Below are 114601 nucleotides of genomic sequence, written 5' to 3'. Positions count from 1 at the left end.
TGGATGCGCGCTATGTCGAGCGGCAGAAGCTGCAGGATGACTTGCGCGAGGCGGTGGAAACCGGCGGGCTTCAGGCCGTCTATCAGCCGATGTTCACGCCGGATGGCTCCCGCATCGAATGCTGCGAGGCGCTTGCCCGCTGGATTCATCCGGAAAAGGGCTCGATCCCGCCCGATCTTTTCGTACAGGTTGCCGAGGAAATGGGCATCGTTGCCGGCATAACCCGCTTCATGGTCAATCAGGCCTGCAAGGATTGCGCTTCATGGCCTGCGCCGCTCGCGGTTTCCGTCAATCTCTCGGCACAGGATCTGCGCAATGGCGAAATTGTCAAAATCGTCATGGCGGCGCTTGATGCATCAGGATTGGAGCCGTCCCGCCTGCATCTCGAGGTTACTGAAAGCTGCCTGATGGATGAGGTGGCGACCGTTCGTTCCATCCTCGCCGATCTGCGCGCCAAGGGCATCACGATTGCGATCGACGATTTCGGAACGGGATTTTCCAGCCTCAGCTATCTTGATACCCTGCCTGTGGATGTCGTGAAGATCGACCGGTCCTTCGTTCGTGACATCACGACGGATAGCCGCCGTTTCAAGCTGCTATGCGGCATCGTCGATCTTTCCCGCGCGCTCAGCCTTCATATCGTGATCGAAGGCGTCGAGACGCTGGAGCAGCTGGCACTGGTCGTCGAGCGGAACCTGGCGGATATCATCCAAGGCTATGTATTTTCGCCTCCGGTGCCGCAGGAGCAGGTCCTCGAGAGGGTGGCCAGTCTTAACCGGCGGCAGTCGGGCGCCGGCAGAATCCTGCCGTCTGATGTCACGACCTAGCCGGCGTCGTCGTTTCGATGCGGGCGTATTCGAAATCCGCCTGCGATTCCGTCATCCTATGCCCGCCTGCGACCTTCTCGTGCATTGCATTTTTCCTCGCTTTGTGTAACCCCTCGGTGGAGGAAATTGGTTGCGGTATCCGCTCGCGGGTTACCTCAACTTTTGAGGACGAACTCCAGCTGGCAGCTATATCATCTGTCGGCGGAGAGGATTGAGGGGAGAATTCTGAATGGCCGAACATCACACTGGACCCGCCGAAGTGGGCGCTCCCATGGACTACAAGGAGCATGAGAAGACCTATAATCTTTTCATCTCGGGCGCCAAGGTCGGGTCTGCGATCGTTGCCGCGTTGTTGATCGCCATGGCGGCCGGTTTCTTTGGTCATGCCGGTTTCCTCGGCGGCGTTCTGATATTCATCGTTCTGACCATCGCCAGCGTCGTCCTGTTGCGCTGATATTGCAGCGCTGACCGATGCCGGGCCGATCGCCCGCGCTTTCCCATGATTCTGCAGGCTACAGCGCCGCCGCATTCAAGAGCGGCGCCGTCTGATGCGAGGTGTCGTCGTTGAGCAATCTGGTTTTCGTGGCCAAGGAAAGCGTGGCGGAGGAGACGCGTGTTGCGGCTTCCGTCGAGACGCTAAAGAAGATGAAGAACCTGGGTTTCGACGTGGTGATCGAAGCCGGCGCGGGGACTTCATCGCGCATTCCGGATACCGAGTACGAAGCCGTCGGCGCCCGGATCGGTTCCATCAAGGATGCGAAGGCGGCGGATGTCGTCCTCAAAGTGAGACGCCCCACGAGCAAGGAGATCTCCGGCTACAAGAGCGGCGCCATCGTCATCGCCATCATGGACCCCTATGGCAACGAAGCCGCTCTTGCCGAGATGGCGCGCGCAGGGCTGACGAGCTTCGCCATGGAGCTGATGCCGCGCATCACCCGCGCACAGTCGATGGACGTGCTGTCGTCGCAGGCCAATCTCGCAGGGTATCAGGCCGTGATCGAGGCTGCCGCCGTCTATGACCGGGCGCTGCCGATGATGATGACGGCGGCGGGTACGGTGCCGGCGGCAAAGGTCTTCGTCATGGGCGCCGGCGTTGCTGGGCTGCAGGCGATCGCCACCGCGCGGCGCCTGGGTGCGCTCGTTTCGGCGACGGACGTACGGCCGGCTGCGAAGGAGCAGGTCGCTTCGCTCGGCGCAAAATTCGTCGCGGTCGAGGACGAAGAGTTCAAGGCGGCAGAGACTGCCGGCGGCTATGCCAAGGAAATGTCGAGAGAGTATCAGGCGAAGCAGGCGGCGCTTGTCGCCGATCACATCGCCAAGCAGGATATCGTCATTACCACGGCGCTCATTCCTGGCCGGCCGGCGCCGCGCCTTGTCGGGCGCGACATGCTGAAGGCGATGCGCCCGGGCGCCGTTGCCGTCGACCTTGCGGTCGAACGCGGCGGCAATATCGAGGGTGCCGAATACGGCAAGATCGCCGATGTCGAGGGTGTACGAGTGATCGGATATCCCAATATGGCCGGCCGGATCCCGGCCAGCGCCTCGGCCCTCTATGCCAAGAACCTCGTCACCTTCCTGGAGACGATGGTCGACAAGGATACGAAGAGCCTCGGCCTCAATCGCACCGATGAGCTGATCAAGGCGACGATGCTGACCGACGGCGGCGAGGTCGTGAACCCGAATTTCGTCGATCCCGACCAGCCGACCATCAAGAAGGGAGATCTCTGAGATGGCCAGCCAAGCAATGGACCAGGCACTCCAGCAATTGAACGATGCGGTCACGGCCGTCAGGACCGCCGCGGCACAGGCGCCCGAGGTTGCCAGCGCCGCAACCGGCGGAGCGATCGATCCCTTCGTCTTCCAGCTTGCCATCTTCGTTCTTGCGATCTTCGTCGGCTATTACGTCGTCTGGTCGGTGACGCCGGCCCTGCACACGCCGCTGATGGCGGTCACGAACGCCATTTCCTCGGTCATCGTCGTCGGCGCGTTGTTGGCGGTGGGCATTTCAGCGAGCGGTCTCGCCACGGGCTTCGGCTTCGTGGCGCTGGTGCTCGTCTCGGTCAACATCGTCGGCGGCTTCCTTGTCACCCAGCGCATGCTGGCGATGTACAAGAAGAAGGACAAGTGAGGGCGGCATGCTGAGCAATATCGCGGCTTTCCTCTATCTCGTCTCGGGCGTGCTGTTCATCCTGGCGCTGCGTGGCCTGTCGCATCCGGCTACCAGCCGGCGCGGCAATCTCTACGGCATGGTCGGCATGGGCATCGCCATCGCCACGACGCTGGTGCTGGCGACGCCATCCTTCGGCGGCTTCGTACTCATCATCCTCGGTCTTGCCATCGGCGGCGGGGCAGGGGCTTACATTGCGCGCGTCATCCCAATGACGTCGATGCCGCAGCTTGTGGCCGGTTTCCACTCGCTGGTCGGTCTTGCAGCCGTCCTCGTGGCCGCTTCGGCGCTTTATACGCCGTCCTCCTTCGGGATTGGCAGTATCGGTTCCATCCACACGGAAGCGCGCATCGAAATGGCGATCGGCGTCGCGATCGGCGCGCTGACCTTCACTGGTTCGATCATCGCCTTCCTGAAACTCGATGGGCGCATGTCCGGCAAGCCGATCCTGCTGCCGAACCGACACATCATCAATGCTGCCCTGCTTGTGCTGATCGTGGTCTCCATTATCAGCCTGGCGGCGAACGAGAGCCATCTCGCCTTCTGGGCGATCGTCGCGCTGTCGTTGCTTCTCGGCGTGCTGTTGATCGTGCCGATCGGCGGTGCCGACATGCCCGTCGTCGTGTCGATGCTGAATTCCTATTCCGGCTGGGCTGCCGCCGGCATCGGCTTCACGCTCGGCAATCTCGCGCTCATCATCACCGGCGCGCTCGTCGGGTCGTCGGGTGCGATCCTGTCCTACATCATGTGCAAGGGCATGAACCGCTCCTTCATCTCGGTCATTCTCGGCGGTTTCGGCGGTGAGACGGCCTCGGGTGGGGCCGACAATTCCGACAAGACGGTGAAGCTCGGTTCGGCCGAGGATGCCGCCTATCTGATGGCGAATGCGTCCAAGGTCATCATCGTTCCCGGCTATGGCATGGCGGTGGCACAGGCCCAGCATGCGCTGCGCGAAATGGCCGACAGGCTGAAGGCGCACGGCGTCGAGGTGAAATACGCTATCCACCCTGTGGCGGGCCGCATGCCCGGCCATATGAACGTGCTGCTCGCCGAGGCGAACGTGCCTTATGACGAGGTGTTCGAGCTCGAAGACATCAACTCGGAATTTGCCCAGGCCGATGTCGCCTATGTCATCGGCGCCAACGACGTCACCAATCCGGCGGCGCGAGACGACAAGACATCGCCGATCTACGGCATGCCGATCCTCGACGTTGACAAGGCCAAGACCTGCCTCTTCGTCAAACGTTCGCTCGGCTCCGGCTATGCCGGCATCGACAATACGCTTTTCTACAAGGACGGCACGATGATGCTGCTCGGCGATGCGAAGAAGGTAACCGAGGAAATCGTCAAGGCGATGAACGAGTAAGCGTCTGGCTGCTTTAGCGCCTCGCAAAAAAATCGAATCTTTTTTCGAGCCTCCGTCGATTCTGCCGAGGCTCGTTCGTCGTGTGGTATGTTCTAACCAACCAAGGAGACAGAACCCATGCGATTCATGATGCTGATGATCCCCGGTGGCTACGCTTCCGCTGCTTCCGACAGCATGCCCGGTGCGGAAGCCGTCGAGTCCATGATGAAATACAATGAGGCGCTGAAGAAGGCCGGTGTGCTTTTGGCGCTCGACGGGCTGCATCCGCCGTCCTCCGGGGCTCGCGTGAGCTTCAAGGGCGGAAAGCCTGCCGTCGTCGATGGTCCGTTCGCCGAGGTCAAGGAAGTGCTGGGCGGCTATTGGGTCATCGACGTGCGTTCGCGCGACGAGGCCATCGAGTGGGCGCGCCGCTGCCCGGCAGGGGAAGATGACGTCATCGAGGTTCGCCGCATCTTCGAACTCAGCGAATTTCCGGAGGATGTGCAGAAGGTGGCTGAAGGCTTCGATGAGCTGAGGGGGTGACCACGTCGGGTACCATAGAAGCGGTCTGGCGGATCGAGCAGCCAAAGCTCGCCGCCAGGCTGAATCGCCTGCTGCGGGATATCGGCCTTGCCGAGGAGATCGCGCAGGATGCCTTCGTGCTGGCCCTCGAGCGTTGGCCGCGCGATGGCGTGCCGCGCAACCCGGCTGCCTGGCTGATGCAGGTCGCCAAAAACCGCGCGCTTGACCGGCTGCGACGCACCACGCTGATCGACGGCAAGAATCGCGAATTCGCCATCGATTTTGCCGCACTTGAACGCGAGACACCGGATATCGAGTCCATGCTGGATGAAGATATCGACGACGATCTGCTGCGGCTGATTTTCACCGCCTGTCACCCGGTGCTGCCGGCCGAGCAACGCGCGGCGCTTGCCTTGCGGCTGCTGGGCGGACTGTCCACGCAGGAGATCGGTCGCGCGTTCCTATTGCCTGAACCGACGATTGCCCAGCGCATCGTGCGCGCCAAGCGGACGCTGCGCGAGGCCGGCATTGCTTTCGAGACGCCACGCGGCGAGGAGCGGCGGGAACGTCTCGCCGCAGTGCTGGAGGTGGTCTATCTGATCTTCAACGAGGGTTATGTCGCAACGGAGGGGCCGCATTGGCTGCGGGCCGATCTGTGCGGCGAAGCCATGCGCCTGGGACGCTCTCTGGCGGCGCTGATGCCGCACGAGCCGGAGGTGTTGGGGCTGGTTGCGCTCATGGAGCTGCAGGCGTCTCGCTTTGCCGCTCGGGTCGACGGATCGGGCAATCCGATCCTGCTGCTTAATCAGGACCGTAGCCGGTGGAATTGGTCGTTGATCCGCAGCGGTCTCGATCAGCTCGGCCGCGCCATGGTTCTGACGACGATGCCCGGCCCTTATCTGCTGCAGGCGATGATCGCTGCCTGCCACTCCCGCGCAGCGACCGCGGCCGATACCGACTGGATCGCCATCGCCGCTTACTATCAGGCATTGGCGCTCGCAGCACCATCGCCGATCGTCGAAATCAATCGGGCGGTCGCCGTCGGCATGGCATTTGGCGCTCCACAGGGTCTTGCCATCGTCGATGTGCTCAAGGACGAGCCGCGCCTGAAGGAATCGCATCTGCTGCCGACGGTGCGGGGCGATCTTCTCGCGAAGCTTGGGCGAATGGAGGAGGCTCGGGTGGAATTTTACCGCGCCGCCGAATTGACTGGTAACGAGCGGGAGCGCGTGCTGCTTTTAGCCCGCGCCGAGGCTTCCGTCATTCGGATATAAGCATCAGCTTCGCTGCCGTTCCATCATGCTGCGCGGTGCGGTCAGTATCCAGACGAGGCCAGCCGGGCGGAAATCGACTTCGACATGGCCGCTGAAGGATGCCGCGGCATGGGTTTTCGTGACGGTCGTGCCGAAGCCGGTATCGCTCGGCGGTTTGACCGGCGGACCGCCACTTTCGGTCCAGACGAAGCGAATCATGGTGCCGGTTGCAGCGGCTTCGTTCGTCCATTCGATGGTGATTTTGCCTTCGGGTGCGGAAAGCGCGCCATATTTGACCGAATTGGTGGCAAGCTCGTGCAGGACCAGGCCGAGATTCTGCACCGCTTCCGGCTTCAGCAGGAAGTCATTGCCGAGAACGTCGAGCTGCTGAGGTCCCTGCAGGAAAGTCGCGAGGTGGATGTCGATCACGCGGCGAAGCGAGACGCCGGACCATTGTTCGCTGGTCAGCACCTCGATCGAGCGCGCCAGGCCTTCCAGCCGGTCGGCGACGGCTCGCTGAAACGTATCGACGCTGTCCGTCTGCCGCGCGAGCTGACGCGTCATTGCCTGAGCGAGCGCCAGCAGATTCTTGGTGCGGTGGACGAGCTCGTGCATGACGAAATGCAGCCTGTCCTCGGTGACGCTGCGGTCGAAGGATGCGTTGGAAAGCGCAACAGCCACCTGGTTTGCCTCGATGACGCTGGTGTCGATCGGCGCCACGATCTCGCCGCGGCCCATGCGGTCCGCCATGTCGGCAATGTCCTGTATGGTGGTGCGCACCTGACGTGCCAGGGCATAGACGGCGATCAGCGCGATCAGCAACAGCGTCACACCGCCATAGATCAGAAAGCGCCAGGTGCTCATCAGCGAAGCCTGCGCAGAGGCGATCGGACCCCAGACGACGGCTTTCCAGGACCAGCCTGAGATTTGCGCATAACCGAGCACCGCGTTCGGCAGGACTTTGTCATCCTGATAGACGCCGCTGGACGCGATCAGTTTCGGCAGGATGTTCTTATTGAATGCGTCACCCGGGGCGAGGGTCGTCGGGCCACCGGCGGCAACGACATGGCCGGATTTGTCCAGAACGGCGGCAGACCAGCCGGGTGGCAGGGCTTCCGTCGTCACGAGCTTGGCGAGCTCGTCCGCATCCTGTGTTACCGCCAAAGCGGCGCCGGCCGGCGAATGTTCGAGGGGCAAGGTGACGTTATAGACCCAGCGGCGGGCGGTCGAGCCCACGAAGACATCGGATGCCTCGATGCGGCCGGAGTCCAGTGCCGATTGAAGCGCGGCGATGTTGCCGGTCTTGCCGAGTGGCTTACCGAGCGGCCAGCGGGTATTCAGCCGGAGCTGGCCATCCTTTTCCATAAGCAGCACGAAAAGCGAATCGGTGCGCAATACCGTTTCCGTGCGGGCGAAGAAGGTGGCGATGTCGTTGCGCTCGAGTTCCGGCGAGGAAGACAGGAGGCGCAACGTCGTCGCCATGTCTTGCAATTGGCGATCGATGACGCGCGAAAGCGCCTGCGCATCCTGAACCGTGTCGCCTTTCAGAGCATCGCGTTCATTATCTTCGAGTTGGACCAGAAGCAGCGCGACGAAGGCGAGAATAGGCAAAGCAATCGCCAGGGCTATGGCGATCAGATAGGCACCAATCGACGCTTTCGGAAAATGCGGCTTCCTCATAGGGCGATCAACCGATCGTGCCTCCATGAGGGTCCGATGCGCTGGCAAACGCGAAGAGAATGGTATTGGTCATCATGCCAAGCGCCCCCGTGCCCAGATCCGAGCTACATGCTCCTGAAGCGCCATGTTAGGGCCCGGTAATTTTCCTTGCAACATCTGAAAAGTCATTATTGCGAAATCATAAGCGATCTCGGGTATTTACGACTATGGCAATGCATCCCTGAAGTTGCGCCGACAAGTCTTGTGTTCGAGCTACGCAAAGCGTGAGAGGCGGAAAGGAGCAAGCTCGTCAGCCTCGCCACCATCGATGATCTCCTGCGCAGCGAGCAGGCCGACGAGCGGCGCCAGTGTGACGCCGGAGTGAAGGACTGCGAGGTAGAGGCCAGGTGCCGCACCGACACCACCCAGAATCGGAAGGCCGTCTTTCGGCGTCGGGCGATAGCCGATGGTGTAGAAATCAAGCTCCAGCGCCTCGCCGCCCTTCAATGTCGTTTTGACCCTGGCGAAAAGATCGTCGGCTGCTACTTGTGGATCGCTGCCGGGATCGGTGCCGCCGAAGTCGCCGCCAGCGATGATGCGCCCCTCCGCCGTCTGGCGCAAATGCAGTTCCGGCGCCATCACCAAGCCATTCAGCATTTTCTGCACGGGGCGGGAATGGACGATGAGTCCTGGAGGCGTTTCCAGCGGCACGAGAATATCCGCCGAGGCCGCAAGTGCTGGCGTGCCCGCACCGGCGGCCAGAACGACATGATCGGCCCACATTGGCCCTTCGCTCGTTTCAATACCGATAATTCGCTTGCCCTCTCTGAGCAGACTTCTGACCTCGACGCCGGATGATAGGATCGCGCCCCGACGGCGGGCGTCTTCCAGCAGTAGCTTGGAGGCCGCAACGGGTTCGACAGCGCCTTCCTCGGCAACATGCAGGGCATAATCCGGCGGATTGGCGAGGCTCGGTTCGATCATCGCGATTGTCGCCCGGTTGACCGGCTGTATGCCATAGCCCCAGCCATGGTGTTGTGCCGCATAGGCGTCGAGCTCTGCCTCGGGCAGATCCCAGGACAGGCCGCCGCACCAGGACAAGGGAAGATCCGGCAGATCGTCTTGAAGCCGCGACCATTCCGCCATCGATCGACGACGGAGCTGGAAATAGAATTCCGGATTGCCCCAGCTCGCATTGATCCAGGCGAAGGAGTTCGGAGTTGCAACGCCGCCGGTCTGCTGCGCGACCACCGTCACGGATGCGCCCTTGCGACCGAGATGCCAGGCGATGGAGGCACCGATGATTCCGGCGCCGACGACGATGATTTTTTGCGGGGAGGGCATGTCTTTGTCTCGCTTGAATGGGTGAGCCGAGACTACAGCATGTCGCGTAAAACCGTGCAGCGGTTTTGCGATAGCGACATGCACAAAATCAAAGACCTGGAGCTTGGGAAGCGAATCTGAGAGATCGCGATGCGCTTTCGGCCTTTGCCGAGGGAAGGAAAAGCCGCCGGGCAGGGATTGCCGGCGGCTGATTGTCTTGTTGCTATGCTCCTATATCAGGAGCTGGCGCCGACACGTGCCAGGCCATCTCTGGCGGGCTGGTAGTTCGGATCGAGATTGACCGCGTGCTGATAGGAGCGGCGTGCTTTTGCCTTGTCGCCCTTGCGCTCGTAGACGAAGGCCTGGTTCGCCCAGGATTCGGCGACCTTGTTGTTCAGGTCGATGGCATGGTTGAAATCGGCGAAGGCATTGTCGTCGTCGTTCTGCGCGAGATAGGAAATGCCGCGGCTGTTGTAAGGCTCCGGCGAATTCGGCGAAAGCGAGATCGCCTTGGAGAAATCGTCGATCGCCTTATCCTGCTGATTGCGCTTCTGGAAGATCACGCCGCGGCCGTTATAGGCGCGGCCGTCCGTGGTGCCGAGGTTGATCGCCTTCGAATAATCATTGAAGGCGTCGTTGTCGCGGCCGGCCTGGCGGTAGAGATTGCCGCGGCCGATATAGGCAACATCGTAATTGCCGTTGATCTGCAGCGCCGCATTATAGTCCGCGACCGCTTCCGGCAGCTTGCCCATGTTGCGATAGATGAGCGCGCGGTTGGCGTAGGCCTGGTAGAACTTCGGATTGAGCTGGATCGCCTGATTGAAGTCGGCAAGAGCGCGGTTGAAATCGCCGCCGCGGCCATAGGCCGTGCCGCGAACATTGTAGCCTTCCGGATCCTGCGGATTGGCATTGATGACCGATGTCAGCGAGGCGATATTCTCCGAAGAGCCCTGCGCCTTGTCGATCTGGATCACGTTATCTGTGGTGGCAGTCTGGCAGCCGGAAAGGCTGATTGCGGCAAGTATCGCCAAGGCAGGCAGGGCCGCGGCGCGCTTCGAAACGAATAAGGAGAGGTTCGAAGTGCGGAACTTTACGGAAGTCGTCATTGCCATTATCGGGTTCGCTTTCCCCATGCGTCATATCAGGCTGTTCTGATTTAATCCGATTTGCGTAGAGAATAAATCAAAAAGGCGGCGGCGAACGACTCGCCCCCGCCACACATGCATCTGAAAACGTCGAAAAAACGGCGATTACTTGGCAACAAGGCCTTCGCGCTGAGCGCGCTTGCGAGCAAGCTTGCGAACGCGACGAACAGCTTCAGCCTTTTCGCGAGCACGCTTCTGCGACGGCTTTTCGTAGTAGTCGCGCATCTTCATTTCGCGGAAAATACCTTCGCGCTGCATCTTCTTCTTGAGAGCGCGGAGAGCCTGGTCGACATTGTTATCGCGGACAAGTACCTGCACGAGAATCACGTTCCTTTGGTTTGGTTGATGCCAGCGGCGACGGCAGCGCCAGGAGGCAAAAATATAACGTTCGCGCGGCCGCAGCCTTGCGATTGGTTAGGCGAGATAGCAGATCGGTTTGTCAAAGTCTAGCCAGATCGTGACTTTGCAGAGGAAAAAGCGGTTTGTCGAGTACCGAATTCAGCCAGCCATGCCTGTGGCGCTTCCACGAAGCTGTTGAATTAATGGTTGGCGGCGCCCGATGTTTGCGACATTGACATGCTTCTGTGAGTATGTCGGATCACAGTCATTCGTGTCCTACGACGATTGCACCATCCGAAGCAATTGTCCGGAGCAAGGGGGGAATCACTTTATGAAATCGCTCGGCCTTGCTGTCGTTGGGAGGCTGTTCGCTGCATCGCTGTTTGCCGTCGCCGTTCTCGTCGCAACGCAAGCGCCTGTCACGGCCGGCGAAGTCCGCTTCGGCAAGAACGTCCGGGTCGGCGGCCATGACTTTTCCAACCAAACGTTTGATAGCAAGCATCGTGCGAAAATCTATCTTTACAAGGGAAAGCCGCGGAATGAGGGATGTGTCTGGCGCAAGGATGGCCATGGCGGGCGGGTGAAGGTCTGTCATCTGCAACGCAAATAGGTCTGCCAAGCAGTCATGGGCAGACCACTCGGTTGAATGGCAATTTTAACCGTGTCGAAAGACGGTCCTGAATGCGTCGCAAAAGAGCCGTTGTGTCGGTTTTCGATTTGCGATTTGTATGACCCACAAAAAGGGCTCTTGCCTGAAGGAGTTGAGGGCGAATGCGTAAATACTCGGTTTTTGCCGTGGCACGGGAAGCGATGCGGGCTCACAAGGGCTGGGAGGCTCAATGGACCTCGCCGGAGCCGCGCAAGGAGTATGACGTCATCATCGTCGGCGCCGGCGGTCATGGCCTGGGTGCGGCCTACTACCTCGCCAAGGAGCACGGCATCACCAATGTTGCTGTCATTGAAAAGGGCTGGCTCGGCGGCGGCAATACCGGCCGCAACACGACCATCATCCGCTCGAACTATCTCTATGAAGAGAGCATGCACATCTACGAGCATTCGATGAAGCTCTGGGAGGGGCTGTCTCAGGATCTCAATTATAACGTTATGTATTCGCCGCGCGGCGTGATGATGCTGTCGCACAATGTGCACGACCAGCAGTCCTTCAAGCGGCATATTCACGCCAACCGCCTCTACGGCATCGACAATGAATGGCTGACGCCGGAACAGGCGAAAGCCTATTGTCCGCCGCTCGATATTTCGAAGACGGCCCGCTATCCGATCAATGGCGCCGCCCTGCAGCGTCGCGGCGGCACGGCGCGTCACGATGCGGTTGCCTGGGGCTTTGCCCGCGCTGCTTCCGATCGCGGCGTTCACATCATCCAGAATTGCGAAGTGACCGGCATCCGTCGTGGCCCGGATGGCCGAGTGACTGGTGTCGACACGAGCAAGGGTTTCATCGGCGCCAAGAAGGTCGGCGTTTCGGCGGCGGGCCACACCACCGTCGTCATGCAGATGGCGGGCGTCCGTGTGCCGCTGCAGTCGAGCCCGCTGCAGGCGCTGGTCTCCGAGCCGCTGAAGCCGATCTTCCCCTGCGTCGTCATGTCGAACACGGTGCATGCCTATATCTCGCAGTCCGACAAGGGCGAGCTCGTCATCGGTGCCGGCACGGACCAGTACAACTCCTATAGCCAGACCGGCGGCCTGCAGATCATCACCCATACGCTGGATGCGATCTGCGAGCTCTTCCCGATGTTCCGCCGCGTCAAGATGATGCGCTCCTGGGGCGGCATCGTCGACAACACGCCGGACCGCTCGGCGATCCAGTCGAAGACGCCGGTGCCGGGCCTCTATGTCAACTGCGGCTGGGGCACGGGCGGCTTCAAGGCGACGCCGGGTTCGGCCAATCTGTTTGCGCATCTCATCGCCCGCGACGAGCCGCATCGGTTCAATGCCGGACTTAATCTGGATCGCTTCCGTACCGGCCGTCTGATCGATGAAGCGGCAGCCGCAGCCGTGGCGCACTGATGCCGACGGCGGTCGGGATCGTTCTTGCGGTCGGGTTTTCATTGCCGGCAGGAGCGGTCGTGACCGAAGTCAACGATCTCTTTCCAGGGGCCGAGGATGTTCGCATGCAGGTGATCCACAAGGCAAAGGACGAGGCGGACTGGCCGTTCACGGCCGAAAGCGGCGTGCTTGCCTGTGTCAAGGTGCTGAAAAAGCCGGCGGTCTATTTCGTGCCGGAGCAGACACCTGAGGCGAAGAGAGCATTTGCGATCGACACAGATCTATTGGGCATGAGCCTGATCAATCTGGGAATGACCGATGTGCTCAAACCCTACGGATCGTTGGAGACGCTGCTGAAGCGCATAACACCATTTGTCACCATGGGACGGCGGCTCTGTGCGCAGCCTCCCGGCACAAGCCTTTCGGGCTCCGAGCTTTAACACAGGTAGAAAACGATGCTGCTGATTTACTGCCCCTATTGCGAGGAAGAGCGTTCGGAACTCGAATTCCGCAACGCCGGCGATGCGCATATCGTGCGGCCGGCCAATATTGCCGGGATCTCGGACGAGGAGTTCGAGGAATATTTCTTCCTGCGCGACAATCCGAAGGGCCTGATCTTCGAGCGCTGGCGGCATATCCATGGCTGCGGCCGCTTCTTCAATGCGGCGCGCGACACGGTGAGCGATCAGTTCTACCGTACCTACAAGGCCGGCGAGCCGAAGCCGGATCCAGCGACGCTGAAGCCCGGCGCCTCCGAGCCGGCGGCACAGCATCAGAACGAACAGGAACAGACGGCACAAACAGAGGGATTTGCTGAATGAGCGGCGCCAATCGTATCGCGGGCAAGGGACGTCTGACGCCGGCCAGAACCGCTCGCTTCACTTTTGACGGCAAGAGCTATACCGCGCTCGAAGGCGACACCGTCGCCTCGGCGCTGCTTGCCAACGGCGTTCATCTCGTCGGCCGGTCGTTCAAGTACCACCGTCCGCGCGGCATTCTTTCGGCTGGGGCCGAAGAGCCGAATGCCTTGCTCGATATCTCCCGCGATGCGGCGCGGCGGCAGCCGAATGTGCGCGCCAGCGTGCAGGAAGTCTTCGACGGTATGAAGGCGCAGTCGCAGAACCGTTGGCCGTCGCTCGCCTTCGATATCGGCGGCGTCAACAATTGGATGTCGCCGTTCTTTGCCGCCGGTTTCTACTACAAAACCTTCATGTGGCCGAAGTCGGCCTGGAAACACATCTATGAGCCCTTCATCCGTCGTGCAGCCGGTCTTGGCGTCGCGCCGACGGAAGAGGATCCGGATCACTATGCCAGCCGCTATGCCCATTGCGACGTGCTCGTCGTCGGTGCCGGCGTCGCCGGTCTTTCCGCAGCGCTCGCCGCTGCCGAAACTGGCGCCAAGGTCATCCTCTGCGACGAGCAGCCGGACGTCGGCGGCGCGCTGCGCTTCGACACCGGCGTCAAGATCGACGGCGTCGAGGGGTATGACTGGGCTCAGGATGCTGTTGCCAAGCTCGAGGCGATGCCGAATGTCCAGGTGCTGACCCGCACGACGGCCTTCGGCTACTACAACCATAATTTCATCGGCCTTGCCGAACGAGTGACCGACCATCTGGCCAAGCCGGGCCGCAACCTGCCGCGCGAGCGTCTCTGGCAGGTTCGCACCAAGCGTGTCATTCTGGCGACGGGTGCCATCGAACGTCATATGGTGTTCCCGAACAACGACCGGCCGGGCATCATGCTCGCTTCGGCCGCGCGCGCCTACCTCAATCACTATGGCGTCGCCGTCGGCGCCAAGATCGGCGTCTATACGGCACATGATTCGGCCTATGAAGCAGCCTTCGATCTGAAGCGTGCTGGTGTTTCCATTGCTGCCATCGTCGACAGCCGCGCGCGGCCGAGCGAGGCAGTGTTGGCTGAGGCAAAGCGGCTCGGCATCGAGGTGATGACCGACTATGCCGTCGTCGATACGGCCGGCAAGCTGCGCGTTTCCTCCATGACGGTTGCGCGCAACGGCAGCTCCGCCAAGCGAAAGATTGCGATCGATGCACTGCTGGTCTCGGCCGGCTGGACGCCATCGGTCCACATGTTCTCGCAATCGCGCGGCAAGCTGAAGTTCGAGGCCGAGAAGCAGCGCTTCCTGCCGGGCACCTATGTTCAGGATTGCCTGTCAGTCGGTGCCTGCAACGGCACGGATGGCTTGCAGGCCGCGATCGAGGAATCGCTGGCAGCCGGCGAACTGATGGCGCGCGCCACCGGAGCCACCAATGGCGGCGAGAAGATCCAGCTTCACGCCGAGCAGGCCTTCGAATGGACCGGCGGCATGATCGGTGCTGCCGAGGGTGCGGGGCCGGACACGAATGCGAAGGCCTTCGTCGATTTCCAGCACGATGTCTGCGCCAAGGACATTCGTCTTGCCGTGCGCGAGGGCATGCATTCCATCGAGCACATCAAGCGCTTCACCACCAACGGCATGGCGTCCGATCAGGGCAAGCTTTCCAACATGCACGGGCTGGCGATTGCCGCCGAGATGCTCGGCAAGGATATTCCGCAAGTCGGTCTCACCACCTTCCGCGCGCCCTACACGCCTGTCACCTACGGCACACTCATCAGCCATTCGCGTGGGCACCTTTTCGATCCCGCCCGCAAGACGCCGCTGCATGCCTGGGAAGAGGCACACGGCGCGATCTTTGAGGATGTCGGCAACTGGAAGCGCGCCTGGTTCTATCCACGTGCCGGCGAGACCATGCATCAGGCCGTCAATCGTGAATGCCGTACGGCGCGCGAAGTGGCCGGCGTGTTCGATGCCTCGACCCTCGGCAAGATCGAAGTGGTCGGGCCGGATGCGGCCGAGTTCCTGAACCTGATCTACACCAATGCCTGGGATACGCTGAAGCCCGGCCGCTGCCGCTACGGCATCATGACGCGCGAAGACGGCTTCGTTTATGATGACGGTGTCGTCGGACGTCTCGCCGATGATCGCTTCCATGTGACGACGACAACAGGCGGTGCGCCGCGCGTCCTGCATCACATGGAAGATTATCTCCAGACCGAATTCCCGCATCTGAAGGTGTGGTTGACCTCGACCACCGAGCAATGGGCTGTCATCGCCGTGCAGGGGCCGAAGGCGCGCGAGATCATCGAGCCGCTCGTCGAGGGGCAGGATCTTTCCAACGAAGCCTTCCCGCATATGAGTGTCGCCGAGTGCAAGGTCTGCGGCGTGCCGGCGCGGCTGTTCCGCGTCTCCTTCACCGGTGAAGTCGGCTATGAAATCAACGTGCCGGCCGACTACGGCCAGTCTGTCTGGGAAGCTGTCTGGGCGCGTGCCGAGCCGCTGGGTGCCTGCGCCTATGGCACCGAGACCATGCACGTGCTGCGCGCGGAAAAGGGCTACATCATCGTCGGCCAGGATACCGACGGCACAGTGACGCCCGACGATGCCGGCCTTGCATGGGCCGTTTCGAAGAAGAAGACCGATTTCGTCGGCATTCGCGGTCTGAAGCGGCCGGACCTCGTCAAGGAAGGGCGCAAGCAGCTCGTCGGCCTCGTCACGCGCGATCCGAAGGTTGTGCTGGAGGAGGGCGCGCAGATCGTCGCCGATCCGAATGAGCAGAAGCCGATGACCATGCTCGGCCATGTCACCTCTGCCTACTGGTCGGAAAATCTCGGCCGCTCCATCGCTTTCGCGCTGGTGGCCGGCGGACGTGAGCGCATGGGCAAGACGCTCTATGTGCCGATGCCCGACAAGACGATATCAGTCGAGGTGACGGATCTGGTGTTCTTTGACAAGGAAGGAGGCCGGATCAATGGCTGATCTCGCTACCCGCAAACTGCCGCTCGCCGGCCGCCATGGCGGCTCCTCGACCGTTCGGCTGACGCCTGCAGCCTCGGCAAGCCGTATCTCGCTGCGCGCGCCAGCCGATTCGGTCGGCGGTCTTTCGCAGGCGCTCGGCCTGCCGCTGCCGACCCGGCCGAAGACCTCGGCCAGCGCCAATGGGCGTCATGCCCTGTGGCTTGGCCCGGACGAATGGCTCGTCATCGATGAGAACGGTGCCGAACTCGTGGGCGTGGCTGGATCGTCCGGCGTCTTGCATTCGGCGACCGATGTCTCGCATCGCAATACCGCTATCATCGTCTCCGGTCCCGGCGCCGAAGCGACGCTTGCCGCCGGTTGCCCGCAGGATGTTTCGCTCGGCGCATTCCCCGTCGGCGCCTGCTCGCGCACGCTGCTCGGCAAGGCGGAAGTGGTGATCTTGCGGCTCGATGAGGAGACATTCCGCGTCGAAGTCTGGCGCTCCTTTTCCGACTTCGCTTTCGGTCTTCTGGCCGAAGGCGCGGAGGATGCGGGCCTTTAGCTTTCTTCCGGACGATCCTTAGGATCGAACTGCGATATGGTCGTCCATGTCGCAGTCAGTGCCGGTTTGCGCTCGTCTTCGATTTCGACAGTTACGTCATAAGTCAGCATCAGCATGTTGGCGCCGCGCAGCCGCGTTTCGGCGAGGGTGAAGCGGCCGCGCACCCGTGCGCCGCACTTGACCGGCGACATGAAGCGGATCTTTTCGAAGCCGTAATTGATGCCCATGGTCTGTTCGCGGATTTTTGGCAGGCCGCTATAGTTCATCGCCGAGAGCAGCGAGAGCGTCAGGAAGCCGTGAGCGATGGTGCCGCCGTAGGGCGTTTCCGCCTTGGCGCGTTCCGGGTCGACGTGGATGAACTGATGGTCGAGCGTCGCATCGGCAAAGGTGTCGATCATCGTCTGGTCGACGGTGATCCAGTCGGAAACGCCGATCTCCGTTCCCGCAAGTTTCATGATTCCTACAAGCGAGATATCGCCGGGCATTCCATCCTCATCAGTCTGTGTCGTCAGAATCCTTTCTGGCGAATCGAGACTGAAAGTGCAACCGCGATCAGTTTTCCAGAAGGAAGGCGACGGAGCGGGTGGAAATGGTGATCTGCCCTCCGGCTGGGGTTTCGCCTGCCGTCGTCAGCAGAGACCAGCCGTCGTTCTCGGAAACCGGTAAGGCGACGGAGCGCTCGCCTGCAGCACTGTTGAACACCATCGCAAGGCGCGTCGATCGGCCGGTAGCGCGGTCTTCCGTCCGGATCGCCATGCCGAGCAGGCCCGCGTTCGGCGCTTCCCAATCCGTTACCGCCATCGGCGTTCCGGTGGCGGAGAACCACAGCACATCGCCATCGCCGCGAAAGAAATCCATCTTGCTGAAGGCGGCGAAGCGGCGGCGCAAGCCGGCAAGCCACGCGGTATGGCCGATCAGCTCCTCGTCCAGCGCCGTCCAGTCCACCCAGGTAATGGCGTTATCCTGGCAGTAGGCATTGTTGTTGCCCTGCTGGCTGCGTCCTCCCTCGTCGCCGGCCGTCAGCATGATCGTGCCGCGCGTGGCAAAGAGCGTCGACAGCATGGCTTCGATATCGGCGCGGCGCTTGCGCTGGACCTGCGGGTCGTCCGTCCTGCCTTCCACGCTGTTGTTCCAGGAGAAGTTCTCGTTGTGACCGTCGCGATTGTTCTCGCCGTTGGCCTCGTTGTGTTTGTTCTCATAGGAAACGAGGTCCATCAGCGTGAAGCCGTCATGGGCGGCAAGGAAATTGACGCTGCGCGTCTGCAAGCGCCCGTCGAAGCCGAAGATGGGGTATGAACCGGCAAGAAGCGTCGCTAGATCGCCGATCCTGAGTTCACCCCGCCAGAAGCGGCGCAGATCGTCGCGGGCTCGGTCGTTCCACTCGAGAAAGGGTGCTGGGAAATTTCCGAGCTGATAGCCGCCGGGGCCGATGTCCCAGGGCTCGGCGATCATGATCCGATCTTTGAGGACATCATCCGCCAGCATGGTGCGCAGTGTCATGCTTTCCGGATCGAACCCCTTGCTGCCGCGGCCGATCACGGTCGCAAGATCGAAGCGGAAGCCGTCGATGCCGGCATTGCGGACAAAATGGTTGAGGCTGTCGATGATGAGCTTGCGCGTCGCCGGCTGATCGCAGGCGATGGTATTGCCGGTGCCGGTATCGTTGACCAGCGTGCCGGGCTGATCCGGCAGGTGGCGGAAATAAGTGGGGTTGTCCAGACCGCGCAAGGACAGCGTCGGACCCTGGCGGTCGCTCTCGCCCGTATGGTTGAAGACGAGATCGAGGATGACGGCAATGCCTTCGGCGTGAAGAGCGGCGACCGTCTCGCGCAGCTCCTTCATGCCGCCTGGCACGAGACGCGGATCGAGCGCCATGAAGGCGACGGGATTGTAGCCCCAGCCATTGGTGAGGCCGAGCGGCGGCAGATGCCGCTCGTCGATCCATGCTGTGATCGGCATCAGCTCGATGGCGTCGACCTGCAGGCGCTTGAGATGCGCGATAATGGCGGGATGGGCAAGCGCCCCGACCGTGCCGCGCAGCTTTGCCGGCACATCCGGATGCAGCATGGTGAAAGGTTTGACGGCGATCTCGTAGATCAGGCCGCCGGGCTGAAACAAGGGCTTGGCGGGCTTGGCCGCAACGTCGCGCGAGACGATCGCCTTCGGCATCAGATCCCGCGTGTCTTCGCCGAAGGTTCCGAGGCGCGCATCATATTGGAACGGCCGGTCTATCTCCCTGGCATAGGGGTCGACGAGCAGCTTGGATGGATCGAACCACAGGCCCCGGTCGGGATCGTAGGGGCCATAGGCACGCAAGCCGTAGCGCATGCCTTCCCTGGCATTTTCCACAAAAAGACGATGCTCGTCACCGTCGCGCGTCATTGGCAGGCGCAGGACTTCCTTCTTTCCCTCCGCATCGAAGACGCACAATTCGATTCTCTCGGCATTCCTGGACCAGACGGCAAATTCAACGCCATGATCGGTGAGGGTGGCGCCAAGGGAGCGGATCGTCGGTTCGGACATGCTCGGGCTTTCCGGATCGCTGGAGTGGTCCCCTCTACCCGCTCGCGGGGAGAGGGCTAGGGTGAGGGGCAGGACGCGCGTCAAATTGCGTGGTCGCGGTGAATTTCGAGAAGGCCCCTCATCCGACCAGTCGCTGCCTCACGTCGTTCGGACGCGGCTGGCCACCTTCTCCCCGCATGTGCGGGGAGAAGGACTTTAAGTCATAGTTCAGGTAATCACCGTCGGCGCATCGCGGCCGGTGCGGCCCTTGATGTCGGCGATATCCTGGGCGGCGATGACGAGATCGGCCAGCGCTTCCTGGGTCTCGATATTGTGACGAGTCGGGTCGGCTTCGTAGCGTTCGATGTAGACGCGCAGCGTCGCGCCCGTCGTGCCAGTGCCGGAGAGGCGGAAGACGACGCGGGAGCCGCCCTCGAACATGATGCGGATGCCCTGATGCTGGCTGACCGACTTGTCGACCGGATCGTGATAGGCAAAATCGTCGGCGGCGGAAACGGTGAGGTCGCCGAACTTCGTGCCCGGCAGGGTCGGCAGCTTTTCGCGCAGCGCTGCAATCAAGCCGTTGGCGGCATCGGTATCGACACCTTCATAGTCGTGGCGGGAATAATAGTTGCGGCCATAGGCGGCCCAATGCTGCGTTACGATATCGATGACGCTCTCGCCGCGCACGGCAAGGATGTTCAGCCAGAGCAGCACGGCCCAGAGGCCATCCTTTTCGCGAACATGGTTGGAGCCGGTGCCGGAGCTTTCTTCGCCGCAGATCGTCGCCATGCCGGCATCGAGCAGGTTGCCGAAGAATTTCCAGCCGGTCGGCGTTTCGTAGATGCCAACGCCACGCTTTTCGGCAACGCGGTCGGCGGCACCGCTGGTCGGCATCGAACGGGCGATGCCGGCGATGCCATGCGAATAGCCGGGGGCGAGGTTGGCGTTGGCCGCCAGGATCGCCAGGCTGTCGGACGGGGTAACGTAGATGCCCCTGCCGATGATGAGGTTGCGATCACCATCGCCGTCCGATGCCGCGCCGAAATCAGGCGCATCCTCGCTCATCATGTCGTCGTAGAGTTCTTTGCAATAGACGAGGTTCGGGTCGGGGTGATGACCGCCGAAGTCCGGCAACGGCAGGAAATTGCGTACCGATCCGTCCGGCGCGCCGAGGCGGATTTCGAAGATTTCCTTGGCATAGGGGCCGGTGACGGCGCTCATTGCATCGAAGTTGAGGCGGAAGCCGAGACTGATCAGATTGCGGATCGCGCCGAAATCGAACAGCTCTTCCATGAGGGCTGCATAGTCTTCGACCGGATCGATGACGGAAACGATCATGCCGCCCACATCCTCGCGGGCGATGCGGTCGAGGTTGATATCCGGGAAATCGGCAATCTTGTAGCTGTCGATCACCTTGGAGCGCTCATAGATGGCGTCGGTGATCTTTTCCGGCGCGGGGCCGCCATTGCCGATGTTGTACTTGATGCCGAAGTCTTCGGTCGGGCCGCCGGGATTGTGGCTGGCCGACAGGATGATGCCGCCGAAGGCCTTGTACTTGCGGATGATGTTCGAGGCTGCGGGCGTCGAGAGGATGCCGCCCTTGCCGACCATCACCTTGCCGAAGCCGTTTGCCGCGGCCATCTTGATGGCCTTTTGGATGACTTCGCGATTGTAGTAACGGCCGTCGCCGCCAATGACTAGGGTCTTGCCCTGGTAGCCCTCAAGCGAATCAAAAATCGACTGGATGAAGTTTTCCGCATAATTCGGCTGCTGGAATACGGGAACCTTCTTTCGCAGGCCGGACGTGCCGGGTTTCTGATCCGCGTAGGGAGTGGTGGGTACGGTTTTAATCATCGGGTTAAGCGCCTCTCGAGACTAGACTGGAGTAGAGAGCGGCGTAGCGTTCTGCGCTCCGGCCCCAGGATACGTCGGATTTCATGCCCTGCTTTTGCATCTGCGTCCAGACCTTTCGATCCTGGAAAAGATGCATGGCGCGGCGCACGGCCTGCAAAAGCCCCTCCGCGGTGATGGGCGAAAATTGAATGCCGGTCGCGACTTTTGCCTGCAGCGCGGCATGGTTGGCGTCGATAATCGTATCGTTCAGCCCGCCCGTTCGCGCAACGATGGGCAGGCAGCCGTAACGTAAGCCATAAAGCTGCGTGAGGCCACAGGGTTCGAAGCGCGAGGGAATGATAATCGCATCACAGCCGGCTTGCATCAAATGTGACATGGGTTCGTTATAGCCGGCCGAAACGCCGACACGGCCGCGATGGCGGCCGGCTGCGGCAAAGAGCGCACCCTCCAGCGCCGCATCGCCCGCGCCCAGAATGGCGAGCTTGCCGCCCATGTGGACGATCTCATTGGCGACTTCGGCTAGAAGATCCATGCCCTTCTGCCAAGTGAGCCGGCTGACGACGCAGAAGATCGGACCATCGTCGTCGTCGAGGCCGAAATGCTCGATGACCCGGTGGCGGTTGATGGCGCGATCCTTCAGCGTCGCCGCGCTATAGGTCTGTGCGATCATCGGATCGGTCGCGGGGTTCCAGATGTCATCGTCGATGCCGTTGACGATGCCGTAGAGATTGTAGGCTTTGCTGGCGATGACGCCTTCGAGACCCATGCCGAATTCCGGCGTCAGGATTTCCTCGGCATAGGATGGGCTGACCGTGGTCAAGGCATGTGCCGTCTGCAGTCCGCCTTTCAGGAAACCGACATCGCCGTAATATTCGATGCCTTCCATGGAGAAAGCATGGGCCGGCAGGCGCAGGCCGGGGAAGATGCCGGCGCCGAACTGGCCCTGGAATGCGATGTTGTGGATGGTCAGAACGCTCGGCAGCTCCGGCGTCGGATAATAACGCATGTAGACCGGCACCATGGCCGACTGCCAGTCATGCGCATGCACGAGATCCGGCCGCCAGCCGGGCAGAAGGCCGGCGGCAATTTCCGCGCCGGCCAGCGACAGCGCGGCGAAACGTCGCCAGTTGTCGGGATAGTCCTTGCCCGTCGCATCGACATAGGGGCCGCCGGTGCGGCTGTAATAGGCCGGTGCGTCGAGCACGAGGAAGGAAATGCCCGCGTGCTCGACCTCCAGAACGGTGGCTGGCTCGCCCAGGAGATCCGGAAGTTCGAGGCGAACGACTGGATCGCGGATCGCTTTCATGACGGCGGGGTAGCCCGGAATGAGGGTCTTGGTTTCGACACCATAGGGCTTCAGCGCGATGGGCAGGGCGCCGGCCACGTCGGCCAGGCCCCCTGTCTTGATCAGAGGGAAGACTTCGGACGAAACCGAGAGAACCTTCATAGGTTACAGATCCAGCTTGTCGATCATCGATTGGGTGATCAGGCAGATGCCGCTTTCCGTGCGGCGCCAGCGCTTAGCATCGAGTTCCGGATCCTCGCCAACTACCAGACCTTCGGGAATGGTGACGCCATGGTCGATGACGACATTCTTGAGCTGCGCCCGGCGGCCGATCTTGACGCTCGGCAGCACGACGGCCCCCTCCAGCTTGGAGTAGGAATTGGCGCGCACACCGGTGAAGAGCAGGCTGTTGTAGAGGCTGGCGCCGGAAATGATGCAGTCGCCGGCAACGACGGAGGAGACGGCCGAACCGCGGCGATCCTCGTCGTCGTGCACGAACTTGGCGGGCGGGCTGATTTCGGCGTAGGTCCAGATCGGCCAGGACTTGTCGTAGATGTCGAGTTCCGGCACCACGGCGGTCAGATCGATATTGGCCTGCCAATAGGCATCGATCGTGCCGACATCGCGCCAATAGGCTTCACGCTCGAAATCCGAGCGAACGCAGGACTGCGTGAAGCGATGGGCGACGGCTTTGCCGTTCTTGACGATGTAGGGGATGATGTCCTTGCCGAAGTCGCGGCTGGAATTCGGATCGGCCGCGTCGCGCTTCAGGCATTCGATCAGGAACTTCGTGTGGAAGACGTAGATGCCCATCGATGCCAGCGCGAAATCGGGATTGCCCGGAATGCCGGGCGGATCGGCTGGCTTTTCGACGAAATCGATGATCTCGTCCTTCTCGTTGACATGCATGACGCCGAAGCCGACGGCTTCCATGCGTGGCACCTCAAGGCAGCCGATCGTCACCTGCGCGCCGGAATCGACGTGCTGCTGCAGCATCCACTCATAGTCCATCTTGTAGATGTGGTCGCCGGCGAGGATGACCATGTATTCCGGACCGTATGGCTCGATGATGTCGATGTTCTGATAGACGGCGTCCGCCGTGCCTTCGTACCACTGCGTTTCGGAGACGCGCTGCGAGGCCGGCAGGATATCGAAGCTTTCGTTTCGCTCCGGGCGGAAGAAGTTCCAGCCGCGCTGCATGTGGCGGATCAGCGAATGCGCCTTGTATTGCGTCGCGACGCCGATGCGGCGGATACCGGAATTAAGTGCGTTGGACAGCGCGAAATCGATGATCCGGGTCTTGCCGCCGAAGTACACGGCTGGCTTGGCACGGCGGTCGGTCAGCTCTTTCAGGCGGCTGCCGCGGCCCCCGGCAAGAACGTAGGCCATGGCATCGCGTGCCAGCGGCTGGAAACGTTTTTCTACCATTTTATTCCTCCCTGTCCGTAGTGATATCAGAATTCCGGTTCGAGCATGATGGTCGCCAGTGGAGGCAGCGTTATGATCGCTTGTACGCCTCCGCCTGCATTCACGGCCTGGACACGCCCGCCATTCCCCTTACCGCTGCCGCCGTAAATGTCGGCATCGGTATTCAATATCTCGCGCCACCGCCCCTCAGCTGGCAGGCGCAAGGTGTAATTCTCACGATAGACTGGCGTGAAATTGGTGATGACGGCAACCGGCTTTTCGCCCGGTGCCTTGCGCAGCCATGCGAAGACCGAGTTTTCGAAATCATCGACGACGAGCCATTCGAAGCCATCGCCCTCGCAGTCGCGGGCATGGAGCGCCGGCTTGCTGCGATAGGTGAAATTGAGATCGCGAACGAGGCGGCGCATGCCTTCGTGCATGCGATACTGCAAGAGGTTCCAGTCCAGAGCGCGCTCCTCGCTCCATTCGCTCCACTGCGCGAATTCCTGGCCCATGAACAGCAGCTTCTTGCCGGGATAGCCCCACATGAAGGCGTAGTAGGCTCGCAGATTGGCGAATTTCTGCCAGTCGTCGCCGGACATCTTGGCGATGAGCGATCCCTTGCCGTGGACGACTTCATCATGCGAGAGCGGCAGGACGAAGTTTTCCGAGAAGGCATAGATCAGGCCGAAGGTCAGCTCGTTGTGGTGATACTTGCGATGCACGGCTTCGCGGGAGAGATAGCTCAGCGTGTCGTGCATGAAGCCCATGTTCCACTTGAAGCCGAAGCCGAGACCGCCTTCATGGACGGGTTGCGACACCTTCGGCCACGAGGTCGATTCCTCGGCAATGGTCATGACGCCGGGATGAGCGCCATAGAGCCGCGTATTCATCGACTGCAGGAAGCGGACGGCTTCGAGATTTTCATTGCCGCCATATTCGTTCGGGATCCATTCGCCGTGCTTGCGCGAATAGTCGAGGTAGAGCATGGAGGCGACGGCATCGACGCGCAAACCGTCCAAGTGGTATTTTTCTGCCCAGTAGAGCGCATTGTTCAGCAGATAGGCGAGAACTTCGGTGCGGCCGAAATTGTAGATCGCCGTATTCCAGTCGGGGTGAAAACCCTTGCGCGGATCTTCATGTTCGTAAAGGGCGGTTCCATCGAACCAGCGCAGGCCATGTTCGTCCGTCGGGAAATGCGCTGGCACCCAATCGAGGATAACGCCGATGCCGACTTTGTGGCAGCCGTTGACGAAGCGGGCAAAGCCTTCCGGTTCGCCGAAGCGGGCGGTCGGCGCGTAAAGGCCTGTTGTCTGATAGCCCCAGGACGGATCGTAGGGATGTTCGGTGATCGGCAGGAATTCGATATGGGTAAAGCCCATGTCGACGCAATAGGGGATGAGGCGCGAGGCAAGCTCGTCCCAGGACAGCATCGAGCCGTCGTCCCGGCGCTGCCAGGAGCCGGCATGCACCTCATAGATGGAGATCGGCTGGCGGCGCTGGTCGACGCTTGCCCAATGTTCGCGGTGCGCCGAATCGTCCCAGACCTGAAGCAGTTCGTTGGCGGTGACCGAAGCCGTCTTCGGGCGCAGCTCGCTGCGTCGAGCAAAGGGATCGGCCTTCAGCGGCAGCAATACGCCATCATGGCCGCGGATCTCGAACTTATAGGCAACCCCGGCTGGCACATCCGGGGCGAAGATCTCCCAGATGCCGCTGTCGGAGCGGAAGCGCATGACGTGCCGGCGGCCATCCCAATTGTTGAAATCGCCGACGACCGAAACACGCTGCGCATTCGGCGCCCAGACGGCGAAATGAAAGCCCTGGACGCCTTCATGTTTCAGCGGGTGGGCGCCCATTTTGTCGAACAGGCGCAGATGCGTGCCTTGACGCGCGAAGTAATCGTCCATCGGTCCAAGAACCGGGCCGAAGCTATAGGGATCGGTGACTGCCCATTCGGCATCGCCGCGCCGAGCGCGATAGCGAACCGGCTGCTGCTTGGCGAGTTTGACGTCGCCGGAAAAGAAGCCTGCCGGATCGAGGCATTCGAGTTCGCCGATGACGGAACCGTCGAGCGCCGTGGCGGTGACAGCTTCTGCGCCAAGGATGAAACAGCGGGCCACATAGCCTTCATCCGTCTTGTGAACGCCGAGAACGGCGAACGGATCGGAATGGGTGCCTGCGAGAATTGCAGCAATATCCTCTGCCGAAATATCGCTCGAGCTCGTGCCGTCAGCGGTTTTTTTCGGCTTTTTCATCCGGCTCTCCAGATTTCCTTGGCGTATTGACGGATCGTCCGGTCGGAGGAGAACCAGCCCATGCGAGCGGTATTGTTGATCGTCTTTGCGTACCATTCCGAAGGGTTGGCCCAGAGAATATCGACTTCGCGCTGTGCCGAGGCATAGGCGTCGAAATCGGCGGCGACCATGAACCAGTCGTGGCTATAGATGCCGTCGATCAGGCCGGCGTAGCGGTTGCGGTCGTCGGGGGAGAAGACGCCGGAGGCAATGGCCGAAAGTGCTTGGGCCAATTCGCGCGAACGCTCGATAATGGCGCGCGGATTGTGACCGTCGCTGCGCAGGTTGGCGACCTCATCGGCCCGCAATCCGAAAATGACGATATTGTCCTCGCCGACATTGTCGCGCATTTCGACATTGGCGCCGTCGAGCGTGCCGATGGTCAGCGCGCCGTTGAGGCCGAATTTCATGTTGCCGGTGCCCGAGGCTTCCATGCCGGCGGTCGAAATCTGCTCGGAAAGATCGGCGGCCGGAACCATGACTTCCGCCAGCGAGACGTTGTAGTTCGGCACGAAGACGACCTTCAAGAGGCCGCGCACGGACGGATCGTTGTTGATGACTCGAGCGACGTCGTTGATCAGTTTGATGATGAGTTTCGCGTTGTGATAGCTCGGCGCCGCCTTGCCGGCAAAGAGCTTGACGCGCGGTTGCCAGTCGAGTTCCGGATGCGAGCGGATCTGGTCGTAAAGCGCCACTGCCTCGATGACATTCAGAAGCTGGCGCTTGTATTCATGGATGCGCTTGATCTGGATATCGAACATCGCGTTCGGATCGAGCTTGATGCCCATGCGGCTGGCGACGAGGTTGGAGAGCTGCACCTTGTTGGCACGCTTGACGGCGGCGAACTTCTCCTGGAAGGCGCTGTCGTGGGCGAACTGATCCAGCGGCTTCAGCTGTTCCGCATCGTCGAGGAAGGCGTCGCCGATGGTTTCACGCACGAGGTTCGTCAGTCCGGGATTGCACTGCATCAGCCAGCGCCGCGGCGTGATGCCGTTCGTCTTGTTGTTGATGCGGTCCGGATAGAGCTTGTGCAGGTCGGCAAAGACCGTGACCTTCATCAGATCGGTATGAAGTGCGGAAACGCCGTTGATCGAATGCGAGCCGACGAAGGCGAGATTGCCCATGCGCACGCGGCGATCGCCATTTTCGTCAATCAAAGAGATCGAGCGGATTTCGGTGTCGCTGAAATTGCGCAGCTTGCGCGCTTCCACCAGAACCTTGGCGTTGATGGCGTAGATGATCTGCATATGCCGCGGCAAAAGCCGCTCGAACAGCGGTACAGGCCAGCTTTCCAGTGCTTCCGGCAGCAGGGTGTGGTTGGTGTAGCCGAAGGTGTTTCTGGTGATATCCCAGGCCTTGTCGAAATCGAAGCCGTGGACATCGACCAGCAGACGCATCATTTCCGTAACGGAGACGGCCGGATGCGTGTCGTTCAGCTGGATCGCGACCTTGTCGGCGAGATTGGTCAGATCGTCATACTGCTGCAGGTGGCGGCGCAGGATGTCCTGCAGCGAGGCCGATGAGAAGAAGAATTCCTGGCGCAGGCGCAGCTCTTGGCCGGCGGGCGTCGCATCGGCGGGATAGAGAACGCGCGTCAGGCTTTCCGCCTTGTTGCTTTCGCGCAATGCGCCGATGTGGTCACCGGCGTTGAAGGCATCGAGCAGGATCGGATCGATCGGCTGTGCCGACCAGAGACGTAACGTGTTGACGCGCTGGCCACGCCAGCCGACGACGGGCGTGTCGAATGCGGTGGCGATGACGCGCTCGGCCGGCTTCCAGACGTAACGCGGCTGATCGTCGTGGCTGCCGATGGTCTCGACGGCGCCGCCAAAGCCGATTTCATAGGAGCTTTCCTGGCGTTCGAATTCCCAGGGGTTTCCGTGTGCCAGCCAGGTTTCGGGCAATTCCACTTGCCAGCCATCGGCCATCTGCTGGCGGAAGAGGCCGTGGACGTAGCGAATGCCATAGCCATAGGCCGGCACATCGACGGTTGCCATGGATTCCATGAAACAGGCGGCGAGACGGCCAAGGCCGCCATTGCCGAGCGCTGCATCGGGCTCGAGGCCGGCGATGACACGAATATCGACGCCCAGCGATGCGAGAGCGTTGGTGATCTCTTCCATCAGGCCGAGATTGGAGATGGCGTCGCGCATCAGGCGGCCGATGAGGAATTCGAGAGACAGATAGTAAACGCGCTTGGCACCCGTCTGATAGGCTTTTCGGGTCGATTCGATCCATTTGTCGATGACGCGGTCGCGGATGACAAGGATCGTTGCCGTCAGCCAGTCGTGCGGCTTGGCGACCTTTGCATCCTTGCCGATGCGGTAAGTCAGGCGCTCGATGATTTCTTCGGCAAGGATTTCGGGGCGGGAACTGCGCGGGGCTGGAACGGGGAGATCGGCCTTCGTCAAGTTATTCATACTATCAACTCTCGCCATTTGTGATTTATATTCAGCGTGTTACGCTCAATTAAATCGATTTGCCTTTCCGTTTCACTATCAGTTTACGCACCGATGTAAAGCAGTTGCAACAAGCGAGTTGGGCGGATGCGAAAAATGCCGCCAAAGGTTTGCCGTGCGTGGGAAAAGACTTGATTCCGATGATGTTTCGAGCTTTTATTCGCGCATCGATCAAACGAAAAGCCGCGCGATACTCGCATCGCGCGGCTTTTTATTTCGATGACTATTTATGGTTGCTTGGTGCGCAACCCAGGCGAGGTCACTTCGTCAGGAGCGTCATCTGCTTGGATGTTTCGGTGGCGATTGTCGTAAATGCCTTGAAGAGATCCGCGGCGCTCTGCGGGGTGAAATAGTCAGAGGAAGAAGTTGCACAGTACTGCAGCAACGCCTGACCGTTTTGAGGCGCCATGAAGGCAATCGTGTATACGTGAATGCCGTTTTTGCGCGCCTTGTCGCATTGTTCCTTGGTCTTTGTATCGGCGTTTGACACGTTGTTGTCACCATCGGTCATGAACACGATGTACATGGTCGGGTTTGTAACGCCGCTCTTGTCCTTGTGCTGGAGCTGTTCATACGTCAGCCCCGACGTCGTAGACAATTTTGTCAATGCGTCGACAGCGGCTGTAAAAGCGGGGGCAGAATTCGTGGAGCCGCTTGAGGTCAGGTTGTTGACATAGGTCGTGATGCCGTTCGTACCCCAGGCCAGAGCTGTAGGCGTCTGAGCGACATTATTATAGGAGTCGGCGCCGGTGCGGACGTACATCATGTTTGGATCGGCGCTGTTTAGTTGTGCGGCCAGATTGGATGTCGCAATCTTCAGCGATTCCATTTTAGTGTAATAGTTGGTCGAGGTGCCGGTGCAAGTACCCCACTCCTGCTTGCCATTCTTATTTGTTTTTATGCAGCTATAAGTGTACGTCGTGGTAGGCTGCTGGGCGTTAACCGTGTCCGTGGCTTCGTCCATCGATCCGGAGCGGTCCAGAACGAAATACATCGACAAGGCATTCTTCTGGGTTTCGGAAGTCTTGCCGCTGATTGACGTGCTGGACGCAGAAATGTTCAGGGAGCTCTGCCCGGTCAGGCGGGTCATGCTGTTCACGGGCATCGAATAAGATGCATTTACAACGACCGTGTAACCCGAATTCCCGGAGGAATCGGTCGTTTTTGTTACCGTCGTGCTGGTGCCCGCTTTCAGTGAATTCGTAGCATCCGTATCGCCGGTGAGATAATTCGACATCTGGCCGAGGACAAAATTGTTGGCGAGATCCTTGGCGGTCGTTGTGGTCGCGCTACCGTCTGCAAGCGCGGTTGCGGTAGCGAGCGCGGCGGCGTCCGTTGATTCCTGAAGCTGGCTGCGTGTCAGCGACATGTTCGTGACATCGACCGCTACACCTCCCGCCACAGCCAGCACAGGTACGGCAATCGCCGTCAGGATGCCAAAATTTCCGGCTCTATCGCGTAGAAGTTGTTTAAATGCCCAAAGTATATCGGAGCCGGCAATCATCATGTCCGCCTATTGGAGAGAGTTAAATTCTCAAGAACGGCGGGACTATCGATTACAAATATTAGTTGAAGGTTTAAGTGGTCGGTTGATTTTTAACAAACTACATAATCTGGCGCGATTTGCTTGAGATTTTTACTACTTTAAGTATATTCTATTTTAGTGGAATGACATCTACAGCCTGTACGGCTTTCTGATTGCCGTAGCTCTTCAGTACGCCGATAACAGGGGCAACGTCCGAATAATCGCGACCATAGGCAACGACGATATGATCGGTACCGGCGGGAATATTGTTGGTCGGATCGAGCTCGATCCAGCCTGCCGTCTCACCGCACCAGACGCGCACCCATGCATGCATGGCGTCGGCGCCTTCCAGTCTCTCCTTGCCGGGCGGCGGAATGGTACGCAGGAAACCGCTGACATAGCCGGCGGGGATGCCGAGGCTGCGGAGCGCGATGATCATCACATGCGAAAAATCCTGGCAGACCCCGCGCTTGAGGCGAAATGCCTCCTTGGGCGTGGTATCGACCGTCGTCGCCTTCGGATCGTAGGTGAAATCCTTGTGGATCTCAGCGCAGACCGCATGCGCGATCTGCAGGGTCGTCAGTTTGGTCGATTTCCACTGCTTGGCGTAATCGGTGATTTCGCCCGTCTCCGGCAGGCGTGGGCTACTGCCGAGGAAATGGTGAGGCGAGGAAGGATCGATCGACCAGCAGTCTTCAATCTCTTCCGGCAATTTGGCCAGCAGCGGCGAGAAGTCGGCCCCGACAGGCTGACTTTCCACCTGAACGCGCGCCTGCATGCGGATGTCGAGCCTTTCATGCGGATCGCGAACCAGGATCGAGGTTGCCGGATGCTGGAAGAAATCCGTGAAGTTCGATTGCTCGTCCGGCCCTGGAGTTATCTTCACCGAGCCGGCGATCAGCCTCTGCCGATTGGGCAGGGAGAGCGGCATGACGCGCAGGATATGCCGCGCGCCGCTTGCCGGCACGTCGTAGATATAGCCCATGTGAAGCGAGAGATCATAAAGCATCACGTTATCCGAGGTAGGTGCGTGCCAGCAGGTCGGATAGCCGCTCCAGTTCGCGGGCGAGCTGCTGGTAGACTTCGACGGTCATTGCTTCGGGCGTCATGACAGCCAACCCCGAATGCAGGCGCATGGCTTCGCGGAAGAAGGGCGACATCTGGCCGTTGACGTAGGCGTTCGGCAATTGCTCGACCTCGCGGTGGATCTCGTTCATCTGGAAGAGGATCGAGCGCGGGTTCAAGGGGTCGAGCGCCAGCAGGTCCGTCACCGTCAGGCGGGCCGTATTGACATTGTAGCGGCGGCGATGGGTCATGACGCTGTCGCCGATCTCCAGCAGCATGTCGAGCGCTCCGTCGGGCGCATCGGGGCCGGACATATGACCGAGCAGCCGCGTCATGTGCAGGCCGCGCTCGATATAGCGGCCGAGCGACAGGAAGCGCCAGCCGGTGAAGCGATACATGTTTTCGTGCACGAGACCGGCGAAGCCTGCGAGTTTACGCAAGAGGATCGTCATGGCATGGCTGGCGTCGTCACCGTGCTTCACGCCTTCCTTGAAGCGGCGTGCGGTCTTGGCGAGATCGTTCAGCGCCAGCCATCCGTCGGGAGAAAAACGGTCGCGGATGTTGCTTGCCGAATAGACAGCACTGTCGATATTGCGCAGCAGGGTTTCCGGAACTGCCTGCTTGGTATCGATGTCGATGGCGGCGAGATAGGTGCTGACATCGGCAAGCAGCGGCTGGTTCGGATCGGCCGATTCGGCGAAACGGCCGTGCCAGGCGCGCAGGATGCGCAGCGCGCCTTCAGCGCGCTCGATATAGCGGCCAAGCCAGAAGAGGTTGTCGGCCGCCCGGCTCGGCAGGCTGCCCGGCATGTTGCGGGTGAAGGTCTCTTCGGCCGGCAGCAGCGTATGGGCTTCGACCGGCTTGTCGGAAACGATCCAGACGTCGGCGGCCGAGCCGCCCGCCTGCATGGCGATGGCCGCGACATCGTCGCCGCTGCCGATGCGTGCAAAGCCGCCCGGCATGATCTGCCAGCCGTTTTCCGTGCGGGCGGCGAAGACGCGCAAGCTCATTGGCCGCGGCGTCAGCTTGCCGTTGACCCAGGCTGGCGTGGTCGACAGTGTGACGACTTCCTGGCCGACGAGTTTTTGGCCTTCGGTCGCCAGCCAATCCGCGATCGAATCGCGGGCGGTGCTGCGCAGGGTCGAGCCCAACACGGACTGGCCGTTGTCATCGAAGAATGGCATGCAGGAATAAGCCGGGCCGATGACCATCTTCTCGATGTTTTCAGCGACGTGTTCCCGCTCGCTCTTCTGGCCGCACCACCAGGTCGCGATCGACGGCAGCTTCAATTCCTCGCCGCGCAGATGCCGACTGATGGTCGGCATGAAGGCGAGCAGGGCGCGCGTCTCGAGTATGCCGGAGCCAAGGGCGTTGACGATGCTCACCGTCTGCGCCCGCAAGGCCTCGACCATGCCCGGCGTGCCGATATGGGAATGCTGGTTGAGTTCTAACGGGTCGGCATAGGACGCGTCGAGGCGGCGCCAAAGGACGCTGATCGGCCTCAGACCCGCGACGGTGCGCACCATCAGCTGATCGTTGACGACGGTGATGTCCTCGCCCTCCAGCAGCATGAAGCCGAGATAACGGGCGATATAGGCGTGCTCGTAATAGGTCTCGTTGGCAGGCCCCGGCGTCAGGACGGCGACACGTCCTTCGCCACTGCGCTTGCCGCCAAGAAGCGCATCGCGGAAAGCACCGAAGAAGGAGGCGAGGCGATGGACCTTGGTTTCCGCATAGATATCGGAGAACGCGCGGGTGGTGGCGACACGGGTTTCCAGCGCAAAGCCGGCGCCGGATGGCGCCTGCGCACGATCGGCCAGTACCCACCAGTTGCCGTCAGGACCGCGGCCGACCTCGAAAGCCAGGAAATGCAGATAGTGGCCGCTTGCGGGCTTGACGCCGACGAGCGGGCGCAGGAATTCCGGATTGCCGGCAATCAAGGCCGGCGGCAACAGCCCTTCGTTCACCAGCCGGCTGTCGCCGTAGATGTCGGCAATGATGGATTCCAACAGATCGGCGCGTTGCTGCAGACCTTCGGAGAGAGCCTGCCATTCGCGCTCGTCGATGAGCACGGGAATATGCGAGATCGGCCAGCCGCGTTCACTGACACCAGTCGTTCCGTAGGCCCGGTAGAACACGCCTGCATCGCGCAGATAGCGGTCGGCGCGGGCAAAGCGCTCGGTCAGCTCTTCTTCCGACATGCGCGATAATGCCGACAGAAGGTTTTGCCAGACCGGACGGACGGCGCCTTTATTGTCGACCATTTCATCGGCAACGCCGGGCAAGGGGCGATAGGCGAAGGCGGGATCCTTGCCGATCCCGGTCTTTGCCTCATCGCGCCGTTCCGTCGCCGGTTTTCTAGTCATGCACAGTTCCGTCTCAAATTCCTGCCGGCCGCCTGAGGTCGAGCGTCAGCGGGAATTCCGCCGATGCGGGCTCCGGTCTCAGGACGTAGCCACCTGCTGTATGCCCCCAAGGCTCGAAACGCGCAAGACGTCGCGCTTCCGCCTCGTTGCCATTGACGGGGAAGGTGTCGTAGTTGCGGCCGCCCGGATGGGCAACATGGTAGATGCAGCCGCCGATCGAGCGTTGCGACCAGGTGTCGTAGATGTCGAAGGTCAGCGGCGTATCGATGGGCAGAACGGGATGCAGGCCCGAGGCCGGATGCCAAGCCTTGTAGCGCACGCCGGCGATCGAAACGCCCGCCATTCCCGTCGGCGTCAGCGGTACGGGGCGACCATTGCAGGTCACGGTATAGCGGGAGGGATTGGATGTCTCGAATCGAACCTGCAGACGCTCGACCGACGAATCGACATAACGTACGGTGCCTCCAATAGCACCTTCTTCGCCCATCACATGCCACGGCTCCAGTGCCTGGCGCAGCTCCAGCTTGCTGCCCTCATATTCGACTTCGCCGCAGAAGGGGAAGCGGAATTCCAGCTGCGCCTGAAACCATTCCGGTCGCAGATCGAAACCGTTTTCGCGGAGATCGGCGAGAATGTCGAGAAAATCCTGCCAGATATAGTGCGGCAGCATGAAGCGATCATGCAGCGTCGTGCCCCAGCGCACGAACCTTCCGTCGATGGGATTGCGCCAGAAGCGGGCGAGCAGCGCGCGCACCAGCAATTGCTGGGCAAGGCTCATGCGGGCGTTCGGCGGCATTTCGAAACCGCGGAATTCGACGAGGCCGAGCCTACCTGTCGGGCCATCCGGCGAGAAGAGCTTGTCGATGCAGATTTCCGAGCGGTGGGTGTTGCCGGTGACGTCAGTCAAGAGATTGCGGAAGAGGCGATCCACCAGCCATGGAAGCGGCTGCAATCCGCGTCCGGGTGCCGGTACCTGTGCCAGCGCAATTTCCAGCTCATAAAGGCTGTCATGACGGGCTTCGTCGATGCGCGGCGCCTGGCTGGTCGGCCCGACGAACATGCCGGAGAAAAGGTAAGAGAGCGAGGGGTGACGCTGCCAGTGCAGTACCAAGCTCTTCAACAGGTCGGGACGGCGCAGGAAGGGGCTGTCCATCGTATTGCGGCCGCCGACAACGACGTGGTTGCCGCCGCCGGTGCCGGTATGGCGGCCGTCGATCATGAATTTGTCAGTGCCGAGCCGGCTGGCGCGGGCCTCATCATAAACAGCCGTGGTGATATCGACGGCTTCCTTCCAGCTCGACGCCGGATGGATGTTGACCTCGATGACGCCGGGATCGGGGGCGACGCGGATGACATTGATGCGCTCATCCTGCGGCGGCGGATAGCCTTCGATATGCACAGGCAGGTTGAGGGCAGCGGCGGCGCGCTCGGCCGAGGCGACGAGATCGAGGTAATCCTCGACGCTGACCGTCGGCGGCATGAAGATGCAGAGCCGTCCGTCGCGCGGTTCCACGCTGATGGCGGTGCGCACATAGCCGCCGATCTCGTCGAGGGATTGCGGCATGATCGGCTGCTGACCGCTGAAAGGCTGGAAATGCGCCGCCTGCAGCGGCCGGCCCTTGTCCTCATTGTAATCGGGCAGGGCTTCACGCGGGATCGTCGGATCCATCGGATTGATATAGGGATATTGCGATGCCGGTATCCAGCCGAGCGAATTCAGCGGCAGGCGATAGCCAACCGGGCTGTCGCCAGGGGTCAGGAAGATGCGGCCGCGGCGCGTGCGCCATTTTTCGCTGCTCCAGCGACGGCCGCTGGCACGCGCATTCCATGCCTGTATGGGAAGGATATAGCCCGTGGGCCGCGTCAGGCCGCGTTCGAAGACGCGGGCCATGCGCGAACGTTCCTCCGGGTCTTTCAGCTTCGAATTGGATGGGTCGACATTGTCGGGCAGGTTCGCTTCCTTGACCAGCCATTCGGCCGGGTCTTCGAAGGCGGGAGCGACATAATCCGGTTCGATGTCGAGCTCGCCGGCGATGGCCGTCAGCAGGCGGCCCGCATCATCCTCGGTGACACTGTAGTTGCGGCCTTCATTGGCGATCAGGTCGGGATTCGACCAGATCGGCCGGCCGTCGCGACGCCAATAGAGCGAGAAGGTCCAGCGCGGCAGGCTTTCACCGGGATACCATTTGCCCTGGCCGTAATGCAGGAAGCCGTTCGGCGCGAAACGCTCGCGCAGGCGGCGGATCAGCGCATCGGCCTTCTCACGCTTCGTCGGGCCGACGGCGGCGGTGTTCCATTCGTCCGACTCGAAGTCGTCGATCGACACGAAGGTCGGCTCGCCGCCCATGGTCAGGCGTACATCGTCTTCCTTGAGGATGGCATCGACCTTTTCGCCGAGCGCGTTCAAGGCATCCCAGCTTTCGTCGGAGAAGGGCTTGGTGATGCGCGGATGTTCGGCGACGCGGCTGACCGTCATCGCGAAATCGAATTCGGTCTTGGCTTCGCCGAAATAGCCGCCCGAGATCGGTGCGGCATTGCGGAAATGCGGCGTGGCCGCTAGCGGAATATGGCTCTCGCCCGTCAGAAGGCCCGAGGTCGGATCGAGGCCAACCCAGCCGGCGCCGGGGAGATAGACTTCCGCCCAGGCATGCAGGTCGGTGAAGTCGACCTCTGTGCCAGAGGGGCCGTCGAGCGCTTTCAGGTCGGGCGTGAGCTGGATGAGATAGCCGGAGACGAAACGGGCGGCGAGGCCAAGATGACGAAGCACCTGCACCAGCAGCCAGCTCGTATCGCGGCAGGAACCCTTGGCGGTCTCCAGCGTCTCCTCGGGCGTCTGCACGCCAGCTTCCATACGGATGACGTAGCCAATTTCCTGCTGCAGGCGGGTGTTGAGACCGACGATCATGTCGACGGTCTTCTGTTCCGAGCGGTCGAGCGTGGCGAGGAAGGCTTTCAGTCTGGGGCCGGGCTCTTCCGGCTTCATATAGATCGAGAGATCCTCGCGGATGGTCTCGGGATAGTCGAAGGGCCATTTCGTCGCTTCCTCTTCGACGAAGAAGTCGAAAGGGTTGTAGACCGTCATGTCGGCGACCAGATCGACCTCGATCTTCAGCTCGGTTACCGGGTCGGGAAAGACGAAGCGGGCGAGATAGTTGCCGTAGGGGTCTTGCTGCAGATTGACGAAATGATTTGATGGCGTGACCTTCAGCGAGTGACTGAGTACGCGGGTCTTGGAATGCGAGGCGGGTTTCAGGCGGATGATCTGGGGGCCGAGGCGGACCGGATTGTCGTATTTATAATGGGTGAGATGATAGATGCTCGCCGTGATCGCCATATGTCTCTTCGCCTAGTCCGCATCGTTGTGCGGTGATTGCTGTTCCCGTGGGGCAGTGTGTGCAATGCAGCGAAAGAAAGCAAGGTGTCCCCCCGCGCTTCGGAAGCTCCTGCTGTGTAACGCCTAAACAAAAACGGCGAGCTTTCGCCCGCCGTTCTCAAATCTGGATCTGTTTGCTTGCAATCAGCTTCTGCCGAACTCGTCGACGAGGCGGATGATGTCGTCTTCGCCGAGATAGGAGCCGGTCTGCACTTCGATCAGCTCCAGCAGGATCTTGCCCGGATTGGACAGGCGATGGACTTCGCCGAGGGGGATATAGATCGACTCGTTTTCGCGCAGCATCTGCACGTTTTCGCCGACCGTCACTTCGGCCGTGCCCTTGACGACGATCCAGTGCTCGGAGCGGTGGTGATGCTTCTGCAGCGACAGCTTCTTGCCCGGCAACACGAAGATGCGCTTCACCTGGAAACGTTCGCCGTTCAGCACCGAGGTATAGCCGCCCCAGGGGCGGTATGAGGTCGGGTGCGTCTCGGTGAGCTTGGCCGTTTTCTTCTCGCTTGCGAGCAGCTTGACGAGCTTGCCGACTTCCTGGCTGTCCTTGAGGTGGCCGACATAGACGGCGTCTTCGCTGGCGATGACGGCGACGTCCTCGAGCCCCTGCACGGCGACGTGGAGGCTATGCGACATCACGAGCGAATTCTTGGTGTTGACCAGCGTCGTCGCGCCGGCGGAAACATTGCCGCTTTCGTCGCGGCTGCCGACTTTCCACACCGCATCCCAGCTGCCGAGATCCGACCAGGTGAAGGGCGAAGGAACGACGGCCGCATTGGCCGTCTTTTCCATCAGCGCGTAGTCGATGGAAATATCCGGGCTCTTGGAGAAATTGTCGGCATCGAGGCGGGTGAAGTCGAGATCGCGCGTCGATTTGGACACGGCCTTGCTGGCAGCCTTTTCGACTTCGGGAGCAAATTCCTTCATCTCGGCCAGAAGCTGGGCAGCCGAGAACATGAACATGCCGGAGTTCCAGTAGAAATGGCCGCTGGCAACCATCTCCTTGGCCTTGTCCAAGGCAGGCTTCTCGACAAAGCGCTTGACGGCATGGGCGCCGGTCGCAAGCGCCTTGCCGCTTTCGATATAGCCATAGCCGGTGGCCGGCTCCGTCGGCTTGATGCCGAAGGTGACGAGCTTGCCCTGGAGCGCCGTGTCGCGCGCCAGGCGCACGCAATCGTAATAGGTGGTGCTGGCGTCGATCTCATAGTCGGAACCGAGGACGTGCATGATAGCGTCCTTGCCGAAGAGTTCGGTGACAAGTGCAGCGGCGGCAGCGACCGCGGCGGCGGTATTGCGGGCGACCGGCTCCAGCAGCACCGCAGTGAGCTTCAGGTCGAGTTCGCGGGCCTGCTCTGCGACGAGGAAGCGGAACTCCTCATTGGTCAGGACGATCGGCGCTTCGTAGAGCTCGGGATCGGCCACCCGCTCCAAAGTGTTCTGAAACAGCGTTCTGTCGCCGATGAACTGGATGAATTGCTTCGGCGCAGAAGCGCGCGACAGCGGCCACAGCCGTGTGCCCTTGCCGCCTGCCATGATCACCGGGACGATCTTTGCTGCCATACTCCGCCTCTCCTAGACACTTCAACCGAGAGCCGACTGTCAAGAGCGCAACCGTTGCGCTTTCCGCCATGCTCCTTCGACAACGTTAATCGCCATTGCGATATTTTTTGGCAAAACGCTAGCGCTAATATGCCAGCAGCGTAAACATTCGGCGATCTTGGCGCGGAAATCCTGATGAAAGTCCGCTGCACGCGCCTTTCCGAAGACGAGAGGCAGAATCAATGGATGCGACTCTGCTCCCTCAAGATCCGCCATAGGCCAGCGAGGCCGCGGCGATGATCATCAGCAGTTGGAGATTAAGCTTCTGCCCTGTCATGCTCTTCATCGTGCACCGGCGCATGGTTGAGGCCATTGCGCCTGTTGTAGCGGATCGAGGACCAGAGCGAGATGCCGATCAGGGCCGCGCCGCCAAGGCCGGTGATGACTTCCGGGATATGGGTCAGGGTCTGCACGTACATAATCACCGAGAGGATCAGGATGGCGTAGAAGGCGCCATGTTCGAGGTAGCGATAGTGGGCGAGCGTACCCTTTTCCACCAGCATGATCGTCATCGAGCGGACGTACATGGCGCCGATGCCGAGGCCGATCGCGATGATGAACAGGTTCTGGGTGAGGGCGAAGGCACCGATGACGCCGTCGAAGGAGAAGCTGGCATCAAGGATTTCGAGATAGAGAAAAGCGCCGAAGCCACCTTTTGCCGCCGCGCTCATCGTTTTTTGCGAGGCGTCGAGGAACCCGGCCAGAACCTCCACGAGCAGGAAGGTCAGGAGGCCATAAATCGAGGCATGCAGGAAGGTCGTGGCGTCGTCACCGTCGAGCACGGAGGTGAAGATGAGAACCATGATCAGTACGAAGGCGATCTCCACGCCCTTGACGGTGGCGAAATGCGCCATCCGCTTCTCAATGAAGCTAATCCAGTGCACGTCCTTTTCGTGATTGAAGAAATAGGTCAGGCCCACCATCATCAGGAAGGTGCCGCCGAAGGCGGCGATCGGCAGATGTGCTGCCTGCATGATCTCTGCATATTGCTCGGGCCTGGTGGCGGCGAGCTTCAATGCTTCCCACGGATTGATCCAGGCGGCGATGGCGACGATCGCCAGTGGAAAGATGATCCGCATGCCGAAGACGGCGATGATGATACCCCAGGTCAGGAAGCGATGCTGCCAGACCGGCGTCATCTCCTTCAGCTTGTTGGCATTGACGATGGCATTATCGAAAGACAGCGAGATTTCGAGCACGGCCAGGACGGCACAGATGAAGAAGGCCGTGGCAAGGCCGCTGAAAGTGCCGGTGGTGTTCCAGCCCAGCAGAGCACCGAGGCCAAGGCCGCCGACGGTAACGGCAAAAGCCCAGCCGAAATAGCTGAGCACGGATTTTGAAATGGTGGGCGAGCTCATGGGCGCGCCTCGCCGCAAAGGGGGTGAAACCATCCGGATTGCGCGCATAGCCGCATACCGAAGACGGCATGCGGGTGAGGCATGGTCAAGCTGATCATGGAAACGAAGTCCGCCGGCTCATCTGCAGGCGGTACCGACATCGCGAGAGCGCCGTGAAAACTCTCGCCAGAGGGGCCCGGCACCAAAGTTCAATCCGTCGCCGATGTCAGGGAGGCGCGGAGATGCTTCATAGTTAGTGAAGTTGCGATGCAGGTCAAGAGTTGAAATCGAGGCGACAGCCACTGCCCTTGATAATTGAGAATTCGAGGAACCAAACAGAGGGGGCCGCGTTTGCCCTTCAGGTGGTCTTGCGCCGCCCGCCGCATCAAAACCTCAGGCGGATCGTTATCCCGACAACAGCGACAGACAGGAGAAGCTCCGATGAGCCCGACACCCATTAACCGCAAGTCGCAAACGCAAAAACCGGAACTGACGGAACGGCAGAAAAAGGCACGGCCGAATACGCTACGCCAAGCTCAGGTCCTGCCGCCGCATCAGGTGGATCTCACGCTCCACCCGGTGACCCATGAGGATGTGCATGTTCCCGCTCATGTCAACGGCGCAGACCTGTCGCGCGAGGCGCCGGCCGATGCCAATCATGGCCGGAAGCAAAAGACTACGCCGCGGCATTAATTCGGTGCAGGAATTCGGGCGCTGGCCATGCGGCGAATGACCGCTACTTGTGCCGAGGTGCCTTGCCGTCGGATGTGAAGCTGCCGTTGAAACTCATTTCGGTCGATTTCGCCGAGCATTCGATGGCAATCGGCTTGCCGGCATAGGGGTTGGCGAAGATGCAGGCGCCCTTGGCTGCGACTTGATTCGACATATCGTTGCCGGCTCCCGTCGCGATAACATCGATCGGCAATTGCGCAGTGCCTTTCTGGCTGCCGGGCTTGATGCCTTTCCCATTGCCACGGAAGCCGAGCATTTTGCCGCCGGATGTGAAAATGAAAGTCACGGAACCGTCAGGTGCGGTGACACTGGCGAGTTCTGCTTTGCATCCCTTGGAGGCATCGAATTTGCCGACCACGAGCTTGGAGCATTTTCCGCTGACCACGGTAGCACCCTGTGCCGGAAAATTTTCGACGGCAGCAGCTGCAGCCTGTGTGGCGACCAGCGCCGTCAATCCAAAAGCAATGCCTGCGAATCGCATAAGAGGGGCTCCTTTCAAGCCCAAGCAGATTCGCCGATCCAAATGTGGCAGTCAACCCGAAGCGGGGCGCAAACCCCGAGCCCGCTGAAAGCGCCCGGCTTCACGCTGGGCGATTTCGCGTCTGACCTCACACATCTCGCTGTCGCAAGGCCATCCGCGGTCCTTGCGCGATGTGGGTTAATGTTGTTGCGCCGATTCCGGGACGAGCGAGCCGATCAACTGCAGCAACGCATTCTGGCGATTGCCGCCCCCGGCCAGGAATTCATAGAGGGTCATGCTCTTCTCGCTGCCGCCGTCGACAACATAATCCGCCTGGCGGATGACGTAGACCTCGCCGCTTTCGGTATCGCGGGCGAGGTGGAACATATATTCGTCGCCATTGGACTTGTGGTTCTTATAGAACTGCCGCTTCACCACCGTCATCTCGTCCTCCCGTATGATCGATGCGCTGGTATGACAGTAGGATGACGGCGCGGCCGGAAGTCAAGCGGCTTGTGGCGGGAACTTGTGCCGTAGGCCTCGTTCAACTCGCAATCGCAGCGAACAGCAGCATGTGATTGGCTATCTTTCAAAAGACTACTATTCTCCACCTGCGCTCGAATTTTTCGGGACGCGGCTAGTTGGAGATCGAAACACATGAGAATGATGTTAGCGCTGGGAGCGATTTTGAGCCTGGCATGCGTCTCTGCCGGTGAGGCGCCTTCGAATTATCAGACCTACCACGGCGGCATTCGCGCCGACAGCGATCCGGTGGTGCTGGCAAGATACGACAGGGCTCTTAATCATTGCGAGCCCGAAGCCTATTCCTGGCGGCGTGGATCGCCGGATGCGAACAGCACGCTCTATTGGCTGGCTCTCAGGAATTGCCTCAACCGCCAGGGCTTTGTCGATCGCGGCGTCTATGCCTATCCGACGACAGCGGTGCTGCGGCATTTTCTGGATCGCTGACAGACGTCAATCCGCTCCGGCATTCGGCGGACCTTTGGCACCACCTTCGGTCAAAGCAAAAGCTGAAGTTCTGCGGATCGGTATGAAACTAAAAAGGCCTTTCGATTTCTCGAAAGGCCTTGCTTTTCAGCGAATTAGGATGGTGGGCGTGACAGGGATTGAACCTGTGACCCCTACGATGTCAACGTAGTGCTCTCCCGCTGAGCTACACGCCCATCCGATGGCGGCGCATAGATCACAAAACCTTAGTTGCCGTCAATAGGCTTTTTTTCGGTTTTGTGACGTGGCCGCCGAAAGCCTTACGCGGCAAGGAGTTTGTTGACCTCGTCGACCAGCTCGCGGAGGTGGAAAGGCTTGGAAAGGACCTTCGCATCCTTCGGCGCCTTCGAATCGGGGTTCAAAGCGACGGCGGCAAAGCCAGTGATGAACATCACCTTCAGGTCCGGATCGAGTTCGGTGGCGCGGCGCGCCAGCTCGATGCCGTCCATCTCCGGCATGACGATGTCAGTCAAAAGCAGCGAGAACGGCTCTTCGCGCAGCCGGTCGTAAGCGCTGGCTCCATTGTCAAAGGACAAGACCTTGTAGCCGGCTTTTTCGAGTGCCTTCACGAGAAAGCGACGCATGTCGTTGTCGTCTTCGGCAAGAAGTATCTTCTGGGTCATCATCTCTATCGCTAATCAACTTTGTCTTGTTGGACTCGTCCAGCGTTTAGGGTACCGCGACGCCGTAAACAAGCCGTGAATGGTCAGCCAAAACGCGCCATTCCAGCATTTGTTCGAAGCATAGGTGCATTCCGCGAAAACGTCCTGCGTTTTCGCTGACCGGGCATCCGAGATTCCGAATACGGTGTTTTGGATTAAGGCCATTTCGCTCAAGTTACTATGGACTTGCGGTCATGCAACTGGCAACATGATTACTGCGACAAGTTGTTGACATGGTAAAGACGTTGATGTCCGCGGAAATGCGCAGTTTCGAGATTTTCGAGGTATTGGAGCCAGCCTCCCAGACGATACCGTTTGTCTACAGCTCGCCTCATAGTGGTCGCATCTATCCCCCCGATTTCGTCGCCCAATCTCGCCTGCAGGGCATCGCCATCCGCCGCTCCGAGGATCATTATGTCGACGAGCTTTTTTCGGCGGCAAGCTCTCTCGGTGCGCCGCTGCTGTTTGCCAATTTTCCGCGCGCCTATATCGACGTGAATCGCGAGCCCTACGAGCTCGATCCGCGCATGTTCGATGGTGCGTTGCCATCCTATGCGAATATCAATTCGCTGCGGGTCGCCGGCGGTCTTGGCACGATCCCGCGAATCGTCGCCGAGAACATGGAAATCTATGCGCGCCGCGTCCCGGTCGAAGATGCGCTGAAGCGCATCGACACGATCTACAAGCCTTATCACGCGACGCTTCGGCGGCTGATTGCGCGCACCCATGTCAAATTCGGCTTCGGCGTGCTGGTCGATTGTCACTCCATGCCGGGCAATATCCGTATCGCCGGCAGCAACACGCGGCCCGATTTCATCCTCGGCGATCGCTACGGCACCAGCGCCTCGGCGGAACTCTCGCGCGCGGCCATGCAGATCCTCGAGGAACTCGGCTTCAACGCCGTGCGCAACAAGCCCTATGCCGGCGGCTTCATCACCGAGCATTACGGCCGCCCCTCCCGCGGGCTGCATGCCCTGCAGATCGAGGTCAACCGTTCGCTCTATGTCGACGAGACGACCCTTGAGAAGCGCCCGGACTTCGACAAGGTTGCCGCCGCCATCACGCTGTTCATGAAGCGCATGGCCGAGCATGTGGAATCCTATACGGGCGATCCGGCACTGGCAGCGGAATAATGCAAGGCCCTTTCGCCCCGCGAGGCGGGGAGAAGGTGGGGCGGAGACATTGAGCGGAGCGAAATGTCGATGCCTCGGATGAGGGGCTATCTCTGACCATTCGGAGCGACAAAATCTGCAGAATCGTTTGGTGATGGCGTGCTCAGGCGTGTTTGCCATTGTCGGGGCTTTGCCCCTCACCCTAGCCCTCTCCCCGCAGGCGGGGCGAGGGGACGCCTCCGACCAAAAAAGAACCGCGCTTGTGGCGCGGCTAAGTCTAGGGAGGAAACACCCAAGGAGGGTATTTACAGTCAGAAGACTGTAGCTGGATACTGATATCGCATTGCACAAATGTCAAGCATTTTATTGCGATGCAAAATATTTAGGCAGATTTGGAAATCCTGCCTGATCCGCAGGCATTGCGCCCAGTGCGTCATCATCCGGTTTGCTTCACGGCTTATATGGGTTATGACATCGCCATCCCGTCACTTATCCGGATTTACCATGCTTCCCGATCGCTCGTTCTTCTATCGTCTGGCTGAAGCGGCCAAGGCCGAAACCCTGCCGCGCTTCCGCGCCGGCATCGATGTGATCAACAAGGAAGCCAAGGGCTTTGATCCCGTGACGGAAGGGGACCGCGCTGCCGAAGAGGCGATTCGCGCGCTGATCGAGGCCGAATTTCCCGATCATGGTATTCTCGGCGAGGAGCATGGCAATGTCGGGCTCGACCGCGAGCATGTCTGGGTGATCGATCCGATCGATGGCACGCGCGCCTTCATTTCGGGCGTTCCGGTCTGGGGAACGCTGATCGGCCTGCAGAAGAACGGCCGCGCCGTCATGGGCCTGATCGACCAGCCCTTCACCGGCGAGCGTTATTTCGCGGATGGCAATGGCGCCACCTACTCCGGTCCGGACGGCGAAAGGCGGCTGCAGGTCCGCGATTGCGGCAGCCTCTCGAATGCCATCCTCTTCACCACCTCACCGCATCTTTTCGTCGGTGGCGAGCTTGCCAAATATCGCGAGATCGAAAGCCAGGTGCGGCTCTTCCGATATGGCTGCGATTGCTATGCCTATGCGCTGCTGGCGGCCGGCCACATCGATCTCGTCATCGAGAATTCGCTGAAGCCCTATGATGTCGGCGGCATCATTCCGGTCATCGAACAGGCCGGCGGCATCATGACCACCTGGGATGGCGGCCGGCCGGAAATGGGCGGAACGATCATCGCAGCCGGTAGCCGCGCAGTTTACGAGCAGGCCCTGGCGGTTCTGTCTCGCTGAGCCGCTCAGGCCTCCGCCTCAATCTCATAGGCATTGGTTTCGGCGTCGCTGCCGGGAATGAAGGCGTGGATCGCGGCAAGCGCCTGATTGCGATAGACATCCCGTTCCTGCAGGATTTCATGCTTGGCGCCGTGAATCGGAACGAGTTGAGCGGCACGGAAATAGCGTGACAGCCGCTCCTGATCGGCATAGGGCACCACGCCGTCGCGCGTCGGCGCGATCAAGACGGTGGGGACCTGAATTGAAAACAGGTGTTCGGGTCTGTTGACCCGTTCGATCGCCCGCAGGGCTTGCGACAGCCAGCGTGCCGTCGGCGGTCCCAGGCAAAGCTGTGGATAGGTGGTGCCGATGCCGATGTTGCGGCGGTAGCGCTGTTCGTCCGTCGTCAACGGGTTTTCAGCAAATGGTCTTTCCTTGAACTTCTTGCTGAACTGCATTCGGCCCAGGCCGATGCCGCTGACCGTGCCGGACAGAAAGCGGATAAGGCCAGGGGAGGCGCCATGGCCGGTAAGGCCGATAAAGGGAGCCGACAGCACCATGCGCTCGATTCGGGTTGCAAGCCTCGGCGCGGCTGACAGCGCGATCAGCGCGCCCGTCGAATGGGCGAGGAGAAAGAAGGGCAGGCGCGTATCCGGCAGGACGATCTTGTCGAGGAAGGCGGTCAAATCGCGCTCATAATCGGAAAAGTGCCGGATGTGGCCGCGCAAGGGGTCCTTCAGCAGCCGCTCCGATCCGCCCTGGCCGCGCAGATCGAAGGTCGCGACCCAAAGGCCCTTGGCGTTAAGGTCGCGGATCGTCTCGAAATATTTCTCCATGAACTCGTTGCGGCCCTGCAGCAGAACAACGGTTCCCTTGGCAACCGGCTGCTCGCAGCGGAAGACGGCATAGCGCAGCTTGCGGCCGTCGAAGCTTTCGAAGAAGCCTTCGGTGCGGTTTTCCGGCACCGGATTATCTGCTGTGGAATAGAGGACCGAATCCATAATGGTGTCGCGCCTTGCTGACCAATGGCTCATCCCAAGGGGATAGCGCAGCCCCATGGAATTGCAACAGGTTTATGGCTTTTCTCCGAACGATGCGCGCAACGATCGACGCCATGAAGATCGTCCGCATCAGCTCTTCGGTGCCGCACCGCGCCGTTCCAGCGCGGTCTGGCGAATGATCTCGGCGATCTCGGGGCTGCTGCTCGACAGCATCTGGAAATCCGACGCATAGAGCGACAGCAGCGAGACTTCCGTTGCGGCGCTGACGGTTGCCGAGCGGGGCTCGCCGGTGATCAGCGCCATCTCGCCGAAGAAACTGCCGGAGCCGAGTTCCACCGGGTTCGGCGTGGCGACGCTGACGCGGCCCTCGACGATGAAATACATCTGGTCGCCGGCCTCGCCCTTGCGGCAGATGATGCCGCCGGCCGGCACGATACGGGGTCTCAGGGCTCGTACGATCTCTATGAGCGCGCCCGAGCCAAGCTTTTGAAACAGCGGGACTCCTGCAACCAGCTGCCAGTTGCGCACGAAATCCTGGCGACGAACCTCTTCGTAGAAGCCGGTGGCGAGGATGCCGGCCCATAAGGCGAAGATGCCGATCCCGCTCATCATGACCAGCCCGGCAAGGATGCGCCCGGCAAAACTTTGCGGAATCTCGTCGCCATAGCCCGTGGTCGACAGCGTAGTCACGGCCCACCACATTGCGAGGGGGATGCTGCCGAACTTGTCAGGCTGGACGTCGCGCTCGATGATATAAGCCGCAAGCGCTGCAGCGAATAGAACGATGCCGAAGATCGAGGTGACGCCGATCAGGTTGCGCGCTTCCTTGGTCAGGACCCTGCCCAGCAGCCGGAAGAAGGTCGAGCCGCGTAATGGCTTCAGGAGCCAGATAGCGCAATAGAGGCTCTGGTCGCGCCCGCGGACGAGAAGGAATGCGGCCAGCGGGACCAGAACGGCCAGTATGTCGACGGCGATTTCCGGTGCCCTGCCGCGAACGTCCTTCGCGCGGTGTATGACCAGCGTTTCGATCAATTGCAGAACATAGACGGCCCAGACGCCGACGAGCAGGGCTTCCAGGATGAGCCTGGTCTGTCCAGTTATATCAGGCGTCGTGAGTGCCGCCACGGTCAACAGACCGATTGCGGCGAGCAGCGCATTCAGCGATGCGGAAATCTTCGAGAAAGAGAGCGCCGACATTCAATACCCCGGGGTGGCAGCCACTCGGCTGAGAATAGGATGGCTTCGATCCAAACGTAAAGGGCTCGCAGGATATGCGCGGCGGCCAAGCGTTGTGTGTTATCGCTGCCCGACCTCAAGCGGAAGACCCTTGAAAGGCTTGATTTCCTTGAGCACGAAGGTCGTCTGCATTTCCTTGATGCGCGGCAGCTGGCGAACGACCGCCATGGCGAAATCCGCATAGCTGTCGAGATCGGTTGCGACCACTTGCAGCAGGAAGTCCGCGTCGCCGGCGATGCTGTAGCAGGCCACGACTTCGCTGAGCTTCAGGACGTCGCGCGAGAATTCCTCGGCCTCCGCCTCGCTGTGGCTGTCGATCTTCACCCTGATGAAGGCAAGAACGCCGAGACCGATCCGGCGTCTATCCAGGGTTGCGGCATAACCCTGGATCACGCCCGTTTCCTCCAGCTGGCGCACGCGCCGCCAGCATGGCGACGTCGAGAGCCCGACTTCGGAGGAAAGCGCCTGATTCGTCAGGCGCCCGTCCTTCTGGAGCGCCCCGAGGATCCGCAGATCGATGGGTTCAAGGGGTTCAGGCATATCATACCTCAATTCCAGCAAAATTTGGTAGACCCTACCATAATTGCGTTACTGGCTGCAATGAAAGGTAAGAACGCCCCGGATCTCGAAGATATTCTGCATGCATATAACCTCAACAGCAGCAGGTCTCCATGCTTCCCGATATTCGTTTAGCCATCGTCATCAATCCGGCATTGCCGCTCGGTCTGATCGCCAACACCGCCGGCGCCATCTCGATCGGCTTGGGCGCAAAGTTTCCCGCGCTCGCGGCCAGGCAATTGACCGACAGGGAGGAGCGTACCATCGACATCAGTTCGAACATGCCCGTTCCGATACTGCAGGCGGATGCGGAAACCATACGATCTCTGTTGCTGAAGACCTTGCCGGTAGAAAACGACCGCGCGATCGTTCCGTTTCCCGCCTTTGCCCGTTCGCTGCACGATTACAGGGAATACGAGGCGACGTTTCCGGGTCGCGATCTCGCCGGCGAGGTGATCGACGGCCTGGGGCTGGCTGGGCCTTCGAAATGGGTGAAATCGCTGACCGGCTCGCTGAAGCTTTTGCGGTAGGTTCGTCGCTAGGTCGCGCGGGGTAAGGGACGGTCTACGGTATCGGCGAGCTTGTCGTCCTCGTTCCATGCTGGTAACGGCTATGGCATGAAACTCCCTCAATCGCCCCGTGCAGTCGTGTTCGACATGGATGGACTGCTCTTCGACACCGAGTCGCTCTACATACGTTCGCTGATCACGGCGGCAGCGGCGTATGGCTATGAAATGACATGGGACTTGTACCGTCCCATGATCGGTTCGCCTTGGCATGTGAACCGTCATTCGCTGCTTCTCCTGTATGGCTCCTCTTTCCCGGTCGACGATGTGCGATCTCTCTGGCTCAAGCATTTCAGCGTCTTGGGCGAAACGGAGCTTGCTCTGAAGGCAGGGGTTTCGGAGTTGCTGGATCTTCTGGACGAACTCGATATTCCACGAGCGATAGCGACGTCCTCATTCCGTCAGAGCGTCGATCACCATCTTGAGGCCCACGGCCTGACGCATCGTTTCCATCACATTGTCGCGTATGGCGACTATGTGGAAAGCAAGCCTGCTCCGGATCCATTTTTGACGGCTGCGGCCCGGTTAGGTATCGAGCCATCTTCCTGTCTCGCTCTGGAAGATTCACATAACGGAATAAGATCCGCCTCCGGAGCCGGCATGATGACAATCATGGTGCCGGATCAGATGGAGCCCAATGAGGAAATCCTGAAACTTTGCCTGGGTTCGGCTTCCAGCCTGCATGAGGTACATCGGCTTATAGCTGTGGCGAATGGACGGCTTTCGATCTAGGCAATTAGTCTCTGTGGATTCCATCCAAAGCGATTCCGCACTGCTATCGCTCCAGCACTGCGAAAAAAGGCCGGCTTGCGGAGATAGAGAGATCCGCTTCGCCGGCCGAGCAAGGACTGAAGAAGAAGGGACGATACACTTCAGTCATCGGACGATGGTGTTCCGATGGTTTGGACGATAGGCCCGTCAGCCTGAACGGGTTCCGAACCACCCGTTCATCTACGGTTCACGCAGTGCTTTTTCTCAAAGCGGGTGCAGCAGCGCAGGGGGCTTGAACTCCGGAAAAGCGATCCCCATCTCAACTCTGCGGGTGCCAAACGGGCCTGCGAAACCGTCCCGAGGCCGCCAAGAGTGGGGTCATGGGACAGAATTGAAATCGCAATTGTCGCTCACAGGAGGACTCCATGCGTCACGTAGACTTCTCTCCCCTTTACCGTTCCACCGTCGGTTTCGACCGCCTTTTCACCATGCTCGACAGCCTTGGCCAGCCGGATCAGGCTCAGACCTATCCGCCCTACAACATCGAGCGTACGGGTGAAAACACCTACCGCATCACCATGGCCGTTGCCGGTTTCGATGAAAAGGAACTGAGCATCGAGGCTCACGCCCATGTCCTTCAGGTCAAGGGCGAAAAGAGCGAAGAGCCGGCTGAAACCAGCGAATATCTCTATCGCGGTATCGCCAAGCGCGCCTTCGAGCGCCGTTTCCAGCTTGCCGATCATGTCGAGGTCCAGGCTGCATCGCTGAAGAATGGTCTGCTGCACATCGATCTGCTGCGCAACATTCCGGAAGCCATGAAGCCCCGTCGCATCTCCATTGCGGCCGAGCCCGTGGAAGCTCCGAAGGCCATCGAGGCACACATAAACTAATACGGACTGACGGTCCTTGGCCGTCATGTCCAGGCTGGCGGTTTTAAGCCGTCACGCCTTTGATCCTCCCAAGATCAAAAAGAAGCGGCGTCCATTCGGACGCCGCTTTTGTTTTAACCCGATGTCGAAGGAACTCAGGCCGCGTTTGTCGCTTCGCCCGTTTTCGTTCCCGCCTGAGCCTTCGCAGCCTCGCGCCGCTTGGCGGCATCGGCATATTTCTGGGCAAGCACGGCGCAGGTCATCAGCTGGATTTGATGGAACAGCATGAGCGGCAGCACGATAGCGCCGATACCCTGGCCGGCGAAGATGACGTTGGCCATCGGCACGCCGCTCGCCAGCGACTTCTTCGAGCCGCAGAAGGTGATGGTGATTTCGTCTGCCTTCGAAAAGCCAAGGGCACGGCTGCCGAACATGGTGATGCAGAGCACCATCGCCAGAAGCACCATATTCGCGATGACGACTGTGACGATATCGAGCACGGAGAAGGTATGCCACAGACCCTCGACCACGGCCTCGCTGAAGGCGGAATAGACGACCATGAGGATCGAGCCGCGATCGACCGGCATCAGGATCTTTTTCTTCGAACGAATCCAATCGCCGATCCATGGCTGCAGCAGCTGGCCGGCGATGAAGGGGGCGAGCAGCTGCAGCATGATCTGCCACAGGACATCCCAGGAAAAGCCACCGCCCTGGCCGCCGACCGAAAACAGGATGCCGACGAGCAGCGGCGTCAGGAACATGCCAAAAATGTTGGAGGCCGATGCGGAGCAGATCGCGGCCGGCACATTGCCGCCGGCGATGGAGGTGAAGGCGATGGAGGACTGCACGGTCGAAGGCAGTACGCTCAAAAACAGCATGCCGGTATAGAGCGATACGGGCAGAATGCTGTTGGGGACGATATGGCCCATGGCCAGCACCAGCAGCGGGAAGATGCCGAAGGTCGTCAGCAGGATGACGAGATGCAGCCGCCAGTGCAGCATGCCGGCAATGACGACATCGCGCGAGAGGCGCGCGCCATGCAGGAAGAACAAAAGGCCGATGGCGAAGTTGGTGGCAATGCCGAAATAGTGAGCGCTCGCCCCCTGCACCGGAAAGAAGGATGCCGTCAGAACGGTGAGCACCAGCAGCATGGTGAAGGTGTCTGGAAGAAAGCGGCGCATCGTGCCTACCCCAATCGCATTTACAAGTCTTGATGATTATTCCTTGCAGATAGACCTATTGTGATCCACGATGCAAGGAATAACAGTTATCATAATATAGGATAAGCCTTGCTGGATCTCACGCAGTTGCGCAGCTTCGTCGCTGTCGAGCAGATGGGCAGTTTCACGCTAGCGGCGGAGCGGCTCGGTCTTGGGCAATCGACCGTCAGCCAGCATATACAGCGGCTGGAAGCCGAACTCGGGCGCAAGCTCTTGGCGCGGGATACGCATCGCGTGGTGCTGACCGGCGATGGCGAGGCCTTGCTCGGCCATGCACGTCAGATGCTGTCGATCGAAGGCGAGGTGCGGCAGCTTTTTGCCGGCAACAGCCTGCGCGGCAGTCTCCGACTCGGCGTTTCCGAAGATTTCGTCACCAGCCAGCTTCCCGATGTGCTGGAGGAGTTCGTGCGCTCGCATCCGTCCGTCGATCTCGAGCTGACGGTTGCGCTCAGTGGTGTGCTTTATGAAATGCAGGATAATGGCGATCTCGATCTCGTGCTTGCCAAGCGCCGGCTCGGTGACAGCAGGGGCAGGCTCGTCTATCGCGAGCCGCTGGTCTGGCTGGCCCGCGATCCGGATCGCATCCGCCGGCTTGCGGCACCGCTGCCCCTGATCGCCTTTCCCACGCCGAGCGTCACGCGCGCGGTGGCGCTGGAGGCACTCCGCCGGCAGCAGATGCCGTGGCGCATTGTCTGCACCTGCGGCAGCCTCAGCGGCCTGACGGCGGCGGCGCGCGCCGGCATGGGCGTCCTCGTACAGCCGAAGAGCACTGCGCCTACCGGATTGATGGAGATCGCGCCGGGCTGGCTGCCCATCCTCGAAGATGTGGAATTCGTGCTCGTGCCGCGCAAAGGCGCGGACCAGCTTTTGGTCAAGGCGCTCTCGGACGATATACTCGCGAAGGTCAGGGGGCCGCGACCAAGCTAACGACGAAATCGTTTATCAGATATCGTTAAAAGTCGTTTCCGATCATGTGGATGGGATCTGGATTTATTTTGCCGGCTGCTTTTATCTTCATCCCGTCATGCTCGATTTCAGGCGGAAGTCAGCTTGTTCTGCTATCTCCGGTGGCGGTGGGTGAATTGCGGGGGGATAGTCGTTCCGATGACATACGGTGCCATCTTCATTTCCGGACTTGTCGCCTGCGTCGTGGCAATGACGATGATCGTACATCATGCACCGGCGTCCGACCGCGACGATCTATCGAACTTCGCAATAATCGCCCATCGGAATCAAAACTGACCTCTTGCCGCTATTGCGAGCGCCGTCCGGTCTGGAAGCCGGCTCCGGCGCTCTTTTTTTCATGCAAGTCAGGCCAGGCAGGCAAGGAAGTTCGCGACATCGGCCTCGGTCGTCGCAAAGCTGGTGACGAGGCGGATCAGCGTTTCATCGCTGCCGACGAGATCCGGCTGCGATTCCGGAATCGGCCATTCGTAGAACTTCGCGCCTTTGTCTTCCGCAGCCTTGGTGGAGGATTTTGGGATGATCGCAAAAACCTCGTTCGAGGCTGTCGGCCAGGCGAGACGGGCGCCGCGGGTTTTTTCGAGGCCGGCACGCAGGCGATCGGCCATGCCGTTGGAGTGGCGGGCGAGATCGAGCCAGAGGCCGTCCTGAAAATAACCGTCGAACTGGGCGGCGATGAAGCGCGATTTGGAGAAGAGCTGGGCGGCGCGCTTGCGGATGAAATGCATCTCCTTTGCCTTCTCGGGATCGAAGAAGACGATTGCCTCGGCGCACCAGCAGCCATTCTTGGTGCCGCCGAAGGAGAGGATGTCGATGCCGCGCTTCCAGGTCATCTCGGCCGGAGTGGCGCCGAGCGCGACCAGGGCGTTGGCAAAACGCGCGCCATCCATATGCAACGGCAGGCCGTTCGCCTTGGTGATGGAGGCGATGGCGTCGATTTCGGCGAGCGAATAGACCGTGCCGATTTCCGTCGCCTGCGTGATCGTCACGGCGGCGGCGCGGCCATGGTGCACGGCATCCTGCGGGAAGCGGGCGATCTTGGTGGCAAGCGCCTTGGGATCGATCTTGCCGAGAGCGCCCTCGACGGTCGCAAGACGCGCGCCGCTGAAGAAGTCAGGGGCGCCGCATTCGTCTTCGGCGACATGCGCCTCGGTGTGGCAGAAGCTGATGCCGCCGGGCTTCTGGACGCTGGCAAGCGATAGCGAATTGGCGGCCGTACCCGTCGCGACGAAGAAGACCGCGACCTCGCGCTCGAAAATCTCGGAGAATTTGGCTTCGACACTCTGGTCGAGCTCGCTTGTGCCGTAGGCGGAGGCAAAACCGCTCGATGCGGCGAGCAGACGTTCGGCGACTTTGGAATGGGCGCCGGCCCAGTTGTCGGAAGCAAAGAACATGGAAATGCACCAGATGGAGGATTGAATTGCGGCTAGATTAGATAGGGTCGGCCGGACATTACGCCAATGCAAAAACCTATCAAGAGCATGAGTTTGAAGAATGCATCACAGAAATTGATTGACGCAATCAACAAATAAAATGATGCGCCGCAGCGAAACTTTATTGCTCTATTCCTGCAACAAAGGCAATCTTCCGTCTTTCGTTGACGAAATTTTGCCGTTTTGCTCTTGCGAAGGCTTAAGCTTTCTGGCATAGAGCTGATGAATTAGGACAGGGTTGCTGTCCTATTTTGGCCGCCGAGGCCGAAGATGTGCCCCCAGGGTCCTGACGATGTCGGGATTTCGAGCTATAGTTACCAGGAGCATGCCCTTTTTAGCCTATAAGGCGCGGGCAATGCGGCGGTGGAATAGCAGGCGCGGAACGCTGACGACGGGCTCCACTTCAAGGGGCTGCGGTTCGCGGCCGGATCTTCACAATGCAACAGCGCTGTCGCGCGTCGGCTTCGGAAACGGACCGCGCGGGACGAAGGAGCGCCCGCGACGCGGGCCTTACCGGAGGGAAGACCATGACGAACAGAAAGACGTTGACGAGTTTTGACCAGACCGCTGCAGTGAATGCTGCCGCGACGGCCAAGACGTCGAAACGCGCTGTTGGCATCCCGCCGAAACAGGGCCTCTACGATCCGCGCAACGAACATGACGCCTGTGGTGTCGGCTTCGTCGCGCATATGAAGGGCCAGAAGTCGCACCAGATCGTGCGCGACGGCCTGTTCATTCTCGAGAACCTGACGCATCGCGGTGCCGTCGGCGCCGATCCGCTGATGGGCGATGGTGCGGGCATTCTCGTGCAGATCCCCGACCGTTTCTTCCGCGAGGAAATGGCCAAGCAGGGCGTGATCCTGCCGAAGGCCGGCGAATATGGCGTCGGCCATTTCTTCCTGCCGCGCGACGAGGCGCTGATCGAGCACTTCAAGACGGCCATCAAGCAGGTCGTGGCCGAAGAAGGCCAGGTGCTGCTCGGCTTCCGCGATGTGCCGGTCGACAACTCCTCGCTGTCGAAGGCACCTGACATTGCCGCCACCGAGCCGCATCATGTGCAGGTCTTCATCGGCGCCGGCCGCGATGCCGGCACGAACGAGGAGTTCGAGCGCCGCCTCTTCACCCTGCGCAAGGTGATCTCCAACCGCATCTATGCGGAATATGAGGGCGAAGAGAGCAGCTTCTACCCCGTGTCGCTGTCGAGCTCGACCATCGTCTACAAGGGCATGTTCCTCGCCTACCAGGTAGGCGCCTATTATAAGGACTTGTCCGATCCGCGTTTTGAGACGGCGGTTGCGCTCGTGCACCAGCGTTTCTCGACCAACACCTTCCCGTCGTGGAAGCTTGCGCACCCGTACCGCATGGTCGCGCATAACGGCGAGATCAACACGCTGCGCGGCAACGTCAACTGGATGGCGGCTCGCCAGGCGTCCGTATCCTCGCCTCTCTTTGGTGACGATATCTCCAAGCTATGGCCGATTTCCTATGAAGGTCAGTCGGACACGGCCTGCTTCGATAACGCGCTCGAATTCCTCGTGCGCGGCGGCTATTCCATGGCGCATGCCATGATGATGCTCATCCCGGAGGCATGGGCCGGCAACCACTTGATGGCTGCCGAGCGCAAGGCATTCTACGAGTATCACGCAGCCCTGATGGAGCCGTGGGATGGCCCGGCCGCCGTTGCCTTCACCGACGGCAAGCAGATCGGCGCGACGCTCGACCGTAACGGCCTGCGTCCGGCCCGCTATCTCGTCACCAACGATGATCGCATCATCATGGCGTCCGAAGCCGGCGTTCTGCCGGTTGAGGAAGAGAAGATCATCCAGAAGTGGCGCCTGCAACCGGGCAAGATGCTGCTGATCGACATGGAGAAGGGCCGCATCATCTCCGATGACGAGGTGAAGTCGGAACTGTCGACCAAGCATCCCTATCGCAACTGGCTGAACCGCACGCAGCTGATCCTCGAAGACCTGAAGCCGGTGGAGCCGCGGGCGCTGCGTCGCGACGTGTCGCTGCTCGATCGCCAGCAGGCCTTCGGCTACACGACCGAAGACACCAAGCTGCTGATGTCGCCGATGGCGACGACGGGTCAGGAAGCCGTCGGCTCCATGGGCACGGACACGCCGATCTCGGCCATGTCCGACAAGGCGAAGCTGCTCTATACCTACTTCAAGCAGAACTTCGCGCAGGTGACGAACCCGCCGATCGACCCGATCCGCGAAGAACTCGTCATGAGCCTCGTGTCCTTCATCGGGCCGCGCCCGAACCTGCTCGACCATACCGGCATGGCCAACGCCAAGCGCCTGGAAGTGCGCCAGCCGATCCTAACCAACGGCGATCTCGAAAAGATCCGCTCGATCGGTCACACCGAGGATCGCTTCGACACCAAGACGCTCGACTTCACCTATGATGTCGAACGCGGCGCCGAAGGCATGCCGGAAATGCTCGACCGGCTCTGCGAGCGGGCGGAAGCGGCCGTTCGCGGCGGCTACAACATCATCGTGCTCTCCGATCGTCAGATCGGGCCGGACCGCATCGCCATCCCGGCGCTGCTCGCGACCGCTGCCGTTCATCACCACCTGATCCGCAAGGGCCTGCGTACCTCGGTCGGTATCGTCGTCGAAACCGGCGAGCCGCGCGAAGTGCATCACTTCTGCCTGCTGGCCGGCTACGGCGCCGAAGCCATCAACCCCTATCTCGCCTTCGACACGCTGCTCGACATGCATCAGCGCGGCGAATTCCCGAAGGAAGTGGACGCGACTGAAGTCGTCTACCGCTACATCAAGGCGGTCGGCAAGGGCATCCTCAAGGTCATGTCGAAGATGGGTATTTCGACCTATCAGTCCTATTGCGGCGCGCAGATCTTCGACGCTGTGGGCTTGCAGCAGGAGCTGGTCGACCAGTACTTCTTCGGCACGGCGACGATGATCGAAGGCATCGGCCTCGAGACGATCGCCGAGGAAACCGTTGCCCGTCACAAGTCCGCTTTCGGCCGCGATCCGCTGCTCGCAAGCACGCTCGACATCGGCGGCGAATATGCCTACCGCATGCGCGGCGAGAGCCATGCTTGGACGCCGGATGCGGTGGCAGCGCTTCAGCATGCCGTCCGTGGCAATGCCGAGGACCGCTATCGCGAATTCTCCGAAATGGTCAACGATTCAGCGCTCCGGATGAACACCATCCGTGGCCTCTTCAAGATCAAGGGTGCGGAAGCGCTCGGCCGCAAGCCGATCTCGATCGACGAGGTCGAGCCGGCTGCCGATATCGTCAAGCGCTTCTCGACGGGCGCCATGTCCTTCGGCTCGATCAGCCGCGAGGCGCATACGACGCTGGCGATCGCCATGAACCGCATCGGCGGCAAGTCGAACACTGGCGAAGGCGGCGAGGAATCCGACCGCTACATGCCGCTTTTCGACGGTTCGCCGAACCCGGAACGCTCCGCCATCAAGCAGATCGCCTCCGGCCGTTTCGGCGTGACGACCGAATATCTGGTCAATGCGGACGTGCTGCAGATCAAGGTCGCGCAGGGCGCCAAGCCTGGCGAAGGCGGCCAGCTGCCCGGTCACAAGGTCGATGCCACGGTTGCCAAAACTAGGCATTCGACGCCGGGCGTCGGCCTCATCTCGCCGCCGCCGCATCATGACATCTATTCGATCGAAGATCTGGCACAGCTGATCTACGACCTGAAGAACGTCAACCCGACCTCGGATGTGTCGGTCAAGCTCGTCTCGGAAGTCGGCGTCGGCACGGTTGCCGCCGGCGTCGCCAAGGCGCGCGCCGACCACATCACTGTCTCGGGCTATGATGGCGGCACCGGCGCTTCGCCGCTGACCTCGCTGAAGCATGCAGGTTCGCCCTGGGAAATCGGTCTTGCCGAGACCCAGCAGACGCTGGTGCTGAACGGGCTGCGCTCGCGCATCGCCCTGCAGGTCGACGGCGGTCTGAAGACCGGCCGCGACGTCATCATCGGCGCGCTGCTCGGTGCCGACGAATTCGGCTTTGCGACCGCGCCGCTGATCGCGGCCGGCTGCATCATGATGCGCAAGTGCCATCTCAACACCTGTCCGGTTGGCGTCGCCACCCAGGACCCGGTCCTGCGCAAGCGCTTCAAGGGTGCGCCGGAGCACGTCATCAACTACTTCTTCTTCGTCGCCGAGGAAGTGCGCGAGATTCTTGCTTCGCTCGGCGTTGCCAAGCTGGACGAGATCATCGGCGCTTCCGAGCTTCTGGAAAAGGACGACATGCTCGCCCACTGGAAGGCGAGGGGCCTCGACTTCAGCCGTATCTTCCACAAGGTCGATGCGCCGAAGGAAGAGACCTACTGGACGACGGTGCAGAAGCATCCGATCGACGACATTCTCGACCGCAAGCTGATCGAGAAGGCGGAGCCTGCGCTCTCTTCCAAGACGCCTGTCGCTTTCGAGGTCGATATCAAGAACGTCGACCGTTCCGCCGGCGCCATGCTGTCGGGCGCGGTTGCCAAGCGCTATGGCCATCGCGGCCTGAAGGACGACACGATCAGCGTCACCCTGAAGGGTACGGCCGGCCAGTCCTTCGGCGCCTTCCTGGCGCGCGGCGTGACCTTCAACCTCGTCGGCGACGGCAACGACTATGTCGGCAAGGGCCTTTCGGGCGGCCGCATCATCATCCGTCCACCGGAGAACTCGAAGATCGTCGCCGAAAACTCGATCATCGTCGGTAACACCGTGCTCTACGGCGCGACCGAGGGCGAGTGCTACTTCCGCGGTGTCGCGGGTGAGCGCTTTGCGGTCAGAAACTCCGGTGCGATCGCCGTCGTCGAAGGCGTTGGCGACCATGGCTGCGAGTACATGACCGGCGGGGTCGTCGTCGTGCTCGGCGAAACCGGCCGCAACTTTGCAGCCGGCATGTCGGGCGGCGTGGCCTATGTTCTCGACGAGCAGGGCGATTTCGCCCGTCGCTGCAACATGGCGATGGTCGAACTGGAACCCGTTCCTGAAGAGGACGAACTGCTGGAGAAGCTGCATCATCACGGCGGCGACATCATGCACAAGGGACGCGTCGACGTCTCCGACGACATGACGCGCCACGATGAGGAGCGTCTCTTCCAGCTGATTTCGAACCACGTCCACTACACGGGCTCGACGCGAGCCAAGGAGATCCTCGATCGCTGGGCCGACTATCGCCCGAAATTCCGCAAGGTCATGCCGGTCGAATACCGCCGCGCCCTTGAGGAAATGGAGCGCAGCCGGATGAGCGTGGCGGCGGAGTAATCCGCCCCGGCTCAAAAGCCAGTCGAGGATTTCGCCTCGCACAGCGATCGCCGAAACGGCGATCGCGACTGTCGAATAGCGGAATCGGATTTGAATTAAAGTGCCGGACAGGGAAACCGAGATGACCCTCAGGCACGGGAGCCACGGGCTCCTCTTTTAGAGTGAGGAAACGAAAGCATGGGCAAGGTAACAGGCTTCTTGGAAATCGACCGGCAGGTGGCGAAGTATCAGCCGGCGTCTGATCGCATCCGGCATTTCCGTGAATTCACGATCCCCATGTCGGACCAGGAAGTGCAGAAACAGGCAGCCCGCTGCATGGACTGTGGCATTCCCTATTGCCACGGCCCGACCGGCTGCCCGGTGCACAACCAGATCCCCGATTGGAACGACCTCGTCTACAACAACAATTGGGAACAGGCGATCCACAACCTGCATTCGACCAACAACTTCCCGGAATTCACCGGCCGCGTCTGCCCTGCGCCCTGCGAGGAAGCCTGCACGCTGAACCTGGAAGATGCGCCCGTCGCCATCAAGACCGTCGAGCAGGCGATTGCCGACAAGGCCTATGAACTCGGCTTCATTCGGCCGCAGCCGGCAACCGTGCATACAGGCAAGAAGGTCGCGATCATCGGCTCCGGTCCTGCCGGCATGGCTGCCGCCCAGCAGCTCGGCCGCGCCGGTCACGATGTTCATCTCTACGAGCGCGAAAGCAAGCCGGGCGGCCTGCTGCGTTACGGTATCCCTGACTTCAAGATGGAGAAGAACTTCATCGATCGCCGCGTCGAGCAGATGAAGGGCGAGGGCGTCACCTTCCATTGCGGCGTCAATGTTGGCGTCGACGTCAAGATCGAGCAGCTTCTGGCTGACTATGATGCCGTGCTCTATTGCGGCGGCTCGGAAACCCCGCGCGAGGCTGGTATTCCCGGTACGACGCTTGCCGGCGTTCATGACGCCATGCCCTATCTTGTGCAGCAGAACCGCCGCGTCGGCCGCGAAAACATCGACAGCGTCGGCTGGGCCGCCGATCCGATCCTGGCCGGCGGCAAGCATATCGTCGTCGTCGGCGGTGGGGATACGGCATCCGACTGCGTCGGCACGGCATTCCGCCAGGGCGCGGTGAAGGTGACGCAGCTCGACATTCGTCCGCAGCCGCCGGAGAAGGAAGACAAGCTCGCCGTATGGCCTTTCTGGGCGACGAAGATGCGCACCTCCTCCTCGCAGGCCGAGGGTGCGGTTCGTGAATTCCAGGTCGCAACGCTGGAATTCGTCGGTGAAGACGGCGTGCTGACGGGCGTGAAGTGCTGCGAAGTGGACGATCGCCGCAAGCCGATCGCCGGCACGGAATTCGTCATCCGCGCGGATCTCGCTTTCATCGCCATCGGCTTCCGCGGCCCGTTCACCGACAGTGTGCTGAAGGAACTCGACGGCAAGCTGACGCTGAATACCGACCGCCGTGGTTCGACGAACATCGTTGCCAATGACAAGGACTACAAGACTTCGGTCGACAAGCTCTGGACGGCCGGCGATATTCGCCGCGGCCAGTCGCTGGTCGTCTGGGCGATCCGCGAGGGCCGCCAGGCCGCGCGTGCGATCGACGAGGCCCTGATGGGTTCGACGGTTCTGCCGAACTAAGTTGTGCTGTCTTTTCGCGCGAAGTGATTGAAGGCCGGGTCTGTAGCGAACCCGGCCTTTGTCGTTACCGGTTTGCGGCGATGTTCCAGTTGTAGATGCAGCGATCGAGGCCGATGGCGATTTCGAGCACGGCGATGTCGTGGTCTACCGCCGGCCCTTTCTTCGGCTGGCTGCGGTAGCGTTCTGGAAAGTCCGTGCGTCTCGAAATCGAGCAGACCTCCATCCATTTGTCGCCATTGTCGACCTCGATATCCATCGTCACCTCGGAATAAGCCGGGAGCCGATCGGACGGGACGATCCTCGTCGGCAGATGGATGACCGAGGCGATCATCCGGCGCACCGGTTCCAGCGAGGCGGCGTGGTAATCATTGCCGCTGTCGGCGGTGAAGGCGCATTGGAATTCGAGCTGCCAGAATTCCTTGAGACGGACATGCTTGCTCGGCTGATCCTGTTCGCGGCGATAGGACTTGCCGGCCTGCCAGACGCATAGCGGCAGTCTTGTTCGCGAATGGTTTCCGAGAAGATGCTGCATATAGACATAGGTCGAAGGCGTCGTTTCTGGCCGCAGCACGAGTTCGGCCTCGGTGTTCGACATTCGCTCCTGCACCCATATGTCCGAGTTGGAATAGGCATCCGAAACGAGGTTTCGAGGTATCAGGGTCGGGGCCTCGACCCTGCGGATATCCCAGGCGGGGTTTGCGGAACGCAGGAAGCGTGCGACTTCATCGGAAAAGAGACGGACGAGATCGTCGCGCAGGCGGATATCTCGCTCTTCCCAATGAACGAGCGAATTGACGTTATAGATATTGAGCACGTGCCATTCTCCATGGGCAACGTTGATGTCTTGAGGTGGGGGCTTTACGTCCAGCAGCCGCCGGACACGTCAACGCCTCCGGCCGTCACGACTGGACGCGGAGACCTCGGCCGGAGAAAGCGCGCAGAGCTGCAGCCTGCAGGCAGGTGCAGTAACGATCGAGATGATCTGCGCTTTCGGTGCTCATGCAGTTCTTCTATTGGCGGGGCGCGGCGTTGTCAAACCGTCTCCGCGCCGCCTATCGTGCGACCGATCCCGGCAATCTGTAGTCGTCCACGCGGCCGACCGGCGCCGGGTCCATCAGGCCCTTCTCGACCAGAAGATCGCGGGGTGATGAAGTTGTTGTGGCAGGGGCAGAGGCGCTGCCCAGGAGTTGCGAGCCGCCGTCGAGATCGGGGTCAGAGAGGCTCATCGGCTGCGTGCGGGTGATCTTTTCCGATTCTGTGCCAGGAAGATTGGCCTGTTGCGCCGGCAGCGGATTGCCCGTGTCCAGGCGCGTGATGTCAGGGCTTGCCTGATCTCCCAGGATCCGGCGTGCGGATTTCTCCAGATAAAAGGCGACCTTGCGCTTGCCGGCAGCCGTCAGGTTGACGCCATCCGCCGTCCTTAACCGGACCTGCTGGCCGTTGACATCGGAACCGGTGACGATGAACTCACCGTTCTGGTCGGTAAATCCGTCCCAGATGTCGATGAACTCGCCGCCGACGCTGGTGGTCTGGCTTTGATAGATCTGATTGAGCTTGACCGCGCTGGCGGTCAGCTGATCCGAGCCGAAGGAGGGCAGGCCGACCCAGAGCAGCGGGATGTGGCGGCTCGTCACCAGCTTGCCGAATTGCTGCACACGCTCTTCATAGGCAAGGAACCAGGGATCGGTACCGTATTTCTCGTTCAGCCCGTCGCCGATCATCTGCTGGCGATCATTGGCGCCAATCATGACGACGACCATGGCCGGTTTCAGCTGATCGATCATCCCGGGCAATTGTTGCGGCCAGTTGTAATAATCCTGCCGCACGAGGCCTGAGGCGACGTTGCCGCGTGACTGGATGACGACGCCGGGGGAGGTGGAGAAGGCATCCTCCAATCCCGTTGCCAAACCACTCGCCAGAAAATCGCCGACGACGAGGATGGTCTTGGCGTCGGGAAGCTTTTCCGCGGGCGGCGGCGTTTCCGGCTGCGCGACCGGCTGGCGCGGCGGCGGGGTCGGCCGCTTCTTCGGCTGTACCTTGCGCCGTGGCGGCGGCTGCTCGGCCGGCTGGTCCGGGTAATCGGGCTCGCGGGTGCCGAACAGCATGTCGAGCAGATTTCGCCGCGGCCGCTCCTGCGCCTGCGCGATATTCGGCAGGCAGCCAAGCGCGATGACGACCGTGAGAAATGCCGTCAGAATAATCCTTAGAGTTGCCATGGTCGCGCGGGCAGAGTGTTTCATCATAGCTTCTCTTCCGCTCGCGACTCCGTGGTCGCATAAGGACGATTTCATCGTCCGGCGATCCCGGATTCGCTCGAGGCGGCTTACTTGCGCAATGCCTTCAGCAGGCTCATCGAGGGCTCGCCATCCGCATCCATGCCCATGCGTTCCTGGACGGCACTGATGGCAGCCTTGGAGCCCGAGCCGAAATTGCCGTCGACCACGCCGTCATAATAGCCGAGTTCCTTCAGGCGCGTCTGCAGCTCGAATTTCTGCTTGACGTCGAGCGCGCCGCTCGGGCGGGGCCAGGATTGCTGCATGCCGCCATAGCCGGCGATCTGGTCCGCGAGCAGACCGACGGCGAGCGCATAGCTGTCGGAGGCGTTGTAGCGCTTGATGGTGAAGAAGTTGCCGGTCATCAGGAAGCCTGGGCCGTTCGGGCCGCCGGGCATCTTCAGCTGCGCGCGGTCGGAGGTCGTGCGGAAGCCCTTGCCGTTGGGGCGCACGAAGCCGAGGGCCGCCCATTGCGCAATCGTGTGTGTCTTGCCAGCCTGGGCGCCGCCACCGGGCGGCACGGTGACTTCATAACCCCAGGTACGGCCGGTATCCCAGCCGTTCTTGGCGAGAAGATTGGCTGTCGTCGCCAATGCGTCCGGAACGGAATTCCAGATATCGGCATGGCCGCTGCCATCGGCATCGACGGCATAAAGCAGGTAGCTGGTCGGGATGAACTGCGTATGGCCCATGGCACCGGCCCAGGAGCCGTTCAGATCCTTGCGCGAGATATCGCCCTTCTGCAGGATCTTCAGCGCGGCGATGAGCTGCTTCTTGGCATAATTCGCCCGTTTCGGATCGGCATAGGCAAGTGTCGCCAGCGCACGAGGCACATAATGCAGCCGATCATTCTTGGCTAGAACCGCGCCGTAATTGGATTCCATCGACCAGATCGCAAGCATGATGTTGCGATCGACGCCGAAGTGCTGTTCGAGCGTGCGCAGTGTGGATCCGTACTTGACCGCCATCTTGCGGCCAATATCGACCGTATAGGGATTGACACGGGAGTCGAGGTAATCCCAGATCTGGGACTTGAATTCCGGTTGGTACTGCGCCTTTTCGAGGACCGTGGGGTCTGGGTCCGTCACGCCGGCAAATGCATCGCGATAGGTTGATTGCGTAATGCCGCTTTTTGCGGCGGTAGCGTAGAAGCCCGCGATCCATTTTTGGAACCCAGGGTCAGCATTGGCGTTAACGGGAAGGAATCCCGCCAAGGCGCCGAGCGCGAGTGCCAAAGCGAGACCACGAAGGGAGTGTTTGCGGTTTACGGTCATCTACAGCCTTGTCCATCAATCGTTGGATTTCGGTGCGGCGATGCACGTAGCATCGGCCCATGCGTGACGCTAAACGAACGAAGTCAACAAATTCTTTACCATGGAAGTTCGCGTCAGTCATTATTTGCAAAACAGTAGCAAATTTAATCTACTGACCTTTAGAATGGCTTGGTGCCAACTGATTTAATGCCCAGGAGGTATGAGTGGGACAGCATAAGAAGGTTCGTAAGGCAGTATTTCCGGTTGCCGGACTAGGGACGCGGTTCTTGCCGGCGACCAAGGCGGTGCCGAAGGAGATGCTGACCGTCGTGGACAAGCCGGTGATCCAGTATGTCGTCGACGAGGCGATGGAAGCGGGCATCGAGCATTTCGTGTTCGTCACGGGCCGTAGCAAGCACGTCATCGAAGATTATTTCGATATTCAGTTCGAGCTTGAGCAGACGCTGCGCCAGCGCAACAAGAACGCCGAACTGTCGCTGCTGAACGGCCTGCTGCCGAAGGCCGGCACGGCGAGCTTCACGCGCCAGCAGGAGCCGCTCGGCCTTGGCCATGCCGTCTGGTGTGCCCGCGAGATCGTCGGCGACGAGCCGTTTGCGCTGCTTTTGCCCGACATGGTCATGCGCGCCGAAAAGGGCTGCATGAAGGGCATGATCGAGCTTTACGAGCACAGCGGCGGCAACGTCATCGCCGTCGAGGAATGCGCGCCCGATCAGACCCATAAATACGGTATCGTCGGCGTCGGCGAGACGATCGGCAGCGGCTTCCGCATCACGGAGATGGTCGAAAAGCCGGCCAAGGGCACGGCTCCCTCCAATTTCTTCATCAACGGCCGCTACATCCTGCAGCCGGAAATCTTCCGCATCCTGGAAAGCCAGGAACGCGGCGCCGGCAACGAGATCCAGCTGACGGACGGCATGCTGAAGCTTGCCAAGACACAGGATTTCGCCGGCTATCACTTCCAGGGCCAGACTTTCGACTGTGGCGCAAAGGATGGTTTCATCCTCGCCAACGTCGCCTTCGCCTTGGCGCGTGATGATATTCGCCCGACCATCGAGGACGAGTTCAAGGCGTTGATTTCGGCCCTGAAATAAGGGTTCGACCTTTTGGAGAAAATCTTGAGGCCTGGCATATGCCGGGCCTCAATTCATTTGAGCGGGCGGCTCAGATTTAAGCGAAGGCGGTGTTTAGCGTTTTACCGTCAAACCGAGGCCAGCCTGGAACTGCCGGGTGCTGTCGCCGACATCTCTGGTGGTCAGCTGATAGCCGACATTGCTGGTGAGATCGAGGTAGCGGTTGATCCCCCAGGTTAATCCGAAAGCGGCGTCGTATTCGATTTCGTCGGCGGCGCTGCCATTGGAGGGGTAATTGCGCCAGGTCGGGCCTCCCGTCAGCTTGGCGGTGAGGTCGTCGCGCAGCTGATGGCTTATGGCGCTCGTGAGCTGATAAGCGGTGTAGCCGCTGAGGCCGGCCGTCGTGGAGGGCTGGACAGTGGTCGAAAGGCCGACGCTGATATCGGTGCCGCGCTGCGGCGACCAGGCGAGGCTGCCGTCGATCGTCGGCGAGTCGACCGAGCCCAGGCGCGAATCGTCGAACTCCGTGTGCTGGTAGCCGAAGCCAAGCTCACCCTTGAATTTCTCACCGAGGTCGACTTCGACGCCGCCCTTGCCGCCATAGCTCTGGTTCGAGCGGGCATAACCGTTGCTGTCGCGCGTCTCATCGTAGACGGCGCGACCGAGGGTGACTTCGACGAAGGGGATGATGGCGGGCGATAGCTCGTAGCCGATACGGCCGCGCCACGTTCCTGCCGTCTGGTTGCGATCGCTGAGGGTGACCGTCGTCCCATCCGAAAGCACGGCGTCGGAATAGACGCTGCGTGTCAGCGCCACGGCCGTCGTGCCGCGCAGCAGGCCGAAATCGCGTTCCAGCGAGAGCCCGGCCGTGTATTGGTTGACGGCGGATTGCTTCGAGGCGCCGGCGATCGCATTGGGATCACTCGTGTCCTCACGGTAGAATTGATAGCCGGCGGTGACATGCGCGGTCGTGTCGGCGGGAAGATCCAGCCGCAGGTCGGCATTCAGATTGACCGTCGGCTTTTCTTCGCCCGTGCCGCCGATGTTCCTCTGCCACACGCCTTCGCCGGTGATGGTCAGGGCGTGGCGATCCCAGTCCGATGTCAGGGTGCTGCGCAGATCGGTCTGCAGGAAGGTGCGGTTGTCCTTGACGTCACCGGTGCGATCCCGCTCGATATTGACCGACTGGTTGACCGAAGGGCGCAGGGTGAAGGTGCCGAGCGGTATGCCTTGGGCATCTGCTCGATCCGGATACTGGCGGGCCTTCAGACCGTCGACGGCGGATTCCCGCAGGTTCACGCGGCGCAGATCGTTATCCAGCGTCGAGCCCGTGGTTGTGGGGTCGATGCCGGTGAGGCGCAGCGGTGCGTTCAATGGTGCGTCGCTGGAGGCCGATGCCTGGTTTGCCGGCGCGGCCGTCTGGCTGTTGGTAGCGGGCGCGGCATTTGGATCGGTCGGGGATGCCGACGTCGAGGCAGGCAAGGTATCGTCGAGGTTCTGGTCGGATGGCAAGGATTGCGCGTTGACCGGCAGCGGTGCGGTAAATGCGATACCCCAGCCGAGCACGGCGGAGGTCGCCCATGCCGCCAGCCGGAAGGCACCATGACCCGCCTTGTCCTTGCCGATGCCCATGTTGTTTATATCTGACCCTGCTGGAAATGACCTAAATTCTTACCCAAGTGTAAAGCCGCGTGGTTAACGCTTGGTTGCCAAGCGATGGCGACAAGAAAGGGTTCGACAATATTTGTCGGGAAGGCGTTGCAGGCTGTCGCATCGCCAAAAGTCGATCTTTGGTGGACAGATTTGCAGAAAAGCGTTAGGCCTCGCTCATGAATAAGAGAGCTGTAAGACTCATCGAGAACGGTGCGATCGAATCCGCGATGCGAACGATCGAGACCGAGAGACGGGGCATGGAAGCGCTGGAACGCGCACTGACCAATGGTCTGGCCGAGCCCTTCAGCCGCGCTGTCGAGCTCATCGGCGATATCAGCGGCCGTGTCGTCATCACAGGTGTCGGCAAGAGCGGCCATATCGGCAACAAGCTCGCCGCAAGCCTGGCTTCCACGGGTACGCCGGCTTTCTTCGTGCATCCCGTCGAAGCCAATCACGGCGATCTCGGCATGATCACGCAGGCTGACGTCATCATCGCCATCTCCTGGGGCGGCGAAAGCGCCGAGCTGCGCGGCATCATCAGCTATTCCCGCCGTTTCTCGATCCCGATGATTGCGATCACCGCCGGCGAAACTTCGACGCTTGCTCGCGAATCTGATGTCGTGCTGCTGCTCCCTAAGGAGCAGGAGGCCTGCCCGCATGGTCTGGCGCCGACGACATCGACGCTGCTGCAGCTTGCGATCGGCGATGCCCTGACCGTTGCCCTGCTTGAGGCGCGCGGCTTTACGGCCGAAGATTTCCGCACCTTCCATCCTGGCGGCAAGCTGGGCGCCAGCCTCTCGCACGTTGCCGATATCATGCACAAGGGCGATCGCGTGCCGCTGGTCAAGCTCGGCACCGGCATGCCCGAGGCAGCGATGACGCTATCGAAGATGCGTTTCGGCTGTGTCGGCGTGATCGATGACGATGGCTGCCTGTGCGGCATCGTGACGGATGGCGATATCGCCCGCAACCTCGGCACCAGCCTCGCAGAGATGCTCGTCGACGAGGTAATGACCCGCAACCCGAAGACGGTGAAAGAAACGACGCTGGCGACGAGCGCCATGGCCGTACTCAACCGTCACAATATCTCGGCGCTCATGGTCATCGATGAAGCGCGTCGGCCGATCGGTGTCGTGCATTTCCACGACCTGCTGCGGATCGGCGTTGCCTGATCAGACCGGTTCGACCGTAAGGTCGCGGCCGTTGCTGGCGACCACTTTGACGCGCGTACCAACCGGCAGGTCCGGCCCGCTGACGGTCCAATAGGTATCATTGAGGCGAATGCGCCCGCGGCCTTCGGCGATCGGCTGGTCAAGCGTTGCCGTGCGCCCGACCAGGCTGGCGCCGCGCTGGTTCAGGAACGGTTCGTCGGTGACCTGGTTGTTGTTGTAGAGGTAGCGGCGTCCGATAAGGGTAACGATGACGGCGGTGGCAGCGAAGATGAGCCCCTGCACCTGCCAGACCCAGAAGGTGTTTTCCCAGAAGAGAAGCGACAAGGCTCCGACGATGATGCCGGCAAGTCCGATCCAGACCAAGAAGAAGCCTGGGAGGATCAATTCGGCGGCAAGCAGCACCAGACCCACGAGCCACCAGCTCCAGGGGCCGAGTTCGACGATGAGATTGTCGAACATCTCAGCTCTCCTTCGGCGGCAGTGGATTGATTGACGGCGTGGTGCGTGCGGGGCCAGCGCGCGGACGGGGCGGTTGCGGCGTGCCGCTGCCGTCACCATTATCGCCGAAGACTTCGCGAGCAATGGCGCCGATACCGCCGAGCGAACCGATGATGGAGCTCGCCTCCACCGGCATGAGGACAATCTTCGAATTGCTGGCGGAGCCGATCGCGGTCAGGGCTTCGGTGTATTTCTGGGCAACGAAGTAGTTGATCGCCTGCACATTGCCCTCGGCAATCGCTTCGGACACCACGCGGGTCGCCTTGGCTTCGGCCTCGGCCAGGCGTTCGCGTGCTTCTGCATTGCGGAAGGCTGCCTCGCGCTGGCCTTCGGCCTGCAGCACGGCCGCCTGTTTGGCGCCTTCGGCACGCAGGATCTGCGCGTTGCGCAGGCCTTCCGCTTCCAGCACCTGGGCACGCTTTTCGCGCTCGGCCTTCATCTGCCGGCCCATGGCGTCAACAAGATCCTTCGGCGGCTGGATATCCTTTATTTCGACGCGCGTCACCTTGATGCCCCAGGGTTCAACCGCCTCATCGACGACGCGCAGCAGGCGCTCATTGATGGCGTCACGGTTCGACAGAAGTTCATCAAGATCCATCGACCCCATGACCGAACGGATGTTGGTCTTGGTGAGGTTGAGGATCGCGGTTTCGAGATTGGTGATCTGATAGGCAGCCTGCGCCGCATTCAATACTTGAAAGAATGCCACCGCATCGGCAGAGACGCTCGCATTATCCTTGGTGATGACCTCCTGGGTCGGCACCGCCAACACCTGCTCCATCACGTTCATCCGCACGCCGATCGTTTCGATGAAGGGTACGATCAGATTGAGTCCTGGTTCCAGCGTGCGGATGTAGCGGCCGAAGCGCTGGACTGTGTACCGATAGCCCTGCGGTACGGTCTTGATGCCTGCGAACAGCACCAGGATGACCAAGACCACCACGGCAATCACGACGATACTGAAACCACCGACGACCATCGAACTCCTCCATGGACGCGCCTGCCTGAGCAGGTTCGCGTCGCGTAAACCGCTACCGTTCGGCCTCACTATGCTCGGTCGAGCTCATGAGGCGGCAGCTCAATCTGATGTGGTGGGTTAGCATGTTCTCAGCAAGGGAGGAATGGGGCTAGATCAGGCGTTTTACTATGGCGCAGGTCAACCAATCGCCGTCCGGGTCTTGCGCCCGGCGATTGATATTCATACTTTATATGGAGATTTCCGGCTCCGCTGCCATGCAGCTTTTCGGGCCTAGCCATTGCGCATCATCAGGGTGAAGCTATGAACTTAGATAGGACCTTGCGGTCGGTTGTGGCCGTGCACGCCTCAATTCCGGAAGACGCCTTCACTGCGGCAACGCTCGGCACCCGCAGGGAGGGCAGTGGCGTTGTCATTCGCGGAAACGGCCTGGTACTGACGATCGGTTATCTCATTACCGAAGCCGACGAGGTCTGGCTCACCACCAATAGCGGTCGCGTCGTGCCCGGTCATGCGCTTGCCTACGATCAGGAGACGGGGTTCGGCCTCGTGCAGGCGCTCGGGCCTCTCGATGTGCCCGCCCTCGAATTCGGCGATACCAACAAGGCCGAGATCGGTGATGAGGTCGTCATCGCTGACGGGATCGGCCAGTTTGTCGAGGCGAAGATCGTCGCCAAGCAGGAATTCGCCGGCTATTGGGAATATCTGCTCGACGAGGCGATTTTCACCGCGCCAGCCCATCCGTCCTGGGGGGGAGCAGCGCTTGTCGACGAGGATGGCAAGCTTCTCGGCATCGGCTCGCTGCATCTGCAGATGGCGACCCAGAATGGCGACAGCGCCGATATCAATATGATCGTGCCGATCAACCTTTTGATGCCGATCCTGGACGATCTGATCAAGCGCGGTCATGTCAACAAGCCGCCGCGGCCCTGGCTCGGCGCCTTCTCCGCCGAAAGCAATGGCGAAGTGGTCGTCATGAGCGTCACCGAGGGCGGCCCGGCCGCCAAGGCGGGCTTGCGCCGCGGCGATGTCATTTCGGAAATCCGGGATGGCGAAGTCGATGGGCTCGCCGATTTCTACCGCAAGATCTGGGAGAGTGGTCCGGCGGGATCCGAGATCCCCATGCGCGTCTTGCGCGACGGCCGCGAGGCCTGGCTGCGCGTCAAATCCGCCGACCGCGGCAGCTTCCTCAGAAAGCCGCAGCTGCAATAGAGCTGTGTCGCCGGCATCGCTGCCGGCGGTCTCTCACGCCCAGCCGAGCAGCTCCCGCCGCACGACCTTTTCCAGCACATTCATGCCGTCTTCGCTGTCGTTGAGACAGGGAATGTGAGTGAATTTGTCGCCGCCATTGTGATGGAAGGATTCAGCAGCCTGTTCGGCGATCTCTTCCAGCGTCTCGAGGCAGTCCGAGACGAAGCCAGGATTGAGTACGGCAATTCGCTTGGTGCCATCCTTGGCGAGCTGCTCCACAGTCTTGTCGGTATAAGGCTGCAACCATTCCTCCGGGCCGAAGCGCGATTGGAACGTGACCATGAACTGGTCTTCGGAGAGCCCAAGTTTCTCCCGTAGTAGGCGGCCCGTCTTCTGACAGAAACAGTAATAGGGATCGCCCAGCTTGAAATAGGACATCGGTATGCCGTGGAAGGAGGCGATGATCTTTTCGGGCTGCCAGTCGAGCGTCGCAAGGTGCCGGGTGACGGAATTGGCTAGCGCCTCGATATAGGTCTCGTCGTCGTGATATTGCGGGACAGTGCGGATCGCCGGCTGCCAGCGCATCTTCTGGAGCTTCTCGAACGCCTTGTCGTTGACCGTCGCCGTCGTTGCGGCCGCATATTGCGGATAGAGCGGAAAGAGCACGATGCGCTCGCAGCCATCGTCCTTCAGCGCCTGGATGCGATCGGCGATCGAGGGCTGGCCGTAGCGCATGGCCCAGTCGACCTTGACGTTGGGCAGGTCGCGCAGCCGCTCGGCCATCAGGTCGGACTGGTTGCGGGTATAGGTGCGCAGATAGCTTTCGTCCTTCTCCTTGTTCCAGATCGTCGCATAAGCCTTGCCGACTTTCCCCGGACGAGTGTTGAGCACGATGCCGAACAGGATCGGATACCATTTCCAGCGCGACCATTCGATGACGCGGCGGTCTGTCAGGAATTCGCGCAGGTAACGGCGCATCGAGGAGTAGTCGGTGCCATCAGGCGTTCCCAAATTGATGAGCAGCACGCCGACCTTGCCGTATTTCACGCTGGGGTGATCGGGCGAAAGCGTGGTCAGGTCTGCTGTCATCGATTGAATTCCTCTCAAGATACGAAGCACTTCACATAAGAACAAAAGCCGGTCCGGGAAAGCCCGGACCGGCCCTCTCATACGAGACAAATCGTCCTTACTTGGCCGGAACCCTCAACTTTTCGCCGACCGTCAGGTGGTGTGGCTTGATGTTGCGATTGGCGGCCACGAGTTTGTGCCATTGCTTGGCATCGCCGTAATAGATCTTGGCAAGATCCCAGAGCGTGTCGCCGGCGACGACGACGTGGGTTGTCGGTGTCTTTGGCGGTTCGCCGACCTTAGCTTCCGGCGCCGCTGTTGCCGGAGCCGTGGCGGCAGGTGCGGAAGCAGCCGGGGTTTCCGCCGCTGGAGCCGATGTGGCGGGTGTCGAGGCTGCCGGATCCGATTTTGCCGGAGCGGATGGTGTTACGGACGGGTTTGCCGGCATCGTCGTGCTTGGTATCGTCACAGCTGGGGGAGAAGAGGCTGGCGGTGTGGTCGTGGATGAGGCGCCGCCGCTATCGGTAGCAGCTGCTGCCGGCTTCTGCTCCGGTGCTGTCTGCGAGGTATCGGCGGGCTTTGCGGGTTCCGGCTGCGCAGCTGGCGCTGCCGCGGCTACCTGGGTTATGCGGCCGTCCGTATAGGGCTTATAAGGATTGTGCGCGCCAAGATAATCGGCGACCACCGATTCCAGATTGGGGCCGAAATCGTAGGCGTTCTTGCCATCCTTTGCGAAGACGGTGTAGCCGTCGCCGCCGGCGCGCATGTAGTTGTTGCTGACGACGCCGTAGGTTTTTTCGGGGTCGATCGGCTTGAATTCGGTGCCTTCCTGCACGTCGACGGAGACGAGGCGGCTGCCTGGCGGCTTCGATTTGTCGAAGCTGTATTTGAGGCCAGCAACTTGCGGGAAGCGGCCGGCGCCGTCATCGATCTGGCTGAGGCCGTTTTCGAGTGCGGCTTTCACGTCCGCGCCGGTCAGCTGGAAGGTTGCGACCGTGTTCTGGAAGGGCAGCACAGTCAGGACATCGCCCATGCTGACATCGCCGGCGCCGATGGAGGCGCGCAGGCCGCCGCCGTTCTGGATGGCGATGGAGATGCCCTGCGCCTTGGTGCGGTCAAGCATCGCATCGGCGACAAGATTGCCCATCGAGCATTCCTGAACACGGCAGATTTCACGCGCGCCCTCAATCGGCCCTTGCGAATTGCCGATGACCTTCTTGCGCAGTTCCTCGATCGGCTTGGCCATTTCCTGCACGCGGGCGGCGATTGCCGGATCGGGCTTGATCGAGGAATCGAGCAGGATCGGATCGCCCTTGGCATCCTTGACGGCGCCGTTGTCGTCGAAGGTGACGACGAGATCGCCGAGATATTTGCTATAGGATGCGGCCTGGACGACGGGGACCTTATAGCCCGCCGGATTGTCGACCATGGTCGGATAGGGGCCGGCCGCCTTCGGATCGGTATTCGACAGGAGCGTATGCGAGTGGCCGCCGACGACGACGCTGACACCGGCGATCTTGGCGATCTTCTCGACATCGCGCGGATAGCCGACATGGGTGAGCGCGATGATCTTGTTGATGCCTTGCGATTTCAGCGCATCGACTTCGGCGCTAATGGCGGCGGCATCGTCGGTGATCTTCACATGCGGGCCGGGAGAGGCGAGTTCAGGCGTTTCGGTGGTTACCGCACCGACGATGCCGATCTTCTGGCCGCCGATATCGAGCACGATCGACTTCTTGATGCGGTTGCCGAGCTTCGATTGGTCGTCGACCACCAGATTGGCGGTTACGACCGGAAATTGCGCCTTGTCGAGAAGGGCGGCCAGCGGGCCTTCGCCATCGTCGAACTCGTGATTGCCGACCGTCATGGCGTCGATCTTCATGTCGTTGAGGAATTCGACTTCGGCCGCACCCTTGTAGGTCGTGTAGAACAGGGAGCCCTGGAAATTGTCGCCGGCGTCGAGGACGACTACGTTCTGGCCAGCGAGCGCTGCGCGCCTCTGGTCGACGGCAGCCTTCAACCGCGCGGCGCCGCCGAAGCACTCGTTCTTGGCTTCCTCGGCCGCAGAGCAGGTGGCATCGAACTTGTTGATCGATTCGACGCGAGAATGGAAATCGTTGAAGTGCAGGATGTTGAGCTGATAGTCCGCGAAGGCGGCGCTGCTGCTCAGCGCCAGCAGCGTGGCGGCCAAAAGACCCACTCCGAAGGGCTGCTTCATCTGTCTCTCCTGTTGGTCATTGCAATCCGGCCCGCCTGTGCCCCAAGGCGGCCCCCCGTGGCAATGTTTTCATCCCGGGCAAGCGAGTGCAAGCAAAAGCTGTTGGCTTCATTAGGATTTTACAAAGCCACACAATGCGGTGCCAAATCAGGCACATGCCTCAACGGAGGCTGCGCCGTAGGATTCGCGCAGCGCCGCAGCGGCATTCCAGCCGACGGAGCAGAAGACGAGCGCACAGCAGAGGGAGGTGACAAGATGAAGATGTCGATTCCGCTTTCGGTAGAGCAGAATGGCGCTGGCGCCGTAGAAGAGCAAAACCGGCACGGCGAAAAGGAGAACGCTCGCCGGGCCGTCGCAATCGAGAGCCTCGATGCCCTGGGCCCGGTAGCTGTTGACGGGAAGGACCGTCGCCAGAACAGCGACGGGCAATGCTGCGATCAGTGCCAGATAGAGGATCAGCATTCCGCGCATGATGCCTTATCCGTCCATCAGGCCTTTATCAGCCCTGACGATTGAGCGAGAAGTGCCCACCGGTTTCGGAGGTGCAATTGAGCTGGCTGGGATTGGCCAGGAAGCAATTCACCTTCGAGGATGTGCGCTTGATGTTCGAATAGAGGTTGATCTGGATCACGCCCGACGGGTCGGTCGTATAGGTTCCGGATGCCATCTGCTGGTTGGTGCCGTCCGTCGTATGCGTTTCGAAGCGGCCGCCGTTGAATGTCGAGCTCAACCCGTTCGAATCGGCCCAGCTGCCTTCCACGGAATTCGTGCGCGGCTGGCCGCCGCCCGGGTTCATCGTCATCGGCGGCGGTCTGGAGCCGCCGAAATCGACGCAAGCAGATAGAGTTGCCGAGGCAGCAACGAGGGCAAGAACGGTTCTCATCTTCATAAATATCTCCCGCGAATAGGGGCGGTCTAAAGGCGTACTGGTTGCAAGGAAGATGGCGCGACCCTCGAACTAAAGCAAGACGTCACAGGCGATCTGCTTGATTTATCTGGCTTGCGTAACAAAAATGCCCGCACGACCTGTGCGGGCATTCGGGTCTTGCATCAAGCTGATGCTATACTCTTAGCGAACCAGAATGTTCCGGAACTGCCAGGGATCCTTGGTGTCGATGTCTTCCGGGAACAGGCCCGGGCGACCATCGAGCGGGGTCCAGTCGGTATAGTGACCTTCGACCGGGCCGAGATAGGGCAGCTGAACTTCGAGGCAGCGCTTGTAGTCGATCTCGTCGGCTTCGACGATGCCTGCCTTCGGGTTTTCCAGCGCCCAGACCATGCCGGCGAGAACTGCAGAGGTTACCTGCAGACCGGTGGCGTTCTGGTAGGGAGCGATGCGGCGCGTCTCTTCGAGAGACAGGCGCGAGCCGTACCAATAGGCATTCTTGGCATGGCCGTAGAGCAGCACGCCGAGTTCGTCGATGCCGTCTTCCAGCTCGTCCTCGTCGAGAACGTGATGAACCGGCTGCGGCGTGCCGCCGTTGCCGAACATCTCATGCAGCGAAAGCACGGCGTCGTTGGCCGGATGATAGGCGTAGTGGCAGGTCGGACGGAAGGTGACTTCGCCGTCCTTGTCGCGCACGGTGAAATAGTCGGCGATCGAGATCGACTCGTTGTGGGTCACCAGGAAGCCGTATTGCGGGCCGGGGGTCGGGCACCAGGTACGGACGCGGGTGTTGGCGCCCGGCTGTTCCAGATAGATGGCGGCCTTGCAGCCCTTCTTGTGCTTCTTGGCATTCTTCGGCATCCATTCTTCGTGGGTGCCCCAGCCGAGCTCGGCCGGCTGCAGGCCTTCAGAGATGAAGCCTTCGACCGACCAGGTGTTCCAGAAGACGTTGAGCGGCTTTGGATGCTTGGTGCGCTGCGTGTCGCGTTCGGCAATATGCACGCCCTTGACGCCGACCTTCTTCATCAGCTTGGCCCAGCCCTCGCGGTCATGCTGATCCGGCTCATCGAACTTCAGGCCGATATCCTTGGCGAGGTTGACGAGCGCCTGCTTGACGAACCAGGAGACCATGCCCGGGTTGGCGCCGCAGGTGGAAACGGCGGTCGAACCGCCCGGATTCTTTTCCTTCTCCTTGCGCATGGTTTCGCGCAGGGCATAGTTGGTGCGGTCGGCATTCTTCAGGTTCTTGTCGAAATAGAAGCCGAGCCAAGGTTCTACGACGGTGTCGATATAGAGCACGTCGAGCTTGCGGCACAGCTTGACCAGGTCGAGCGAACCGGTGTCGACCGAGAGGTTGACGCAGAAGCCCTGGCCGCCGCCTTCCGTCAGGAGCGGCTTCAGCAGATCCTTGTAATTGTCCTTGGTGACATATTCCTTGATATGACGAACGCCGTGCTTTGCCAGAATTTCCATATCGGCTGGCTCTTCACGCGGGTCGATGACGACCATCCGGCTCTTGTCGAATTTGAAATGGCGCTCGATCAGGGGCAGGGTGCCACGGCCAATGGAGCCAAAGCCGATCATCACGATCGGACCGGTAATTTCGGCATATACCGGATAGTTGTGTTTCGTCATTCTTTTCTCCTTCGAAAGGCAGGACGCCGTTCGGTTCACGAAATCTAGTTAGAGTTTGCGCGAAAGCGCTGGCAGAGTTTGCGCGAAAACGCGGGGTGAGCGGCTCTAATCATAATTTGATGTCACAATAAAGAGCTGTTCAGGGTTAGCCGGGCAAAGTCAAGTCGAGGCCAACATACACGCCATATGCGACGAGTTTGTTGCTCTCAAGGTTGGTTTTCGCTGACATAAACGGAATGGAGCGGAAGGCAAGCGCCTTCCGCCGCTTAGGCCTTCAGGCTTTCCAATCCGCCGGTAACGGTGGTCAGGGCGATTTCCTGGACTTCGTAAATGGCGACGCCGTGGATGGTGAAGGGATCGGCGGCGACATAGGCCTCCAGTTCGGCCCTCTCGCCGCGGGCGAAGATGACGCCGCCGGTGCGCGGCACCTTGCGGCCGGAAGCGAGGAACCAGCCTTTGGCATAGCCTTCCTTCACCCAGGCCATATGTGGCTCCATGTGCTTGTCGGCTTCGTCATTGCCCTTGAGGTAGGTGAGCGAGAGGATGAACATTCCATCAATTCCACAGGAGTTGCGCGCGGATCAGGCCGCGCAGGGAGTTTCCAACGTAAAGGGTGCGATCTTTCAGATCGTCGAGCCGGATACGTCCAACGCGGGTCTTGCGCTGGCAGATGAGCTCGGTGCGCAGGACGCCGGCAAGCAGTCCCGCTGATATGGGTGGGGTGCGGAGCGTCTCAGGACCGTCCTCGAGGAAGATCGAGGTGATCGTCCCTTCGCAGACCTCGTCCTTTTCATTGAGGAGCAGCACTTCGTCAGCCTCATCGGCCCGGTATTCCGCGCGGGCCGCTTCATAGACGCCTCGGTGAGTGGTTTTGACACGCAGCAGCTTGTCGGCGGAATCGAGCCGGGTTGCAGCGATGCGGACGCGCCAGACGGTATCGGGCGGCAGTGGGGTGAAGGGGGCTGTCGTTACTTCTGTTTGCCCGTGACGGTCCAGCGTCAACCGAACCCTCAAGGGTGTGGTGGCGCCGGCAACCGCCTGTTCCAGCTTGCCGAGCACGTTCTGCGGCGCGGAAAAGCCGAGGCGGCGGGAGGATCGTTGCAGCCGGGCGAGATGCAAGCGCAGACGCACGAAGCCGGCTTCCGGCTCGTAGCGCAGCGTCTCGATCAGGGAAAAATCCTCTACCGGTCGATCCATCGGTCCCCCACGGCGAAGCGCGCCTTGAGGAGGCATTCTTCATATTCCGCTTCCGCCGTCGAATCGAAGACGATGCCTCCGCCGACATTGAACACCGCGCGGCCGTCTTCGAAAAGCGAGATCGTGCGGATCGCCACCGAAAAACGCATGGCACCCGTCGGCGAAATCATGCCGATCGCACCGCAATAGGCATCGCGGGGGCCATCTTCCAGCTCATGCAGGATTTCCATCGCCCGCATTTTCGGGGCACCGGTGATCGAGCCGCAGGGGAAGAGTGCTGCGAGAATGTCGCGGATGGTCATGTCCGGCAGCAGCCTTGCCTGCACGTGGCTGACCATCTGGTGCAGGGTTGGGTAGGTCTCTATTTCGAAGAGCTTCGGCACATCCAGTGTGCCGACTTCGGTGATGCGGGAGATGTCATTACGCAAAAGGTCGACGATCATGCGGTTTTCGGCCTGCGTCTTCTCGTCGGCAAGCATGGCTGCGATGATCTCACCATCTTCGGCAGCATCCTTGCCGCGCCTGGCCGTGCCCTTCATCGGATGCGTCTCGATCCAGCCATCCTCGTCTGTGCGAAAGAAGAGTTCCGGCGAGCGTGACAGGATGATTGGCCCGCCGAGATCGACGAGCGCGCCGTATTTCACCGGCTGCCGTTCGATCAGCGACCAGAAGGCAGCGCGGGGATCGCCGGTCCACCGGGCGTGGACCGGCATGGTGAGGTTTGCCTGATAGCAGTCACCCAGGCGCAGATGCTGGTGCAGCCTGTCGAAGCGCTCCTTATAAGTCTCGAAATTCCAGGCCGCTTTCGGCTCCGTCAGCAGTTCCTGGTTTTCCACGCGCTGGGCCGGCCGGCCGAGCGGATGGTCAGCTGCAGCAGGGCCGTCGAAGACGCCGTAGCAGAGCAGGGGCGTTTCCCTATTCTCCTCGGCGAAAGGTGCGAGTTTTTCCTCGAAGAGATGGCCGGCCTCATACACCATGTAGCCGGCGAGCCATTGTCCCTGCCGCCTGGCTTCTTCCATCCGATCAAGGGCATCGAAAAATTGCGCGCGCGTATGGGCGACGATGATCTCGGCCGGCTCGGCAAAGATCATCATCTGTCCTGTGCTGTCGTCCCTGAAGAGGACGTAGGGTATGGCATCGGCCATGCGCGGATTTCTATCGGGTTCTTGTTATGTTGATTGTCAGGCTAGGCTGCGCGCGCCGCAACTAGGCGCTTGGCCCCTCACCCTAGCCCTCTCCCCGCAAGCGGGGAGAGGGGACCGATCCGGCATTTGCCGCGCCATTCGTGCCCAAATGATGCGAAGGCTGCTGCCGCTGCTCCCTCTCCCCGCATCGGCGGGGAGAGGGTCGGGGTGAGGGGCCATGCGCGAGGGTGCGGCGATGGCAGACGTGCCTGACCTGCTCCTGCGAGCAGACAGAATTTCAGTTCTTATCTAACGCTTCCAGCTCGTCGATCAGCCCTTCGATCATCGACAGACCCTTGCTCCAGAACGACGGATCGGTGGCGTCGAGGCCGAAAGGCTTCAAAAGTTCGGAATGGTGCTTGGTGCCGCCGGCCTTCAGCAGTTCGAAATACTTCTCCTGGAAGCCCTTTTCAGCATTGCGGTAGACGGCATAGAGCGAGTTCACCAGGCAGTCGCCGAAGGCATAGGCATAGACGTAGAAGGGCGAGTGGATGAAATGGGGGATATAGGCCCAATAGGTCTCGTAGCCCTCGGAGATCTTGATCGCCGGGCCTAAGCTCTCCTCCTGCACCGAGAGCCACAGCTCGCCAATATTATCCGATGTCAGCTCGCCATTCTTGCGGGCAGTGTGCACCTTGCGCTCGAATTCATAGAAGGCGATCTGGCGCACGACCGTATTGATCATGTCCTCGACCTTCTGGGCGAGCATCGCCTTGCGCTCGCGCTTGTCGGTGGTCTTGTCGAGCAGCGCGCGGAAGGTCAGCATCTCGCCGAAGACGGAAGCGGTTTCAGCCAGGGTCAGCGGCGTCTGGCACATCAGCGCGCCCTGGCCGCCGGCCAGCACCTGATGCACCCCGTGGCCGAGCTCGTGCGCCAGCGTCATGACATCGCGCGGCTTGCCCATATAGTTGACCAGCACGTAAGGATGAGCCGACGGCACGGTCGGATGCGCGAAGGCGCCCGGGGCCTTGCCGGGGCGAACCGGCGCATCGATCCATCCCTCATCGAAGAAGCGCTTGGCGATGGCGGCCATTTCGGGTGCGAAATTGCCATAGGCCGATAGCACCGTATCCTTCGCGTCGCTCCAGGGGATCAGCGCATTCGGCGTTTCGGGCAGCGGCGCATTGCGGTCCCAGAAGTTCATCTGGTCCATGCCGAGCCACTTGGCCTTCATCTTGTAATAGCGATGCGAGAGACGCGGATAGGCCTCGCGCACGGCGGCGGCCAGCGCATCCACCACCTCGCGCTCGACGCGGTTGGCCAGATGCCGGCTGTCGGCGATATCTTCGAAGCCGCGCCAGCGATCGGCAATTTCCTTGTCCTTGGCGAGCGTATTGGTGATCAGCGTGAAGGTGCGCAGGTTCGCCTTGAAGGTTTCGGCAAGCGCCATCGCCGCCTTGCGGCGTGCTTCCGGATCCTGGTCCTGCAGCATGTTCAGGGCGACTTCCAGCGGCTGCTTCTCGCCGTCGATCTCGAAGCGCAGCTCAGCCATCGTCTCGTCGAACAGGCGGTTGAAGGCGGCGGCACTCGTCATGGATTTTTCCAGGAACAGCTGCTCGAGCTTGTCATCGAGCTGATGCGGCTTGTCCTTGCGCAGATCGACGATCCACGGGCGATAATGGCCGGCGGCGGGGTCGTTCGCCATGCAGGCATCAACGACAGCATCGTCGATGCGGTTTAATTCGAGCGGGAAGAACAGCAGGTGCGCGGCGTATTCCGTCAGCTTTGCCTGCACATCGCCATAGAGCTTGCCATTGGCCGGATCGATGGTGTTGGAGAAGTAGGTGAGCCCGGCAAACGAGCCGAGGCGACCCATGATATCGTCAAGCGCCTCATACTCCTTGATGGCTGCGCCGATGCCTGCATCGCCTGTCTTGGTGGCGGCTTCGGTAAGCCTGCCCTTCCACTTGTCTTCGAAGGCGACGGCCATCTTGCCGGCCTTTTCCATGTCTCCGATGAATTCGGGGGACGTGGAGGAAGGATAGAGATCGCTTAGCTTCCAGGCTGGCAGGTCTCCAAGCGCCTGGCCGGCCGCCGGGCTTGCCGAGAAATTAATGGGGGAGTGGAGCGAGGTCGGGCTCATGGGCGAAATTTCCTCTGCTTTTATTTTTCGGATCGTCCGATCCGTAGCGTGTCTATTCGGCTGGAAAGCCTGCTGCAAGGCCTGATTTTCCTGCACCGAAGGTTGAATCATAAGCGGTTTTACATTCGTCATAATGATTAAAATGCGATGCTTTGGCAAAACTTCATGTTCAAGCCTTTCTGCGATCTTCGCGTCAGGTTTCGCATGAAGTGAGGCACCAATGACCGTTTACAATAGCGCCAAGGGGGGCGCGCAGATTCTCGTTGTTGAGGATGATCCGATTCAACGCCGTCTGCTGAAGAATGCCATCGAGCGGCACGGACACGTTGCCCATTTGGCAGAAAATGGCCGTCTCGGCCTGGAATTCCTGAAGCGTGGCAACGATCAGATCAATGTGATCGTGCTCGATCTCATGATGCCGGAAATGAACGGCATCGAGTTCCTGGGCGCGCTGAACGATATGGGCATCGACCTGCCCGTCATCGTGCAGACCGGGCAGGGCGGCATCGATACCGTGGTGCAGGCCATGCGGGCCGGCGCCTTCGATTTCGTCGTCAAGCCGGTTTCGCCGGAGCGCATTGCCGCCTCGATCGCCAATGCTCTGAAGCTCGACCAGCGCGAGGCGAAGGCCCGCGCCGGGCGCAAGTCGCGCTCGAGCAGCATCACCTTCGACGACATCGTCTCGGCAAGCCCGGCGATGATGCGGGTGATCGATCTCGCCCATCGCGCGGCGCAATCGAACATCCCGGTGGTGCTTGAAGGCGAATCCGGCGTCGGCAAGGAGCTGGTGGCCCGCGCCATCCAGGCTGCCAGCGACCGTGCCGGCAAGCCGTTCGTGACCGTCAACTGTGGTGCGATCCCGCACAATCTCGTCGAAAGCATCCTGTTCGGCCATGAGAAGGGCGCGTTCACGGGTGCGGCCGAGCGCCATGTCGGCAAATTCATGGAAGCCGATGGCGGCACGCTGTTTCTCGACGAGATCGGCGACCTGCCGCTTGAAGTCCAGGTCAAGCTTCTGCGTGCCGTCCAGCAGGGCGAAATCGAGACCGTGGGCGCGCGCGTCGCGCAGAAGGTCAACGTCCGGCTGATTTCGGCGACCAACAAGGATCTGATCGAAGAGGTCAAGGCCGGGCGGTTCCGCGAGGATCTCTACTATCGGCTCAACGTCTTCCCGATCACCATGCCGGCGCTGCGCCGTCGCAAGGAAGATATTCCGCATCTGGCCCGCGCCTTTGCCGACCGGTTTGCACTGGAGCAGAAGCTCGATCATCCGCTTGGGATCAGCAACGATGCGCTTGCGCTGCTGACCGCCTATGACTGGCCGGGCAATATCCGCCAGCTCGAAAACGCTGTTTTCCGCGCGGTCGTGCTGTCCGAAGGCCCCGAGCTTCTCGACACGGATTTCCCGCAGATCGCCGCACAGCTGCCCGGCTATTTCGCCGCCGAGCATCCGACCTTGGTTGTGGATAATTCGCATGCCTCTTCGGCTGAGCTTCTCGCAGCTGAAAGAAGCGAACGAGTCCCTTACGGGGTTTCGCACGGATCGGCTGCAACCACTCCGCTTGCTTCAGCCGATGCATCGGCCGGTGCTTCCGACAATGTCATCGTCAGCACGAATACATCAGGCGATGTCAGGAAACTGGCGGATGTCGAGGAGGAATTGATCCGATTTGCCCTCAAATTCTATCGTGGGCAGATGAGTCAAGTCGCGAGAAAGCTCGGTATCGGCCGCTCAACTCTCTACCGAAAGTTGAAAGACTACGGCATAGACCCGGATGACCCGCAAAAAAACGCGGCATGAAGGAAAGCTTAACGTTTAGGCAAGCATATTTTGTTACCCGTCGTAAAGCACTTGTTAGTGCATCGTTCACCATGTATGAAGGGGTCGACCATGTGTGGCATTTTTGCCATCGTGTCACCGCAATTGACAGCCATTTGGAACACGATGCGACATTGTCTGTCGGACGGGGATCGAATTGCCGAATTTGAGTGCAAATACCAAGCCTAATAGCTTGAGCTGGCATTCTGCGTGCTCTAACCTATTTAGCAAGGTGGCCAAGGTTGTAGCCGTTGGCCTCCTTGCTTTGGCCGTTTCTACCCCTGTTTTCGTCGGCACTCCCTCTCAGGCAGGCGGTGAAACCCGCAGCCTCAAGATCTACTACGTCCATACCGGCGAGAAGGCCGTTATCACCTACAAGCGCAATGGCAAGTTCGATCCGGACGGCCTGGAGAAGCTGAATCGCATCCTGCGCGACTGGCGCAAGAATCAGCCGACGAAGATGAACCCGCGCCTGTTCGACCTGATCTGGGAAGTCTACCGCGAGAGCGGTTCGCACGAATTCATTTACGTGATCTGCGGTTTCCGTTCGCCGGGCACCAACGAGATGCTGCGCACGCGCTCCGCCCATACCGGCGTTGCCAAGAAGAGCCAGCACATGCTCGGCAACGCGATGGATTTCTATATTCCCGACGTCAAGCTCACCAAGCTGCGCGAAATCGGCATGAAGCTGCAGGTGGGCGGTGTCGGCTACTATCCGACCTCCGGCTCGCCCTTCGTGCATATGGATGTCGGCGGCGTGCGCGCCTGGCCGCGCATGGATCGCCAGGATCTCGTCCGCCTCTTCCCGGATGGCAAGACGATGCATATTCCCGCCGACGGCCGGCCGCTGCCGGGCTATCAGCAGGCAGTTGCCGATTACAAGCGCCGCATGTCGTCCGACGATATCCAGATCGCCAGCTCCTCTTCGCCGCGCCGCGGCTTCTTTGCCCGCCTGTTCGGTGGTGGCGGTGCGGATGAGGAAGAGGACAATGCAGATAGCGGAACGACGGCGGCACCGGTGGCTGTCGCCTCGGTTGCGCGGAAGGGCCAGCCGGTTCCGGCTGCCGGTGATGATGGTGACGATAGTGCCGCTCCGGCTCCGGCCCAGGTTCAGGTTGCCAGCGTAAACGCGCCTGTCCCGCAGGTTCGCCCGGCATTTGGCAATCAGCCTGCCGGCAGCGATGTGGCTTCCGCTCTCGTCTCGCCGTCGCGTAACGCGGCGCAGGATGCGCTTGCCGCCGCCATGCCGGATACGGGCGATCAGCCGCAATATGCCGACCTTCGCTCCTATCATGTGCCCGTCCCAGCCCTGCTTGACCGCCGTTCGCCCGGCGATGCCGAAGTGGCATCGGCCGAGGCTGATATGAAAGGCCAGCTGGCTGCCGTTCCGGTGCCGGCGCAGCGTCCGGAGGTGGCTGAAAGCCTTCTGGCTGCTGCCGATGCCGATCAGGAAGCTGCCGACGACCAGGCTGATGCAGGCGCACTTTCGCCTTCGGTCATTGCGGCTCTCGAGCAAAGCCGCCCTGATCGATCGGATGGCAACAATGCCGTTCCGGTGATGCAGCCGTCGAACAATGTCGCCTCTAAGGATCAACTGGCGCCTGCAGGCAACGGCATGGCTGCCGGTAACGATGCGGCGCAGGCAATTGCCGCCGTCCTGCCGCAGCAGAGGCCGGCACAGCAAATGCCGATGCAGGTGGCCGCGCTTGCACCGGTCCGCAACGAGGTGAAGGCCAGCAGCCGTCGCTTCAACGACGGGTTCGAGCCGACAACGCCGCAGGAACGTCCGATTGCCGCCGGTATCGCGACCAAGGGCGGCCGGCCGAACAAGCAGGATGCCGTCGTGGCCGATTCGGGCCGGGCAACGGTGACGACTGCGCCGACGCTGACGGAGAAGATGATCTCGCAATGGGCGATCGCAAAGGCCCGGGTCGAGATTGTGAACCGCCCGGTCAAGGCGCCGCGCTTCGTGAGCCCGACGCTCCGTGCCCAGCCGACTGCCGTTTACACGGATGGTTTCAAGGTGCAGACGGCATCGATTGATCCCGAACGCTTCAGCGGAAGTGCAGTGAATTTCCTTCAGGTGAAGAAGTTCAATTCGGTCGAATAGGCCAGGCATCAACTTCAGCGTGATTTCAGGGAGCCCGTTTGGGCTCCTTTCTGATTCGGCAGGATGCTGTCCATTTGCGATCGCAATCCGGTTTGCGCGGCCTACGGGCTGCATGCAAATTTGAGCTGAAGCGCGGTTTTCAGGCACTGCTGTTGCTTGCAAGTGACATTGCGACGGCTTTCAGATTCGTGTCAGGATTTATGCATCCTTCCCTGATCCGCCATTCAGTTTGGCTTCATTTGGCTCCGTTAGGTCGGCGATTTCAGACCTGATGGATATTCATATTTGACCCTTAAGACGGCAATCATCATTGGCAATGGCAAGCTGCAGCGTGACCTCTCGGAGGTCGTGGACAATGCAGAATTTGCGATGCGTTTCAACGAGCCGAAGGCCTCGATCGGCATGAGCGGTTCACGCACCGATATTCTCATGCTTGCAGCTTCCAGCAAGCCCATGCAGCGCCGATTGACGGACCCGACCTTCCTGACCAGTGCGACGTTCACGGCAGCCAAAGAGGTCGTGCTTGCCTATCATCCCGATATCATCCGCAAGTATCACCCCAAGCCCAATCTATTCTCACGCCTGAAAGGCAGAAGAAGCGATTGGACGATGCGGACCATCGAATTGGTCGGTGCTGCCGGCAAGGAAGTCCGCATCATGCCGCCGCAGTTCTACACCGAGGGCTGTGAGGAACTCGGCGTGACCCAGTGCCGGATGCACCAGCTCTTCCCGAGCACCGGCTTCTTCGGCATCCGATACGTGCTGTCACGATTGCCCGCCGACGAGTGGGAGGTGAAGCTGTGCGGTTTCAGCTGGGAAGGGTGGAAACGTCATGCCTGGCTGGATGAACGCCGCTGGGTTGAAGACAAGATGGCGAGCGGCCGCATCAGCATGCTCGTCTAGCCTTCCTTCAGTTGTTCAGAGCAGTTGAAAACAACCATTTTCAGTTTCGCCTCAGGTTTGCCTAAGCTCGCTTTCATTCAGGATTGCTAGAGCCTCGCGAAATATGATCTCGAGGTACCCATTCATGCAAGCCCACGAATTCAACCCGTCTTCGGCGATGCCGCTCGAAAGATCTCATACGGGATTCGAGTTCGCTCCTGCGTCCAATCCGGCCGGCGTTGTTCTGGACACGCCCGGCCAACCCGTCATTCGTGGCTTCATCATCCATCTGGATCGCGCCCGTGATCGCATGCCGCAGGTCGAAAGGCTTGCTGCAAAGCTTCCGGTGCAAAGCGAGATCATCGAGGCAGTCGATGGCCGCACTCTGAGTGCCGCCGAGATCGACAGCGTCTATCGTCCTCGGCTGCAGAAGCCATATTATCCGTTTGCCATGAGCACCGGCGAGATCGCCTGCTTTCTGTCGCATCGCAAGGCCTGGGCTGCGATCGTCGAGCAGAATGTCGATGCAGGTCTCATCTTCGAGGATGATGTCGAGATCGACGATGCATTCCATGCGGCTTTTGCCGCCGCCAAGGCCTGCCTGAAGCCAGGCTCTTTTATTCGCTTCCCGTTTCGCATGGGCAAGGAGCATGGCAGACGTATTCTTTCTCAGGGAGAGACTGATGTCATTCAGCCGACACGGATCGGTCTCGGCATGGTGGCCCAGCTCGTCAGCCGCGATGCCGCTATCCGCCTGCTGGAGGCGACCTCCGTATTCGATCGGCCTGTCGATACCACCGTGCAGATGAGCTGGTTTACCCACGTTTCACCATTGGCGGTCCTGCCTGGCGGCGTGCGCGAAATTTCCCCGCAGCTCGGCGGCAGCACCATCAAGAGCCACAAGACGCTCATGGAGAGGCTTTCGAGAGAGGTGTTGCGACCACTTTATCGTGCGAAGATCGCTCTTCGCTCGCGCCGCATCATCTGAGACGATCCATCGTGCCCGTTCCTATCCTCGCATATCATCAGATTGCTGTGCCGCCGTCGCGCAAGGCGGCGTTCAGAAGCATGGTCGTCCATCCCGAAGCCTTCCGCCGTCAGATGGAATGGCTGAAAAAGCTTGGAATTCAGGGTATATCGCTGCGTGAGGCAATGCCTTACATCCGGGGCGGGAAGACCGGTAAAGTCGCTGCCATCACCTTCGATGACAGCTACGCTAATGTCTATGAGAACGCCTTGCCCGTGTTGCAGGAGTTCGGCTTCACCGCCACGAATTTCGTTGTGGCGAACCAGATCGGCGGCAGCAATATCTGGGATGCCCCCCTTGGTGTGGCGCAGGCGTCTTGCATGTCGGTCGAGCAGCTGAAGCATTGGCACAGTCTGGGGCATGAGGTGGGATCGCATACGCTGGATCACGTTCGCCTGCCGCAATTGCCCATGGAAGAGGCGCGCCGTCAGATCACGCATTCGCGCGAACTGCTCGAAGATTTGCTCGATGAGGGCGTTTCGTCCTTCTGCTTTCCCTATGGCGACGAAACGCCGCTCGATCGCGTGCTTGCCTATGAAGCCGGTTACAGCGCCGCAACGACGACACGCCGCGGTCGGGCACGGCCGGGCGACGATCCGTTCGGTCTGCCGCGCGCGACCATCCGGCGCAACGACAGCTGGCTGCATTTCGTCAAGAAGTGCGTCGTCGGATAGCCGGCCGGCCCCCTGTGATCAGGGCGCGACCGTAAAGCTGTAGCTGCCGTTGGTCTTGTGACCATCGGTGGAAAGCACGCTCCATTTGACGGTGTATTTGCCGGGCACGAACCTGTCGCTGACGGGTATTGTCAGCGTTTTACCGCCGTCCGTCAGCGCGGCGCTGCCGGTCTTGATCGTCTTCTTGTCCGGCCCGGTGATTGTAGCACCGCTGAATTTCAGATTGAGGCTTTCGGTGAAGCTGAGATCGAGCACCGAAGGTGCCTGCCTGACGGTGCTATCTGCGGCAGGCGCGGAGATTTTCAGGTGGGCATGCGCAAGGGCCTGGCCCGCGAGAGCGATAGTCACCGTGGCCGTGGCAAGAAGCAGCATCTTCATCCGAGGCATTTTGTCTCCCTTTCTGCTTTGTCGGCTGCGGCTGCAGTCATGGGTGCTTTTTCGGCGCGAGGTCGGCAGTCGGATGACCATTGCCGTCGCTGAGTGTGTAAGGTCCGCCGACATGGTTCTGTGCCGTTGCCGCCGGCGGCATGAGGGTCCAGGTGAAATAAGCGATCAGACCGCAGACGCCGAGCAGGAAGACGGTGAGGATTGCCGGAATGGACCACTCCTTGGTGAACATCGGCGTTTGCGGACGGGACTTGAAAGAGGCGCGGCGCCCGGCCGCCGTCTTATTGAGCTGTGTCGGCATGGTCGCCTCCAAGGCTATGTGTCTGGATCGGAGCAAGGGTGTCGACGTCGGTCGTCTCGGCAGGGTGGGGGCCGAAGGCTGCGCGATGGCATATCAATCGGATCATCATCAGTTTCCTTGGGAGAGTTCTGCGCCTCGTGGCAAATGCTGCCTGCGAGGCATTTCATGGCAAGATGCTTGCCGGCGTGGCGCGGAGGATGATCCTCCGTCGGCACGAAGGCTGCCGGCCAGGCGACTGCGGCATCGGTCGCAGCGCAGGCTCAGGCAGGCGTTTGGAACGCCGGCGGGGCGCGTGGTCCGCAATTCGGCGGATGGAGCTGGCGGCGGAATATCGCGGTTTGGAGTGTGACCGGACCTTGCCGCACAGACGCGAGATGGTCGCACACTTCGGCCGGTGGATAGGGCAGGAGCGCTGCGGCGGAAATCCGGCAGGCCTCGCAGCCCAGCATGTGGGCCTTGCCGTGCTGCTTGCCGTCGGGCGCCGTTTCGGTGGTGCAGATGATGGGCAGGCTTCCATCCGGCAAGCGATACTGGGCAAGCTCCAGGGGACGTGGTTCGGCGGCGCTGGCCACGGCTGGATGATGCGCGAAACCGACCGACATCAACGCGACGGCGCATAGAATGCGCATCAGTTCTTGCGTTGTTGCGAAGATCCGCTTCTGCACGATCTTTCCTCATTATCTGCCTGGATGAAGCACGTACGACATTCGCCGTTTCAGCTCAATGCGGCAATTTGGTATCCCTGTCGCCAGGCCCGTTTACAGGCCGCGCCGAGGTCGGCTACAGATGGTCGCAGGGGTTCGCGTCGGCGGATTGGCGAGCCTCATATCACCAAGTCGCGCGGCTGGATTATTCTCCAGCGCTTGCGCGAAGAGGAATTGGAATGCCCATCGAATCCTGGAGAGGCGGCGAGGTCGACGTTGCGGTGATTGGTGCCGGAGCGGCAGGAGTGAGCGCTGCCCGGCAGCTGCAACTGCTTCGGCCGGATCTTTCGATCGTCTTGCTCGAAGCGTCCGATCGCGTCGGTGGCCGCGCCCGCTCGATCCATCCGTTCGGTGCCGCCGCGCTCGATCTCGGCTGCGGCTGGCTGCATGGCGCGCGCACCAACGCCTGGACGGGCATTGCCGAGGAAGTGGGTCTGACCGTCGATCGCACGCCCGCGCCCTGGAGCGATGGCGGCCATCGGCTGGAGCAGGACGATCCCGATGCAAAGGCTGCGGCTGCCGCCATCAACGATTTTTTCGGACGGGTCTATGAGTATGAAGGCGATGAAGATGCCGATCTGTCGGTGTTGGTCTCTCCGGACGATCCATGGAAAGAGCGGATTTATGCCATCGGCACCTTTATGACCGGGGGCGAACTCGACAAGTCCTCCATAATCGATCTTGGTCGCTACGATCCCGGCCCGGGTCCGGACTGGCGCGTGCGGCAGGGCTATGGAACGCTTGTTGAGACCTACGGCCTGGCGGTGCCGACCGTCCTGGGCGCCGAGGTCAACCGCATCGACCACAGCGGCGCCGATCATGTCGTGCTTTCGACCGGCAAGGGTGAATTGCGAGCCAAGGCCGTTATCGTTGCTGTGTCGACCCATGTGCTCAGTGCCGGGCGCATCACCTTCTGGCCGCCGTTGCCGGAAAAGATTGAGGCGGCTGCGCGCCTGCCGCTCGGCCTTGCGAACAAGCTGTTCATTCGCACTGCCGAGCCGGAGATGTTTCCGGACGACACGCATGTCATGGGGGCGCCGGGCAGCCGCCGGACAGGCGGCTATCAGCTCAAGCCCTTCGGCCTTCCCGTGATCGAAGCCTATTTCGCCGCCGATCTCGCGCTTGATCTGGAGCGTCAGGGCATGGACGCCGCGTTCGCCTTTTCGGTGGAGCAGTTGAAGCGGGTCTTCGGCTCCGATGTCGGCACAAAACTATCGCCCTTCGTCATGTCCGCCTGGGCCAGCGAGCCCTTCGTCGGCGGTTCATATTCCTACGCGACGCCGGGCGCATCGGACCTTCGTGGGGTCTTGGCGGCTCCGCGCGATGATCGTCTCTTCTTCGCGGGAGAGGCCTGTTCGAGGGCGCGCTACTCGACCGCGCATGGCGCCTATGAGACGGGTGTTGCGGCTGCGGAGGCTGTTGCAAAAGTGCTGTGATAGATGCCCGATTGAGGGGCTAAGCCGGCTTTGGCCGGGAAATGGCGATTTGCCTCATAAATTTATAAAAATCACTCTTAAACTTGCGTGGGAACAGGCGTAAACGCAATCAAATACCACCTGATTTGATTTAAACCATCCCCAGGGAGATGGGCGGCGAAAGCCGCGACAAATGAAGCATTGGAGGAGCCATGAGCAGCGGCGACAAATTAACCTTCGCCATCGAGAAAAATCCGAATCCGGCAACCGCCAGCGAACGCGAAGCGCTGATGCAGAATCCGGGTTTCGGTCGCATCTTCACCGATCATATGGTGACGATCCGCTATTCGCAGGATCGCGGCTGGCATAGCGCCAAGATCGAGGCGCGCAAGGCGTTGCCTCTCGATCCGGCGACCGTGGTGCTCCATTATGCGCAGGAAATCTTCGAAGGCATGAAGGCCTATCACCTGCCCGACGGTGGGGCGGCGCTCTTCCGTCCGAGCGCCAATGCGCGCCGTTTCCAGAATTCGGCCGAACGGCTGGCGATGCCACGTCTGCCGGAAGAGCTGTTTGTCGAGTCCGTCCGCGAGCTGGTCAAGATCGAGCGTGACTGGATCCCGACCGCCGAGGGTTCATCGCTTTATCTCCGGCCGTTCCTGATCGGTACGGAAGTCGCGCTCGGCACGAAGCCGTCGTCCGATTACCTCTATTGCGTCGTCGCTTCTCCGGTCGCTTCCTTCTTCAAGGGCGGCGGATCGGCCGTCACGCTCTGGGTTTCCGAGAATTTCACCCGCGCTGCTCCTGGGGGCACGGGTGCTGCCAAGTGCGGCGGCAACTATGCCGCTAGCCTTGCCGCATTGGCTGAAGGCCAGCGTGAGGGCTGCGATCAGGTGGTCTTCCTCGATGCCGTTGAAAAGCGCTGGATCGAGGAGCTTGGCGGCATGAACGTCTTCTTCGTCTTTGACGATGGCTCCCTGCAGACGCCGCCGCTGACCGGAACGATCCTGCCGGGCATTACCCGCGACTCCCTCATCAAGCTCGGGCGCGACATGGGCCTGACGGTGCGCGAAGAGCCCTATTCGATCGAGCAGTGGCACGCCGACGCCGAAAGCGGACGTCTGCGCGAATCCTTTGCCTGCGGCACGGCGGCTGTTGTGACACCGATCGGCAAGGTGAAGGGCCGTAAACACTCATTCACCATCGGCGACGGCAATGCCGGCGCTACGACACAGCGTCTGAAGGCCGCGCTGACCGATATTCAGTTCGGCCGCGCGCCGGACAAGAACGAGTGGCTGGACCGCCTGTTCTAAGCGGACCATCGACCGATATCCGGCGGGAAATGCATGTGAGCTCTCCCGCCGGCTCTGACATAAAGAGCGGTTCAGCTTTTCGCGGAATCTCTGAACCGCTCCATCTCCTTGCTTCACGCAAATCCGGACGGAAAATCGCTACGCACTTTTCCTGGAATTGCACCGGAGATCGCATAGTCACCCGAACCATCGGAGTTGTTATGATGACCAACGTCAGCGAACGTCCCGGCGCCGAGCCGGGCGAGGCGATCGGCTTTGTCGGTCTCGGCGTCATGGGCCAGCCGATGGCCCTCAATCTGGCAAAGGCCGGTACGAAGCTCGTGGTCTGGAATCGCTCGTCCGCCGCCGCCGATCCGTTGCGCGAGGCCGGTGCGGCTGTCGCTGCAAGCGTCGAGGAGGTGTTCGCGCGCACCCGCATCGTCATCCTCATGCTGGTCAATGAAACGGTACTGGACGAGGTGCTGCGGCGCGGGACGCCAGATTTCATCAAGCTGGTCTCAGGTCATATTGTCGTGTCGATGGGCTCCAATCCGCCCGACTATTCGCGCGGGCTTGCCGCGGATATTCTCGCGGCCGGCGGGCGCTATGTCGAGGCGCCGGTTTCGGGCTCTCGAAAACCTGCCGAGACGGCGCAGCTCGTCGCGCTCCTCGGTGGCGATGCCGAGGCGGTTGCCGAGGTGCGGCCGCTGCTGGCGCCGATGTGCCGCGAAACGATCCTGTGCGGCGCGGTCGGCAATGCGCTCCTGATGAAGCTGACCGTCAATCTCTACCTCTGCACGATGTTGGCGGGGCTGGCCGAGGCCGCGCATTTTGCCGAAAGCAACGGGCTCGATCTCAAGACGTTCCAGGCTGCCATCGATTCCGGCCCCATGGCCAGCGATCTGACGCGCGTGAAAATACCGAAGCTTATCGCGCAGGATTTTTCAGTGCAGGCGGCAACGGCCGATGCCTTCAACAGTACGAAACTGATTGCCGAGGCGGCACGCGCCGCCGGCATGGCATCGCCGGTCCTCGATCTCTGCCGCATTCTCTATGGCGAGAGTGTTGAACTCGGCAATGGCCGGCTCGATATGATGTCGGTGGTCAAGGCCATCGAGGCCCGCACCGCGGCGCTTGGTCGCTCCTCGTAAAGCGCGACCTGATGCCTATGTTGAGCTGAGGTTTCAACAGACATTCCTGAAAGGAAAACGGACATGTCTGCCCTTAAGGACAGCAATCTTTTTCAAAAGCTTGGCTTGAAGCATCCCTTGATCGTCGCGCCCATGGCCGGTGGTCCCTCGTCGGTGGAGCTCACGGCCGCAGCTTCGGCCGCCGGCGCACTTGGCGCCATGGGCGGCGCCTATTCCAATGGTGCGGCCATCGAAGCCTTTGCGGCGCAAGTGCGCGAGCGGACCGACAAGCCGTTTTCGATCAATCTCTTCATCCCGCATTCGATTCCGGAGGTTGCGGCCGATCGGGTCCGCCGCGCGGTGGAGGCGACTGCGCGATATCGTCAGGAGTTGGAGCTGCCTGCGCCACAGCTGGCTCCTCCCTATGAAGAGGATTTCGACGGGCAATTTGAAACTGTTTTGCGTATCAAGCCGGCCTGTTTCAGCTTCGTCTTCGGTCTGCTTTCCGCCGATCATGTCCGCGAAGCGAAAAAGGCCGGCCTTCCGCTGATCGGCACGGCGACAACGCTCGAGGAGTCGAGGGCGCTGGAAGAGAGCGGCGTCGATGCGATCACGCTGCAGGGCTTCGAGGCCGGCGGTCATCGCGGAATTTTCGGCGCCCAGGCCGCCGATCCGGAAATCGGCCTTCGCGACCTGCTTGCGCAATGCGTCGGCACCATTCGCGTGCCGCTGATCGCAGCCGGCGGCATCATGACGGCTGCGGATATCCGCGCGGCGCTGCAGGCGGGTGCACAGGCCGTGCAGATCGGCACGGCCTTTCTGGCCTGCGCGGAAGCCGGAACCTCGGCGCCCTATCGCAAGAAGCTTCTCGGATCGCCGGAGCGCAGGACGCGGACGACGCGTGCCTTTTCGGGCCGTTTCGCGCGGGGGATCGAGAACCGCTTCATGAACGAGATGGATGGAAGGTCCGACGCCATCCTTCCCTTTCCAGCGCAAAACAAGTTCACGCGTGACATGCGCGGCGCCTCGACGGCGAAGGGATCATCGGATTTCCTGTCGCTATGGTCGGGAACCGGCAAGGGCGAACTCTGGCAGGGTGGCGCAGCCGATCTGATCGCTCGCCTTTTTCCTGAATAACAGTTTCTTCGTACAGATAAAAAGAAAGGAGCCGGCATGCCGGCTCCCGATCATCTCGCAAGGCTGTCGAAAGCCTTGATTATTCCATGCCGAGTGCGGCCATGTAGGTCTGCAGGATGGATTCTTCTTCCAGACGCTCATTCGCGTCCTTCTTGCGAAGGCGGATGATGGTGCGGATTGCCTTGGTGTCGTAGCCGCGGCCCTTGGCCTCGCCCATGACGTCCTTGATGTCGGAGCCAATCGCGGCCTTTTCTTCTTCGAGGCGCTCGATGCGCTCGATGAATTGACGCAGTTCCGCCGCCGCCACGTTCTCGACGCTGTTCTCTTCCATGCAATTCTCCTAAAGGGTCTCAAAGGGGTCGCTTGCAGCCCGTCGCGGATGAGATCGGCCGGTCACCGATACGGCACATCGCTTCGTGGCTTGCGCGGTATTTCGAATTCGATCGGGCAGTTGACGTGCCGCGAATGGCGCGCAAGGTCAAGCCGAATTGGTGAAGGGAGCGTTAATCTTTCGGCTTGTTCTGCTCGAAAGCCGCTTTTTGCACAGGAGAGGCTTCCTTCTGGTGCAGGTTCTTCCAATCCTCGTAGGGCATGCCGTAGATCACCTCGCGCGACTCATCCTTGCTGACGGGCAGCCCGGCCTCTTCGGCCGCTTCGCGATACCAGTTGGAAAGGCAGTTGCGGCAGAAGCCGGCGAGGTTCATCAGGTCGATGTTCTGAACGTCGCTGCGCTCGCGCAAATGCGAAACGAGGCGGCGGAAAGCGGCGGCCTCAAGCTCGGTTTCCTGTTCCTTGGTGAGTGTGGTCATCTCTATTCTCCCGAGTTCGCTTGCCGCGTCATGCCTCGTAAGGACCGGTGCGCGAAGGATAGCGTTTGTATTCATGCAGGGCCGGATCGGCGTTGATCTCTGCGAAGATCGGTGCCAGGCGATCGGCCCATTCGAGAATGCCGGTCTCGTCACCGATCAGATCCTGGCGGACCTCCAGCAGCGCATGCGCAATGCCCTTCGTCATGCAATGGCGGAACATGGTGTCGTTGCGCAGGGCGCCGTCGTAAGGCTCGTTATCTCCGATAACGAGATCGGTATCGGCGCCAAGCTTTGCAAGGAGCGGCACGACGGCGCGCTCGTCGCTGTCCCAGAGCACGCTCGCATGCCAGGGGCGCGGCACGCCTTTCCAGGCCGGCGTGAAGGAATGCAGCGACAGAACCAGGGGCGCCTTGCCGGTCGCTTCCGCCACTGCGGAAATCGTCTCGTCGACCGCCTGATGATAGGGCCGGTGGAAGGCCTCGATGCGGTAGTTCCATTCGTCATCGGTGATCGGATGATTGCCTGGGATGATCGCGCCATCCGAGATCTTCATGATGAGCGTCGGATCGTCTTCGCCGCGGTTCGGATCGATCAGCAGCCGGGAAAAGCCGCCAAGCACGCCCGGCACATCGAGCCGAGTGCAGAGATGGCGGCACAGGCCCTCGATGCCGATGTCATAGGCGATGTGGCGGGAAAAGGCGGTTTCCGGCAGGCCGAGGCGGCCGTAGCGTGCGGGCAGATGCCGCATGGCATGGTCGCCGAGGATGACCATGCCTTTGTCACGATTGCCGGGTATGAATTCAAACGGTCTGAAATCGGTCATGCGGATTGTCGATTATTGAAATTTTCAACTCTTTGTTTGATTGCATGTGCGGATGGAAGGTGCAAGGTTCGCAACTTCGATCGGATGAGGAGCGGCGCATGGTGCCGTCACCATCCCGTGAAGAAAATATAATCGATTAGAGTTGCGTTGACATTCATGGGATGGCGGCGCAAGAAGACGCAACAACGAATAACCGGGAGCCAATTGGAAGCCGTGTCCAGCCAAGTCGCGCCACGTTTCGTTAAGCGGTCAGGTCCGCTCGCCCGAATCGCCTTCCTCATCCTCGCTGCGGCAGCGCCGTTCTTCTTCATGCCGAATGCGGCCCATGCCGATTTCCGAACGTGCAACGGCACGCAGAACCTCGTCGGCGTGGCGATCGGCTATCGGGCGAAGGACGGCTGGGTGACGGAGGGCTGGTGGCAGATTCCGGCCAATACCTGCGCGACTTTGATCGAGGGGCCGCTTCAATCCCGCTATTATTACCTCTACGCAGAAGATGCGGCTCGCGGCGGCCGCTGGACGGGCGACGTCGAAATGTGCGTGGCGGAAAATGAATTCAAAATCCCAGGTGTCAAGGATTGCTACGCTCGTGGCTACCAGAAGATGGGATTCAAGGAATACGACACCGGGCGCCAGGCGAGCTGGATGGTTCAGCTTTCCGAGCCCTCGGGCAGCCAAGAAAGCCAGAATTGATGAGACGAAACCGAAAAGTCAAAATCCTCGCAACGCTCGGTCCGGCTTCCTCTTCGGAGGAGATGATCCAGAAGCTTCATGAGGCCGGGGCGGACCTGTTCCGCATCAACATGAGCCATGCCAGCCATGACGTGATGCGCACGCTGATCCAGCGTATTCGCGCCGTCGAAGCTCGCTGTGGTCGTCCGATCGGCATTCTCGCCGACTTGCAGGGTCCCAAGCTGCGTGTCGGCAAGTTTGCTGAAACCAAGGTCGATTTGAAGCCTGGCCAGACTTTCACGCTCGACAATCAGGATATCCCCGGCGACAACACGCGCGTTTACCTGCCGCATCCGGAGATCCTGGAATCGGTTCAGCCTGGCCATCGCCTGCTGATCGATGATGGCAAGCTGGCCCTGCGCGCTGAAAAGTGCGATGGCAAGAGTATCGTCACAACCGTCATTTCCGGCACGAAGATTTCCGACCGCAAGGGCGTCAGCCTGCCCGATACGCTGCTCGGCGTCGGTGCGCTGACCGACAAGGACCGTGTCGACCTCGATGCCGTTCTCGCCACCAACGAAGTCGACTGGGTTGCGCTCTCCTTCATCCAGCGTCCGGAAGACCTGACGGAAGTCCGCAAGATCTCGCACGGCCGCGTCGGCCTGATGTCGAAGATCGAGAAGCCGCAGGCCGTCGAGCGCATCGAGGAAATCATCGAGCTTTCCGACGCGCTGATGGTGGCCCGCGGCGACCTAGGCGTTGAAATGCCGCTGGAGGCCGTTCCGGGCATCCAGAAGCAGCTGATCCGCGCCTGCCGCCGTTCCGGCAAGCCGGTGGTCGTCGCCACGCAGATGCTGGAATCGATGATCTCCGCACCGGTCCCGACCCGCGCCGAAGTTTCCGACGTCGCAACCGCCGTCTTTGAAGGTGCTGATGCCGTCATGCTTTCGGCCGAATCCGCATCGGGTGACTATCCGGTCGAAGCCGTTTCGATGATGGCCTCGATCGCCGGCACCATCGAGCGCGAGCCGCATTATCCGGGTATCATCTACGCCCAGCGCGCTCTGCCTGAAGCAACCGGCGCCGATGCGATCTCGCTCGCCGCTCGCCAGATTGCCGAGACGCTGAAGCTCGCCGCCATCGTCTGCTACACCTCGTCTGGCACGACCGGCCTGCGAGCTTCGCGCGAGCGTCCGCAGGTTCCGATCCTGGCCCTGTCGCCGATCATCCAGACGGCGCGCCGCCTGTCCGTCGTCTGGGGCATGCACTGTGTGGTCACGCACGATGCGACCGACCTCGACGACATGGTCAACAATGCCTGCCGCATCGTTGCCGAAGAAGGTTTCGGCAAGCCGGGCGACCGCATCATCATTTCGGCAGGCGTTCCGCTCGGCACGCCGGGCGCCACCAACATGCTGCGCATTGCCTATATCGGTTCGGACGGCCAGTCCGGCGTGTGATTGCCGACACCTGATTGCGGCAGCACCCTGAAACATCCGAAACCCGCTGTCGAAAGACGGCGGGTTTTTTCTTGAAGCCGAAGCGCCTGCGATCACCCCCAAGCAGGCGGATCGAGAAGGAGATATGCCAATGAAAGTCGGATTTATCGGATTGGGCCAGATGGGCAGCGCCATGGCCGTCAATCTCGTCAGGGCCGGGCATGAGGTGACCGTCTACAATCGCTCGCGTGACAAGGCCGAGGCTCTGGCCGGCGAGGGCGCCAAGGTCGCAGGAACAGTGGCGGAGGCTTGCGATGGCGAGGCCGTCTTCACCATGCTTGCCCACGACGATGCGCTGTCGGCTGTCGTCCATGGCGATGGTGGTGTTCTGGCAAGTCTCGGCAAGGGTGCAGTTCATATTTCCGCAAGCACCATCAGCGTCGCCATGTCGGAACGCTTGACCAAGGACCATGCCGCCAAGGGCCAGCGCTTCGTTGCGGCCCCCGTCTTCGGCCGTCCGGAAGCTGCGACCGCGGCGAAGCTTTTCGTCGCAGCAGCGGGCGCGCCGGACGCTATCCAAACGGTCACGCCGCTGTTCGAGGCCATCGGCCAGCGCACCTTTGTCCTCGGCGAGGAGCCGAAGTCGGCCAATCTCGTCAAGCTCAGCGGCAATTTCCTGATCGCCTCGGTCATCGAGTCGCTGGGCGAAGCCATGGCGCTGGTCGAGAAGGGCGGCGTCGACCGGCATGCCTATCTCGATCTGTTGACCTCGACGCTGTTCAATGCGCCCGTCTACAAGACCTATGGCGGGCTGATCGCCGACCGCAAGTTCAAGCCGGCCGGCTTCACCGCGCCGCTTGGACAGAAGGATATCCGGCTGGCACTGGCCGCCGGCGAGGCGCTGAACGTGCCGTTGCCGTTGGCGAGCCTGCCCCGTGATCGGTTCCTGACCCTGCTTGCGCATGGTGGCGAGGAGCTGGACTGGTCGGCTGTCGGGGCGCTGGCGGCGAAGGATGCGGGTTTGGTGGAGTGATTGTCGGGCTTGGGGTGGTGCCATCGTCGGCGATTGAATTCGTGGAGGGTGTACACCCCCCTCTGTCACTTCGTGACATCTCCCCCACAAGGGGGGAGATCGTTGGGAGTTTGCTGTCGCTCCTTTCGAACCGACAGGCTGTAGTTTCTGCAGATTCGATCTTTGTTTGAGGTGTGCCGGTGCCACGGGTTACCAATCTCCCCCCGTGTGGGGGAGATGTCCCGACAGGGACAGAGGGGGTATCAGAGGTTCGGCATACCGAAAGCCTCTCTCAAGCCCTCTTGCTAACCACCTTCCCACATGCAACCTTCCTCCCTTCCAGAGGAGGGACATCATGCATCTGACCACGCTGCTTGCCTTCGCCGCTGTTTCCTTCATCGGTATCGCGACGCCGGGGCCGACTGTGCTTCTGGCGCTGACCAATGGCTCGCGTTTCGGCGTCAGGCGCGCCTTGCCGGGCATGATCGGTGCCATTCTTTCCGATGCGGTGCTGATCAGCGCCGTCGCCATCGGTCTTGGCGCTCTGTTGGCTGCCTCCGAATTCTGGTTTTCGGCCCTGAAATGGGTGGGTGCCGCCTATCTCGCCTTTCTCGGCATCATGATGCTGCGCTCAAAGGGAAGCATAGACGGCGCCTTGCAGGCGAGCGCGAGCCAATCGAAGGGAACCGCTTTCTCCATTGGGCTGAAGAGCTTCATGGTCGCGGTCACCAACCCCAAGGGCTATCTCTTCTTCTCGGCCTTCCTGCCGCAGTTCATCGATCCCTCGGCACCACAAATGCAGCAGTATATCGTGCTCGGCACGATCTTCGCCGCGCTCGATTTCATGATCATGTTCGGCTATGCCGTCTTCGGCTCGCAGGCCGTGCGTGTGCTGAAGTCGGAAGGGGCGAAATGGCTCGAGCGCGCCTGTGGCGGCGCGCTATTGGCTCTTGCCGGATCGCTGGCGCTCTATCGCCGCGCCGTCAACTAGAGCAATTCCAGGAAAAATGCGTAGCGGTTTTCCGTCCGAAATTGCTAGAAAACAAAGAGATAAAGCGGTTCAGAGTTTCCGTGAAAAGCTGAACCGCTTTGGGATTTAGTGCCGGCTTAGCGCCGCCTCGAAAACATCCTGGTCGACATTGCCGCCTGACGTAACGGCGATCACCGTGTCGCCGTCGATGTCCTTGCCATGGAAGAGTGCGGCGGCGAGTGCGACGGCGCCGCCCGGTTCCACGACGATCTTCAAGCGAGTGAAGGCGAGAGCCATGGCCTTCTGCGCTTCCTCATCGGTCACGACGAGGCCGGGGCCGCAGAGGCGCTTCAGGATCGGAAAGGTGATGTTGCCGGGCTGCGGCGTGATGATGGCGTCACAGATGGAGCCCTGCAGCGTGGCATTGCGCTCGATCTTGCCCGAGGCCAGCGAACGGGTGGTATCGTCGAAATTTTCCGGCTCGCACGGGCGGGCCTTGAGGCCCGGTGCGCGGGATTCCAGGGCCAGCGCGATGCCGGAGGTCAGGCCGCCGCCGCCGCAGGGGACGAGCACGCTCGCGGCCGCAATGCCTTCCTCAGCCGCCTGCTCGGCGATTTCCAGTCCGGTCGTGCCCTGGCCGGCGATCACCTGCGGTTCATCGAAGGGCTTGATAAGCGTCAGGCCACGCTCCTTCGAAATGCGTGCGCCGATCTCATCGCGATCTTCCTTGATGCGGTCATAGAGCACGACCTCGGCGCCGAAGGCGCGGGTGTTGGCGATCTTCAACTTCGGAGCATCCGTCGGCATGATGATGACGGAGGGGACGCCGTGCAGCTTTGCGGCGAGCGCCACGCCTTGCGCGTGATTGCCGGAGGAGAAGGCAATCACGCCCCTGGCGCGGACGTCCGGTTCCAGTGCCGAAACCGCCGACCAGCCGCCGCGAAACTTGAAGGAGCCGGAGTGCTGCAGGCACTCCGCCTTCACGAACAGGCGGCGCCCGGCGATCTCATCGAGAAAGGGCGAAGAGAGAAGCGGTGTGCGCCGCGCCCGGCCGCCGAGGCGAGTGCGGGCGGCTTCGATCATTGCGATATCGACCATGGAGGATCACTCTTCTGATTTAGAAAGGCTTTCCATCCATAAAGCGCCCCGCTTCTCTTTAAAACAAAGAGATTGTCTCCGTGACACTTCAGGCGATGCCAGGCAGCGAAAGATGCCCGACATCGTAGGTCTGGATACCTGGCCGGGTCGGATCTTTCGGCGGCTCAGTCAGGAGGCGGAAGCGCACCTGCGTCCAGTGGGTCGGCTCGAAGGCGGCGACCGAGGCGAGCGCTTCACCGTTCGATATGGCCTGCGCTGCTGCCTCGGCCTCCTTCGCGCGGAGTTCGGCAAGCGATGTTTCGGCGTCGATTGCGACCACTTCGCGTGTCGCGAATTTGGCGTGGCGAATATCCGCAGATGTCTCGGCGTACCAGGCGATCCAGGTGTTGACCTCAGGGCGACCGAAATTCTCGGTCAGGGCGAGGAAACCGGGGCCACAGACGAAGTCGCTCAGGCCCTCCTCCTGCTGCCAGACGTAGAAGGGGGAATAGAAATTCTGCCGGCTCCCTGTGACGGCATCGCCCTTTCTTGCCGTAAGATAAGCCTTGAATTTCAGCCCCGGGAGATTGTCGAGCAGCGGACCTTTTTCACGGATACGGCGATCGATGATCGCCATGTCGTAATCCGCGGGGAGGGGAAAGCTATATTGCATGGCGATCATCGGTCATTCCTCCAGCCAGGTTACAGCGCTTCCATTTTGCGCCGCCTGGATGCTGATATAGGAGAAGGCATTCTCCGGCGCCGCACCGTGCCGATGGCGCTCGTTCGGTGCGAAAGTGATGCAGTCGCCGGCGTGCAGCTCTTCGGCCGGGCCGCCGAAGCGTTCGGCAAGTCCGACGCCGGATAGAACATAGAGGATCTGTCCGTGCGGATGCGTATGCCAGCGCGTCATGACGCCGGGCTCGAGGGCACAACGCATCGCGGTCAGGCCGCCATCTACATCGCTCTCCACCAGCGATTCCACGCTGAAGGACGCAGTCGCGATGCCCTCGGGCGATAACCGCATATCCGTGCCGGCGCGATGAATGGCGGGCGATTGGGTCGATGTGGTTTGAGGCATTGCTCTCAGACCTGTTCGATCATCTGCGCGCGACCGTCGGAGAAGGACCAATCCTCGCGCGTTGCAGTGGTAATGGTGATCATGATGTCCTCGGGACGGACGCCGGGCGCGTCGGCAAGAAGCTCGGCGACGCGGCGATAGAAGGCCTGCTTGACCTCGGTGCTACGTGGCTTGCCCGTCGTGACGTCGAAAAAGACATAATCGTCCGAGCGTGGGGTGCTGGCGAAATAGGTGCGATCGAAGATCAGTTCATGCGGCTCCAGCTGGTGAATGGACTGAAAGCGATCTGTCGGCGGTACTTCGAATGCCTCGACCAGTGCGCGGTGGAAATTGTCCGACAGTGCCTTGAGATATTCCGGCGACTTGCCGCGCAGAAGTGTGATGCGGGTGAATGGCATGGGATTGCTCCTGTTTCCGTGTCACTTGACTGCTTTAGAATGCCAGCGGATAATCATCCTGAAAATCAGATAATTCAGGATTTATAGTCCCCAAAATATGGATGGTTATCCATGCGGAAGATTATCTTCGATCTTGATGTGCTGCGCAGTTTCGTCACCGGCATGGATCTCGGCAGCTATGCCAGGGCGGCCGACCGGCTGGGGCGTTCGACCTCGGCGATCAGCGCTCAGCTGAAGAAACTGGAAGAGCAGGCGGGCACGCCGATCTTCCGCAAGGCAGGACGGGGACTGGCGCTGACGGAGGCCGGCGAGACGATGCTCGGCTATGCGCGACGACTGCTGGATCTGAATGACGAAGCAGCCACGGCGCTGCATGGGACAGAGCTGGAAGGTTGGGTTCGGCTCGGTCTGCAGGAGGATTTCGGAGAGACGCTGCTGCCGGACGTGTTGGGGCGTTTCGCCCGCGCGCATCCGAAGGTGCGTATCGAGGCGCGCGTCGTGCGCAATGTCGAATTGGTCGAGCGGGTGACGTCAGGCAAGCTCGACCTGGCGCTTGCCTGGAGCGATGGCTTTCGCACAGCGCATATGGACCGCATCGCCGAGGTGCCGCTCTGCTGGGTCGGTCCGGGCAATGGCGCGGTGCATTGGCATGCCGATGGCGGCGAGGCCATGCCTTTGGCTTCGCTCGAGGCGCCATGTCTGCTGCGCAACATCGCCACGAAGACGCTCGATCGCGCCGGCATCGGCTGGCGGATATCCTTCGTCAGCCCGAGCCTCGGCGGGCTTTGGGCTGCGACGGCGGCGGGTCTCGGTCTGACATTGCGCACGCCGCTCGGCCTGCCGCCAAAGGTGCGGCAATTGACGCCGGGTGAGGCCGGTCTGCCGGCTTTACCGACGCTCGATCTCGTACTGCACCGTGCCGAAGCGGAGGGGAGCCCGGCGACGGAGCGGCTGGCATCGATCATGCTGCAGGCGGTGCGGCAGACCATCGAGACCGTGCCGCAGAGCCACATATTCGAGGATGTGCCTGGTCACGATGTCGTCATGGCCTGAGAGGAAGGCTGCCGCCTGGAAACTTCGCTGCCGAGGTTGCTGATGCGGATTTCCGCCTGTGCGGCAAGCATTTGCAGATCCCGGGGCTGTCCCGCCAGCTGCTCCATGGCGGCGATCGCCACATCCGTCGTTACATAATCCGGCTTGTGGCCGAGATTGCGGATGGTGACGAGCTCGGCGTCTGCAATATCCCGCGCAAGCCCGCGTGAGTGCAGCTCCTCCAGCACGACCTCGTCGCTGTCGCCGGTGATGATGATCGTGGGTGCCTTGATCTCGCTGTAGCGGGGCGCATGCGCCGAGACATAGGCAAAGAGATTGACCACGTCGATCGCGTTGTTGCGGAAGGTCTGCGGCCGCAGCACCAGCTCCGGTGCCGTCTTCATTATATAGTCGGCCGGCCGCGCATTCGGGCGGAAGATGCTGAGCGTACCGGTCTCGACCCGGCGCAGGCCGAGCGGGATGACGAAGAGCTGGGTGAAGAGCCAGCCGAAAACCGGCATGGCGGCAAGCGTATAGTACCAGTCGACGCCGCCGGGCCAGGGGTGAGTTGCCGGAGCAAGGAAAAGCAAGCCCTCGGTTCTTTCGGGATGGCGCATGCCGAAGGCTGCCGCAATCGCGCCGCCGAAGGAGTGGCCGATGATGATGGCGCTCTTGATGCCGCGCTTGTCCATCAGTTGGGCGATGGCATCGGCCTGGCCGGAGGGAAGGGCGTTTTCGGCGGTCCCGCGTTCGGAATAACCGTGACCGGGACGATCGACGAACAGCATTTCGGCGCGGCCGCTTAAAGGTGCTGCAAAGGCTGCGAGCTGATCGCGCAGATTGCCGCTGGCACCATGGATGAAAACCAGCGCAGGCAGGTCCGCGGTCGTGGGGCGCGGCAGATGCACAGCGTTGAGGCGATAGCCGCCGATGTCGGTAAGCTCGCCAACATTGGGATAGGCCTGTTCGATGGCACGAGTCTTGTAGGCGGAAAAACCTGCGGCGAGAACGACAAGGAGAATGATGACGGCGAACAGAGAATCGATCATTGCGGCACGGATTAAATATCTTAAGACGCTAATCTAGCGCGATATTGCGGCTTTTCATCCCTTCGAATGCGATTTCCGCGGGGAAGACTGCGGCATAAAATCAGGTGCGGCTGCCGGCAAGTTTTTCCGAAAGCTTATTCGCTTCTTCCTGGGCGGATCGATTCGCCGGGTAGACTTCCAGAAAGCGGTCCCAGACCCTGAGAGCCTGTGCGTCGTTGCCGCCTTCGCTCAGGATCGCCGCCATGCCGGCCAGCGCGCCGAAATGGCGCGGCTCGATGCGCAGGACCTGATTGATGTCTTCCATCGACTTGCGATAGTCGCCAATCGCAAAATTGAGCGTGGCGCGGCGGTTCCAGCCTTCGACATAGTCGGGCTTCAGCGAGATTACCTGATCGAGATAATCCATCGCGGCGCCATTGCGCTTGTCCTGAATGGCCTTGTCGGCCCATTGCATCAGGAGATTGATGGTAGCGCTGCCGGAATCGGCGAACTGGGCATTGATCTGATCTGCTATCAAACTTGCCTGGTCGGGATCGCGCTGGCGCTTCAGCGCTGTGAACAGATTGTCGAGCTGCTGCCTGGGCGACAGGGTGCCGGAGGAATCGCCAGGATTCTGCTTTTCCACAGGGTTCAGCTCATCAGCCAGCGCCGCATGGGGTGCAGAGGCAGTCAGAGCAAACAGAATCGGCAGGGCTAGATATGACAAAGCAAAAACGCGCATGGCGGGCATAGTAGCCCGCCAATGTCGAAGATCAAAACAAATTTGATGCGATCAACTAAAACTGAGGCCCGATCCACTGGATCCGAGCCACGCGCTATATCAGCCCTGACGAGCCTTGTAGCGCGGGTTCAGCTTGTTGATGATGTAAATGCGGCCCTTGCGGCGGACGAGACGGTTGTCACGGTGGCGCGCCTTGAGCGACTTGAGCGAATTCTTGATCTTCATTTTTCTGATCCGCGATCTCTGAGGGGGAATGTCACATTCGCCCGGGTCTTTAACAATCAAAAGCGCGCTCAGGGCGCGCTCTTTAGGGTGGGGAGCAAATACCCTGTCGACCGTGCGCTGTCAACCATGTCAGGGCTTTTTCCCGCTGCTCTTAGCGGAGAAGCTGTGTGACATGGCCCATCTTGCGGCCCGGCCGGGCTTCAGTCTTGCCGTAAAGATGAACCAGCGTGTCGTCAAGCCGCAGCCATTCCGGCAGTGCCAGGATGTCGTCGCCGATCAGATTCGTCATGACGCAATCCGAATGACGATCAGGATTTCCGAGCGGCAGGCCGGCAACGGCGCGGATATGCTGCTCGAATTGCGAGATGACGCAGGCCGCTTCCGTCCAGTGGCCGGAATTGTGGACGCGCGGCGCCATTTCGTTGGCGATCAGGCTGCCATCGGCAAGCACGAAGAACTCGATGCCGATGACGCCGACATAGCCGAGCGCCGTCAATATCTTCTCTGCAGCCTCGCGGGCTGCCGCAGCCGTCTCTTCCGAAATGCTCGCCGGCAGCGTCGAGGTGTGGAGAATGCCGTTGCGATGGACGTTCTCTGCCGGATCGTAGCAGGCGACTTTTCCGTCGCTGCCGCGAGCAGCGATGATCGAGATCTCGCGCTCGAAGGATACGAAGCTTTCGAGAATCAGCGGTACGCTGCCCAAGGCGGCATAGCCGCCCTCGGCGCTGTCGGCTGTGGAGCGATAGACGCGCTGGCCCTTGCCGTCATAGCCGAGACGGCGGGTCTTCAGCACGCCTTGATCGCCGAAATCGGCGAGCGCCTTTTCGAGATCGGCCTGGCTGTCGACAGCATGGAAGCGGGCCGTCGGAATACCGCAGCCGTTGATGAAGCTCTTTTCGGTCAGCCGGTCCTGCGCCATTTCAAGCGCCTTGGGCGGCGGATAGACCGTTACCTGCAAGGCAAGATCCTCAGCGGCGGTCACGGGGACGTTTTCGAATTCATAGGTTACGACATCGCAGCGCTTCGCCAGCTCGGCAAGCGCGGCCGCATCATCATAGGCGGCCGCGATCTGCGCATTGGCGACATGGGCGGCCGGGCAATCGGCCTGCGGCTCGAGGATGATGGTGCGGAAATTCAGGCGTGCAGCCGCCATGGCCAGCATGCGGCCGAGCTGGCCGCCGCCGATGATGCCGATCGTCTTCACGTTCATAGGTCGTCCATCGGATATTCGGCGACTGCCGCGCTCTGGCGCGCCCGCCATTCGTCGAGCCGGTCGGCGATCTCTTCGTCGCCGAGAGCCAGCACGGCCGCGGCAAGAAGGGCGGCATTGACCGCGCCGGCCTTGCCGATCGCAAGCGTGCCGACAGGAATGCCGGCCGGCATCTGCACGATCGAGAGAAGACTGTCCTGGCCGGAGAGCGCGCGGGATTGCACCGGCACGCCGAAGACCGGCAGCGGCGTCATGGACGCTGCCATGCCCGGCAGGTGTGCCGCGCCGCCGGCGCCGGCGATGATGACCTTGAAGCCCTCGTCCCTCGCGCTCTTGGCGAAGTTCACCAGCCTGTCCGGCGTACGATGAGCGGAAATGATGCGCGCATCATAGGTGATTTCAAGCGCTTCCAAGGTGTCCGCGGCATTCTTCATGGTTTCCCAGTCGGACTGGCTTCCCATGATGATGGCGACAGGCGGTCTTTCGGTCATCATCGTTGCTTTGTACTCCTCAGGCTATGATGTCGGGGATGATCTGGTCTTCCAGCTTGGTCAGCTTGTCCTTGATGACGAGCTTCTTCTTCTTCATGCGCTGGATACGGAGGGCGTCGCAGCCCGTCTGGATCATGGCATTGATTGCGGCATCATAATCCTCGTGTTCCTGGCGCAGCCGCGCCACGATCAGCCTGATTTCCGCCTGTTCCTGATCGGCCATGTTCATTTCCCCAGCATATCGCGGAATCGTATTCGTTCCGCCTCCTGAATCCCGCAAGCTCCTATCACCAAATGACGGTAACGGGAAGTTATCCTTCATCACGAATTTGCCGCCTATAGGCCACGTTTTCGCCTTCGACAACGGCCGGATATTATGGCACAGTGGGAGGGTTGACACCTAGGGCCTTGGCGAATGGATGGTCAGGGCCCTTAAAGAGGAAGGAAGGGTCATATGACTGTTCAAGCTCATCTTGAATCGCTCGAAAAGAAACATGTCGCGCTCGAGGAGGCGCTGCATCTGGCAATGTCATCTCCCTCTAGCAATGATACGGAAATAGCCGACATCAAACGCAGGAAACTGCGTGTCAAGGACGAAATCCAGCGTCTGCGTTCCTCCGTTCACTGAGGCAACGCTTCCAAAGTTCAAAAGCCATCGATCTTGGGGGCAAGAGAGGCAGATCGAAAGGTCTTGAGGCAATTTTCCAGCCAGGATCGATGAGCATTTCCGTCAAAACGGATGCGCCAGCGTCATAGCGTCGAAAGTAGGGGTTGGCGCAATTTTCCCCATCTTATGCAACAAATGTCGTCGCTGACGACCCTCGGCTCGTTATGGTCCTCCGGCAAATCTTGCAAATTGCCGAAATTCGAGGCGCCGAGATGATATGATGACGACAATCGTGCTGGCGGCATTCATCGAGGGCGGCCGGGTTTTGATGGCGCGTCGCGCCGCAAACAAGCAGCATTATCGGGGACACTGGGATTTAGTTGGCGGCCATGTCGAGGCGGATGAGCCTATCGTTGCCACGCTTATCAGAGAAGCCCGCGAGGAGGTGGGCGTTACACCTGTCGTCTTCCGCTATTTGGGTTTCTTCAAAGATAGCCGCTACGAAACCACCTATCATTTATATGAGGTCACGGACTGGTCCGGCGGATTGCCCAGGTTGATCGGAGACGAACATACCGATTTGGCATGGGTGGCATTGGACGGTGCCAGCTTCGTCGCGCCGCTGGCCCATCCAGAAGTCATGTCGTTTCTATCACCGGCTTAGCTCGAAGGGTGGCAGGCCAAAACCGCTGTTCGTGCTGTCATGATTGCCGCCGCCGGCTGCCAAATGCCGCAAAAGCGACGGGCCTTTTCAGGACCAGAACTGATCCAGCCATAAATTCAGCTTGTCGAAGCCGCGGCTGTTGACCGCATATATGCGTTTCGTGCCTTCATTTGTCACGGAAACGAGGTTGCTGTCGAGCAGGGCCTTGAGATGCTGCGAGACGGCCGGGCGGCTGATCGGCAGGCCCTGCGCCAGTTCGTTGACCGTCTTGGGTGCGCGGCGCAATTCCTCCAGCAGATGACGCCGGTTCGGGTCCGCGATGGCTGCGAAAGGGTCCATGGTCGACATGGCGGAAAGCTACGTCAAAGACCAAGGAGCGGCAAGTTAATTGTGCGCTGCATGATATATTGTGAGAATGGTCGCCTGCGAAGGTTCGCGTCGTGAGTGTCCTCTGCTGCGAATTGCCGGTTTCGGTCGCTGCCCCTTGTCAGAGAGAGCTAACGGATTTACTCACGATTATCGAAACGGTGCGCCATCGCTGACGATGGAAGCCGAAACCATGGAAGCTCGCATGACCGTGCCCGAAGATCGTTGCCGCCTCGTTCTCATCGTTCCCGACATTGCCGATATCGAGCAGCGGACGAAGGCGGTGGCCGATGCCTTGAGGGGCGGAGACGTCGCCTCGGTGATCATTCCCCAGTACGGTCTCGATGACAGCACCTTCCAGAAACATGCGGAAAAGCTGGTGCCGGTCATTCAGGCCGCAGGTGCGGCAGCGCTCATTGCCGGCGACAGCCGCGTCGCGGGCCGTGCCAAGGCTGACGGGCTCCATATTGCCGGCAATATCACCGAGCTTACCGAAGCCGTCGAAAAATTCGTGCCGAAGCTGATCGTCGGCGGCGGCAGCGCGGCCGACAGGCATAGCGCGCTGGAGATCGGCGAGCTCAGGCCGGACTATATATTCTTCGGCAAGCTCGATGGAGACATCAAGCCGGAGGCGCATCCGAAGAACCTGGCGCTTGGCGAATGGTGGGCCTCGATGATCGAAATTCCCTGCATCGTCATGGGTGGCACCGATCCGAAGTCGGCACTCGAGGTAGCCCTGACGGGTGCCGAGTTCGTCGCGCTGCATCAGGCGGTTTTTGCCGACCCTGCGGCAGCCCCTTCGGTCGTTGCGGAAGTGAATGCGCTTCTGGACGAAAAAGCGCCACGGTTTGAGGATTGATAGCGATTCATGTCGTCAGCGCCTCGATTCCGCCATCGATCCTTCCTTGCCGTGCTTGCAGCCGGGCTCGCGGCATTCCCGTTGCTGGCTGCAGCCCAATCGGGCAATGGCGATACATCGCTGCCGGGTGTTTCGCAGCCGGCGGACAAGGGCGCACGACCGGACAACAGCGTGCAATCCGATGATGACTCGATCGTGCCGGATGCGCCGCAGCACAACGACAATCTCATGACGCGGCCTCTGGGGGCCGATGTCGGCACCTTCAAGACCGAAAAGATCCAGCCGGGCGCGGAGCCGAAAGCCGATAGCGACATCAAGCCATCCCAGGGGGTTGGCGTTTTCGAGCGCATGGGCGCGAACTTGCCCGCCTTGCCGCCGGAAAAGCCCTTTACCGGCAAGGTGGACGATGCCTATGGCGCCTTCCAGCGTGGCTATTACCTGACCGCTTTTCAGAAGGCATTGCCGCGGGCGCAGCTTGGCGATCCGGCTGCGCAGACCCTGATTGCCGAGCTGATGACGCAGGGGCTGGGGGTCAAGCGCGATACGAAGGATGCCGCCTTCTGGTACGGCAAGGCGGCCGAGGGCGGTGACCCCACGGCGATGTTCAAATACGCGCTGATCCTGATAGAAGGGCGCGATGTGCCCCGTGACCAGAAGAAGGCCGACGACTGGATGAAGAAGGCGGCCGATGCCGGTCAGCCTTCGGCGGAATTCAACGTAGCCCAGATGCTGACGGCCGAAAATCCAGGTCCCAAGGGCCTGCAGATGGCGCTTCCCTATTATGAGAAATCCGCCGAGCAGGGCATCGCCGACGCGCAGTACGCCGTGTCGCAGCTCTATCTCAACCTTCCCGACCTGCCGCCGGAAAAGAAAGCGCGTGCGCGGGAATGGCTGTCGCGTGCCGCTAATGCAGGCTTCGATACCGCACAGCTAGACATGGGCATCTGGCTGATCAACGGCACCGGCGGCGCACAGGATCTCGAAAACGGCTTCAACTGGATGCGGGTTGCAGCCTATCGCGGCAACGTCGTTGCGCAAAACAAGCTGGCGCATCTTTATATCAACGCTATCGGCACGAAGCAGGACCCGGTGGCTGCCGCTACCTGGTATGTCATTTCCCGCCGTGCCGGCCTGAAAGACCCCGAGCTCGAGGATTTCTACCAAGGGATCGAGGACTATCAGCAGAAGGCGGCCATCGACGCAGCTAACAAGTATCGGCGCGCGCGATAATAAAGTGTCGGATTGAACCCTGGTGGAGCTGATCTGAGGTCAGTTTGCGTCTGCCGTGGCCTCACCACTTGAAATTCCCGCGATTTTATGGTCTTGAGGCCGCCAATCTTTATTTCCGCTGACGCTCCCGCTCCGTCGGGGCCTGCTTTCAGGCCCGATCAGCGCTTTCTGCATTACCCAAGGAAACCCGATGGCCCGTTCTGCTCTTCTCAATGTCATGGTTCAGGCTGCCCTCAAGGCAGGCAAGTCGCTCAGCCGCGATTTCGGCGAAGTGCAGAACCTGCAGGTTTCGGTGAAGGGACCGGGCGATTTCGTCAGCCAGGCGGATCTGAAGGCACAGAAGATCATCCGTGACGAGCTGATGAAGGCACGCCCAACCTACGGTTTCCTCGGCGAGGAAGGCGAAGAGGTCAAGGGCACGGATGGCGCTCATCGCTGGATCGTCGATCCGCTCGACGGCACCACCAACTTCCTGCACGGCATTCCGCTGTTTTCCGTCTCGATCGCGCTTGAGCGCAACGACGAGATCGTCGCCGGCGTCATCTTCAATCCGGCGACCGACGAACTCTATACGACCGAACGTGGCGGCGGCGCATTCCTCAACGATCGCCGACTGCGCGTCGCCTCGCGCCGCGTGCTGTCGGACAGCGTCATCGGCTGCGGCGTTCCGCATCTCGGCCGCGGCAATCACGGCAAGTTCCTCGTCGAGCTGCGCCATGTCATGGGCGAAGTCGCCGGTGTCCGCCGCCTCGGCTCTGCATCGCTCGATCTCGCCTATGTTGCTGCCGGCCGCTTCGACGGCTTCTGGGAAACCGGCCTGTCTCCCTGGGACATCGCAGCCGGCATTCTCTTGATCCGCGAAGCCGGCGGTTTCGTCTCGGATTTCCATGGCGGCACGGACATGCTCGGCACCAATTCGATCATCTGCGGCAACGAGCATATCCAGAAAGCACTCGCCGAAGTGGTTAAGCGACCGATCCCGACGAAGTAAGCCATTCCTCCGTTCGCTTTTTCGAATGACAAAACAGTCTGTTGCCAACGGACTGTTTTGTGCTTTCCGTCTCTTCAATTCGGCACAATGTTGCTCTAGTCTCCGCCTGCGGAAGATGCGGTGTCGGAGCGTGTGATGGAAAATGTGAATCTGTCGGATCTCGGATCGACCGACAACGTATCGGGAAATTACGCTTACAAGCTTTCAAGCCCGATGGCTTTCTTCTGGACGATGGTGCTTTTCCTGGTCATCGTTGGCTTCATCGTGGCGATTCTTTTCCGCCAGGCGCAGGTCGCATTCCTGCACAATCCCGGCCTCAACGGCCTGATCGTCGGCGTTCTGGTCGTCGGCATCCTCCTGGTCTTCAACCATGTGCTGATGCTGAGGCCGGAGGTTCGCTGGTTCAATCATTTCCGCGCTGTTGGCAACGCGGACAAGGTGGGCCGCAATCCGCGGCTTCTCGCGCCGATGCGCGCGCTGCTCGGCAACCGCCGTGCGATGCAGCTTTCCACGGCGACGCTACGCTCGATCCTCGATTCGATCGCCACGCGTCTCGACGAATCACGCGATACCTCGCGCTATCTCATCGGGCTTCTCGTCTTTCTCGGCCTTCTCGGCACCTTCTGGGGCCTGATCGGCACGATCGGCTCGATCAACGACGTCATCCAGGGCCTCGATGCCGGCACCGGCGACACCGGCGATATTCTGAGCGCCCTGAAGAGTGGACTCTCCGGTCCACTGGTCGGCATGGGCACGGCCTTCTCCTCCTCGCTGCTCGGTCTTTCCGGCTCGCTGATCCTCGGCTTCCTCGACCTGCAGGCGGGCCGTGCGCAGAACCGCTTCTATACCGAGCTTGAAAACTGGCTTTCTTCCGTCACCGATGTTGGTTCCGACCTGACGCCTGTCATCGAAAGCGCGGCCGGTGCTTCCTCGGAAGATGTGCGGGCGCTGTCTGACTATCTGCGCAAGATCGCTGACGAGGGCGGCGGCCAGCGGTCGGTGACCGCCATGGCAAACCTTGCCGAAGGCATTCAGGGCCTGGTCAAGAACATGCGCAACGAGCAGCAGATGCTGCGCGACTGGATCGAGGCGCAGCAGGAAGAGGCCAAATCGATGCGTCGCACGCTCGATCGCCTCGCAGACCGGATCAGCCATACCGAGAAGACCGGGAGCAAGTAAGCCATGGCGCTCGCCCGCAACCGACGCCACCAGAGAAGCGTCGACTACTGGCCCGGCTTCGTCGACGCGTTGTCCACGCTGCTGATGGCCATCATGTTCCTGCTGACGGTATTCGTCGTCGGCCAGTTCATTCTCAGCCGTGAGATTTCCGGGCGTGACGAGGTGCTCAATCGCTTGAACAGCCGCATCAACGATCTGGTGCAGCAGCTGGCTCTGGAAAAGAGCGGCAAGCAGGATCTCGAAGATGCCGTCGCCAATCTGCAGGCGTCGCTGTCGTCGGCGGAAAGCGAGCGCTCGCGGCTGCAGGCCCTGCTCGCAGCGGGCTCCGGCAGCAGCCAGGCCGCAGAGCAGCGTGCCGGCTCGCTTTCGCAGGAACTCGACGAGCAGAAGCAGGTGAGTGCGCGGGCGATGAGCCAGGTTGATCTCCTCAACCAGCAGATTGCTGCCTTGCGCAGCCAGATCGCCGCTGTGGAGGCCGCACTGCAGGCATCGGAAGCCAAGGATCAGTCCTCACAGGTCAAGATCGCCGATCTCGGTCGGCGGCTGAATGTGGCGCTGGCGCAGCGCGTACAGGAACTCAACCGCTATCGTTCCGACTTCTTCGGTCGATTGCGCGAGATCCTCTCGGACCGCGACAATATCCGCATCGTTGGCGACCGCTTCGTATTCCAGTCCGAAGTGCTGTTCCCGTCTGGCGCTGCCGATCTCAATCCGGCCGGTCAGGCGGAGATGACGAAGCTCGCGGCAGCTCTGATCGATCTTGCCAAGGAAATTCCGCCCGAGATCAACTGGGTGCTGCGCGTCGACGGCCACACCGACAATGTGCCGCTTTCGGGTAATGGCCGTTATCCGGATAACTGGGCGTTGTCATCTGCGCGCGCCATCGCCGTCGTCAAGTTCCTGATCTCGCAGGGCGTCCCCGCCGACAGGCTTGTTGCCGCCGGCTTCGGCGAATTCCAGCCGATCGCACCCGGCGATACGCCGGATGCCCGCGCCACCAATCGCCGCATCGAATTGAAGCTGACGGAAAAATAATCGGTCATCGCTCCGGCGATGCGATACTATCGAGGCGTGCCTGCAGGAATTGCCGCACGGCTTCGCTGTCACTGAGGCCGATCGCGGTCCGATATGCGTGGGAGGCGTTTTCCATATCGCCGGTCTCGGTCAGCAGATGAGCGAGCACAGCCCAATAAGGCTGATAGTTGACGATTTCGCGCCCGGCCATCCGGTCAAGGAGAGCCAACCCCGCAGCAGGACCTTCCACTTTGCCCATCACCGCGGCGTGGCTGACGCGTGCGCCGGCCGTCGGCTTCATGATCACAAGCGCTTCATAGAGCTTGGCGAGAGCGGCCCAGTCGGTCATGCCGGAGCGTCGCCGGCCGGCATGCACGGACTGGATCGCAGCCTGACACTGGAACGGACCGAAACGACCGAATGCACCAGCCTTTCGCAACAGATTGTCGGCTTCCGCGATCATTTCGGCATCCCAAAGGGCCATTTCCTGTTGGTCGAGAGGGACATATCGTCCATTCGCGTCGCGCCGCGCTTCACGACGGGATTGGCTGTAAAGCATCAGCGACAACAAGCCCGCCGCCTCCGGCTCTTGGGGCAATGTCGCAAGCAGCGTGCGGCCGAGCCAGATGGCCTCGTCTGCTAGGGATCCTTGCTTGCCGATCTCTCCGTCGACCCCGTCCCAGCCGAGGCCATAGGCGGCATAGATCGCCGAGAGCACGCTCTCCAGTCGGTCCGGC

The 114601-nt window shown here is 60.8% G+C and carries 104 protein-coding genes, 1 tRNA gene and 2 pseudogenes (2 of these 107 only partly in view); 48 read left to right on the top strand and 59 right to left on the bottom strand.

The annotated features are described in order from the left end of the window. The 7 genes from GA0061103_RS15420 to GA0061103_RS15390 all read left to right on the top strand — a co-directional run. Window positions 1-827 carry the final stretch of a putative bifunctional diguanylate cyclase/phosphodiesterase gene (locus tag GA0061103_RS15420; protein WP_092712512.1) on the top strand. 1489 nt of this gene lie to the left of the window's left edge, so 827 of the gene's 2316 nt are visible here — the last part of the coding sequence; its start codon lies off the left edge, out of view; it ends in the stop codon at window positions 825-827. 229 nt (window positions 828-1056) lie between these two features. Continuing rightward, window positions 1057-1281 (top strand): aa3-type cytochrome c oxidase subunit IV, encoded by a 225-nt coding sequence (locus tag GA0061103_RS15415; protein WP_041677669.1) that lies wholly within the window; start codon window positions 1057-1059, stop codon window positions 1279-1281. A 110-nt stretch (window positions 1282-1391) separates the two neighbouring features. Further along, on the top strand, window positions 1392-2555 hold the full coding sequence (locus tag GA0061103_RS15410; protein WP_092712510.1) for a Re/Si-specific NAD(P)(+) transhydrogenase subunit alpha: 1164 nt from the start codon (window positions 1392-1394) through the stop codon (window positions 2553-2555). A 1-nt stretch (window position 2556) separates the two neighbouring features. Further along, window positions 2557-2955, top strand: coding sequence for an NAD(P) transhydrogenase subunit alpha part 2 (locus tag GA0061103_RS15405; RefSeq protein WP_092712508.1), 399 nt, complete (start codon window positions 2557-2559; stop codon window positions 2953-2955). Between the two features lie 10 nt (window positions 2956-2965). Further along, window positions 2966-4360, top strand: a complete 1395-nt coding sequence (locus GA0061103_RS15400) for an NAD(P)(+) transhydrogenase (Re/Si-specific) subunit beta (RefSeq protein WP_092712830.1) — start codon at window positions 2966-2968, stop codon at window positions 4358-4360. A gap of 117 nt (window positions 4361-4477) precedes the next feature. Continuing rightward, entirely contained in the window at window positions 4478-4882 is a 405-nt protein-coding gene (locus GA0061103_RS15395) for a YciI family protein (RefSeq protein WP_092712506.1), read from the top strand. Continuing rightward, window positions 4879-6135 (top strand): RNA polymerase sigma factor, encoded by a 1257-nt coding sequence (locus GA0061103_RS15390; RefSeq protein ID WP_092712504.1) that lies wholly within the window; start codon window positions 4879-4881, stop codon window positions 6133-6135. Before GA0061103_RS15395 ends, GA0061103_RS15390 begins: the two co-directional genes overlap by 4 nt. A 3-nt stretch (window positions 6136-6138) precedes the next feature. Here the strand turns inward: GA0061103_RS15390 and GA0061103_RS15385 are convergent, their stop codons facing one another. The 4 genes from GA0061103_RS15385 to rpsU all read right to left on the bottom strand — a co-directional run bounded on the left by GA0061103_RS15385 (window position 6139) and on the right by rpsU (window position 10559). Beyond that, the gene (locus tag GA0061103_RS15385; protein WP_092712502.1) at window positions 6139-7794 is read right to left on the bottom strand and encodes a sensor histidine kinase; all 1656 of its coding nucleotides are present in this window, start codon (window positions 7792-7794) and stop codon (window positions 6139-6141) included. Window positions 7795-8046: 252 nt separating this feature from the next. Then, window positions 8047-9117, bottom strand: coding sequence for an NAD(P)/FAD-dependent oxidoreductase (locus GA0061103_RS15380; protein ID WP_092712500.1), 1071 nt, complete (start codon window positions 9115-9117; stop codon window positions 8047-8049). 215 nt (window positions 9118-9332) lie between these two features. After that, on the bottom strand, window positions 9333-10208 hold the full coding sequence (locus GA0061103_RS15375; RefSeq protein WP_092712498.1) for a tetratricopeptide repeat protein: 876 nt from the start codon (window positions 10206-10208) through the stop codon (window positions 9333-9335). A gap of 138 nt (window positions 10209-10346) precedes the next feature. Then, window positions 10347-10559, bottom strand: coding sequence for a 30S ribosomal protein S21 (gene rpsU / locus GA0061103_RS15370; protein ID WP_004117638.1), 213 nt, complete (start codon window positions 10557-10559; stop codon window positions 10347-10349). Between the two features lie 352 nt (window positions 10560-10911). On the opposite strand from rpsU, the gene GA0061103_RS15365 reads away from it, so the two are divergent. The 6 genes from GA0061103_RS15365 (at window position 10912) to GA0061103_RS15340 (ending at window position 16939) form a co-directional block, all read left to right on the top strand. Next, on the top strand, window positions 10912-11190 hold the full coding sequence (locus GA0061103_RS15365) for a hypothetical protein (RefSeq protein ID WP_092712497.1): 279 nt from the start codon (window positions 10912-10914) through the stop codon (window positions 11188-11190). Window positions 11191-11351: 161 nt separating this feature from the next. Then, window positions 11352-12605, top strand: a complete 1254-nt coding sequence (locus GA0061103_RS15360) for a sarcosine oxidase subunit beta family protein (RefSeq protein ID WP_092712495.1) — start codon at window positions 11352-11354, stop codon at window positions 12603-12605. Further along, a complete protein-coding gene (locus GA0061103_RS15355; RefSeq protein ID WP_092712493.1) occupies window positions 12605-13024 on the top strand; it encodes a hypothetical protein in 420 nt (139 codons plus the stop codon). The genes GA0061103_RS15360 and GA0061103_RS15355 overlap by 1 nt, the downstream gene beginning before the upstream one ends. A gap of 15 nt (window positions 13025-13039) precedes the next feature. Further along, a complete protein-coding gene (locus tag GA0061103_RS15350) occupies window positions 13040-13405 on the top strand; it encodes a sarcosine oxidase subunit delta (RefSeq protein ID WP_092712491.1) in 366 nt (121 codons plus the stop codon). Next, window positions 13402-16398 (top strand): sarcosine oxidase subunit alpha, encoded by a 2997-nt coding sequence (locus GA0061103_RS15345; protein WP_092712490.1) that lies wholly within the window; start codon window positions 13402-13404, stop codon window positions 16396-16398. The genes GA0061103_RS15350 and GA0061103_RS15345 overlap by 4 nt, the downstream gene beginning before the upstream one ends. Then, the gene (locus GA0061103_RS15340; protein WP_092712488.1) at window positions 16391-16939 is read left to right on the top strand and encodes a sarcosine oxidase subunit gamma; all 549 of its coding nucleotides are present in this window, start codon (window positions 16391-16393) and stop codon (window positions 16937-16939) included. Before GA0061103_RS15345 ends, GA0061103_RS15340 begins: the two co-directional genes overlap by 8 nt. Here the strand turns inward: GA0061103_RS15340 and GA0061103_RS15335 are convergent. The 13 genes from GA0061103_RS15335 to GA0061103_RS15275 form a co-directional block, all read right to left on the bottom strand. Further along, window positions 16936-17424 carry a MaoC family dehydratase gene (locus GA0061103_RS15335; RefSeq protein ID WP_092712486.1) on the bottom strand — a complete coding sequence of 163 codons (489 nt, stop codon included), beginning with the start codon at window positions 17422-17424 and terminating at the stop codon, window positions 16936-16938. The genes GA0061103_RS15340 and GA0061103_RS15335 overlap by 4 nt on opposite strands. A gap of 67 nt (window positions 17425-17491) precedes the next feature. Next, entirely contained in the window at window positions 17492-19462 is a 1971-nt protein-coding gene (glgX, locus tag GA0061103_RS15330; protein WP_092712484.1) for a glycogen debranching protein GlgX, read from the bottom strand. Window positions 19463-19669: 207 nt separating this feature from the next. Further along, window positions 19670-21298 (bottom strand): alpha-D-glucose phosphate-specific phosphoglucomutase, encoded by a 1629-nt coding sequence (locus GA0061103_RS15325; protein WP_092712482.1) that lies wholly within the window; start codon window positions 21296-21298, stop codon window positions 19670-19672. 4 nt (window positions 21299-21302) lie between these two features. Continuing rightward, window positions 21303-22745, bottom strand: coding sequence for a glycogen synthase GlgA (gene glgA / locus GA0061103_RS15320; protein ID WP_092712480.1), 1443 nt, complete (start codon window positions 22743-22745; stop codon window positions 21303-21305). A gap of 3 nt (window positions 22746-22748) precedes the next feature. Beyond that, a complete protein-coding gene (gene glgC / locus GA0061103_RS15315) occupies window positions 22749-24011 on the bottom strand; it encodes a glucose-1-phosphate adenylyltransferase (RefSeq protein WP_092712479.1) in 1263 nt (420 codons plus the stop codon). Window positions 24012-24037: 26 nt separating this feature from the next. Further along, a complete protein-coding gene (glgB, locus tag GA0061103_RS15310) occupies window positions 24038-26245 on the bottom strand; it encodes a 1,4-alpha-glucan branching protein GlgB (RefSeq protein ID WP_092712477.1) in 2208 nt (735 codons plus the stop codon). Continuing rightward, a complete protein-coding gene (locus GA0061103_RS15305; protein WP_092712475.1) occupies window positions 26242-28704 on the bottom strand; it encodes a glycogen/starch/alpha-glucan phosphorylase in 2463 nt (820 codons plus the stop codon). The genes glgB and GA0061103_RS15305 overlap by 4 nt, the downstream gene beginning before the upstream one ends. A 298-nt stretch (window positions 28705-29002) precedes the next feature. Further along, window positions 29003-30250: a vWA domain-containing protein gene (locus tag GA0061103_RS15300; protein ID WP_245304755.1), complete on the bottom strand. Its 1248-nt coding sequence runs from the start codon at window positions 30248-30250 to the stop codon at window positions 29003-29005. A 148-nt stretch (window positions 30251-30398) separates the two neighbouring features. Continuing rightward, the gene (locus GA0061103_RS15295) at window positions 30399-31277 is read right to left on the bottom strand and encodes a transglutaminase family protein (protein ID WP_092712473.1); all 879 of its coding nucleotides are present in this window, start codon (window positions 31275-31277) and stop codon (window positions 30399-30401) included. Window positions 31278-31281: 4 nt separating this feature from the next. Beyond that, window positions 31282-33699 (bottom strand): circularly permuted type 2 ATP-grasp protein, encoded by a 2418-nt coding sequence (locus GA0061103_RS15290; RefSeq protein WP_092712471.1) that lies wholly within the window; start codon window positions 33697-33699, stop codon window positions 31282-31284. Window positions 33700-33712: 13 nt separating this feature from the next. Then, a complete protein-coding gene (locus GA0061103_RS15285) occupies window positions 33713-37033 on the bottom strand; it encodes a transglutaminase family protein (protein ID WP_092712469.1) in 3321 nt (1106 codons plus the stop codon). Between the two features lie 183 nt (window positions 37034-37216). Next, window positions 37217-38644 carry a mannose-1-phosphate guanylyltransferase/mannose-6-phosphate isomerase gene (locus tag GA0061103_RS15280; RefSeq protein WP_092712467.1) on the bottom strand — a complete coding sequence of 476 codons (1428 nt, stop codon included), beginning with the start codon at window positions 38642-38644 and terminating at the stop codon, window positions 37217-37219. A 296-nt stretch (window positions 38645-38940) separates the two neighbouring features. Then, window positions 38941-40041: a DUF475 domain-containing protein gene (locus GA0061103_RS15275; protein ID WP_092712465.1), complete on the bottom strand. Its 1101-nt coding sequence runs from the start codon at window positions 40039-40041 to the stop codon at window positions 38941-38943. A 420-nt stretch (window positions 40042-40461) separates the two neighbouring features. Here GA0061103_RS15275 and GA0061103_RS15270 point away from each other — a divergent pair, with 420 nt between their 5' ends. Then, complete coding sequence (locus tag GA0061103_RS15270; protein WP_092712463.1) at window positions 40462-40713, top strand: hypothetical protein; 252 nt, start codon at window positions 40462-40464, stop codon at window positions 40711-40713. Window positions 40714-40756: 43 nt separating this feature from the next. Here GA0061103_RS15270 and GA0061103_RS15265 read toward each other — a convergent pair whose 3' ends face one another. Both GA0061103_RS15265 and GA0061103_RS15260 read right to left on the bottom strand, forming a co-directional pair. Then, window positions 40757-41233 carry a hypothetical protein gene (locus GA0061103_RS15265; RefSeq protein WP_092712461.1) on the bottom strand — a complete coding sequence of 159 codons (477 nt, stop codon included), beginning with the start codon at window positions 41231-41233 and terminating at the stop codon, window positions 40757-40759. 177 nt (window positions 41234-41410) lie between these two features. After that, on the bottom strand, window positions 41411-41656 hold the full coding sequence (locus GA0061103_RS15260; protein ID WP_092712460.1) for a hypothetical protein: 246 nt from the start codon (window positions 41654-41656) through the stop codon (window positions 41411-41413). A 213-nt stretch (window positions 41657-41869) separates the two neighbouring features. On the opposite strand from GA0061103_RS15260, the gene GA0061103_RS15255 reads away from it, so the two are divergent. After that, a complete protein-coding gene (locus GA0061103_RS15255; protein ID WP_092712458.1) occupies window positions 41870-42181 on the top strand; it encodes a hypothetical protein in 312 nt (103 codons plus the stop codon). 140 nt (window positions 42182-42321) lie between these two features. On the opposite strand, the gene GA0061103_RS15250 is transcribed toward GA0061103_RS15255, so the two are convergent. After that, window positions 42322-42396, bottom strand: a tRNA-Val gene (locus GA0061103_RS15250). A gap of 84 nt (window positions 42397-42480) precedes the next feature. Next, window positions 42481-42843 carry a response regulator CpdR1 gene (gene cpdR1, locus GA0061103_RS15245; RefSeq protein WP_004117561.1) on the bottom strand — a complete coding sequence of 121 codons (363 nt, stop codon included), beginning with the start codon at window positions 42841-42843 and terminating at the stop codon, window positions 42481-42483. A gap of 272 nt (window positions 42844-43115) precedes the next feature. On the opposite strand from cpdR1, the gene GA0061103_RS15240 reads away from it, so the two are divergent. Beyond that, window positions 43116-44015, top strand: coding sequence for an N-formylglutamate amidohydrolase (locus GA0061103_RS15240; protein WP_245304754.1), 900 nt, complete (start codon window positions 43116-43118; stop codon window positions 44013-44015). 483 nt (window positions 44016-44498) lie between these two features. Beyond that, window positions 44499-45272 (top strand): histidinol-phosphatase, encoded by a 774-nt coding sequence (hisN, locus tag GA0061103_RS15235; protein ID WP_092712456.1) that lies wholly within the window; start codon window positions 44499-44501, stop codon window positions 45270-45272. A gap of 5 nt (window positions 45273-45277) precedes the next feature. Here the strand turns inward: hisN and GA0061103_RS15230 are convergent, their stop codons facing one another. The 3 genes from GA0061103_RS15230 to GA0061103_RS15220 all read right to left on the bottom strand — a co-directional run bounded on the left by GA0061103_RS15230 (window position 45278) and on the right by GA0061103_RS15220 (window position 48028). Further along, a complete protein-coding gene (locus GA0061103_RS15230) occupies window positions 45278-46252 on the bottom strand; it encodes an alpha/beta fold hydrolase (RefSeq protein ID WP_092712454.1) in 975 nt (324 codons plus the stop codon). Between the two features lie 129 nt (window positions 46253-46381). Next, window positions 46382-47449, bottom strand: a complete 1068-nt coding sequence (locus GA0061103_RS15225) for a cyclic nucleotide-gated ion channel (protein ID WP_092712452.1) — start codon at window positions 47447-47449, stop codon at window positions 46382-46384. A gap of 99 nt (window positions 47450-47548) precedes the next feature. Further along, window positions 47549-48028 carry an Lrp/AsnC family transcriptional regulator gene (locus GA0061103_RS15220; RefSeq protein WP_092712450.1) on the bottom strand — a complete coding sequence of 160 codons (480 nt, stop codon included), beginning with the start codon at window positions 48026-48028 and terminating at the stop codon, window positions 47549-47551. A 131-nt stretch (window positions 48029-48159) separates the two neighbouring features. On the opposite strand from GA0061103_RS15220, the gene GA0061103_RS15215 reads away from it, so the two are divergent. The 3 genes from GA0061103_RS15215 (at window position 48160) to GA0061103_RS15205 (ending at window position 50213) form a co-directional block, all read left to right on the top strand. Further along, entirely contained in the window at window positions 48160-48576 is a 417-nt protein-coding gene (locus tag GA0061103_RS15215; RefSeq protein ID WP_092712448.1) for a DUF2000 domain-containing protein, read from the top strand. Window positions 48577-48693: 117 nt separating this feature from the next. Next, window positions 48694-49344 (top strand): HAD family hydrolase, encoded by a 651-nt coding sequence (locus tag GA0061103_RS15210; RefSeq protein WP_342587974.1) that lies wholly within the window; start codon window positions 48694-48696, stop codon window positions 49342-49344. A 404-nt stretch (window positions 49345-49748) separates the two neighbouring features. After that, the gene (locus GA0061103_RS15205) at window positions 49749-50213 is read left to right on the top strand and encodes an Hsp20 family protein (RefSeq protein ID WP_004117542.1); all 465 of its coding nucleotides are present in this window, start codon (window positions 49749-49751) and stop codon (window positions 50211-50213) included. A gap of 134 nt (window positions 50214-50347) precedes the next feature. On the opposite strand, the gene GA0061103_RS15200 is transcribed toward GA0061103_RS15205, so the two are convergent. Continuing rightward, complete coding sequence (locus GA0061103_RS15200; RefSeq protein WP_092712445.1) at window positions 50348-51373, bottom strand: bile acid:sodium symporter family protein; 1026 nt, start codon at window positions 51371-51373, stop codon at window positions 50348-50350. 108 nt (window positions 51374-51481) lie between these two features. On the opposite strand from GA0061103_RS15200, the gene GA0061103_RS15195 reads away from it, so the two are divergent. Further along, window positions 51482-52339 carry a LysR family transcriptional regulator gene (locus tag GA0061103_RS15195; protein WP_092712443.1) on the top strand — a complete coding sequence of 286 codons (858 nt, stop codon included), beginning with the start codon at window positions 51482-51484 and terminating at the stop codon, window positions 52337-52339. Window positions 52340-52722: 383 nt separating this feature from the next. Here the strand turns inward: GA0061103_RS15195 and GA0061103_RS15190 are convergent, their stop codons facing one another. Then, window positions 52723-53769: a threonine aldolase family protein gene (locus tag GA0061103_RS15190; RefSeq protein WP_092712441.1), complete on the bottom strand. Its 1047-nt coding sequence runs from the start codon at window positions 53767-53769 to the stop codon at window positions 52723-52725. Between the two features lie 566 nt (window positions 53770-54335). Here GA0061103_RS15190 and gltB point away from each other — a divergent pair. Together gltB and GA0061103_RS15180 are read left to right on the top strand one after the other, a co-directional pair. After that, window positions 54336-59060: a glutamate synthase large subunit gene (gltB, locus tag GA0061103_RS15185; protein ID WP_092712439.1), complete on the top strand. Its 4725-nt coding sequence runs from the start codon at window positions 54336-54338 to the stop codon at window positions 59058-59060. Window positions 59061-59237: 177 nt separating this feature from the next. Beyond that, window positions 59238-60692 (top strand): glutamate synthase subunit beta, encoded by a 1455-nt coding sequence (locus GA0061103_RS15180; RefSeq protein WP_092712437.1) that lies wholly within the window; start codon window positions 59238-59240, stop codon window positions 60690-60692. Window positions 60693-60756: 64 nt separating this feature from the next. On the opposite strand, the gene GA0061103_RS15175 is transcribed toward GA0061103_RS15180, so the two are convergent. From GA0061103_RS15175 to GA0061103_RS15165, 3 genes are all read right to left on the bottom strand, one after another. Continuing rightward, on the bottom strand, window positions 60757-61506 hold the full coding sequence (locus GA0061103_RS15175) for an aminoacyl--tRNA ligase-related protein (protein WP_092712435.1): 750 nt from the start codon (window positions 61504-61506) through the stop codon (window positions 60757-60759). Between the two features lie 238 nt (window positions 61507-61744). Continuing rightward, window positions 61745-62935: an SGNH/GDSL hydrolase family protein gene (locus GA0061103_RS15170; RefSeq protein ID WP_092712433.1), complete on the bottom strand. Its 1191-nt coding sequence runs from the start codon at window positions 62933-62935 to the stop codon at window positions 61745-61747. A gap of 80 nt (window positions 62936-63015) precedes the next feature. Continuing rightward, window positions 63016-64239, bottom strand: coding sequence for a lytic murein transglycosylase (locus GA0061103_RS15165; protein WP_092712431.1), 1224 nt, complete (start codon window positions 64237-64239; stop codon window positions 63016-63018). Window positions 64240-64442: 203 nt separating this feature from the next. Here GA0061103_RS15165 and galU point away from each other — a divergent pair, with 203 nt between their 5' ends. After that, a complete protein-coding gene (galU, locus tag GA0061103_RS15160) occupies window positions 64443-65330 on the top strand; it encodes a UTP--glucose-1-phosphate uridylyltransferase GalU (protein WP_092712429.1) in 888 nt (295 codons plus the stop codon). 93 nt (window positions 65331-65423) lie between these two features. Here galU and GA0061103_RS15155 read toward each other — a convergent pair whose 3' ends face one another. Continuing rightward, the gene (locus GA0061103_RS15155; RefSeq protein ID WP_092712427.1) at window positions 65424-66941 is read right to left on the bottom strand and encodes an outer membrane beta-barrel protein; all 1518 of its coding nucleotides are present in this window, start codon (window positions 66939-66941) and stop codon (window positions 65424-65426) included. A 197-nt stretch (window positions 66942-67138) separates the two neighbouring features. Between GA0061103_RS15155 and GA0061103_RS15150 the strand changes: the two genes are divergently transcribed. Next, entirely contained in the window at window positions 67139-68134 is a 996-nt protein-coding gene (locus GA0061103_RS15150; protein ID WP_092712425.1) for a KpsF/GutQ family sugar-phosphate isomerase, read from the top strand. On the opposite strand, the gene GA0061103_RS15145 is transcribed toward GA0061103_RS15150, so the two are convergent. After that, entirely contained in the window at window positions 68135-68593 is a 459-nt protein-coding gene (locus tag GA0061103_RS15145) for an NfeD family protein (RefSeq protein WP_092712423.1), read from the bottom strand. Window position 68594: 1 nt separating this feature from the next. Next, window positions 68595-69611 carry an SPFH domain-containing protein gene (locus GA0061103_RS15140; protein WP_092712421.1) on the bottom strand — a complete coding sequence of 339 codons (1017 nt, stop codon included), beginning with the start codon at window positions 69609-69611 and terminating at the stop codon, window positions 68595-68597. A 300-nt stretch (window positions 69612-69911) separates the two neighbouring features. Between GA0061103_RS15140 and GA0061103_RS15135 the strand changes: the two genes are divergently transcribed. Continuing rightward, window positions 69912-70820, top strand: coding sequence for a S1C family serine protease (locus tag GA0061103_RS15135; RefSeq protein ID WP_092712419.1), 909 nt, complete (start codon window positions 69912-69914; stop codon window positions 70818-70820). Window positions 70821-70853: 33 nt separating this feature from the next. On the opposite strand, the gene hemH is transcribed toward GA0061103_RS15135, so the two are convergent. The 9 genes from hemH to GA0061103_RS15090 all read right to left on the bottom strand — a co-directional run bounded on the left by hemH (window position 70854) and on the right by GA0061103_RS15090 (window position 81070). Further along, window positions 70854-71888, bottom strand: a complete 1035-nt coding sequence (hemH, locus tag GA0061103_RS15130) for a ferrochelatase (protein WP_092712417.1) — start codon at window positions 71886-71888, stop codon at window positions 70854-70856. 97 nt (window positions 71889-71985) lie between these two features. After that, window positions 71986-74085 carry a 5'-nucleotidase C-terminal domain-containing protein gene (locus GA0061103_RS15125; protein WP_092712415.1) on the bottom strand — a complete coding sequence of 700 codons (2100 nt, stop codon included), beginning with the start codon at window positions 74083-74085 and terminating at the stop codon, window positions 71986-71988. 147 nt (window positions 74086-74232) lie between these two features. After that, window positions 74233-74556 carry a hypothetical protein gene (locus GA0061103_RS15120; RefSeq protein WP_092712413.1) on the bottom strand — a complete coding sequence of 108 codons (324 nt, stop codon included), beginning with the start codon at window positions 74554-74556 and terminating at the stop codon, window positions 74233-74235. A gap of 28 nt (window positions 74557-74584) precedes the next feature. After that, a complete protein-coding gene (gene omp10, locus GA0061103_RS15115) occupies window positions 74585-74974 on the bottom strand; it encodes an outer membrane lipoprotein Omp10 (RefSeq protein WP_092712411.1) in 390 nt (129 codons plus the stop codon). 180 nt (window positions 74975-75154) lie between these two features. Next, window positions 75155-76606 (bottom strand): homospermidine synthase, encoded by a 1452-nt coding sequence (locus tag GA0061103_RS15110; RefSeq protein WP_092712409.1) that lies wholly within the window; start codon window positions 76604-76606, stop codon window positions 75155-75157. Window positions 76607-76872: 266 nt separating this feature from the next. Continuing rightward, the gene (locus GA0061103_RS15105) at window positions 76873-77157 is read right to left on the bottom strand and encodes a YciI family protein (protein ID WP_092712408.1); all 285 of its coding nucleotides are present in this window, start codon (window positions 77155-77157) and stop codon (window positions 76873-76875) included. Between the two features lie 4 nt (window positions 77158-77161). Further along, window positions 77162-77803 (bottom strand): aminotransferase class IV family protein, encoded by a 642-nt coding sequence (locus GA0061103_RS15100; RefSeq protein WP_092712406.1) that lies wholly within the window; start codon window positions 77801-77803, stop codon window positions 77162-77164. Further along, window positions 77788-78948: an aminodeoxychorismate synthase component I gene (locus GA0061103_RS15095; protein WP_092712404.1), complete on the bottom strand. Its 1161-nt coding sequence runs from the start codon at window positions 78946-78948 to the stop codon at window positions 77788-77790. The genes GA0061103_RS15100 and GA0061103_RS15095 overlap by 16 nt, the downstream gene beginning before the upstream one ends. A 277-nt stretch (window positions 78949-79225) precedes the next feature. After that, window positions 79226-81070: a M3 family oligoendopeptidase gene (locus tag GA0061103_RS15090; RefSeq protein ID WP_092712403.1), complete on the bottom strand. Its 1845-nt coding sequence runs from the start codon at window positions 81068-81070 to the stop codon at window positions 79226-79228. Between the two features lie 220 nt (window positions 81071-81290). Here GA0061103_RS15090 and GA0061103_RS15085 point away from each other — a divergent pair. From GA0061103_RS15085 to GA0061103_RS15065, 6 genes and pseudogenes are all read left to right on the top strand, one after another. After that, a pseudogene (locus GA0061103_RS15085) lies at window positions 81291-82542 on the top strand (sigma-54-dependent transcriptional regulator); the annotation flags it as partial. 116 nt (window positions 82543-82658) lie between these two features. Next, window positions 82659-82871 (top strand): annotated as a pseudogene (locus tag GA0061103_RS35655) (helix-turn-helix domain-containing protein); the annotation flags it as partial. 175 nt (window positions 82872-83046) lie between these two features. Continuing rightward, a complete protein-coding gene (locus GA0061103_RS15080; protein ID WP_092712399.1) occupies window positions 83047-84999 on the top strand; it encodes a peptidoglycan L,D-endopeptidase MepK in 1953 nt (650 codons plus the stop codon). Between the two features lie 285 nt (window positions 85000-85284). Beyond that, window positions 85285-85902 carry a hypothetical protein gene (locus tag GA0061103_RS15075; RefSeq protein ID WP_092712397.1) on the top strand — a complete coding sequence of 206 codons (618 nt, stop codon included), beginning with the start codon at window positions 85285-85287 and terminating at the stop codon, window positions 85900-85902. A 124-nt stretch (window positions 85903-86026) separates the two neighbouring features. Continuing rightward, complete coding sequence (locus GA0061103_RS15070; protein ID WP_092712396.1) at window positions 86027-86869, top strand: glycosyltransferase family 25 protein; 843 nt, start codon at window positions 86027-86029, stop codon at window positions 86867-86869. A gap of 11 nt (window positions 86870-86880) precedes the next feature. Then, the gene (locus tag GA0061103_RS15065) at window positions 86881-87582 is read left to right on the top strand and encodes a polysaccharide deacetylase family protein (RefSeq protein ID WP_092712394.1); all 702 of its coding nucleotides are present in this window, start codon (window positions 86881-86883) and stop codon (window positions 87580-87582) included. An 18-nt stretch (window positions 87583-87600) separates the two neighbouring features. Here GA0061103_RS15065 and copC read toward each other — a convergent pair whose 3' ends face one another. The 3 genes from copC to GA0061103_RS15050 all read right to left on the bottom strand — a co-directional run bounded on the left by copC (window position 87601) and on the right by GA0061103_RS15050 (window position 88899). Beyond that, window positions 87601-87969, bottom strand: coding sequence for a copper homeostasis periplasmic binding protein CopC (gene copC, locus GA0061103_RS15060; RefSeq protein WP_092712392.1), 369 nt, complete (start codon window positions 87967-87969; stop codon window positions 87601-87603). Between the two features lie 37 nt (window positions 87970-88006). Then, window positions 88007-88270: a hypothetical protein gene (locus GA0061103_RS15055; protein WP_092712390.1), complete on the bottom strand. Its 264-nt coding sequence runs from the start codon at window positions 88268-88270 to the stop codon at window positions 88007-88009. A 260-nt stretch (window positions 88271-88530) separates the two neighbouring features. Then, window positions 88531-88899 carry a hypothetical protein gene (locus GA0061103_RS15050; protein WP_092712824.1) on the bottom strand — a complete coding sequence of 123 codons (369 nt, stop codon included), beginning with the start codon at window positions 88897-88899 and terminating at the stop codon, window positions 88531-88533. A gap of 254 nt (window positions 88900-89153) precedes the next feature. Here GA0061103_RS15050 and GA0061103_RS15045 point away from each other — a divergent pair, with 254 nt between their 5' ends. The 4 genes from GA0061103_RS15045 (at window position 89154) to GA0061103_RS15030 (ending at window position 93945) form a co-directional block, all read left to right on the top strand. After that, a complete protein-coding gene (locus GA0061103_RS15045; RefSeq protein ID WP_092712388.1) occupies window positions 89154-90410 on the top strand; it encodes a flavin monoamine oxidase family protein in 1257 nt (418 codons plus the stop codon). A 191-nt stretch (window positions 90411-90601) separates the two neighbouring features. Further along, a complete protein-coding gene (locus tag GA0061103_RS15040; RefSeq protein WP_092712386.1) occupies window positions 90602-91699 on the top strand; it encodes a branched-chain amino acid aminotransferase in 1098 nt (365 codons plus the stop codon). A gap of 200 nt (window positions 91700-91899) precedes the next feature. Further along, window positions 91900-92829, top strand: a complete 930-nt coding sequence (locus tag GA0061103_RS15035; RefSeq protein WP_092712384.1) for an NAD(P)-dependent oxidoreductase — start codon at window positions 91900-91902, stop codon at window positions 92827-92829. 63 nt (window positions 92830-92892) lie between these two features. After that, entirely contained in the window at window positions 92893-93945 is a 1053-nt protein-coding gene (locus tag GA0061103_RS15030; RefSeq protein ID WP_092712383.1) for an NAD(P)H-dependent flavin oxidoreductase, read from the top strand. Window positions 93946-94024: 79 nt separating this feature from the next. On the opposite strand, the gene GA0061103_RS15025 is transcribed toward GA0061103_RS15030, so the two are convergent. The 3 genes from GA0061103_RS15025 to GA0061103_RS15015 all read right to left on the bottom strand — a co-directional run bounded on the left by GA0061103_RS15025 (window position 94025) and on the right by GA0061103_RS15015 (window position 95577). Next, a complete protein-coding gene (locus GA0061103_RS15025; RefSeq protein ID WP_015341059.1) occupies window positions 94025-94276 on the bottom strand; it encodes a DUF2312 domain-containing protein in 252 nt (83 codons plus the stop codon). Between the two features lie 172 nt (window positions 94277-94448). After that, window positions 94449-94754 (bottom strand): DUF1244 domain-containing protein, encoded by a 306-nt coding sequence (locus tag GA0061103_RS15020; RefSeq protein ID WP_092712381.1) that lies wholly within the window; start codon window positions 94752-94754, stop codon window positions 94449-94451. 28 nt (window positions 94755-94782) lie between these two features. Next, window positions 94783-95577, bottom strand: coding sequence for an N-formylglutamate amidohydrolase (locus tag GA0061103_RS15015; protein ID WP_092712380.1), 795 nt, complete (start codon window positions 95575-95577; stop codon window positions 94783-94785). A gap of 204 nt (window positions 95578-95781) precedes the next feature. Here GA0061103_RS15015 and GA0061103_RS15010 point away from each other — a divergent pair, with 204 nt between their 5' ends. The 4 genes from GA0061103_RS15010 (at window position 95782) to GA0061103_RS14995 (ending at window position 99691) form a co-directional block, all read left to right on the top strand. After that, complete coding sequence (locus GA0061103_RS15010; RefSeq protein ID WP_069613236.1) at window positions 95782-96270, top strand: DUF1036 domain-containing protein; 489 nt, start codon at window positions 95782-95784, stop codon at window positions 96268-96270. Then, window positions 96270-97709, top strand: a complete 1440-nt coding sequence (gene pyk, locus GA0061103_RS15005) for a pyruvate kinase (protein ID WP_092712378.1) — start codon at window positions 96270-96272, stop codon at window positions 97707-97709. Before GA0061103_RS15010 ends, pyk begins: the two co-directional genes overlap by 1 nt. 130 nt (window positions 97710-97839) lie before the next feature. After that, window positions 97840-98721, top strand: coding sequence for an NAD(P)-dependent oxidoreductase (locus GA0061103_RS15000; RefSeq protein ID WP_092712376.1), 882 nt, complete (start codon window positions 97840-97842; stop codon window positions 98719-98721). Between the two features lie 334 nt (window positions 98722-99055). Further along, window positions 99056-99691 (top strand): LysE family translocator, encoded by a 636-nt coding sequence (locus tag GA0061103_RS14995; RefSeq protein WP_092712374.1) that lies wholly within the window; start codon window positions 99056-99058, stop codon window positions 99689-99691. Between the two features lie 105 nt (window positions 99692-99796). On the opposite strand, the gene GA0061103_RS14990 is transcribed toward GA0061103_RS14995, so the two are convergent. The 4 genes from GA0061103_RS14990 to GA0061103_RS14975 form a co-directional block, all read right to left on the bottom strand. Beyond that, window positions 99797-100768 (bottom strand): threonine ammonia-lyase, encoded by a 972-nt coding sequence (locus GA0061103_RS14990; RefSeq protein ID WP_092712372.1) that lies wholly within the window; start codon window positions 100766-100768, stop codon window positions 99797-99799. Window positions 100769-100856: 88 nt separating this feature from the next. Further along, a complete protein-coding gene (locus GA0061103_RS14985) occupies window positions 100857-101429 on the bottom strand; it encodes a DUF4865 family protein (RefSeq protein WP_092712371.1) in 573 nt (190 codons plus the stop codon). Between the two features lie 3 nt (window positions 101430-101432). Next, window positions 101433-101828 (bottom strand): cupin domain-containing protein, encoded by a 396-nt coding sequence (locus GA0061103_RS14980; RefSeq protein WP_092712369.1) that lies wholly within the window; start codon window positions 101826-101828, stop codon window positions 101433-101435. 5 nt (window positions 101829-101833) lie between these two features. After that, window positions 101834-102226: a tautomerase family protein gene (locus GA0061103_RS14975; RefSeq protein WP_092712367.1), complete on the bottom strand. Its 393-nt coding sequence runs from the start codon at window positions 102224-102226 to the stop codon at window positions 101834-101836. A gap of 111 nt (window positions 102227-102337) precedes the next feature. Here GA0061103_RS14975 and GA0061103_RS14970 point away from each other — a divergent pair, with 111 nt between their 5' ends. Then, the gene (locus GA0061103_RS14970; protein WP_092712365.1) at window positions 102338-103279 is read left to right on the top strand and encodes a LysR substrate-binding domain-containing protein; all 942 of its coding nucleotides are present in this window, start codon (window positions 102338-102340) and stop codon (window positions 103277-103279) included. Here GA0061103_RS14970 and GA0061103_RS14965 read toward each other — a convergent pair. The 6 genes from GA0061103_RS14965 to GA0061103_RS14940 all read right to left on the bottom strand — a co-directional run bounded on the left by GA0061103_RS14965 (window position 103258) and on the right by GA0061103_RS14940 (window position 107177). Continuing rightward, window positions 103258-104307 carry an alpha/beta fold hydrolase gene (locus tag GA0061103_RS14965; RefSeq protein ID WP_092712364.1) on the bottom strand — a complete coding sequence of 350 codons (1050 nt, stop codon included), beginning with the start codon at window positions 104305-104307 and terminating at the stop codon, window positions 103258-103260. The two genes, GA0061103_RS14970 and GA0061103_RS14965, sit on opposite strands and share 22 nt — an antisense overlap. A 100-nt stretch (window positions 104308-104407) precedes the next feature. Further along, entirely contained in the window at window positions 104408-105037 is a 630-nt protein-coding gene (locus tag GA0061103_RS14960; protein WP_092712362.1) for a tetratricopeptide repeat protein, read from the bottom strand. A gap of 90 nt (window positions 105038-105127) precedes the next feature. Then, window positions 105128-105253: a type B 50S ribosomal protein L36 gene (ykgO, locus tag GA0061103_RS14955; protein WP_003582204.1), complete on the bottom strand. Its 126-nt coding sequence runs from the start codon at window positions 105251-105253 to the stop codon at window positions 105128-105130. A gap of 151 nt (window positions 105254-105404) precedes the next feature. After that, the gene (locus tag GA0061103_RS14950) at window positions 105405-106463 is read right to left on the bottom strand and encodes a 5-(carboxyamino)imidazole ribonucleotide synthase (protein ID WP_092712361.1); all 1059 of its coding nucleotides are present in this window, start codon (window positions 106461-106463) and stop codon (window positions 105405-105407) included. Then, the gene (purE, locus tag GA0061103_RS14945) at window positions 106460-106954 is read right to left on the bottom strand and encodes a 5-(carboxyamino)imidazole ribonucleotide mutase (protein WP_092712822.1); all 495 of its coding nucleotides are present in this window, start codon (window positions 106952-106954) and stop codon (window positions 106460-106462) included. Before purE ends, GA0061103_RS14950 begins: the two co-directional genes overlap by 4 nt. A 19-nt stretch (window positions 106955-106973) precedes the next feature. Continuing rightward, window positions 106974-107177 carry a YdcH family protein gene (locus GA0061103_RS14940; protein WP_075851912.1) on the bottom strand — a complete coding sequence of 68 codons (204 nt, stop codon included), beginning with the start codon at window positions 107175-107177 and terminating at the stop codon, window positions 106974-106976. A gap of 231 nt (window positions 107178-107408) precedes the next feature. Here GA0061103_RS14940 and GA0061103_RS14935 point away from each other — a divergent pair, with 231 nt between their 5' ends. Continuing rightward, window positions 107409-107582: a YdcH family protein gene (locus GA0061103_RS14935; RefSeq protein WP_047629072.1), complete on the top strand. Its 174-nt coding sequence runs from the start codon at window positions 107409-107411 to the stop codon at window positions 107580-107582. A 256-nt stretch (window positions 107583-107838) separates the two neighbouring features. After that, a complete protein-coding gene (locus GA0061103_RS14930) occupies window positions 107839-108225 on the top strand; it encodes an NUDIX hydrolase (RefSeq protein ID WP_092712359.1) in 387 nt (128 codons plus the stop codon). Between the two features lie 87 nt (window positions 108226-108312). Here GA0061103_RS14930 and GA0061103_RS14925 read toward each other — a convergent pair whose 3' ends face one another. After that, window positions 108313-108573, bottom strand: a complete 261-nt coding sequence (locus tag GA0061103_RS14925) for an ArsR/SmtB family transcription factor (protein WP_015341040.1) — start codon at window positions 108571-108573, stop codon at window positions 108313-108315. Window positions 108574-108796: 223 nt separating this feature from the next. On the opposite strand from GA0061103_RS14925, the gene GA0061103_RS14920 reads away from it, so the two are divergent. From GA0061103_RS14920 to GA0061103_RS14900, 5 genes are all read left to right on the top strand, one after another. Further along, window positions 108797-109450: a thiamine phosphate synthase gene (locus tag GA0061103_RS14920; RefSeq protein WP_092712820.1), complete on the top strand. Its 654-nt coding sequence runs from the start codon at window positions 108797-108799 to the stop codon at window positions 109448-109450. Window positions 109451-109459: 9 nt separating this feature from the next. Further along, window positions 109460-110680: a tetratricopeptide repeat protein gene (locus GA0061103_RS14915; protein ID WP_092712357.1), complete on the top strand. Its 1221-nt coding sequence runs from the start codon at window positions 109460-109462 to the stop codon at window positions 110678-110680. Window positions 110681-110870: 190 nt separating this feature from the next. Next, on the top strand, window positions 110871-111671 hold the full coding sequence (locus GA0061103_RS14910; RefSeq protein ID WP_092712355.1) for an inositol monophosphatase family protein: 801 nt from the start codon (window positions 110871-110873) through the stop codon (window positions 111669-111671). Between the two features lie 135 nt (window positions 111672-111806). After that, on the top strand, window positions 111807-112850 hold the full coding sequence (locus tag GA0061103_RS14905) for a flagellar motor protein MotA (RefSeq protein ID WP_092712353.1): 1044 nt from the start codon (window positions 111807-111809) through the stop codon (window positions 112848-112850). Window positions 112851-112853: 3 nt separating this feature from the next. After that, window positions 112854-113885 (top strand): peptidoglycan -binding protein, encoded by a 1032-nt coding sequence (locus tag GA0061103_RS14900; RefSeq protein ID WP_092712351.1) that lies wholly within the window; start codon window positions 112854-112856, stop codon window positions 113883-113885. 4 nt (window positions 113886-113889) lie between these two features. On the opposite strand, the gene GA0061103_RS14895 is transcribed toward GA0061103_RS14900, so the two are convergent. After that, window positions 113890-114601 carry the 3' portion of an RNA polymerase sigma factor gene (locus GA0061103_RS14895; protein WP_092712350.1) on the bottom strand. The gene runs 536 nt beyond the window's last position, so only the last 712 of its 1248 coding nucleotides appear in the window; its start codon lies beyond the right edge, outside the window — the gene reads right to left on this strand; its stop codon occupies window positions 113890-113892.

The organism is Martinezella multihospitum, assembly GCF_900094585.1.
In the GTDB taxonomy this organism is placed as follows: domain Bacteria; phylum Pseudomonadota; class Alphaproteobacteria; order Rhizobiales; family Rhizobiaceae; genus Rhizobium; species Rhizobium multihospitium.
The sequence above is the reverse complement of the archived record's forward strand: the minus strand, read 5'-3'. Positions and strand labels throughout refer to the sequence as shown.

Coding starts and splice junctions, on each gene's coding strand:
- GA0061103_RS15415 (WP_041677669.1), top strand. CDS start 1,057: ATGGCCGAACATCACACTGGACCCGCCGAAGTGGGCGCTCCCATGGAC.
- GA0061103_RS15405 (WP_092712508.1), top strand. CDS start 2,557: ATGGCCAGCCAAGCAATGGACCAGGCACTCCAGCAATTGAACGATGCG.
- GA0061103_RS15395 (WP_092712506.1), top strand. CDS start 4,478: ATGCGATTCATGATGCTGATGATCCCCGGTGGCTACGCTTCCGCTGCT.
- GA0061103_RS15385 (WP_092712502.1), bottom strand. CDS start 7,794: ATGAGGAAGCCGCATTTTCCGAAAGCGTCGATTGGTGCCTATCTGATC.
- GA0061103_RS15380 (WP_092712500.1), bottom strand. CDS start 9,117: ATGCCCTCCCCGCAAAAAATCATCGTCGTCGGCGCCGGAATCATCGGT.
- GA0061103_RS15375 (WP_092712498.1), bottom strand. CDS start 10,208: ATGGCAATGACGACTTCCGTAAAGTTCCGCACTTCGAACCTCTCCTTA.
- GA0061103_RS15365 (WP_092712497.1), top strand. CDS start 10,912: ATGAAATCGCTCGGCCTTGCTGTCGTTGGGAGGCTGTTCGCTGCATCG.
- GA0061103_RS15360 (WP_092712495.1), top strand. CDS start 11,352: ATGCGTAAATACTCGGTTTTTGCCGTGGCACGGGAAGCGATGCGGGCT.
- GA0061103_RS15355 (WP_092712493.1), top strand. CDS start 12,605: ATGCCGACGGCGGTCGGGATCGTTCTTGCGGTCGGGTTTTCATTGCCG.
- GA0061103_RS15350 (WP_092712491.1), top strand. CDS start 13,040: ATGCTGCTGATTTACTGCCCCTATTGCGAGGAAGAGCGTTCGGAACTC.
- GA0061103_RS15345 (WP_092712490.1), top strand. CDS start 13,402: ATGAGCGGCGCCAATCGTATCGCGGGCAAGGGACGTCTGACGCCGGCC.
- GA0061103_RS15340 (WP_092712488.1), top strand. CDS start 16,391: ATGGCTGATCTCGCTACCCGCAAACTGCCGCTCGCCGGCCGCCATGGC.
- GA0061103_RS15335 (WP_092712486.1), bottom strand. CDS start 17,424: ATGCCCGGCGATATCTCGCTTGTAGGAATCATGAAACTTGCGGGAACG.
- glgX (WP_092712484.1), bottom strand. CDS start 19,462: ATGTCCGAACCGACGATCCGCTCCCTTGGCGCCACCCTCACCGATCAT.
- GA0061103_RS15325 (WP_092712482.1), bottom strand. CDS start 21,298: ATGATTAAAACCGTACCCACCACTCCCTACGCGGATCAGAAACCCGGC.
- glgA (WP_092712480.1), bottom strand. CDS start 22,745: ATGAAGGTTCTCTCGGTTTCGTCCGAAGTCTTCCCTCTGATCAAGACA.
- glgC (WP_092712479.1), bottom strand. CDS start 24,011: ATGGTAGAAAAACGTTTCCAGCCGCTGGCACGCGATGCCATGGCCTAC.
- glgB (WP_092712477.1), bottom strand. CDS start 26,245: ATGAAAAAGCCGAAAAAAACCGCTGACGGCACGAGCTCGAGCGATATT.
- GA0061103_RS15305 (WP_092712475.1), bottom strand. CDS start 28,704: ATGAATAACTTGACGAAGGCCGATCTCCCCGTTCCAGCCCCGCGCAGT.
- GA0061103_RS15300 (WP_245304755.1), bottom strand. CDS start 30,250: ATGATGATTGCCGGCTCCGATATACTTTGGGCATTTAAACAACTTCTA.
- GA0061103_RS15295 (WP_092712473.1), bottom strand. CDS start 31,277: ATGCTTTATGATCTCTCGCTTCACATGGGCTATATCTACGACGTGCCG.
- GA0061103_RS15290 (WP_092712471.1), bottom strand. CDS start 33,699: ATGACTAGAAAACCGGCGACGGAACGGCGCGATGAGGCAAAGACCGGG.
- GA0061103_RS15285 (WP_092712469.1), bottom strand. CDS start 37,033: ATGGCGATCACGGCGAGCATCTATCATCTCACCCATTATAAATACGAC.
- GA0061103_RS15280 (WP_092712467.1), bottom strand. CDS start 38,644: ATGGCAGCAAAGATCGTCCCGGTGATCATGGCAGGCGGCAAGGGCACA.
- GA0061103_RS15275 (WP_092712465.1), bottom strand. CDS start 40,041: ATGAGCTCGCCCACCATTTCAAAATCCGTGCTCAGCTATTTCGGCTGG.
- GA0061103_RS15270 (WP_092712463.1), top strand. CDS start 40,462: ATGAGCCCGACACCCATTAACCGCAAGTCGCAAACGCAAAAACCGGAA.
- GA0061103_RS15265 (WP_092712461.1), bottom strand. CDS start 41,233: ATGCGATTCGCAGGCATTGCTTTTGGATTGACGGCGCTGGTCGCCACA.
- GA0061103_RS15260 (WP_092712460.1), bottom strand. CDS start 41,656: ATGACGGTGGTGAAGCGGCAGTTCTATAAGAACCACAAGTCCAATGGC.
- GA0061103_RS15255 (WP_092712458.1), top strand. CDS start 41,870: ATGAGAATGATGTTAGCGCTGGGAGCGATTTTGAGCCTGGCATGCGTC.
- cpdR1 (WP_004117561.1), bottom strand. CDS start 42,843: ATGACCCAGAAGATACTTCTTGCCGAAGACGACAACGACATGCGTCGC.
- GA0061103_RS15240 (WP_245304754.1), top strand. CDS start 43,116: ATGGTAAAGACGTTGATGTCCGCGGAAATGCGCAGTTTCGAGATTTTC.
- hisN (WP_092712456.1), top strand. CDS start 44,499: ATGCTTCCCGATCGCTCGTTCTTCTATCGTCTGGCTGAAGCGGCCAAG.
- GA0061103_RS15230 (WP_092712454.1), bottom strand. CDS start 46,252: ATGGATTCGGTCCTCTATTCCACAGCAGATAATCCGGTGCCGGAAAAC.
- GA0061103_RS15225 (WP_092712452.1), bottom strand. CDS start 47,449: ATGTCGGCGCTCTCTTTCTCGAAGATTTCCGCATCGCTGAATGCGCTG.
- GA0061103_RS15220 (WP_092712450.1), bottom strand. CDS start 48,028: ATGCCTGAACCCCTTGAACCCATCGATCTGCGGATCCTCGGGGCGCTC.
- GA0061103_RS15215 (WP_092712448.1), top strand. CDS start 48,160: ATGCTTCCCGATATTCGTTTAGCCATCGTCATCAATCCGGCATTGCCG.
- GA0061103_RS15205 (WP_004117542.1), top strand. CDS start 49,749: ATGCGTCACGTAGACTTCTCTCCCCTTTACCGTTCCACCGTCGGTTTC.
- GA0061103_RS15200 (WP_092712445.1), bottom strand. CDS start 51,373: ATGCGCCGCTTTCTTCCAGACACCTTCACCATGCTGCTGGTGCTCACC.
- GA0061103_RS15190 (WP_092712441.1), bottom strand. CDS start 53,769: ATGTTCTTTGCTTCCGACAACTGGGCCGGCGCCCATTCCAAAGTCGCC.
- gltB (WP_092712439.1), top strand. CDS start 54,336: ATGACGAACAGAAAGACGTTGACGAGTTTTGACCAGACCGCTGCAGTG.
- GA0061103_RS15180 (WP_092712437.1), top strand. CDS start 59,238: ATGGGCAAGGTAACAGGCTTCTTGGAAATCGACCGGCAGGTGGCGAAG.
- GA0061103_RS15170 (WP_092712433.1), bottom strand. CDS start 62,935: ATGATGAAACACTCTGCCCGCGCGACCATGGCAACTCTAAGGATTATT.
- GA0061103_RS15165 (WP_092712431.1), bottom strand. CDS start 64,239: ATGACCGTAAACCGCAAACACTCCCTTCGTGGTCTCGCTTTGGCACTC.
- GA0061103_RS15155 (WP_092712427.1), bottom strand. CDS start 66,941: ATGGGCATCGGCAAGGACAAGGCGGGTCATGGTGCCTTCCGGCTGGCG.
- GA0061103_RS15150 (WP_092712425.1), top strand. CDS start 67,139: ATGAATAAGAGAGCTGTAAGACTCATCGAGAACGGTGCGATCGAATCC.
- GA0061103_RS15145 (WP_092712423.1), bottom strand. CDS start 68,593: ATGTTCGACAATCTCATCGTCGAACTCGGCCCCTGGAGCTGGTGGCTC.
- GA0061103_RS15140 (WP_092712421.1), bottom strand. CDS start 69,611: ATGGTCGTCGGTGGTTTCAGTATCGTCGTGATTGCCGTGGTGGTCTTG.
- GA0061103_RS15135 (WP_092712419.1), top strand. CDS start 69,912: ATGAACTTAGATAGGACCTTGCGGTCGGTTGTGGCCGTGCACGCCTCA.
- hemH (WP_092712417.1), bottom strand. CDS start 71,888: ATGACAGCAGACCTGACCACGCTTTCGCCCGATCACCCCAGCGTGAAA.
- GA0061103_RS15125 (WP_092712415.1), bottom strand. CDS start 74,085: ATGAAGCAGCCCTTCGGAGTGGGTCTTTTGGCCGCCACGCTGCTGGCG.
- GA0061103_RS15120 (WP_092712413.1), bottom strand. CDS start 74,556: ATGCGCGGAATGCTGATCCTCTATCTGGCACTGATCGCAGCATTGCCC.
- omp10 (WP_092712411.1), bottom strand. CDS start 74,974: ATGAAGATGAGAACCGTTCTTGCCCTCGTTGCTGCCTCGGCAACTCTA.
- GA0061103_RS15110 (WP_092712409.1), bottom strand. CDS start 76,606: ATGACGAAACACAACTATCCGGTATATGCCGAAATTACCGGTCCGATC.
- GA0061103_RS15105 (WP_092712408.1), bottom strand. CDS start 77,157: ATGTTCATCCTCTCGCTCACCTACCTCAAGGGCAATGACGAAGCCGAC.
- GA0061103_RS15100 (WP_092712406.1), bottom strand. CDS start 77,803: ATGGATCGACCGGTAGAGGATTTTTCCCTGATCGAGACGCTGCGCTAC.
- GA0061103_RS15095 (WP_092712404.1), bottom strand. CDS start 78,948: ATGGCCGATGCCATACCCTACGTCCTCTTCAGGGACGACAGCACAGGA.
- GA0061103_RS15090 (WP_092712403.1), bottom strand. CDS start 81,070: ATGAGCCCGACCTCGCTCCACTCCCCCATTAATTTCTCGGCAAGCCCG.
- GA0061103_RS15070 (WP_092712396.1), top strand. CDS start 86,027: ATGCAAGCCCACGAATTCAACCCGTCTTCGGCGATGCCGCTCGAAAGA.
- copC (WP_092712392.1), bottom strand. CDS start 87,969: ATGCCTCGGATGAAGATGCTGCTTCTTGCCACGGCCACGGTGACTATC.
- GA0061103_RS15055 (WP_092712390.1), bottom strand. CDS start 88,270: ATGCCGACACAGCTCAATAAGACGGCGGCCGGGCGCCGCGCCTCTTTC.
- GA0061103_RS15050 (WP_092712824.1), bottom strand. CDS start 88,899: ATGCGCATTCTATGCGCCGTCGCGTTGATGTCGGTCGGTTTCGCGCAT.
- GA0061103_RS15045 (WP_092712388.1), top strand. CDS start 89,154: ATGCCCATCGAATCCTGGAGAGGCGGCGAGGTCGACGTTGCGGTGATT.
- GA0061103_RS15040 (WP_092712386.1), top strand. CDS start 90,602: ATGAGCAGCGGCGACAAATTAACCTTCGCCATCGAGAAAAATCCGAAT.
- GA0061103_RS15035 (WP_092712384.1), top strand. CDS start 91,900: ATGATGACCAACGTCAGCGAACGTCCCGGCGCCGAGCCGGGCGAGGCG.
- GA0061103_RS15030 (WP_092712383.1), top strand. CDS start 92,893: ATGTCTGCCCTTAAGGACAGCAATCTTTTTCAAAAGCTTGGCTTGAAG.
- GA0061103_RS15025 (WP_015341059.1), bottom strand. CDS start 94,276: ATGGAAGAGAACAGCGTCGAGAACGTGGCGGCGGCGGAACTGCGTCAA.
- GA0061103_RS15020 (WP_092712381.1), bottom strand. CDS start 94,754: ATGACCACACTCACCAAGGAACAGGAAACCGAGCTTGAGGCCGCCGCT.
- GA0061103_RS15015 (WP_092712380.1), bottom strand. CDS start 95,577: ATGACCGATTTCAGACCGTTTGAATTCATACCCGGCAATCGTGACAAA.
- pyk (WP_092712378.1), top strand. CDS start 96,270: ATGAGACGAAACCGAAAAGTCAAAATCCTCGCAACGCTCGGTCCGGCT.
- GA0061103_RS15000 (WP_092712376.1), top strand. CDS start 97,840: ATGAAAGTCGGATTTATCGGATTGGGCCAGATGGGCAGCGCCATGGCC.
- GA0061103_RS14995 (WP_092712374.1), top strand. CDS start 99,056: ATGCATCTGACCACGCTGCTTGCCTTCGCCGCTGTTTCCTTCATCGGT.
- GA0061103_RS14990 (WP_092712372.1), bottom strand. CDS start 100,768: ATGGTCGATATCGCAATGATCGAAGCCGCCCGCACTCGCCTCGGCGGC.
- GA0061103_RS14985 (WP_092712371.1), bottom strand. CDS start 101,429: ATGATCGCCATGCAATATAGCTTTCCCCTCCCCGCGGATTACGACATG.
- GA0061103_RS14980 (WP_092712369.1), bottom strand. CDS start 101,828: ATGCCTCAAACCACATCGACCCAATCGCCCGCCATTCATCGCGCCGGC.
- GA0061103_RS14975 (WP_092712367.1), bottom strand. CDS start 102,226: ATGCCATTCACCCGCATCACACTTCTGCGCGGCAAGTCGCCGGAATAT.
- GA0061103_RS14970 (WP_092712365.1), top strand. CDS start 102,338: ATGCGGAAGATTATCTTCGATCTTGATGTGCTGCGCAGTTTCGTCACC.
- GA0061103_RS14965 (WP_092712364.1), bottom strand. CDS start 104,307: ATGATCGATTCTCTGTTCGCCGTCATCATTCTCCTTGTCGTTCTCGCC.
- GA0061103_RS14960 (WP_092712362.1), bottom strand. CDS start 105,037: ATGCCCGCCATGCGCGTTTTTGCTTTGTCATATCTAGCCCTGCCGATT.
- ykgO (WP_003582204.1), bottom strand. CDS start 105,253: ATGAAGATCAAGAATTCGCTCAAGTCGCTCAAGGCGCGCCACCGTGAC.
- GA0061103_RS14950 (WP_092712361.1), bottom strand. CDS start 106,463: ATGAACGTGAAGACGATCGGCATCATCGGCGGCGGCCAGCTCGGCCGC.
- purE (WP_092712822.1), bottom strand. CDS start 106,954: ATGACCGAAAGACCGCCTGTCGCCATCATCATGGGAAGCCAGTCCGAC.
- GA0061103_RS14940 (WP_075851912.1), bottom strand. CDS start 107,177: ATGGCCGATCAGGAACAGGCGGAAATCAGGCTGATCGTGGCGCGGCTG.
- GA0061103_RS14935 (WP_047629072.1), top strand. CDS start 107,409: ATGACTGTTCAAGCTCATCTTGAATCGCTCGAAAAGAAACATGTCGCG.
- GA0061103_RS14930 (WP_092712359.1), top strand. CDS start 107,839: ATGATGACGACAATCGTGCTGGCGGCATTCATCGAGGGCGGCCGGGTT.
- GA0061103_RS14925 (WP_015341040.1), bottom strand. CDS start 108,573: ATGTCGACCATGGACCCTTTCGCAGCCATCGCGGACCCGAACCGGCGT.
- GA0061103_RS14920 (WP_092712820.1), top strand. CDS start 108,797: ATGACCGTGCCCGAAGATCGTTGCCGCCTCGTTCTCATCGTTCCCGAC.
- GA0061103_RS14915 (WP_092712357.1), top strand. CDS start 109,460: ATGTCGTCAGCGCCTCGATTCCGCCATCGATCCTTCCTTGCCGTGCTT.
- GA0061103_RS14910 (WP_092712355.1), top strand. CDS start 110,871: ATGGCCCGTTCTGCTCTTCTCAATGTCATGGTTCAGGCTGCCCTCAAG.
- GA0061103_RS14905 (WP_092712353.1), top strand. CDS start 111,807: ATGGAAAATGTGAATCTGTCGGATCTCGGATCGACCGACAACGTATCG.
- GA0061103_RS14900 (WP_092712351.1), top strand. CDS start 112,854: ATGGCGCTCGCCCGCAACCGACGCCACCAGAGAAGCGTCGACTACTGG.